The organism is Vibrio penaeicida (assembly GCF_030689305.1).
Classification (GTDB): domain Bacteria; phylum Pseudomonadota; class Gammaproteobacteria; order Enterobacterales; family Vibrionaceae; genus Vibrio; species Vibrio penaeicida_B.
Genome location: NZ_JAUYVM010000011.1, coordinates 114,031 through 218,730, shown reverse-complemented (window position 1 = coordinate 218,730; position 104,700 = coordinate 114,031). Strand labels below are relative to the sequence as shown.

Annotated in this window: 97 protein-coding genes, 2 tRNA genes, 1 other RNA gene and 1 pseudogene (1 of these 101 only partly in view); 58 read left to right on the top strand and 43 right to left on the bottom strand. The window is 43.8% G+C overall.

All coding sequences use genetic code 11. The features are described 5' to 3' along the window. Positions 1 to 114 precede the first annotated feature (114 nt). From Q8W40_RS18390 to lolB, 6 genes are all read right to left on the bottom strand, one after another. Positions 115 to 191: transfer RNA gene (locus Q8W40_RS18390), tRNA-Met, on the bottom strand. Between the two features lie 293 nt (positions 192 to 484). Continuing rightward, on the bottom strand, positions 485 to 1,576 hold the full coding sequence (gene ychF, locus Q8W40_RS18385; protein ID WP_305399249.1) for a redox-regulated ATPase YchF: 1,092 nt from the start codon (positions 1,574 to 1,576) through the stop codon (positions 485 to 487). Between the two features lie 10 nt (positions 1,577 to 1,586). After that, on the bottom strand, positions 1,587 to 2,177 hold the full coding sequence (pth, locus tag Q8W40_RS18380; protein ID WP_305399247.1) for an aminoacyl-tRNA hydrolase: 591 nt from the start codon (positions 2,175 to 2,177) through the stop codon (positions 1,587 to 1,589). Between the two features lie 180 nt (positions 2,178 to 2,357). Then, on the bottom strand, positions 2,358 to 3,302 hold the full coding sequence (locus Q8W40_RS18375; RefSeq protein WP_004401505.1) for a ribose-phosphate pyrophosphokinase: 945 nt from the start codon (positions 3,300 to 3,302) through the stop codon (positions 2,358 to 2,360). Between the two features lie 29 nt (positions 3,303 to 3,331). Beyond that, the gene (gene ispE, locus Q8W40_RS18370; protein WP_305399240.1) at positions 3,332 to 4,219 is read right to left on the bottom strand and encodes a 4-(cytidine 5'-diphospho)-2-C-methyl-D-erythritol kinase; all 888 of its coding nucleotides are present in this window, start codon (positions 4,217 to 4,219) and stop codon (positions 3,332 to 3,334) included. After that, positions 4,201 to 4,848, bottom strand: a complete 648-nt coding sequence (gene lolB / locus Q8W40_RS18365) for a lipoprotein insertase outer membrane protein LolB (RefSeq protein WP_305399238.1) — start codon at positions 4,846 to 4,848, stop codon at positions 4,201 to 4,203. Before lolB ends, ispE begins: the two co-directional genes overlap by 19 nt. A gap of 140 nt (positions 4,849 to 4,988) precedes the next feature. Between lolB and hemA the strand changes: the two genes are divergently transcribed. From hemA to kdsA, 6 genes are all read left to right on the top strand, one after another. Next, positions 4,989 to 6,245, top strand: a complete 1,257-nt coding sequence (gene hemA, locus Q8W40_RS18360; RefSeq protein ID WP_305399237.1) for a glutamyl-tRNA reductase — start codon at positions 4,989 to 4,991, stop codon at positions 6,243 to 6,245. 18 nt (positions 6,246 to 6,263) lie between these two features. Further along, complete coding sequence (gene prfA / locus Q8W40_RS18355) at positions 6,264 to 7,352, top strand: peptide chain release factor 1 (protein ID WP_305399235.1); 1,089 nt, start codon at positions 6,264 to 6,266, stop codon at positions 7,350 to 7,352. Between the two features lie 35 nt (positions 7,353 to 7,387). Beyond that, on the top strand, positions 7,388 to 8,236 hold the full coding sequence (gene prmC, locus Q8W40_RS18350) for a peptide chain release factor N(5)-glutamine methyltransferase (protein ID WP_305399270.1): 849 nt from the start codon (positions 7,388 to 7,390) through the stop codon (positions 8,234 to 8,236). Positions 8,237 to 8,300: 64 nt separating this feature from the next. Beyond that, positions 8,301 to 8,684, top strand: a complete 384-nt coding sequence (locus Q8W40_RS18345; RefSeq protein ID WP_101110735.1) for a SirB2 family protein — start codon at positions 8,301 to 8,303, stop codon at positions 8,682 to 8,684. Between the two features lie 3 nt (positions 8,685 to 8,687). Beyond that, on the top strand, positions 8,688 to 9,497 hold the full coding sequence (locus Q8W40_RS18340; RefSeq protein WP_305399233.1) for a SirB1 family protein: 810 nt from the start codon (positions 8,688 to 8,690) through the stop codon (positions 9,495 to 9,497). A 13-nt stretch (positions 9,498 to 9,510) separates the two neighbouring features. After that, positions 9,511 to 10,362 carry a 3-deoxy-8-phosphooctulonate synthase gene (gene kdsA, locus Q8W40_RS18335; protein ID WP_305399231.1) on the top strand — a complete coding sequence of 284 codons (852 nt, stop codon included), beginning with the start codon at positions 9,511 to 9,513 and terminating at the stop codon, positions 10,360 to 10,362. Between the two features lie 91 nt (positions 10,363 to 10,453). Here the strand turns inward: kdsA and Q8W40_RS18330 are convergent, their stop codons facing one another. Beyond that, complete coding sequence (locus tag Q8W40_RS18330) at positions 10,454 to 11,692, bottom strand: sensor histidine kinase (RefSeq protein WP_305399229.1); 1,239 nt, start codon at positions 11,690 to 11,692, stop codon at positions 10,454 to 10,456. 10 nt (positions 11,693 to 11,702) lie between these two features. Beyond that, complete coding sequence (locus Q8W40_RS18325) at positions 11,703 to 12,383, bottom strand: response regulator transcription factor (RefSeq protein WP_305399227.1); 681 nt, start codon at positions 12,381 to 12,383, stop codon at positions 11,703 to 11,705. 136 nt (positions 12,384 to 12,519) lie between these two features. Here Q8W40_RS18325 and Q8W40_RS18320 point away from each other — a divergent pair, with 136 nt between their 5' ends. Both Q8W40_RS18320 and Q8W40_RS18315 read left to right on the top strand, forming a co-directional pair. Continuing rightward, the gene (locus Q8W40_RS18320; RefSeq protein ID WP_305399226.1) at positions 12,520 to 13,317 is read left to right on the top strand and encodes an efflux RND transporter periplasmic adaptor subunit; all 798 of its coding nucleotides are present in this window, start codon (positions 12,520 to 12,522) and stop codon (positions 13,315 to 13,317) included. Positions 13,318 to 13,328: 11 nt separating this feature from the next. Further along, positions 13,329 to 16,418: an efflux RND transporter permease subunit gene (locus Q8W40_RS18315; RefSeq protein WP_305399224.1), complete on the top strand. Its 3,090-nt coding sequence runs from the start codon at positions 13,329 to 13,331 to the stop codon at positions 16,416 to 16,418. A 72-nt stretch (positions 16,419 to 16,490) separates the two neighbouring features. Here Q8W40_RS18315 and Q8W40_RS18310 read toward each other — a convergent pair whose 3' ends face one another. Beyond that, positions 16,491 to 18,386 carry a methyl-accepting chemotaxis protein gene (locus tag Q8W40_RS18310; protein WP_305399222.1) on the bottom strand — a complete coding sequence of 632 codons (1,896 nt, stop codon included), beginning with the start codon at positions 18,384 to 18,386 and terminating at the stop codon, positions 16,491 to 16,493. 355 nt (positions 18,387 to 18,741) lie between these two features. Here Q8W40_RS18310 and ushA point away from each other — a divergent pair, with 355 nt between their 5' ends. Both ushA and ybaK read left to right on the top strand, forming a co-directional pair. Further along, positions 18,742 to 20,397 (top strand): bifunctional UDP-sugar hydrolase/5'-nucleotidase UshA, encoded by a 1,656-nt coding sequence (gene ushA / locus Q8W40_RS18305; protein ID WP_305399220.1) that lies wholly within the window; start codon positions 18,742 to 18,744, stop codon positions 20,395 to 20,397. 74 nt (positions 20,398 to 20,471) lie between these two features. Next, positions 20,472 to 20,945: a Cys-tRNA(Pro) deacylase gene (gene ybaK / locus Q8W40_RS18300; protein WP_305399218.1), complete on the top strand. Its 474-nt coding sequence runs from the start codon at positions 20,472 to 20,474 to the stop codon at positions 20,943 to 20,945. 115 nt (positions 20,946 to 21,060) lie between these two features. Here ybaK and Q8W40_RS18295 read toward each other — a convergent pair. Continuing rightward, positions 21,061 to 21,137 (bottom strand) — tRNA-Pro (locus Q8W40_RS18295). 259 nt (positions 21,138 to 21,396) lie between these two features. Here Q8W40_RS18295 and Q8W40_RS18290 point away from each other — a divergent pair. The 3 genes from Q8W40_RS18290 to rluF all read left to right on the top strand — a co-directional run bounded on the left by Q8W40_RS18290 (position 21,397) and on the right by rluF (position 23,385). Continuing rightward, entirely contained in the window at positions 21,397 to 21,537 is a 141-nt protein-coding gene (locus Q8W40_RS18290; RefSeq protein ID WP_101110726.1) for a DUF3149 domain-containing protein, read from the top strand. A 136-nt stretch (positions 21,538 to 21,673) separates the two neighbouring features. Further along, positions 21,674 to 22,255: a DNA endonuclease SmrA gene (gene smrA, locus Q8W40_RS18285; protein WP_101110725.1), complete on the top strand. Its 582-nt coding sequence runs from the start codon at positions 21,674 to 21,676 to the stop codon at positions 22,253 to 22,255. Between the two features lie 77 nt (positions 22,256 to 22,332). Then, positions 22,333 to 23,385 (top strand): 23S rRNA pseudouridine(2604) synthase RluF, encoded by a 1,053-nt coding sequence (gene rluF, locus Q8W40_RS18280; protein WP_305399215.1) that lies wholly within the window; start codon positions 22,333 to 22,335, stop codon positions 23,383 to 23,385. A gap of 133 nt (positions 23,386 to 23,518) precedes the next feature. Here the strand turns inward: rluF and Q8W40_RS18275 are convergent, their stop codons facing one another. From Q8W40_RS18275 to Q8W40_RS18265, 3 genes are all read right to left on the bottom strand, one after another. After that, positions 23,519 to 24,391 (bottom strand): TraB/GumN family protein, encoded by an 873-nt coding sequence (locus Q8W40_RS18275; protein ID WP_305399213.1) that lies wholly within the window; start codon positions 24,389 to 24,391, stop codon positions 23,519 to 23,521. 189 nt (positions 24,392 to 24,580) lie between these two features. After that, positions 24,581 to 25,006 (bottom strand): outer membrane beta-barrel protein, encoded by a 426-nt coding sequence (locus Q8W40_RS18270; protein ID WP_305399212.1) that lies wholly within the window; start codon positions 25,004 to 25,006, stop codon positions 24,581 to 24,583. Positions 25,007 to 25,010: 4 nt separating this feature from the next. Continuing rightward, complete coding sequence (locus Q8W40_RS18265) at positions 25,011 to 25,133, bottom strand: hypothetical protein (RefSeq protein WP_305399210.1); 123 nt, start codon at positions 25,131 to 25,133, stop codon at positions 25,011 to 25,013. A 191-nt stretch (positions 25,134 to 25,324) separates the two neighbouring features. Between Q8W40_RS18265 and Q8W40_RS18260 the strand changes: the two genes are divergently transcribed. After that, positions 25,325 to 28,159, top strand: a complete 2,835-nt coding sequence (locus Q8W40_RS18260; protein ID WP_305399208.1) for an Ig-like domain-containing protein — start codon at positions 25,325 to 25,327, stop codon at positions 28,157 to 28,159. Between the two features lie 482 nt (positions 28,160 to 28,641). Further along, entirely contained in the window at positions 28,642 to 29,289 is a 648-nt protein-coding gene (locus Q8W40_RS18255) for an oligogalacturonate-specific porin KdgM family protein (RefSeq protein ID WP_104400402.1), read from the top strand. Positions 29,290 to 29,383: 94 nt separating this feature from the next. Here Q8W40_RS18255 and thiD read toward each other — a convergent pair whose 3' ends face one another. The 8 genes from thiD to Q8W40_RS18215 form a co-directional block, all read right to left on the bottom strand. Beyond that, positions 29,384 to 30,193, bottom strand: coding sequence for a bifunctional hydroxymethylpyrimidine kinase/phosphomethylpyrimidine kinase (gene thiD / locus Q8W40_RS18250; RefSeq protein WP_305399204.1), 810 nt, complete (start codon positions 30,191 to 30,193; stop codon positions 29,384 to 29,386). Positions 30,194 to 30,343: 150 nt separating this feature from the next. Beyond that, positions 30,344 to 31,417 carry a GNAT family N-acetyltransferase gene (locus Q8W40_RS18245; RefSeq protein WP_305399202.1) on the bottom strand — a complete coding sequence of 358 codons (1,074 nt, stop codon included), beginning with the start codon at positions 31,415 to 31,417 and terminating at the stop codon, positions 30,344 to 30,346. After that, a complete protein-coding gene (locus Q8W40_RS18240) occupies positions 31,414 to 32,556 on the bottom strand; it encodes a carboxylate--amine ligase (protein WP_305399200.1) in 1,143 nt (380 codons plus the stop codon). The genes Q8W40_RS18245 and Q8W40_RS18240 overlap by 4 nt, the downstream gene beginning before the upstream one ends. Then, complete coding sequence (locus Q8W40_RS18235) at positions 32,546 to 33,805, bottom strand: F390 synthetase-related protein (protein ID WP_305399199.1); 1,260 nt, start codon at positions 33,803 to 33,805, stop codon at positions 32,546 to 32,548. Before Q8W40_RS18235 ends, Q8W40_RS18240 begins: the two co-directional genes overlap by 11 nt. After that, the gene (locus Q8W40_RS18230) at positions 33,802 to 34,665 is read right to left on the bottom strand and encodes an MBL fold metallo-hydrolase (protein WP_305399198.1); all 864 of its coding nucleotides are present in this window, start codon (positions 34,663 to 34,665) and stop codon (positions 33,802 to 33,804) included. The genes Q8W40_RS18235 and Q8W40_RS18230 overlap by 4 nt, the downstream gene beginning before the upstream one ends. Beyond that, the gene (locus Q8W40_RS18225) at positions 34,634 to 35,644 is read right to left on the bottom strand and encodes an NAD-dependent epimerase/dehydratase family protein (RefSeq protein WP_305399197.1); all 1,011 of its coding nucleotides are present in this window, start codon (positions 35,642 to 35,644) and stop codon (positions 34,634 to 34,636) included. Before Q8W40_RS18225 ends, Q8W40_RS18230 begins: the two co-directional genes overlap by 32 nt. After that, positions 35,641 to 36,636 carry a 3-oxoacyl-ACP synthase III family protein gene (locus tag Q8W40_RS18220; protein WP_305399195.1) on the bottom strand — a complete coding sequence of 332 codons (996 nt, stop codon included), beginning with the start codon at positions 36,634 to 36,636 and terminating at the stop codon, positions 35,641 to 35,643. The genes Q8W40_RS18225 and Q8W40_RS18220 overlap by 4 nt, the downstream gene beginning before the upstream one ends. A gap of 133 nt (positions 36,637 to 36,769) precedes the next feature. Next, positions 36,770 to 37,654 (bottom strand): hypothetical protein, encoded by an 885-nt coding sequence (locus tag Q8W40_RS18215; RefSeq protein WP_305399193.1) that lies wholly within the window; start codon positions 37,652 to 37,654, stop codon positions 36,770 to 36,772. A 349-nt stretch (positions 37,655 to 38,003) separates the two neighbouring features. On the opposite strand from Q8W40_RS18215, the gene Q8W40_RS18210 reads away from it, so the two are divergent. From Q8W40_RS18210 to Q8W40_RS18165, 10 genes are all read left to right on the top strand, one after another. Then, positions 38,004 to 38,501 carry a PAAR domain-containing protein gene (locus tag Q8W40_RS18210; RefSeq protein WP_305399192.1) on the top strand — a complete coding sequence of 166 codons (498 nt, stop codon included), beginning with the start codon at positions 38,004 to 38,006 and terminating at the stop codon, positions 38,499 to 38,501. A 14-nt stretch (positions 38,502 to 38,515) separates the two neighbouring features. Further along, entirely contained in the window at positions 38,516 to 39,067 is a 552-nt protein-coding gene (locus tag Q8W40_RS18205; protein WP_305399190.1) for a DUF4123 domain-containing protein, read from the top strand. Further along, on the top strand, positions 39,068 to 42,832 hold the full coding sequence (locus Q8W40_RS18200; RefSeq protein ID WP_305399188.1) for a hypothetical protein: 3,765 nt from the start codon (positions 39,068 to 39,070) through the stop codon (positions 42,830 to 42,832). Next, positions 42,829 to 43,956 (top strand): hypothetical protein, encoded by a 1,128-nt coding sequence (locus tag Q8W40_RS18195; RefSeq protein WP_305399186.1) that lies wholly within the window; start codon positions 42,829 to 42,831, stop codon positions 43,954 to 43,956. Before Q8W40_RS18200 ends, Q8W40_RS18195 begins: the two co-directional genes overlap by 4 nt. 14 nt (positions 43,957 to 43,970) lie before the next feature. Further along, positions 43,971 to 45,089, top strand: a complete 1,119-nt coding sequence (locus Q8W40_RS18190) for a hypothetical protein (RefSeq protein ID WP_305399184.1) — start codon at positions 43,971 to 43,973, stop codon at positions 45,087 to 45,089. After that, positions 45,061 to 46,092 (top strand): sel1 repeat family protein, encoded by a 1,032-nt coding sequence (locus Q8W40_RS18185; RefSeq protein WP_370693403.1) that lies wholly within the window; start codon positions 45,061 to 45,063, stop codon positions 46,090 to 46,092. The genes Q8W40_RS18190 and Q8W40_RS18185 overlap by 29 nt, the downstream gene beginning before the upstream one ends. Before the next feature lie 35 nt (positions 46,093 to 46,127). Beyond that, on the top strand, positions 46,128 to 47,105 hold the full coding sequence (locus tag Q8W40_RS18180; RefSeq protein ID WP_305399183.1) for a sel1 repeat family protein: 978 nt from the start codon (positions 46,128 to 46,130) through the stop codon (positions 47,103 to 47,105). A gap of 35 nt (positions 47,106 to 47,140) precedes the next feature. Further along, on the top strand, positions 47,141 to 48,118 hold the full coding sequence (locus tag Q8W40_RS18175) for a sel1 repeat family protein (RefSeq protein WP_305399182.1): 978 nt from the start codon (positions 47,141 to 47,143) through the stop codon (positions 48,116 to 48,118). A gap of 35 nt (positions 48,119 to 48,153) precedes the next feature. Then, complete coding sequence (locus Q8W40_RS18170; RefSeq protein ID WP_305399180.1) at positions 48,154 to 48,687, top strand: tetratricopeptide repeat protein; 534 nt, start codon at positions 48,154 to 48,156, stop codon at positions 48,685 to 48,687. A gap of 104 nt (positions 48,688 to 48,791) precedes the next feature. Further along, positions 48,792 to 49,163 carry a hypothetical protein gene (locus Q8W40_RS18165; protein ID WP_305399178.1) on the top strand — a complete coding sequence of 124 codons (372 nt, stop codon included), beginning with the start codon at positions 48,792 to 48,794 and terminating at the stop codon, positions 49,161 to 49,163. A gap of 40 nt (positions 49,164 to 49,203) precedes the next feature. On the opposite strand, the gene Q8W40_RS18160 is transcribed toward Q8W40_RS18165, so the two are convergent. The 8 genes from Q8W40_RS18160 to Q8W40_RS18125 form a co-directional block, all read right to left on the bottom strand. Beyond that, positions 49,204 to 50,367, bottom strand: a complete 1,164-nt coding sequence (locus tag Q8W40_RS18160) for a glutathionylspermidine synthase family protein (RefSeq protein WP_305399176.1) — start codon at positions 50,365 to 50,367, stop codon at positions 49,204 to 49,206. A gap of 115 nt (positions 50,368 to 50,482) precedes the next feature. Continuing rightward, positions 50,483 to 51,106 carry a DUF1190 domain-containing protein gene (locus Q8W40_RS18155; protein ID WP_305399174.1) on the bottom strand — a complete coding sequence of 208 codons (624 nt, stop codon included), beginning with the start codon at positions 51,104 to 51,106 and terminating at the stop codon, positions 50,483 to 50,485. Between the two features lie 10 nt (positions 51,107 to 51,116). Continuing rightward, positions 51,117 to 51,530 carry a DUF350 domain-containing protein gene (locus Q8W40_RS18150; RefSeq protein ID WP_104401921.1) on the bottom strand — a complete coding sequence of 138 codons (414 nt, stop codon included), beginning with the start codon at positions 51,528 to 51,530 and terminating at the stop codon, positions 51,117 to 51,119. A gap of 23 nt (positions 51,531 to 51,553) precedes the next feature. Next, positions 51,554 to 52,189 carry a YjfK family protein gene (locus tag Q8W40_RS18145; RefSeq protein WP_305399172.1) on the bottom strand — a complete coding sequence of 212 codons (636 nt, stop codon included), beginning with the start codon at positions 52,187 to 52,189 and terminating at the stop codon, positions 51,554 to 51,556. Positions 52,190 to 52,191: 2 nt separating this feature from the next. Further along, entirely contained in the window at positions 52,192 to 53,217 is a 1,026-nt protein-coding gene (locus Q8W40_RS18140) for a potassium channel protein (RefSeq protein ID WP_305399170.1), read from the bottom strand. Between the two features lie 15 nt (positions 53,218 to 53,232). After that, positions 53,233 to 53,919, bottom strand: a complete 687-nt coding sequence (locus Q8W40_RS18135; protein ID WP_101110708.1) for a PspA/IM30 family protein — start codon at positions 53,917 to 53,919, stop codon at positions 53,233 to 53,235. Continuing rightward, positions 53,919 to 54,320 carry a DUF2170 family protein gene (locus Q8W40_RS18130; RefSeq protein WP_101110707.1) on the bottom strand — a complete coding sequence of 134 codons (402 nt, stop codon included), beginning with the start codon at positions 54,318 to 54,320 and terminating at the stop codon, positions 53,919 to 53,921. The genes Q8W40_RS18135 and Q8W40_RS18130 overlap by 1 nt, the downstream gene beginning before the upstream one ends. Positions 54,321 to 54,512: 192 nt before the next feature. After that, positions 54,513 to 55,214 carry a lipoate--protein ligase family protein gene (locus Q8W40_RS18125; protein ID WP_305399167.1) on the bottom strand — a complete coding sequence of 234 codons (702 nt, stop codon included), beginning with the start codon at positions 55,212 to 55,214 and terminating at the stop codon, positions 54,513 to 54,515. A gap of 324 nt (positions 55,215 to 55,538) precedes the next feature. Here Q8W40_RS18125 and Q8W40_RS18120 point away from each other — a divergent pair, with 324 nt between their 5' ends. Next, positions 55,539 to 59,171: an Ig-like domain-containing protein gene (locus Q8W40_RS18120; RefSeq protein ID WP_305399165.1), complete on the top strand. Its 3,633-nt coding sequence runs from the start codon at positions 55,539 to 55,541 to the stop codon at positions 59,169 to 59,171. An 89-nt stretch (positions 59,172 to 59,260) separates the two neighbouring features. Here the strand turns inward: Q8W40_RS18120 and Q8W40_RS18115 are convergent. Further along, positions 59,261 to 59,437 (bottom strand): annotated as a pseudogene (locus tag Q8W40_RS18115) (AAA family ATPase); the annotation flags it as partial. A gap of 366 nt (positions 59,438 to 59,803) precedes the next feature. On the opposite strand from Q8W40_RS18115, the gene Q8W40_RS18110 reads away from it, so the two are divergent. Further along, complete coding sequence (locus tag Q8W40_RS18110) at positions 59,804 to 60,370, top strand: SWIM zinc finger family protein (RefSeq protein ID WP_305399163.1); 567 nt, start codon at positions 59,804 to 59,806, stop codon at positions 60,368 to 60,370. Next, on the top strand, positions 60,358 to 61,479 hold the full coding sequence (locus Q8W40_RS18105; protein WP_305399161.1) for a hypothetical protein: 1,122 nt from the start codon (positions 60,358 to 60,360) through the stop codon (positions 61,477 to 61,479). The genes Q8W40_RS18110 and Q8W40_RS18105 overlap by 13 nt, the downstream gene beginning before the upstream one ends. Positions 61,480 to 61,683: 204 nt before the next feature. On the opposite strand, the gene ssrA is transcribed toward Q8W40_RS18105, so the two are convergent. Together ssrA and smpB are read right to left on the bottom strand one after the other, a co-directional pair. Continuing rightward, positions 61,684 to 62,050, bottom strand: a transfer-messenger RNA (tmRNA) gene (gene ssrA / locus Q8W40_RS18100). Positions 62,051 to 62,118: 68 nt separating this feature from the next. Beyond that, complete coding sequence (gene smpB, locus Q8W40_RS18095; protein WP_305399159.1) at positions 62,119 to 62,604, bottom strand: SsrA-binding protein SmpB; 486 nt, start codon at positions 62,602 to 62,604, stop codon at positions 62,119 to 62,121. 254 nt (positions 62,605 to 62,858) lie between these two features. Between smpB and Q8W40_RS18090 the strand changes: the two genes are divergently transcribed. Further along, a complete protein-coding gene (locus Q8W40_RS18090; RefSeq protein WP_101110700.1) occupies positions 62,859 to 63,290 on the top strand; it encodes an SRPBCC family protein in 432 nt (143 codons plus the stop codon). Beyond that, on the top strand, positions 63,290 to 63,610 hold the full coding sequence (locus Q8W40_RS18085) for an RnfH family protein (RefSeq protein ID WP_104401928.1): 321 nt from the start codon (positions 63,290 to 63,292) through the stop codon (positions 63,608 to 63,610). The genes Q8W40_RS18090 and Q8W40_RS18085 overlap by 1 nt, the downstream gene beginning before the upstream one ends. Positions 63,611 to 63,725: 115 nt before the next feature. On the opposite strand, the gene bamE is transcribed toward Q8W40_RS18085, so the two are convergent. The 3 genes from bamE to nadK form a co-directional block, all read right to left on the bottom strand. Then, positions 63,726 to 64,085 carry an outer membrane protein assembly factor BamE gene (gene bamE / locus Q8W40_RS18080; protein ID WP_101110698.1) on the bottom strand — a complete coding sequence of 120 codons (360 nt, stop codon included), beginning with the start codon at positions 64,083 to 64,085 and terminating at the stop codon, positions 63,726 to 63,728. A gap of 260 nt (positions 64,086 to 64,345) precedes the next feature. Continuing rightward, positions 64,346 to 66,010 carry a DNA repair protein RecN gene (gene recN, locus Q8W40_RS18075; RefSeq protein WP_305399156.1) on the bottom strand — a complete coding sequence of 555 codons (1,665 nt, stop codon included), beginning with the start codon at positions 66,008 to 66,010 and terminating at the stop codon, positions 64,346 to 64,348. 122 nt (positions 66,011 to 66,132) lie between these two features. Continuing rightward, positions 66,133 to 67,017, bottom strand: coding sequence for an NAD(+) kinase (gene nadK / locus Q8W40_RS18070; protein WP_126608825.1), 885 nt, complete (start codon positions 67,015 to 67,017; stop codon positions 66,133 to 66,135). 152 nt (positions 67,018 to 67,169) lie between these two features. Here nadK and grpE point away from each other — a divergent pair, with 152 nt between their 5' ends. Beyond that, positions 67,170 to 67,769, top strand: a complete 600-nt coding sequence (gene grpE, locus Q8W40_RS18065; protein WP_305399155.1) for a nucleotide exchange factor GrpE — start codon at positions 67,170 to 67,172, stop codon at positions 67,767 to 67,769. 220 nt (positions 67,770 to 67,989) lie between these two features. Here the strand turns inward: grpE and Q8W40_RS18060 are convergent, their stop codons facing one another. Beyond that, the gene (locus Q8W40_RS18060) at positions 67,990 to 68,400 is read right to left on the bottom strand and encodes a type IV pilin protein (RefSeq protein WP_305399154.1); all 411 of its coding nucleotides are present in this window, start codon (positions 68,398 to 68,400) and stop codon (positions 67,990 to 67,992) included. A gap of 102 nt (positions 68,401 to 68,502) precedes the next feature. Here Q8W40_RS18060 and Q8W40_RS18055 point away from each other — a divergent pair, with 102 nt between their 5' ends. The 5 genes from Q8W40_RS18055 (at position 68,503) to Q8W40_RS18035 (ending at position 73,076) form a co-directional block, all read left to right on the top strand. Beyond that, positions 68,503 to 69,000 (top strand): GspH/FimT family pseudopilin, encoded by a 498-nt coding sequence (locus Q8W40_RS18055; protein WP_305399152.1) that lies wholly within the window; start codon positions 68,503 to 68,505, stop codon positions 68,998 to 69,000. Continuing rightward, the gene (locus tag Q8W40_RS18050; protein WP_305399151.1) at positions 68,981 to 69,571 is read left to right on the top strand and encodes a PilW family protein; all 591 of its coding nucleotides are present in this window, start codon (positions 68,981 to 68,983) and stop codon (positions 69,569 to 69,571) included. Before Q8W40_RS18055 ends, Q8W40_RS18050 begins: the two co-directional genes overlap by 20 nt. Next, positions 69,568 to 70,821 carry a hypothetical protein gene (locus Q8W40_RS18045; protein ID WP_305399149.1) on the top strand — a complete coding sequence of 418 codons (1,254 nt, stop codon included), beginning with the start codon at positions 69,568 to 69,570 and terminating at the stop codon, positions 70,819 to 70,821. Before Q8W40_RS18050 ends, Q8W40_RS18045 begins: the two co-directional genes overlap by 4 nt. Continuing rightward, a complete protein-coding gene (locus Q8W40_RS18040) occupies positions 70,811 to 71,221 on the top strand; it encodes a type IV pilus modification PilV family protein (RefSeq protein ID WP_305399148.1) in 411 nt (136 codons plus the stop codon). The genes Q8W40_RS18045 and Q8W40_RS18040 overlap by 11 nt, the downstream gene beginning before the upstream one ends. Before the next feature lie 295 nt (positions 71,222 to 71,516). Continuing rightward, entirely contained in the window at positions 71,517 to 73,076 is a 1,560-nt protein-coding gene (locus tag Q8W40_RS18035; protein ID WP_101110690.1) for an AbgT family transporter, read from the top strand. Between the two features lie 89 nt (positions 73,077 to 73,165). On the opposite strand, the gene fghA is transcribed toward Q8W40_RS18035, so the two are convergent. Further along, positions 73,166 to 74,002, bottom strand: coding sequence for an S-formylglutathione hydrolase (gene fghA / locus Q8W40_RS18030; RefSeq protein WP_305399147.1), 837 nt, complete (start codon positions 74,000 to 74,002; stop codon positions 73,166 to 73,168). A gap of 67 nt (positions 74,003 to 74,069) precedes the next feature. Further along, complete coding sequence (locus Q8W40_RS18025; RefSeq protein ID WP_305399146.1) at positions 74,070 to 75,200, bottom strand: S-(hydroxymethyl)glutathione dehydrogenase/class III alcohol dehydrogenase; 1,131 nt, start codon at positions 75,198 to 75,200, stop codon at positions 74,070 to 74,072. Between the two features lie 200 nt (positions 75,201 to 75,400). Here Q8W40_RS18025 and Q8W40_RS18020 point away from each other — a divergent pair, with 200 nt between their 5' ends. Beyond that, positions 75,401 to 76,276, top strand: coding sequence for a LysR substrate-binding domain-containing protein (locus tag Q8W40_RS18020; RefSeq protein ID WP_101110687.1), 876 nt, complete (start codon positions 75,401 to 75,403; stop codon positions 76,274 to 76,276). Between the two features lie 89 nt (positions 76,277 to 76,365). Next, the gene (gene tadA / locus Q8W40_RS18015; protein WP_305399144.1) at positions 76,366 to 76,875 is read left to right on the top strand and encodes a tRNA adenosine(34) deaminase TadA; all 510 of its coding nucleotides are present in this window, start codon (positions 76,366 to 76,368) and stop codon (positions 76,873 to 76,875) included. A 682-nt stretch (positions 76,876 to 77,557) separates the two neighbouring features. Here the strand turns inward: tadA and mltF are convergent. Next, on the bottom strand, positions 77,558 to 79,060 hold the full coding sequence (mltF, locus tag Q8W40_RS18010) for a membrane-bound lytic murein transglycosylase MltF (protein ID WP_305399143.1): 1,503 nt from the start codon (positions 79,058 to 79,060) through the stop codon (positions 77,558 to 77,560). A 414-nt stretch (positions 79,061 to 79,474) separates the two neighbouring features. On the opposite strand from mltF, the gene purL reads away from it, so the two are divergent. Beyond that, positions 79,475 to 83,386 carry a phosphoribosylformylglycinamidine synthase gene (gene purL / locus Q8W40_RS18005; protein WP_305399142.1) on the top strand — a complete coding sequence of 1,304 codons (3,912 nt, stop codon included), beginning with the start codon at positions 79,475 to 79,477 and terminating at the stop codon, positions 83,384 to 83,386. A gap of 179 nt (positions 83,387 to 83,565) precedes the next feature. After that, the gene (locus Q8W40_RS18000) at positions 83,566 to 83,883 is read left to right on the top strand and encodes a DUF3622 domain-containing protein (RefSeq protein WP_101110684.1); all 318 of its coding nucleotides are present in this window, start codon (positions 83,566 to 83,568) and stop codon (positions 83,881 to 83,883) included. Between the two features lie 62 nt (positions 83,884 to 83,945). Here the strand turns inward: Q8W40_RS18000 and Q8W40_RS17995 are convergent, their stop codons facing one another. Beyond that, entirely contained in the window at positions 83,946 to 85,418 is a 1,473-nt protein-coding gene (locus Q8W40_RS17995; RefSeq protein ID WP_101110683.1) for an aminoacyl-histidine dipeptidase, read from the bottom strand. A 1,080-nt stretch (positions 85,419 to 86,498) separates the two neighbouring features. On the opposite strand from Q8W40_RS17995, the gene Q8W40_RS17990 reads away from it, so the two are divergent. From Q8W40_RS17990 to Q8W40_RS17920, 15 genes are all read left to right on the top strand, one after another. Then, positions 86,499 to 87,794: an NCS2 family permease gene (locus Q8W40_RS17990; protein ID WP_101110682.1), complete on the top strand. Its 1,296-nt coding sequence runs from the start codon at positions 86,499 to 86,501 to the stop codon at positions 87,792 to 87,794. Between the two features lie 28 nt (positions 87,795 to 87,822). Next, positions 87,823 to 88,278, top strand: coding sequence for a xanthine phosphoribosyltransferase (gpt, locus tag Q8W40_RS17985; RefSeq protein WP_305399139.1), 456 nt, complete (start codon positions 87,823 to 87,825; stop codon positions 88,276 to 88,278). 134 nt (positions 88,279 to 88,412) lie between these two features. Continuing rightward, the gene (gene frsA, locus Q8W40_RS17980) at positions 88,413 to 89,660 is read left to right on the top strand and encodes an esterase FrsA (RefSeq protein ID WP_305399264.1); all 1,248 of its coding nucleotides are present in this window, start codon (positions 88,413 to 88,415) and stop codon (positions 89,658 to 89,660) included. Between the two features lie 158 nt (positions 89,661 to 89,818). Further along, entirely contained in the window at positions 89,819 to 90,208 is a 390-nt protein-coding gene (crl, locus tag Q8W40_RS17975) for a sigma factor-binding protein Crl (RefSeq protein WP_101110679.1), read from the top strand. A 141-nt stretch (positions 90,209 to 90,349) separates the two neighbouring features. Next, positions 90,350 to 91,489 carry a glutamate 5-kinase gene (proB, locus tag Q8W40_RS17970; protein WP_101110871.1) on the top strand — a complete coding sequence of 380 codons (1,140 nt, stop codon included), beginning with the start codon at positions 90,350 to 90,352 and terminating at the stop codon, positions 91,487 to 91,489. 17 nt (positions 91,490 to 91,506) lie between these two features. After that, entirely contained in the window at positions 91,507 to 92,757 is a 1,251-nt protein-coding gene (locus Q8W40_RS17965) for a glutamate-5-semialdehyde dehydrogenase (protein WP_305399136.1), read from the top strand. A gap of 123 nt (positions 92,758 to 92,880) precedes the next feature. After that, on the top strand, positions 92,881 to 93,330 hold the full coding sequence (nrdR, locus tag Q8W40_RS17960; RefSeq protein WP_101110677.1) for a transcriptional regulator NrdR: 450 nt from the start codon (positions 92,881 to 92,883) through the stop codon (positions 93,328 to 93,330). Further along, positions 93,330 to 94,427: a bifunctional diaminohydroxyphosphoribosylaminopyrimidine deaminase/5-amino-6-(5-phosphoribosylamino)uracil reductase RibD gene (ribD, locus tag Q8W40_RS17955; protein ID WP_305399135.1), complete on the top strand. Its 1,098-nt coding sequence runs from the start codon at positions 93,330 to 93,332 to the stop codon at positions 94,425 to 94,427. Before nrdR ends, ribD begins: the two co-directional genes overlap by 1 nt. 8 nt (positions 94,428 to 94,435) lie before the next feature. After that, positions 94,436 to 95,104 carry a riboflavin synthase gene (locus Q8W40_RS17950; RefSeq protein WP_305399133.1) on the top strand — a complete coding sequence of 223 codons (669 nt, stop codon included), beginning with the start codon at positions 94,436 to 94,438 and terminating at the stop codon, positions 95,102 to 95,104. A gap of 17 nt (positions 95,105 to 95,121) precedes the next feature. Beyond that, positions 95,122 to 96,249 (top strand): bifunctional 3,4-dihydroxy-2-butanone-4-phosphate synthase/GTP cyclohydrolase II, encoded by a 1,128-nt coding sequence (ribBA, locus tag Q8W40_RS17945; RefSeq protein ID WP_305399132.1) that lies wholly within the window; start codon positions 95,122 to 95,124, stop codon positions 96,247 to 96,249. 197 nt (positions 96,250 to 96,446) lie between these two features. After that, on the top strand, positions 96,447 to 96,917 hold the full coding sequence (gene ribH / locus Q8W40_RS17940; RefSeq protein WP_101110673.1) for a 6,7-dimethyl-8-ribityllumazine synthase: 471 nt from the start codon (positions 96,447 to 96,449) through the stop codon (positions 96,915 to 96,917). Then, on the top strand, positions 96,917 to 97,384 hold the full coding sequence (nusB, locus tag Q8W40_RS17935) for a transcription antitermination factor NusB (RefSeq protein WP_101110672.1): 468 nt from the start codon (positions 96,917 to 96,919) through the stop codon (positions 97,382 to 97,384). Before ribH ends, nusB begins: the two co-directional genes overlap by 1 nt. A 133-nt stretch (positions 97,385 to 97,517) precedes the next feature. Next, positions 97,518 to 98,492, top strand: coding sequence for a thiamine-phosphate kinase (thiL, locus tag Q8W40_RS17930; protein WP_305399131.1), 975 nt, complete (start codon positions 97,518 to 97,520; stop codon positions 98,490 to 98,492). Further along, positions 98,492 to 98,998, top strand: a complete 507-nt coding sequence (gene pgpA, locus Q8W40_RS17925; RefSeq protein WP_126605848.1) for a phosphatidylglycerophosphatase A — start codon at positions 98,492 to 98,494, stop codon at positions 98,996 to 98,998. The genes thiL and pgpA overlap by 1 nt, the downstream gene beginning before the upstream one ends. Positions 98,999 to 99,025: 27 nt before the next feature. After that, a complete protein-coding gene (locus Q8W40_RS17920) occupies positions 99,026 to 99,376 on the top strand; it encodes a putative quinol monooxygenase (RefSeq protein WP_305399129.1) in 351 nt (116 codons plus the stop codon). A 72-nt stretch (positions 99,377 to 99,448) separates the two neighbouring features. On the opposite strand, the gene dxs is transcribed toward Q8W40_RS17920, so the two are convergent. From dxs to xseB, 3 genes are read right to left on the bottom strand one after another with little or no spacing between them, the layout of a single operon-like run. Further along, complete coding sequence (dxs, locus tag Q8W40_RS17915; RefSeq protein ID WP_305399128.1) at positions 99,449 to 101,338, bottom strand: 1-deoxy-D-xylulose-5-phosphate synthase; 1,890 nt, start codon at positions 101,336 to 101,338, stop codon at positions 99,449 to 99,451. 19 nt (positions 101,339 to 101,357) lie between these two features. Further along, positions 101,358 to 102,242 (bottom strand): (2E,6E)-farnesyl diphosphate synthase, encoded by an 885-nt coding sequence (ispA, locus tag Q8W40_RS17910; RefSeq protein WP_305399127.1) that lies wholly within the window; start codon positions 102,240 to 102,242, stop codon positions 101,358 to 101,360. A gap of 3 nt (positions 102,243 to 102,245) precedes the next feature. Next, complete coding sequence (gene xseB, locus Q8W40_RS17905) at positions 102,246 to 102,491, bottom strand: exodeoxyribonuclease VII small subunit (RefSeq protein WP_305399125.1); 246 nt, start codon at positions 102,489 to 102,491, stop codon at positions 102,246 to 102,248. Positions 102,492 to 102,852: 361 nt separating this feature from the next. On the opposite strand from xseB, the gene pomA reads away from it, so the two are divergent. From pomA to thiI, 3 genes are all read left to right on the top strand, one after another. Next, complete coding sequence (gene pomA, locus Q8W40_RS17900; protein WP_101110665.1) at positions 102,853 to 103,617, top strand: flagellar motor protein PomA; 765 nt, start codon at positions 102,853 to 102,855, stop codon at positions 103,615 to 103,617. A gap of 11 nt (positions 103,618 to 103,628) precedes the next feature. Then, positions 103,629 to 104,570 carry a flagellar motor protein MotB gene (locus tag Q8W40_RS17895; protein ID WP_101110664.1) on the top strand — a complete coding sequence of 314 codons (942 nt, stop codon included), beginning with the start codon at positions 103,629 to 103,631 and terminating at the stop codon, positions 104,568 to 104,570. Between the two features lie 129 nt (positions 104,571 to 104,699). Continuing rightward, position 104,700, top strand: a 1-nt sliver of a protein-coding gene (thiI, locus tag Q8W40_RS17890; protein WP_305399123.1) for a tRNA uracil 4-sulfurtransferase ThiI. The gene runs 1,448 nt beyond the window's last position; only 1 of the gene's 1,449 nt is visible here; the start codon is cut by the window's right edge — 1 of its three bases falls inside, at position 104,700; its stop codon lies beyond the right edge, outside the window.

The following is a 104,700-nucleotide window of genomic DNA, read 5'->3' as shown; positions in this document are numbered from 1 at the left end:
AGGAGAGACTTGAACTCTCACACCTTGCGGCGCCAGAACCTAAATCTGGTGCGTCTACCAATTCCGCCACTTCCGCATTATTTCCTAAAAGCTTTCAAAAAAGCGCTTAGGAAATGGTGGCTACGACGGGATTCGAACCTGTGACCCCATCATTATGAGTGATGTGCTCTAACCAACTGAGCTACGTAGCCATTTTCAAACTTTCGATCTCTTTTATAAGTCGCCTTATTGTCGAGAACGGAGCGCATTATGCGGATATGACCCAAAACCGTCAACAGTTTTTTTTAATAAATTGCGATTTTAGAATTGTTCGCCCTTTTTTTAAGCAAAGAGACGTGTTTCTGATCTAAAAGTGTTGTGATTGCAACACGGACATAGCTTGGAGAGGCATTTAAATCGGAATTATGAGTATCGTTAAATAAAAAAAGCCAACAAATTTGTTGGCTTTTTGAACACTTTTAAGTGAAAACGTGAAGAATAACGCTTAAACGTTGAAGCGGAAGTGAACGACGTCACCATCTTTCACAATGTAGTCTTTACCTTCTAGACGCCATTTACCAGCTTCTTTTGCACCGCTTTCTCCGTTGAATTGGATGAAATCATCATATCCAACGACTTCTGCACGGATGAAACCTTTCTCAAAATCAGTGTGGATTTTACCAGCAGATTGAGGGGCTGTTGCACCAATTGGAATTGTCCATGCACGCACTTCTTTCACACCTGCGGTGAAGTAAGTTTGTAGCGTTAACAATTCGTAGCCAGAACGAATTACACGGTTCAACCCTGGTTCTTCAATGCCCATATCGGCAAGGAATTCTTCACGGTCTTCATCGTCTAGTTCCGACAGTTCTGATTCGATAGATGCACAAACAGCGACAACAACGTTGTTTTCATTCTCGGCGTACTCACGTACTGCATCCAGGTATGGGTTGTTTTCAAAACCATCTTCATTCACATTGGCAATGTACATGGTTGGCTTAAGTGTTAGGAAGTTCAAGTAGCCTACAGCTGCCAGTTCTTCTTTTGCAAGATCAACTGTACGAGCCATTCCACCTTCTGTTAGAACAGGAAGCAGTTTTTCAAGAACAGTCAGTTCAAACTTCGCGTCTTTGTCGCCGCCTTTGGCTTTCTTAGTGTTGCGGTGTATAGCGCGCTCACAAGAATCCAAATCAGCCAATGCAAGCTCTAGATTGATGACCTCAATGTCTTCAATTGGAGAAACTTTACCCGCTACGTGAACAATGTTTTCGTTCTCGAAACAGCGAACAACATGACCAATCGCATCTGTTTCACGAATGTTTGCAAGGAATTTGTTACCGAGCCCTTCACCTTTGGATGCGCCCGCAACCAAACCTGCGATGTCGACAAATTCCATTGTTGTTGGCAAGATTTTTTTCGGATTAACAATTTTCGCTAATGCGTCTAAACGCAAATCTGGAACAGGTACTACGCCTGTGTTTGGCTCGATAGTACAGAAAGGAAAGTTTGCTGCCTCGATGCCTGCTTTAGTCAGTGCGTTAAACAGAGTTGATTTACCAACATTTGGCAAACCAACGATGCCACATTTAAAACCCATGATAGTAACCTTATTCAGCTTTGAACGTGTGTAAGCGGTTTTGCGCTTTCGTAAGTCCGTCTTTTAACAAGATGTCGAGGCTGCGTACAGATTCATCTACTGCAGCATCAATGCATTCTTGCTCTTTGGCTGGTGCTTTGCCCAATACATAGCCCGCCACTTTGTCTTTATGCCCAGGATGACCGATGCCAATCCTAAGGCGATAGAAATCTTTGTTATTGCCTTGTTTACTGATGATGTCTTTTAGACCGTTATGCCCACCATGACCACCGCCTTTTTTAAATTTGGCGACACCTGGAGGCATGTCGAGTTCATCATGTGCCACCATTATTTCTTCTGGGGTAATCTGATAGAACTTTGCAAGTGCTGCGACTGCCTTACCAGACAGGTTCATATAGGTGGTTGGAATCAGTAAACGCAAATCCTGACCATCGACCAAGATACGACCCGTTAACCCGAAAAATTTAGCTTCATTTTTTAAGGTTACATTATGAACCCTCGCTAATTCTTCAACTGCCCAAGCCCCAGCATTGTGGCGGGTTCTTGCGTATTCCGGTCCGGGATTTGCCAATCCAACCAGAAGTTTAATGGTCTGACTCAAGGTTATGGTCTCTCTGCGTAATCAAAAAGCGCGATATGATAGCACACTTCAAACTTATTAATCGACAGGATGTCTACGGACATTCTACGGATAAAAAAATGCCCCGCATTGCGAGGCATCTTTTAAATTAGGGTCATTCTTAGCTCAGCCTAAATCTTGGTTGGGCTTTGAACTTAAGTCTTAGTTGAACATTGCTGAGATAGACTCTTCATTGCTGATACGACGAATCGCTTCAGCCAACATGCTAGACAGAGTAAGCTGAGTTACTTTGCCTGTTGCTGCCATCTCTTGAGGTAGTTCGATTGAGTCAGTAATAATGACTTGGTCAAGTACCGAGTTAGCAATGTTTTCAGCAGCGTTACCAGAGAACACAGCGTGAGTTGCGTAAGCGAATACACGCTTTGCGCCACGTTGTTTTAGTGCTTCTGCTGCTTTACAAAGTGTGCCACCTGTATCGATCATGTCATCAACGATCACGCAATCGCGACCTTCAACATCACCAATAAGGTTCATCACTTCTGAAACGTTAGCACGTGGGCGACGCTTGTCTACGATAGCGATATCAGTATCGTCGAGAGCCTTTGCAGTCGCACGAGCACGTACAACACCGCCAAGGTCAGGAGATACAACAACCGGATCCTCAAGACCACGAGCACGCATATCTTCAAGCAGTACTGGAGTACCGAAGATATTATCTACAGGAACATCGAAGAAGCCCTGAATTTGTTCTGCGTGAAGGTCGATAGTAAGAACGCGGTCAACACCAACGTTAGAAAGGAAATCGGCAACCACTTTAGCAGTGATTGGCACACGAGCTGAACGTACACGACGATCTTGACGAGCGTATCCGAAGTAAGGGATTACTGCTGTAATACGGCCAGCTGAAGCACGGCGCATTGCATCAATCATTACCACCAACTCCATTAGGTTGTCGTTGGTTGGTGCACAAGTAGATTGGATGATGAATACATCACTACCACGCACGTTCTCGTTGATTTGAACAGCGACTTCGCCGTCAGAGAAACGGGAAACAGTAGCGTCACCTAGGGAGATGTATAGACGATCAGCAATACGTTGGGCTAGTTCAGGTGTAGCGTTACCAGCAAATAGCTTCATATCAGGCACGGTAGAAACCTCGGGGTTGCGTCCAGTTTTTAGATAGATTGTGAGTCGGCCGATTTGTACTCGGCCAATCTTTCTTTTAGAGGCGAAAGATTTACGCCTGCAGCTACAAATGCATGTACATCATCTGAAAGCTGAGAGAGTACTGAATTTGCTTCACTTTTGCTCGAAAACTCGCCAAAAATGCAAGATCCAGTACCCGTCAATCTTGACGGCGCGTATTGTAGCAGCCATGAAAGTTGCTTATCAACCTCAGGATAGAGTATTCGGACGATTTTTTCGCAATCGTTTTCGTACTCAGTGTCAAGAAGTGTTGCCAGATCTCGTTTTGGTGTGTTTCTTGTCAATTGAGGATGAGAAAAAATGTCGGCTGTCGCGATGCTGACATTAGGGCGAACAACGAGATAGACTTTTTCTTCTGGCTCTGCTGAGTAAATTTCTTCACCAACGCCTTCTGCAAACGCGGCGTGACCTCGTACAAAAACAGGTACATCGGCACCCAAAGCCAAGCCTATTTCCGCCAGCTCATTGTCGGACAGGTTGGTTTGCCACAAATAATTCAACGCAACTAACGTTGTTGCGGCGTTTGAAGAGCCGCCACCTATTCCGCCACCCATTGGAAGAATCTTTTTTAACTCAATGTGCGCACCTAAGGGGCATCCGGTTTTTTGTTGCAGTGCACGGGCGGCCTTCCAAATTAAGTTATCTTCTAGGGCAACCCCTGTAATTTCTGGCGACAGCGTCACGTTACCGGTTGCATTGGCTTTTATGCCCAGTTCGTCGCCGTAATCGATGAACTGGAATAGCGTTTGGAGCTCATGGTAACCATTAGCTCTTTGACCCGTTATGTACAAAAATAGGTTGAGTTTTGCTGGCGAAGGCCAAGTGGTATGGGTTGGAATCATTGAGAGACTATCCATTTTGAAACGGCAATTTTTAACTTTGTTTTGTCCTGTACTAACGTCAGGCTAGACGGTAATACGAATTCATTTTGTTGGGTGTACTTATTAAAGTTTAATTCCCAAGCTTGACCATCTATCTGCTTTGTTAGGTCACTTAACGTATTTTCCTCGTTAAGTTGGTAGTAGTCCGCATCGATAGGTAAACCTTTTATCCACTCACTTAACTGATCAATCGGGATACTGAGACCTGTAAGACGCTTAATCAGAATATTGCCGCTAACATGTCGATAGGTGTCCCCTTCATGGGTGACGACGGTTGCACCATTTTCATCAATGTTAAGCAGTAAAGCTGTCTGACCAAGTGAAGTAGTTAGACGAAGTTCTTCTGAGTTATGAGTTTTTTTCCAGTAGAAATTCAGGCTCTGGCGCTTACTTTCACTGATGTAAGCCATTTTCCCTGTGAGGGCATACTCTTGGAGTGATTCTAATTGATTTTGATGTGAAACCCAGTCGACAGGTTGATTGGTCGCCTCTGGAAGAGTGGTACAAGCAGAAAGTAAAAGTGCTATTGAAGCGACAAACAATGCAGAAGAGCTTCTCAAAGAACGAACAAATTGGGTGATAGGTGAAATGAGTAGAATAGTCAATCTTTGCTCCACATAACGCTAATTCGGCGCTCACTATATCACTTAAATGACATCGTGTTTAAATCCCCCCTTTAAATAGGTGCTTCCATAAAGTAAAATTCAAGCTCTTACAGTATTTTCGGACAGAGATCTCTCACTACATGTCTTTGCTTGTCATTGGTATCAATCACAATACGGCGTCGGTCGAATTGCGAGAAAAAATCGCATTTTCTCCAGACAAGCTGACCCAAGCACTATCTGATATTGCCAATAATTCAAGTATTAACGGTGGAGTGATCCTTTCAACCTGCAATCGCACAGAAATATATTGTGACGTCAAAAATGCAGGAAAAGGTCAGATAATCGATTGGTTAACTGATTTTCATGGTATTCATTCAACCGATTTAATGCCCAGCCTGTATATCCATGAAGAACAATCTGCCATCAAGCATTTGATGAGAGTGGCTTGTGGGTTAGATTCCTTGGTGTTGGGTGAACCCCAAATTTTAGGTCAGGTTAAGCAGGCGTTTTCGGATGCTCGTGATAGTAAGGCCGTTGACGCTACAATGGAGAAGCTTTTTCAGAAAGCGTTTTCTGTTGCTAAGCGTGTTCGAACTGAAACCGAGATTGGTGGTAATGCGGTGTCTGTAGCTTACGCTGCATGCACACTAGCGAAACACATTTTCGAATCGATTGAAGAGACAACGGTATTGTTGGTCGGTGCAGGTGAAACCATAGAGTTGGTTGCCAAACACCTTGATGGTCATGGTTGTAAAAAAATGATTGTCGCGAATCGAACCCGTGAAAGAGCACAAACACTGGCGGAAGATTTTGGTGCGTCAGTGATTAGTTTGCCGGAAATACCTGAACATTTGCCAAAAGCTGATATTGTTATCAGTTCCACGGCAAGTCCTCTGCCGATCATAGGGAAAGGGATGGTAGAAACGGCTTTAAAAGCCCGCAGACATCAACCGATATTAATCGTTGATATTGCGGTGCCTAGAGATGTAGAAGCACAAGTTTCTGAACTGGACGATGCCTATTTATATACAGTGGATGATCTTCAATCCATCGTTGATAAGAATATAGAGCAAAGAAAAGTCGAAGCCATCCAAGCGGAAGCCATTGTGGCAGAAGAAAGTGCTGGGTTTATGACTTGGCTTCGTTCTCTGCAAGCGGTAGATAGTATTAGAGACTACCGCGAATCTGCAAATGGTATCCGTGAAGAGCTGCTTTCTAGAAGTTTGCAATCGCTGTCTTCGGGCGGTGATCCGGAAAAAATTCTTATCGAGCTTAGCAATAAGTTAACCAACAAGTTGATTCACGCTCCCACGCGTGCGCTGCAAAGTGCAGCAGAGCAGGGTGAACCCGCCAAATTAACTGTTATACGTCAGAGTCTCGGACTCGAAGACTCCTAAACTGATTTTAAGAACATTATGAAACCTTCTATTTTGACCAAGCTTCAAACGCTGGTAGAGCGTTATGAAGAAGTCCAGCATTTGCTTGGCGATCCAGACATCATTGGCGACCAAAACAAGTTCCGCGCCCTTTCGAAAGAATACTCTCAGTTGGAAGAAGTCACGAAATGCTTCCAATCTTATCAGCTAGCGCAAGAAGATCTTGAAGCTGCAGAAGAGATGGCGAAAGAAGACGACGCAGAAATGCGTGAAATGGCTCAAGAAGAAATCAAAGAAGCAAAAGCGTCCATTGAAAACTTAGCGGACGAGCTTCAGATTCTTTTACTGCCTAAAGATCCTAATGATGACCGTAACTGCTTCCTAGAAATCCGAGCGGGTGCAGGTGGCGATGAAGCGGGAATTTTTGCGGGTGATTTGTTCCGCATGTACAGCAAATATGCCGAGAAACGTGGTTGGCGAGTTGAAGTTGTGAACTCCAATGAATCGGAACACGGCGGTTACAAAGAGATGATCGCGAAAGTGGTTGGTGAAGGGGTTTATGGCGTATTGAAATTTGAATCTGGTGGTCACCGTGTTCAGCGCGTACCAGAAACAGAATCTCAAGGTCGCGTACACACTTCAGCTTGTACTGTTGCCATTATGGCGGAGATCCCAGAAGCGGAAATTCCAGAAATCAAAGCATCGGATCTGAAAATCGATACCTTCCGAGCTTCGGGTGCGGGTGGTCAGCACGTTAACACCACTGACTCAGCCATCCGAATTACTCACTTGCCTACGGGTACAGTGGTTGAGTGTCAAGATGAGCGCTCACAGCATAAGAATAAAGCGAAAGCGATGTCGGTTCTTGCTGCGCGAATTACCCAAGCTGAAGAAGCCAAGCGAGCTGAAGAAGTGTCAACAACTCGACGCAATCTATTAGGTTCTGGCGACCGAAGTGATCGAATTCGCACCTACAATTACCCTCAAGGTCGTGTTTCTGACCATCGTATCAATCTAACGGTGTACCGTTTGAACGAGGTGATGGAAGGTGATCTACAAAGCTTGGTTGATCCTGTGATTCAAGAGCATCAAGCGGATCAACTAGCGGCATTGGCAGATCAAAACTAACAGCATGTTGAACGCTAATGACAAGTGAGCTAGGTATGCCTGCAAGTATTGAAGCCACTTTAAAAGCGGCAATAGAACAATTGATAGCCAGCGGCAGCGATTCGCCGTCGCTGGACGCTGCTGTATTGCTTTGCCACGCACTGGATAAACCGAGAAGCTACCTGCTGACTTGGCCCGAGCGAGCATTGACGAGCGAACAGGACACAACGTTTCTCTCTCTATTAGAAAGACGTTTGACCGGAGAACCCGTAGCCTACATTGTAGGTGAAAGAGAATTCTGGTCGTTGCCGTTAAAGGTGTCGCCATCAACATTGATACCTCGACCCGACACTGAGCGCTTAGTTGAACTGGCGTTGGATAAGATGTCTGATGCCACGGGAGAAGTGCTTGATTTGGGAACTGGGACGGGTGCCATTGCATTGGCGATAGCCAGTGAATTGCCCTCGGTACAGGTCACGGGAGTAGACATTCGCGTTGAAGCCCAAAAACTGGCGACAGAGAACGCAACGCGTTTAACTATCCGAAATACTTCATTTTTACAAGGAAGTTGGTTTTCCCCTATTAGTGAGGGAACGAAATTTGCTTGTATCGTAAGTAATCCACCCTATATTGACGCTTGCGATCCACACCTTGAGAAAGGTGATGTTCGATTTGAGCCAATGAGTGCTCTTGTTGCAGAAGAGAAAGGAATGGCGGACCTGAGCTACATAGCTGATAACGCACGTTCTTATCTTTCTGAAGACGGTTGGCTTTTAATGGAGCATGGCTTTGAGCAAGGCTTGCTAGTACGAGATGTTTTAACGTCACTAGGGTATGTCGATGTAGTGACAGAACAAGATTACACCGGAAACGACAGAGTTACATTGGGTCGCTTTCGATCTTGATAAAGGGCGATATTGTCCTTATTGATGAGCAATGTACTGAGTACATATAAAAAAGATAATTATTATGTATATAGCGCTAAAACATTTCCACATGCTTACGATAGCAATCAGTGTATTACTGTTTGTTCTTCGGTACGCATTGATGGTGGCTAAATCGCCAGTATTAGAAAATAAATTTCTCAAAATATCACCTCATATTAACGACACACTTTTGCTGTTGTCTGGTGTGGGATTGGTTGCAATCACGGGCTTTGTACCGTTTACACCAGCAGGGCTTTGGTTAACTGAAAAGATAACTTGTGTGCTGGCTTACATTGCCCTTGGATTTTTTGCATTAAAATTAGGTAAGAACCAATTGTTACGAGCGTTTGCCTTTTTTGGTGCGCTAGGATGGTTGGCTATGGCAGGGAAACTTGCTGTTACGAAAGTACCGGTATTTTTAGGTTAAATCATGTTTGATCTGTTCGACGAAGACTTAGACGACATGACATTGGTTGAAGGGGCTTTGGCGCTAAATGAGGCGATTGATCCTGATACGAATGTACATTGGGCGAATGCAGAGCTTGAGCGTCTGTTAAAAGAAGCCGAGCTAGAATTGAGCCACGAAGTGAATGAGCAAGCAAGGTTTGAGGCTTTCTTGCGCCTTTTTTATTGCCAGTGGCAATTTAAAGGCGACAGTGAAGCTTATTTTGCTAGTGAAAACGCTTTTATGGACAAAGTGCTCGAGCGACGCAAAGGTATCCCTGTTAGCTTGGGTTCGCTTTTGCTCTACTTTGGCCAAAAGTTGGGCTTTCCTGTAGAAGGGGTGACCTTTCCAACTCAGTTTCTTGTCAAGGTGATGTGGTCTGATGAAACAGCGGCATACATCAACCCATTCAATGGGGAGTACGTGAGTGCGCAAACACTGCGTGCATGGCTAATTGGTCATGATGGACCATTGGCTAAATTGAAGCCAGAGCATTTGGCTTCAGCGGACAATCCGACTGTTATTGGGCGTTGGCTAGCGTTAATTAAATCTGCGATGTTGCGTGAAGAGCGATACACTTTAGCGCTGAATTGCACGGATTTAGCATTGATGTTTGTTCCTGATGACCCTTATGAAATCCGTGATCGTGGGTTTATATATCAGCAACTCGATTGCCACCAAATTGCAGCAACGGATTATCAATTTTTTATTGATCAATGCCCTGACGATCCGGGTGCAGAACTCCTTAAAGCTCAGGTGAGTACCATGAGCGAAACTCAAATTACTATTCATTAGGCGAGACCTTCATATGGAACAGAAAACCGTCAAAATTGGCGAACTGGATGTCGCTAACGACAAGCCATTTACACTTTTTGCGGGCATGAATGTCCTTGAATCACGAGATCTTGCTATGCAGATCTGTGAACATTACGTAAAGGTGACAGAGAAGCTGGGTATCCCTTATGTATTCAAAGCGTCTTTTGATAAAGCAAACCGCTCCTCAATCAATTCATACCGTGGTCCTGGTATGGAGGAAGGTTTAAAAATTTTCCAAGAGTTGAAAGAGACTTTTGGTGTCAAAATCATTACCGATATCCACACAGAAGCACAGGCACAACCCGTTTCTGAAGTCGTGGATGTTATCCAACTTCCTGCTTTCTTGGCGCGTCAAACCGATTTGGTTGAAGCAATGGCCAAGACAGGCGCTGTTATTAACGTGAAAAAGCCTCAATTTATGAGCCCAGCTCAGGTGGGGAACATCGTTGATAAGTTTGCGGAATGTGGTAACGAACAAATCATTTTATGTGAGCGCGGTGCTTGCCACGGTTACGATAACCTTGTGGTAGACATGCTTGGCTTTGGGGTGATGAAGAAGGCTTCTAATGGTAGCCCTATCATCTTTGATGTAACCCATGCTCTGCAAATGCGTGATCCATCTGGAGCTGCTTCTGGTGGACGCCGTGAGCAAACAGTAGAACTTGCAAAATCGGGTCTAGCAACTGGCATTGCAGGTTTGTTTATTGAAGCGCACCCTAATCCAGAGAAAGCACTGTGTGATGGTCCATCTGCGTTGCCTCTTGATAAGTTGGAACCTTTCTTAGCTCAGATGAAATCTTTGGATGATTTGATTAAAAGCTTCGAACCTATTGAGATTAACTAGGCTGGCTGGTATCAGATAAATATCAGCATAGTCGTACTAGCTACTTGAAGTAAAAAACGGGCTTTTAGAGCCCGTTTTTTTATGACTTAAGTTATTCAGTGTGCCGCTTTAATTCCGCTACGCAGCCGCCTTGTGGATGGTTGGCGATAGAAAATGACCACTGATAGCTTTCACAAAGGCGACGCACAATCAAAAGCCCTAAGCCATGTTCTGATATGGTTTTACCTTCTAATCCACTACCTGTATCTTGAACTCGAATTGTCTCTGCTTGAATTAAAACACCAATTTTGCCTTTGTCTGTGTGCCTGATGGAATTGTCTAACAGGTTTTTCAAAATCATCGATAGCACTGTAGGGGGAAGGTTAGTTTGCGTATTTGGGTCTAAATCCAGATCAAATTGAATGTCAGGGTGAGCCCGCTGGTAACTGACAATATCAATGGCATCTAATTGAACTGAATAGGGTTGGGCTACATTACCTACGTTTTCTTGCTTAACGATATTGAGCAGTACTTCCACCGTTGCTTGCATTTGTTTTGCGGCACTGAGAATGCGTACTCGCTGTTTCTCATGAAAATCTGGTTCTTGCTTCATGCCTTGTAAATTAGCAGCACCAAGGATGATGGCAATTGGGGTTTTAAGTTCATGGCTGGCGTACTTCGCAAACATCATCTCTTGCTTGGCTATTCTTTCTTTCATGTCAGAAAATTGGTTAAGCCTTTCTGTTAAGTGTTGCAGTTCAACAATGGCATCGTTTTCGACTTGAAATTTATGAGTGCCTTCTAACGTTAGTTGCGTGCTTAGTTGGGATACCGGGCTCATGATCATACTGAATACCCGTTTCAGTGAGAATCGAAGCACTAGGATAAGGCAGCTGGTAAATGCCATAGAAATCAAAATGATGAAATCCCAGGACTCATCACCAAAATCTTTTGCACTGGCATCAATGGTCAGATACAAAGCAGTATCTTTGCCATTGCTATCAAGAAATCTTGTATAGAAAACAAAATAGCCTTCATTAAAGAAGTTACGCTTATTGCTGACTTCATTGATAGGGAAAGGGCTCAGTTTTTTAACGTTGTCTGGAAGCGTATCTGCATCGTAATACGCGGTAATAAATGGGCTAACTTTTTCAAATGGTAAGTCTGAATTTAGGTAACGCTCTATCGCAATATTTTTGAACGATTGAAGGTGGATTGCGGTATTTCGATCTTCGCTGATGACTAGGTACAGGGCAAACGAAAGATAAATAAGCGCAGCTAAACTGAATGCTATCAAGCTATAAAATCGCAGTAAGTCCCGCTTTACATCGTTGATTGAACGGCTTTTCATTTTCTAGTCTCTACTTTTCTAACCGAAGACCAATTTTAGGTACGGTAATGAGTATTGAGCGCTCAAACGGCTTATCCACGATGTTCCTTAGTAGGTATAGGTGGCTTCTGAGTACGTCGTTGTCGGGGATATCTTCCCCCCAAATCTCATGAATTAGGCTTTCACGTGTGACTATATCTGGGGCGGCTTTGACGAGTTTGACCAAAATTTGGTACATAACGGGAGTGAGAGAGAGCAGGGTACCTGCACGGTAAGCTTGATGAGAAGACTGCTCAATGATGATGTCTCCATATTCCAATCTACTTTTGGCCACGTCGCCACGATAACGTTTTATTAAAGCACTTAGCCTGACTTCGAGTTCATCAAAATCGAAGGGCTTGGTAATAAAATCGTCTATGCCGCTTTGATAACCACGCAATAAATCTTCTTTGCTATTTAAAGCGGTAAGCATTAACACGGGTAATGTCTTACCATTACGTCGCAGCTGATTCATCACTTGAATGCCATCTTTCTTAGGCATCATGACATCCAAAATGACTGCATCGAAATCGTATTGGTGAATAAGCGCAAGACCTTCTTCTCCATCGCTAGCGAAATCTACCTCAGCGCCTTTCATTTCAAGAAAATCTGCCAGTATGCCTTGCAGTTCAATGTTGTCTTCAACTACCAGTAATTTCTTGCTTTTCAACATACTATCTCACCCTCTTTTCAAGGCATTTAGTTTAGCAGCTTGCTGTCGAATTTTTGTCGAATTATCCGCCTCCATTTTCACAAAACTTCGACATGACTATCTGCAAACTAATGTTATTAACTCGAAGAGGCACGTTATGAATATTCATAGATCATTTTCTGTTATCGCTCTTTTAGGGGCTCTCCCATTTTACACTCAAGCGGTTCAACTTTTAGGACAAGCACAGGTTATTGAACCTATCAATGTTGTGGCTGAAGTCAGTGGTGTTCTGGATCAAGTTGAAGGGGATGTCGGGGAGGCGGTATCCAAAGGAATGAAACTCGCTGCTATCCAAACATTCGACTACGAATTGGCGGTGCGTCAACAAATGGCAAACCTTGAATTGGCGAAATCGGATTTAACCATTAAGCAGTCATTATATGAGCGATACCGCGCGTTGAAACAAAAGAACAGCTTATCTCAAAATGAATTAGATGTTGCCAAAGCCGATTTTGATGCCTCTAAGGCAAGCCTAGATTTGGCAAATTTAAACCTTGATGAAGCAAAGAGAAACCTCAACGAAACACAGGTCCAATCTGAAATACGAGGGATTATTACTCAGCGTAAGGTCAATAAAGGCGCATGGGTCGAAAGAGGTGAGTTGCTGTACCAAATCGTCAACATTGATCAGATAAACGTACGATTTCTTGCAAGCCAATACGACCTGCAATCGCTCTCTGTCGGTATGCCTATAACACTCTGGAGTGAAAGGGCGGTGAATCAAAAAATCAACGCTCAGATTACGCGCATTGGTGTGCAGCCAGATGAGAATACTCAAACTTATCCCGTTTTTGTGACGATCAAGAACACCGCACATGTCTATAAGCCAGGTATGACAGTGTATGGCTCTACTGAGCGCCTTGAGTCTTCAGAATTATTCAAGAAACCAGAATAATAAGGTCAGTCATGAATTCTATTATTAGCTATTTTGCTTCTCGACCAATGGTCGCGAGAGTGTTAACCATTATGGTTCTGTTGGTGGGTATTGGCTCCGCCAGTATTGTTAAGCTTCAGGAGTTACCTGATGTAGCTTTTGCTGAGGTAAGTATAACAACACAATACCCAGGGGCGTCTGCACAAGATGTTGAGTTGAACATCACTAATCGAATCGAGAAAGAGTTGAGAACGGTGCAAGGCGTTCGAAAATTTACTTCTTCATCCGTTGAAGGGACATCGCTTATTACTCTAGAACTCGATGACAGTGGTAAGGATTTGAGTAAGGTTGTGAACGATATCCAACAAGCGGTGGATCGCACCAGCGGGTTGCCTAAAGACATTTCCAATCCGCCTCTGGTGGAGCAAGACAGCACTTCCTCTTTTGAAGTACTTCGATTCGGCGTAGTAACAGATAGGCCATATCACGAGTTACAGCCTTATGTCAGAAGTTTAGAAAAACATCTTCGTACTCTTCCGGGTATTGGCTCCATTAGTATGACCAGCTTTAGAGAACGTGAATTTTGGATTGAGATAGATCCGATAAAAGCCGACAGGTACAAACTGAGCTTTGAACAAGTGATTGCCGCTGTGAAAAATCGGAATTTATCTCAGTCTGGTGGAGTCGTGGAGTCTTGGAACAGTGAGCAGCGCATCGTAACGCTTACGCAAATTCAATCTGTACAGGAGTTGGAGCAGACTATTGTGGCTACATTACCTGCTGGCGAGATTGTTCGGGTAAAAGATGTCGCCAACGTTAAAGATGATTTCGAAAGAAGCACGCAAACCAGCGTGATCAATGGTCAAGAAGGTGTTTTGTTTGCCGTAACCAAGAGTGCGCATGCCGATATCCGTTCGACGATATCCAATGTCTTATCACATTTAGAGAAAGAACAAATCCGAACTGATGGAGCGTTTCAGTTCCCTGTCGCGCTAAACTTGGCTGACGATATGGCCACTAAGTTTTCTATCGTATCTGTTAATGGTGGCATCGGACTGGTTCTGGTGCTCATAGTACTAAGCCTGTTGTTAAGGCGTCAGGTAGCATTTTGGGTGTCTGTTTCCATCCCATTTTGTGTTCTTGGGGTTGTCGTCATGCTGCCTGCCTTTGGTATGAACTTAGACAGCATTACGTTAGCAGCAATGTTGCTGGTGATCGGTATCATAGTCGACGATTCAGTCATTGTTGCTGAGAGCATATACAGCGAAAAACAGAAAGGAAAAAGCGGGTTTAAAGCCGCTGTATCGGGCACTCAGAAAGTCATTAAGCCCATTATTGCGAGCTTAACCACGACGGCACTGGTTTTTATCCCTATGTTCTTTATTCCGGGGACTCTGGGTAAAGCGGTTGTCGTTATCCCTATTACGGTTATAACTGCGCTTATATTTTCATTGGCTGAATGCACCTTTACTTTGCCTGCGCATTTGTCGTCTGCTTTGGATAAAAATGATTTCAACAAAAACGAGAAAGACACATTTAATGCGGTTATATCTAAGTACCAACAAGCGTTGATATATAGCCTTTCTCATAAAAAAGTGGTCCTAGGTTTAGCGCTGATTGCGTTAGCTGGCGGGAGTTTCTTGGTGACAACGATGAAGTTGGATTTCTTTCCTTCTCAAGCCGCAAAATACATTGAGGTCTATACTGAAGTTGCCCCAGGAACGCCTAGCGATAAGGTGCGTGAAAGTCATCTAGCGCTAGAGAAAGCCATTCAAAACTTGCCTGCAACGGAACTGAAAAGCTATCAACTTACCTTTGGATCACCTGTGAGCTCAGGTCAGATTAATTTGACTGACTTTGAAAACAGAGAGAGAACTGCGAATGAAATCAGTGATGCGCTTCAACTTGCCGTTTCCAACGACAGCCATCTGAGATTTGTAAAATTCAAAGTTGATGCGGGCGGACCGCCTCCCGGGGAGCCTGTTGAAATTCGAATCATAGGTAATAACCATGAAGAAAGAGATCGCGCGGTTAAGCTTGTCCAAGACTGGATGGATCAGCATCAAGGATTAGGAAGTGTCGTAAACAGTGAAGGTTTGAAAGACATCCAATTGAAAATAGTACCTCAACACGAGTGGCTAGCAAGATACGATCTAACGGTCGCTGATTTGGCGAGGGCGTTACGAATTGCCTTCGACGGTGAACAAGTCACATCGACTTGGTTAGGCGATGAGGAAGTAAACCTTCGAGTGATTTTGATTAAAGAGTATCGAAATCTAGAAAAACTCAGCACAACAAAAATTTATACTTCGGCAGGTGAACAAGTGCCATTAACCCGTTTAGCCAGTGTTGTTCAGGTACAAGCACCAAGAGAGATCCTTCATTATAATGGCGACAGGCAAGTCGTGGTTACAGCACAAATCATCGACGAAAACTTAACGCCTGACGCGATTTCCTCAAGTATTTCTGAAGCATTGTCGGAAAAAGTTGGGGCATCAATAAAGTTAGATATTGGGGGAGAAGCGGAATCTACCGGTGAAACTTTTGATGGGATCTTGATTGCGTTTCCAGCGGCGCTCTTAGGTATTTATTTTGTCTTGGTTATCATGTTTGGTTCGATGCTCCAACCATTGTTGGTCATGTCGGTTATACCGTTTGCATTGGTTGCGTCTCTTATGGCGTTGCTGGTTCATTTTCAAGATATCTCGCTCTTTGCGTTAATAGGAGCATTGGGAATGATGGGGGTTGTAGTGAACAACACCTTAGTTCTGATAAATCAGATTAACGTGCTGCGTAACCAAGGGTATTCAAGTCGAGAGGCGGTGCTTGAAGGCGCGAGTAGCCGACTAAGACCGATATTACTTACGTCAATCACGACGGTTGCTGGTCTTATCCCGCTTGCATACGGGCTCGGTGGAACAGACGTTTATATGGGGCCAATGTCGTTAACATTGGGGTATGGGTTACTGTTTTCCCTTCCTGTTGTTTTGTTTGTTGTACCTTGTTTGTATATGGCATGTTTTGGTAGAAAACAGCTATTGGATGCAAAGAAGCCATCGTATGCAAAGGATCCATCGGACGCAAAGCAGCTTCTAGATGTCGAGAAAATAACATCGCAGTAATCCCCAAACGATGAGACATAGAAAAAACGGGCTTTTAAAGCCCGTTTTTGTATTTACTGTACTTTCACAGATCTAAAGCTTGAATCGAGACACTTCTTGGTAGAGTTCACCAGAAATACTGTTCAGCTCTGAAGCTTGTGCACTTGCATCTTGCGCTTGCTCTGCAAGAGCCTGAGAAACGTCTTTTACTTCGTTGGTGTTACGAGTAATTTCTTCTGTCACCAAAGATTGCTCTTCTGCTGCTGCCGCAATTTGGCTTGCCATGTCGTTGATCATATTGGCGGACTGAGTAATACGTTGAAGGCTTTCCGATGCAATACGAGCATCAGTGACGGCTTTCTCGGCATTATTCTGACTGGTTTGCATAGAGGACACTGCACGCTGAGTCGTACTTTGAAGTGTATCAATGTTGCGGTTGATTTCTCCTGTCGCATCGTGAGTTCGCTGGCTTAAGACTCGAACTTCGTCGGCAACTACCGCAAAACCGCGACCTTGCTCACCGGCACGCGCCGCCTCGATAGCAGCATTCAATGCCAATAGATTGGTTTGCTCTGCGATTTCCTGAATCGTCGACAAAATGCCGCTAATTTCCTGAGCATGCATTTCAAGCTCTTGGATAACAGAAGTGGCATCGCTGATATCTGAGGCAAGAGAAAGAATCGACTCTTGGCTGTTGAGTACCTCACGTTCACCTTGATTAGAGATCTCAACCGTTGCAGCCCCTTCTCTGGCTGTGTTTTCTGCATTACTGGCAATTTCTTGTGTAGCGCTCGACATCTCGGTTACTGCCGTTGCCACCATATTGATTTCTTGTTGCTGGTGGTCGATGCGGTGGGCATTCTCATCGGCGTGTCGAGAAGTGATATCGGCTTGGCTCGATAATTGAGTTGAATAGTTGTGAATGTTCGATACGAGCAAATGCATTTTTTCTGTAAATCGATTGAAATTCGCAGCAAGCTGACCAACTTCGTCATTCGATTGGATTGTAATTCGTTGCGTTAGATCGCCATCACCTTCCGATATTTCTTCCAGCGCTTTACTGACTTGAGTAAGCCCTTTCAACTGGAAAGAAACCATCCACCAGATAACGAAAAGCACGATCAACGCGACTATGATGCCAGTAAAAATCAATTGTTTAAGAAGAGCGTCGTGGTTTGCTTCTTCCGTTGAACGATCCATTTCTAATGCAAAAATCCAGTCGCTGTTCGGCACTGAAGCAAAGTAAAGAAGCTTCTCTTGACCGCCGCGAATCGATATCTCAATTCGATTCTCATCTGATGCAGAACGAATCGCAGTGTTAGAGAGTTTTGGGGCGTAGCGGTTAAAAGGCGTCATCAATAATGACTCTTGAGGGTGAGATAAGATTGTTCCCTCTTTATTAAGCATCATAGCGAACGCATTATCGCCTACTTGGTAGCTGTTGAGGTTCTTTTGAATCGACCCCAGTTTAAGGTCCGCACCCAAGATACCTATCATTTGACCGTTAGCGTACACCGGAGTCGATATCGTTAACATGGTGTGACCTTGTTGGGCACCAACATACGGTTTTGATACTACGGTTTTACGTTGGTTAGAAGCTTGTTTAAACCAATCGCGACCACGAGCATCAAACTCAGGGTAGGGGGTAGATGTACCTGCAAGATAAACGTCGCCGTTCACTTGCGCGAAAAATACTTCATCGAATCTGCCTGCTTTTTTCGCTTGAGGTAATGCCACAATGGCTTCTTCTAGCGAATTAACAGTAGCGGCGGCATCCACTACATCCTTGTGAGACACCAGCCAGTATTCCAGAGATTCGACAGCGGTATTCGATAGGCTTATCGCGCGGTTGTAAACACCGTGACGCGTTTGCTCAAAAAGGATAGATGAAGCTCGCCAAGTCAGTATTGAAGTGATTATCGAAATACAAACGAGTACGGAAAGTGTGATCTTGACTTTAAGAGATAAGTTTCTAGCTGAAGTAATCATAACTGCCTAGTTTTGAACATAAGATTTACTTTATGGGATGATGTGCGGAAGTTATCCTAGTTACTCGATGAATACAAGATAAAAGGATGAAAATTACACGCTAATTGATTATCTCACAGGTAATCGTTTGCTTGTGATCTTGATAAGTAATGACGTGTAAGCACGGTGCTTTGTTACACTTTTGAATTTCAATTAAGGTGATCGAATCGTCATAAACATGAAATGAATGTGGTGGTTTACTTAGGTTAATTTAAACTTGTTCATGTTTTTAGAAGATCTTGCAGTAATATTGCTTGATTTTGCATCAGATTCTGATGCCGGTGGAACCCTACTAAATTAGATTAAGGTTGTAATAATGAAGGAACGCCTAAGTTTGAAAGCTGCGATAGGTGCAGCGTTACTTGCGACTCTAACTGGTTGTGCGACAGCACCAGCTTGGGAAGAAGATACAACGTACAAGCTTACAGTTTTGCATACCAATGACCATCACGGTCGTTTTTGGCAGAACAAATACGGTGAGTACGGTATGGCTGCGCGTAAGACGCTGATCGACGAGCTGCGTACAGAGATTCGCGCTGAAGGTGGAAGCGTACTGCTGCTTTCGGGCGGTGACATCAACACTGGTGTTCCTGAATCTGACCTTCAAGATGCTGAACCAGATTTCAAAGGCATGAAAATGCTTGGTTACGATGCAATGGCATTGGGTAACCACGAATTCGACAACTCACTTGATGTATTAGAAAAGCAGATCAAATGGGGTGGGTTCCCTATGCTTTCTGCCAATATTTACGACAAAGCAACGGGCGAACGTAAATATCAGGCTTATCATATTTTTGAAAAGCAAGGCATCAAGATAGCGGTTATCGGTCTAACGACAGAAGATACGGCGAAAATTGGTAACCCAGAGTTCATCAGTAGCCTAGATTTCCGTGATCCAAAAGTAGAAGCGAAAAAGCTAATTGCTGAACTAGAGAAGTCTGAAAAGCCTGATCTTATCTTCGCGGTTACACACATGGGTCACTATGAAGACGGTAAGCGTGGCATTAACGCTCCTGGTGATGTTGCGTTGGCTCGTTACTTAGATGAAGGTTCTTTGGACATGATCGTAGGTGGTCACTCTCAAGAACCTGTTTGTATGGAAGGTCCAAACGTTGCGAAGAAGAAGTTCAAACCTTCTGACGAATGTAAGCCAGATCAGCAAAACGGCACTTGGATTGTTCAAGCTCACGAGTGGGGCAAATACGTAGGTCGCGCTGATTTTGAATTCACGAACGGTGAACTTCAAATGGTCAGCTACGATTTGATTCCAGTGAACTTGAAGAAGAAAATCAAAGTTGACGGCAAGAAAAAGCGTGTCCTAATTGAAGATGAAATCGCTCAAGATCCAGCGGTACTTTCATTCCTTAAGCCATACCAAGAAAAAGGTCAGGCAGAGCTGAATGTTAAGATTGCTGAAACCAACGGCAAGCTGGAAGGCGACCGTAATGTTGTGCGCTTCAACCAGACTAACCTTGGTCGTCTGATTGCGACAGCACACATGCAGCGTGCTAAAGCTGACTTTGCGGTAATGAACTCTGGTGGCGTTCGTGATTCAATTGAGGAAGGTGCGGTCACGTACAAAGATGTACTAACCGTTCAGCCGTTTGCCAATATTCTAACTTACACCGACATGTCTGGTGCTGAAGTATTGGATTACCTTAACGTTGTAGCAACTAAGCCTGTTGATTCTGGTGCTTATGCACAGTTCGCCGGTATCTCTATGACCGTTGCTAACGGCAAAGTAAGCAATGTAAAAGTTGGTGGGAAAGCGCTGGATAAAGCGAAAACTTACCGCTTTACCGTTCCTAGCTACAATGCAGCAGGCGGCGACGGCTATCCTAAGCTGTCTGGTCACCCTGGCCACGTAAACACGGGTTTTGTTGATGCTGAAGTTCTGAAGGACTACCTAGAAAGCAACAGCCCAATCAACGTGAATACGTATGAGCCAAAAGGCGAAATGGTATACAAGTAATTGACCCATAGCGGAAATTACGATTTGATAAAGGCGAAGCGAATGCTTCGCCTTTTTTTATGGAAATCATACGCATGACACCAGCCATCAGTTTAGCGAAAAAGAAAAACGTCCCCCATAAGGTCCATCAGTACAAACACGATCAAAGCAACCAGAACTATGGGCTTGAAGCCGTTGAGGCTTTGGGGCAGAACCCAGAGTGTGTTTTCAAAACGTTATTGTTTAGCCTCGATGGACAAGATAAAAACTTGGCGGTTGCCGTTATACCTGTTGCAAGTAAATTGAATCTTAAACTCGCAGCCAAAGCGGCGAAGAGTAAAAAAGCGGATATGGCGGATCCGGGTATTGCTCAGAAGACAACAGGTTACATTGTGGGAGGCATTAGCCCAATAGGACAAAAGAAGGCACTACCAACCTTTATTCATTCCTCTGCACTCGCTTTAGAGTTGATGTGCGTGAGTGCAGGAAAACGTGGATTGGAAATAGAGCTTACGCCTGAAGACCTAGCCAAACTAACACGCGCTCAATTCGTCGACCTTTGCATTTAAATACGATTCTTACGGTGTTTGACGTAGCTGGTCTTCCAGCCCCGTTCCACATGCGACGCAGATATATAGGTTATTTAAACGAAAAAACCTCGTCCGAAGACGAGGTTTTAAAATGTGGTCGGTGAAGAGGGATTCGAACCCCCGACCCTCTGGTCCCAAACCAGATGCGCTACCAAGCTGCGCTATTCACCGATTCTTTATATCTCAAGGCTTTGCCTCAAGACGGATGCGTATAATACGGTTTCTGACGACAGACGCAAGCACTTTTATCAATAAATTTTAACTTATTGACTGTGTGGTTAGATGGTGAACGATTATAAGTTAAGTGTGATTAAAAACACATCAAAAGAAACAAAATCGTCACGTCGGTATTACTGTTGATCTAGATCAGTACTGAGTAATCCATCGAGTATTAACGTTAACCTTGTCTTTCAGCACTGACGGAGGAAATATGGACTTTTGGCTAGATCTCCTATTTGGTAATGCTATAGGGCTGTCTTCAATGATAGTTATATTCGGCGCAATTGGACTGATGCTGTTTTTCGGCACCTACTTCGTCTATAAAGTATTGAATGACAAATCTCCTCACTAGATCGCTTAGCAATTAACTAAATTGCACCGAAGGGAGTGGACTGCTTTCTTCGGTTTTTCTTTTTCTAACACTCCATATTCCCATCACTTGGGTATATAATCCGTTCATCTGTTGATGATGCATTCGAGATGAACTTATGTCTCAAGATGATGAGCTGGACCTCTTTCAGCAAATGATGAGTGATGTCACTCCTATCAAAAACGACACGGCCATTCACGAGAAAAAACACCAAGTGACCGATGCGCAACTTGCAAAGCGCGAAGCTGCGATGTCTCTATCAGAAGATGACCCTGAATATTTGTCTTTAGATCATGCGCCTATGCTAAAGCCAGATGATATGGTCGAATACCAAAAACCGGGTGTTCAGGATGGGGTTTATCGAAAGTTAAGGCTTGGGAAATACCCAATTCAAGCACGACTAGACTTGCACAAGAAATCGCTGAAAGATGCGCGAGATGAAGTGGTTAAGTTTCTTAAACAGTGTCAGCGATTGGATATTAGAACACTTGTGATTGTTCATGGGAAAGGTGAGCGATCTAATCCTCCGGCATTGATGAAAAGCTATGTGGTGAGTTGGTTATCCCAAATCCAAGAAGTAATGTGTTTTCATAGCGCGCAACGATTCCATGGCGGAACAGGCGCCGTGTATGTCATGTTGAAAAAAAGTGCAGAAAAAAAGCTCGAAAATCGAGAGCGTCATCAGAAACGAATGAGCTAATTTTTAAGGCGGAAATCCCGCTGGTTCACACCGATTGTCATCCGTTGTGAAACGTTAACAAAAGAGAAAATATCAATATGTCTCAGACATCTGAAGCCAAAAGGCTAAACAAATTCATTAGTGAAACTGGGTATTGCTCGCGCCGTGAAGCCGACAAATTAATCGAGCAGGGTAGAGTGACCATTAATGGTGATCTGCCTGAAATGGGTGTAAAGGTATTGCCAACAGACGACGTGCTGATCGACGGAAATCCTCTTAGGCAAAAAGAAAAGCCAATCTACATTGCGCTTAACAAACCCACTGGGATCACCTGCACAACAGAACGTCACGTTGAAGGCAACATTGTTGACTTTGTTGGTCATAGAAAACGCATATTCCCAATTGGTCGTTTAGACAAACCTTCCGATGGGCTGATTTTCCTAACCAACGATGGCGATATTGTTAATAAGATTTTACGTGCAGGAAATTCCCACGAGAAAGAATACGTTGTACGAGTGGACAAACCGATCACTCAAGAGTTTCTCGACAAAATGGGCAGTGGCGTTGAAATTTTAGATACAGTTACGCTTCCTTGCAAAATCTCTAAGGAAACAAAATTCTCCTTTAGAATTGTTCTAACTCAAGGGCTTAACCGCCAAATTCGACGTATGTGTGAAGCGTTGGGCTTTGAAGTATTTAAACTGCGCCGTGTTCGAATTATGAACATTTCGCTTGATGGTATCCCTAATGGTAAGTGGCGTTACTTAACCGACGAAGAAGTAGCAGACATTCATCGTTTGTGTGAATCATCGGTTGGAACAGAAGAAGCATCTCGCGCAGACAGTAGCGGTAAAAAGATTGAGAAAGCGACGGATGCGAAGTTGTTCGATCATCGCCAAAAAGAACAAGCAGAACCTAAAAAGTTCAAGACCTTTAAAGGCAAAGGTACCGACTTTAATCGCCGACCAAGTAAAGGTGGAGAAGGAAACACTGCTAGGCATAACAACGGTACTGGTAGTAAGAGCGGGAATAATAAAGGCGGCAGTAATAGCGGCAGCCATGGTCAGAAGAACCGAAGACCTGAATCCAACGCTGGTGGTAAAAGCCGTCCGTTTAAAGTCAGAAAACCGAGTGGAAAAACTCTTGGCTAAGTTAACCTGAATTTAGAATGAGTTAGGGTTAACGATTCAGATTCTGATACAACAAAGGAAGACACTGTCTTCCTTTGTTTGTTTATGCGCTAAACGTTTTATCATTGATTTCTAATAGGTTTATTCCGTTTCTTTAGCACTTTACCTTTGATGAATCGGAAAGCTGATGCACTTTCCACCCTTTCTGCTCAAGGAGCTCAAGTACATTGTATTTCCCAAGTAAATGTAACGTACCCACCACTACCGTATAATTACCTGTCGCTGGTAACCATTCTGGATTATTAAATCTCTCTACCCAGTCTCGGTTGCGTTGATACAGCAAGGTTTCCAGTGCCTCTTCTTCAAAATCCCCTTCTTCGAGCAGTTGAAGGAGCTTACTTTTATCCCCTGACTTCCAAGCTGAGATTTGACAATGGAATTCGTCGTTATACTTATCCCAATGCAGTAATGTTTCTACGAGCAACTGTGATCCGTTACGAGGGAGTGCATTGAGAAATCCAAGTTGCTGATTTGCTGTTTCTAGTGCTTTAACAGGAACGTTGTATTCTAACGCTTGGTTGGTCAGAACATGATCAACACCATCATTTGCGGCGTAACCTAAGCGTTGGAAATTAGCCATTTGAAGGGTTAAAGCGGCCAGCCAAGGTGGAGAATTCTGCAATCGAGAATCGGGTAAGCCAAGTTCTTTGGCGATGGCAGTGAGTTTTGATAATTGTTCTTTGCTCAGAATGTCGTTGGTCGAAAGTTCAGACGTCGGGAAACTGAGTGATTCTGGCGGGTGGCTTAAATCAATTTCAACAATCAAAGCTTTGCTGTCACTCAAAAAGCGATTCACCATCTTAGGCAGCGGATACATGCTTTTATCGCCAACATGGATAGAACCCAGTATTAACAGAGTTTGCTCACCTTTTTGTGCTTTCCAATAAAGCGGCTCTTGAGCTATTGATGTTAACGGGAAAACAAAAAGCAAAGCCAATGCAATACGCAAGGCAGAAGACAAAGACATAGAAAGTTCCTGACGTTGATTATCGATTTATACAGAAAATTAGGGATGGCGTGTTTCGATATATGCTCGTCTTTACTAGGGGTATGTATCTTATGAAGTTTTGTTGTGCCCCATAGTAAAACCCCATCGGACATCGTATTCCAATGGGGGGAGAAATGACAGAAGCGCTGTCACTAAATTAGGGATTACTTAGAATTTGTAGCCGATACCCGCGTAGAAAGATGAGTATTGAAGAGTGGTAAATTTAGCGCCACCTTTCACCACAAATTGATCCATGATGTCAAAACCGATCTCTGCGCCATAGTTGAAGCTTAATCCGCTTTGAGGACCTGTGCTTGCTGAAATATTCGTCCCTAAAATGTTCATTTTGGACTCACCAGAAACCATAGCATAGCCAAGTCCTAATGGTGCACCGACATAGAAATTACCAATATAAATCTTCGGCTTAACATTCAAAGACACGGTAGAAGATTTTACGGTTGATTTAGCACTGGCTAAATTGGCAATGTTAAATGCTAATGTCGCATCGGAATATTTTGTATATTCCACTTCTGTAGCGAGTGCAAAAATGTCGCTCGCCCTTGACTCATAACCACCTTGGACGGCAAACCCCATGCCACTAGACTTTACATCGTCCCGTGTACTGGTCTTTAGCTAAGTCTGCACCAACGTAAAATCTGCCTTCTGCCATCGCCATAGTTGAAACGGACGTCAGTAGCAGAGAAATCGCAATCTTTTTCATAGTTTTCCTCTGTCACTCTTATGTTTTGTAACTTGTGTATTTTTAGACGCGAGTAAGCTTAATTTCGGTAAGCATATTCTGCTAATGAACCCGTTAAACGAACAGTGTTTTTTATTCAGTTAAATCGATTCTTTCGTTCTCCTTTGGTGTTTAAAATTCAGCCGTTAAATCTTTGATGACTGAGTACCGATATGTTGAGTGATACCGTGAGAACTTTTTGGAAATGGCTATTCTGCTTAATGGGGGCGTTGAGCCTTTTAGCTTGTGGTGGAGGAGCGTCCAATAGCAAGACCCCCACTACTGTTGCTAAGAGCCTAACGAAGTTAGAGCTTTCCGCTGCTTCTACCTCGAATGGAAATGCAGCTTCACTTGTGCCCCTTGGAGAGGAAGTGAAGTTTACATTACTCGCTCGATATAGTGATGCTTCCACAAGTGTCCTGTCTTCAGGTGTTTCTTGGGGGCTGTCTGACTCATCGGTAGTCGAAACCCCGAGCGGTTCTAGCTTTACGTCTAAAACGAAAGGGCTTGGTAAAACAGTATTGACTGCGTATTACAAAGGGGTTGCGAGTAACGGTGTTGTGATTCAAGTGACAGACACGGTTTTAAAACGTCTTGAAGTTGCGAGCATGAAGAAGCTCTACACTGGAAGCCTCTACAATTTGGTGGCTTATGGTGATTACAGCGATGGTCAAAGACGAGATGTCAGCCAATGGGTCTCGTTTTCTACTGGTGATACATCGACCGCGTCCGTCACTAACCGAGTTTTAGCCGCGCAATCAGAGGGAAAAACTCAAGTTAATGCTCGCTGGAAAAACATATTGTCAGCACCTGTAGAAGTGACGGTAAAAGACCCTCAGATTCGTCATATTCAACTGTTGAAAGACTCAAGCCGTGCAGTGGCAGGTTCAAAGATCTCTTTACCACTAGGCATGCAAGAGACATTCATCGTAAATGGCGTTTATGAAGATGGACGTATTGAAAACATTACGTCGAAAGTTCAGTGGCATTCTGGAAATCAGGAGTTATTAGAATTTGCTCTGAGCGGGACTGTTAAAGCTAAGAAGGTGGGGAACACTTCTATTTCAGTGTCTTACTCGGACAAGGGAAAGGTTTTTAATAGTAATAGTTTAGAGGTTGAAGTGATCACTGCTAGCTTAACTAAGCTGAGATTTGTTCCAGTGAATCAAAACCTTCCTATTGGCACTTCGTTGCAATTGAAGGCTTTGGGTGAATTTAGCGATGCTTCCAAAAAAGATCTGACTAACAGCGTGACGTGGTCATCCAGTAGCGTTGAAATAGCGACTGTAGCTCGGGGTCTTGTTAAAGGAAATAAGAAAGGGAAAGCGCATGTCACAGCAAGTATGAATGGCGTTTCTATAACGGTGGACGTTTCTGTCAGCTCTGCAGTCCTACAGTCTATTGAAATCTTGCCTATTCAACGCCAAGTTCCTGCTGGTTTGGTATTGAGCTTCAAGGCCCAAGGACAATTTTCTGACGGGTTACGTGTAGATGTGTCGAATAAGGTTGTATGGGAATCTTCCAATCCAACGGTCGCGACGTTTAGCGGGAATTCGCTGACTGGGAAAAAACCTGGCTCGGTCGATGTCACTGCTTCGATGCAGTTAATAAGTAGTGATGCTCTCACCATTACTGTTACCCCAGCCACTTTTCAGAGCTTGGTTATCCGAGCGGAGCACAAATCAATAGCCAAAGGACACAGCTTACAGATAAAAGCAGAAGCTCAATACAGTGACAATAATAAGGTCAATGTGACGAAGCAAGTGAGCTGGAGTTCAGAAGATACACAAATCGCCACGGTTTCTTCGGCTGGCGTTGTCAATGCGCTAAAGGAAGGGCGTGTTAGCATCAACGCGATGTATCAGGGGCGTTCGACAAAATATGCATTAGAAGTAACGTCGGCTGTGCTCACTCGGATTGAAATTCAACAAAAAAATGTCGAGCTATACCGCGCGATTCAACAAAAGATCCACCTTCGCGCTAAAGGATTTTATAGTGATGGTACAACAAACGACATTTCCCGAGCTGTCACTTGGTCGTCTCTCTCACAAGACATTATGGTAACGGTGAGCGGCGCTGTATGGCCTGTTTCCGCCGGCAAAGCTCAAGTCATAGCTTCTATTGGTCGCATGAAAAGTGATCCACTTATGGTCACGGTGAACGACTCTGAAGTGAGGAGCATTCACGTTACACCTGACTCGCTGTCTATCGTTGAACGTGACTGGCGTCGTTTAGGCGTAGAGGTGTCTATGGTTGACGGGGGGAAAGTGGATGTCTCTTTGTCTCCAGAGTTTTTTGCCAACAGTAAATGGATAGTTGCAGACACCGATATCCTATCTATTTATCGTGTGATTTTATCAGCCAAAAGTACTGGAACCACGTCGATACAAGCGGATTTTAAATCTAAGGTAAGTGGAAAAACCTTCTCTAGTAATTCAGTCTACATCACCGTGAAACCTATGCGGATTTGTGGCGGTAAAGTTAACGATACCCATATTGGGAACGCAGCTGGTGAGTGTCTCAAAGTCGTAGAACATTCAGGTAAACTCTTTACGGGGACACCAAGCAAAGCACTGATCGACTATATTGGTGGTTTTACAAAAGGTACGGACACGTCAAAATATCTAAGCCGTCACTACCACTCCATTCATACCGAAGATGGAAAGTGGGGACCAAAAGGAGAATTTGTATATTTCAGAAACAATCCCTCATCAACGGGACAAGGTGAACTTAGTGAGTTTTGTAGTGTACTAGCAAATATGAACTTCAATCGTCGCTCTGATTGGAGACCCGCATCATTAGGTGAATTGTCCGATCTAAGAAAACAAGGTGACATGCATAAACTATACGGCTGGCCAACCTCCTCATATTACTGGACCAGGACTCCTTACAGCAGTGGTGATGGTCAAACTGACCAACATCATGCATTAGAGTTAATGCTGAATGCTCTCCAGATCTATCAATCTAATACAAGTGGTAGTTACATTAGCTGCGCTTCTACCGATTAGATCCGTAAAATTTGCAATCTATTTATGGAAAACAGCGATTTGCATGTGTTGTTTTCCATTCTTTTTCTCTGCGTAACTTAAATTTTTGCTTCTATTAGTGAGTTGTTTTGTGTGATCTAGATCTTTTTTATTACCTAAAAATACCTGATTCTGTTGATGTGTTCCTTGTGCTTATGTGACCAGGATCAGTATTGGTTGCTGCTATGCCGCATGGAACGTGATGTGGCACAAAACACATGTTATAAATGAGCTTGATAAGTTTTTATTTTTAGTGTTTAACATAATGAATAATAATGTTTTTTAGGTTTTTATAACCTTTGATTTTGATGGTGATCACTATTTAATTGGTTTTGTTTTGCGCTCCGAAAAATATCTGTAATGATTTGAATCGAGCCAGGGAGGCACTAAAAAGAATTCAACTGGATTACGTATTCTTCGACCAAAACGGATTCAGTGCAGATTAACAAAGATAGGTAATTAAAATGAAAAAAGTATTCACTCTTTCGGCTCTAGCAGCGGTCATGTCTACCAGCGCTTTCGCAGGTTCTTCTTATGTAACAGGTAACGCTCAATTCCACAGCGACGACATCCATGGCTCAAAAGCAACTTCAACGTTAGAAGCGGGTCATACGTTCGATTCTGGTACCACGCTTTTGGTTGAGTACGATGGCATCCCTGTTGGTAAGTTGACTGGCGATGCTGCTCCAACGCCTTACATCACACTTGGTGCAGAGCAAATGTTTAGCATCAACGATAACCTTTGGGTTGCTGCGGGATACCATCACTTGCTTAATAATGGCGAAACGGTTCAGTACCGTCCGTTAGTTAAAATTGGCTACAACTTCGATAACGGTCTTTCTTTGAGCAACCGTACTCGTTACCACTCAGTAAAAGATGGCGACAATCAAACACGTTTCGACAACCGTATTGGTTACACGTTGAATGAAGATGTTGCACTGTCTTACAACAATGTATACGTGGTTAACTCTGCAGAAGGTGCAGACAACTCAATGGATCACGAGCTTCGTGCGACATGGACTCGTAAAGGTGTACAACCTTACTTTGAATTCCGCAACCAAGGCGACAATGCTAACAACGCATTCGTATTTGGTGCGTCTTACGGTTTCTAATTATCCGTAACCTTTTCTAAGTCCGAAATTGCCCGCTGTCCTAGCGGGCTTTTTTTTGCTCATTTTTTTTAATACAAGATCTTCTCATATCAACTTAATCAGTATAGAAGTGATGAACAGGTCCCGAGCCCGTACCTACTTCTAACTCATCTGAATGAGCGATTGCTTTTGTAATGTAATGCTTTGCCATGCTAACGGATTTTTCTAGGGCGTGCCCTTGCGCTAGGTAAGATGCGATAGCCGATGATAATGTGCAGCCTGTACCGTGCGTATTGTTAGTTGAATGGCGTTTAGCACTGTATCGAAACACTCTTTCGGGCGTTATCAATAAATCTGTGCTGCTTTCATCCTCTTTTAAGTGACCTCCTTTCAATAACGCATTACGCGCACCAGATAGTTTTAAAGCATCGGCTAAGGTCAGCATTTCGTCTTCATTTGAAGGGAGTTTGGTATTCGTTAAGACCATGGCTTCAGGAAGGTTTGGGGTAATCAAGGTGGCTAATGGGAACAGCTCTTTCTTAAGTGCATCAACCGCTTTGCTTTCCAATAACGTATCGCCACTGGTGGCGACCATGACAGGATCAACGACGAGAAATTTAGGGTTGTACGCTCTAAGTTGATCAGCAACGGCATAAATGATGTCTTCGTTGCAGAGCATCCCTACTTTTATCGCAACGATGTTTAGGTCGGAAAAAACGGCATCCAACTGCTGCGCAACAAATTCAGCAGGCACAGAATGCACACTTGCCACACCATGTGTATTTTGTGCCGTCAGCGCAGTGACCACTGAACATGCATAGCTTCCGGTTACCGAGATGGTTTTGATGTCGGCTTGAATCCCTGCGCCCCCACTGCTGTCTGAACCGGCAATGGTGAGCACGATGGGTGTGGCTGATTTGAACATGGTGACTCCTATAAAGAGATCAATGCGCACGTTAACTGACGAATTTAGTGCATTCACCAATATAAATCGGAAGGGTTAAAAGTGAATAGGGGGTTGACTCACAAGTTGGATAAATGGCGTTGTCTTTTTAATGCCGGTTACGCTAGCTAGCTACAAGCGATATTTTTGCAATAAAGGCTTGTAGAAAGTTTGCGTTAAAACGGACAGCAACCGCCAAATACCACGTTGAAACCATGTTAGATGCTTGGTGTAAACGTAGCTGTATTCAATTTCTGGTTTTGCTCCTCGATGTGTTTTAAAGCGCGGTGCGCCAGAACTCATATTGAAGTTAAGGTTATGCGACTTGGCGTATTCTATGGTGAAAATGGACAAACGGCGATACAAGGCTAATTTAGTGGGGAGTGATGTGTCGTACCCAAAAATAGGGCAAGTCATGTCTCCATCAATAATAACCATCCCAAGCGCTGCAACCATTCTTCCTTGGTAAAAAAGCCCTTGTAGCTGAACTAGATCTTCTTGACTCATTCGGTACAGATATTGGGCAGTAAATTTGATATTGTGCTCGCTGTACTTATCTAAATATAAGGCATCATAAAGGGTTTTAGCCCGTTCACATTCTTGCTTAGATTCAAGTGCTCTAAATTCCCAACCAGCCTCTATAAGTAACTTTTTGTCTCTTTTTATGTCGGGTGTAAGTTTGAAATTATCCCAATCGCAGTGCAAATAAACTTGCCTAGTGGCGATTGGTACCCAACCGTCGTTCTTTGCATTCTCAATAATACTGAGATGTTGAAATGGATTGAGTGATCGCAGTAAAAGGGCTTGTCTCGGCGCAAGCTTTAACGCAGCATCACGAATTTTTTGAAGCGATATGGTGCGCCAAGATGAACTGTACATATTGGTCGATAAGCACTGGTTGTTTAGCGTTTGAACTTCATCTAATTTGGCAAGCTTTAAGGGCATAACCACGGCTTTGATCATGAACCGACATAGTATTTGAGCAAACGCGTTTTTTACTTTTGGAAGCTCATCTTCCGCATAACCAGAAATAAGCGATAAAGGGGATACGGCATAGCAGTTATTCGCGATAGGTTGGCTAACTGTACTCGGAATGACGACGCCGTCTATTTCTAAACATGCGAATTTAGCCCAACACTTGTCTATTGGCGCTTCATTGGGGAGCAGGTTTGAAAACTTTCTATGCCAGTCATTTGAGCTATTCATTCAGATTCGCCATTCCACTCTATGTCGAAGGTTGTCGCTGCTGATAGGCTTAGATCCTGCTTTTTTGCGTTGTAGAGAAGCTCCATGAATCCAAGTGCTGTACCATATACAGTGATGGGCACTTGAGAAACAGGAATGGCTGAGGGGGTGTTTAGGAAATCACTCCAGCTTTTTTTGTTGAACAATGATTTCAACCCATCACAAATCAACATTACCCCACCTAAATGTTTTGCACTCACTTGAGGGGAATTCAACGCTGATGTTCTCTTTGAGATGAATTCGTCTTTGTTCCACAAAAGAAGATCCCCAACAAGGTGTAAACCGCTGGTTGCTCTTGGGTTGCACTCAATCACATAGATATCACCGTTATGTTCCATGAAATCAAACGAGGCTTGTCCATGGTAGTTGTGCTGAATGCCAAACGCTTCGATAAACTGAGAAATTCTGGCGTCTTCCGTGGGCTCGAAATAGGTCGCGGCGGAATGATTTAAGCAATATTTGGGTAAGTAACATTGATGTTCGATGAGTTTTCCATGCTCAAAAATAGCGTAAAGGCACAGAGGTGATCCCGACAGTTTTTGCTGCTGTATCCAAGGATATTGCTTGGATACCTCAATCGAAGAGATCGCTTCAATACTAATGTCACGGATGATGTCCGTGCCAAAGCGCGAATAAATCGGTTTAAGAATTGAATTAGAATCGATATCGATTTGCTTTTTGTCGGTGATCAATTGGGTTGTAGGGAGCTTTACACTAGGCAGATTTTCTAGCAAACCAAAAACGTCTTTTTTGTTGTGCAGTGCATAAAGCAAGTCGGGCGGAGGTATAAAACCATTCACATTTGGTCGCTCATTGATGAATTTGGCTAAGTAAAACACTTCTTCACAAGTTGGGATCACCACTTGAATATCAAAGTGGTCAATGGCTTCCAAAATAGCCGCGCGATACCCACTAAAATCGGTTTTTGGGGCAGGGGTTTTAATGTAACCGGATACGCCTTTAGTGTATCGAGCTAGCGGAAATCGTGTGCAATCCGAAAGGTAAACTTGGTGTCCTTGTTTTAGTAATGTTTGAGCCCATTCAAAGGCGACGGGGGCGCGTGCTCCTGTAACAAGAAAACGCATTGGATTATTTTGCATATAGGTTGACCACACGTCTTTGCTTATTGGAAGGGGTCCACTCTGGTGCGTGACCAAATTCAATGGTTACGTCATCTAACTGCAGTGATTTAAATAGCTCCACTAATGCCGCTTTTATTTTGTGATGCCATTGAGGCAGTGCTTCGACTGTTAACTCATTGAGATCGGTTTGAACAATTCGGTAGTCGACCCGATCTGCGATGGTTAATGTGATGGCCCGATAGATAAGATCTGGCAGAACATGTGCTGGAAATTGGTTTCGAGTAAGCAAAAGTTTATCGCCGCACCGCCCAGCTATTGATCCAATCGGTTCGAATACACCACCATCTTCTTTTACTTCAATAATATCGTCCAGTTGGTAGCGAATAATAGGCTGAGTTCGTCGCCTAAAATCGGTAATGATAGGGCTATAGTGGGTTCTTTCTTGGTTCAGCCAATGCTTTTCGATATGAACAATGTCTTGATTCCAGCGCATTTGTCCATGGCTATCGGTGCAAGCCAGAAACCCTTCTGTGCACTGATACACTTCATGAAGCTCACCTTTGAATCTCTCTTGAATGAAATGTCTATCAGCTGGGGTTAACACCTCTGCACCTGAAATAATGCGTTGCGGTGAGATTGCAGGAGATCCAAAACTGCCGCTGAATTCGGCACAAAGCTGCAAGGCTTGGGCACTTCCAATGAGCAACGTGGGCTGGAAATCATCCAATGCTTTCATCCACTCGTGAGTGGGCTTCATCAGGTCCGCAAAAAAGAACTGGATAGGTCCCCGGTTAACGGTGGTATAAAGTGGGCTATTTGCTCGCAGCGCTAAGGCAACTCGATGTTTTTGCCAAACATTGGGTAAAAGCTTACCAAGGATATTGCCCGCCCACATTTGCCTTTCTTTGCTGTCGGCAAGAAAGAGCCCACGCTGTCCTGAAGTGCCAGAAGACAGCCCAACCGTCACATCTCCAACACGAGATTCACTAAATTGGCGTGTAGATTCGCAAGTGAGCGCTCGCTCCATCAATTCCTCACCATCCAACCCTCGGGTGTTAATTCGTGAAAGATTTTCCATCATGAAGGATTTATTGATAATGGGAAACGCTTCCAACGGGAGCCCTTTAAGCCCACGGTATAATGGGGAATGCTCACATACCCAGTCTAAGTGCGCCTGAATTTGTTGCTGTTGCCACGCATTCACTTGCTCGCGAGATTGAAAGCGTGAATAGCGCGCTTTGATAAAATTATTCAACAAGGTGATCATGACATCCACCCCTTTTCTTTTAATCGGTCAATGGTGTCGGAGCAATGTGAAGGCACAAATTCAACTATGTGATTTAGTTGTTGGTAACACTTACGGAGCTCGTTCAGCGTTCGTTTATACGCGCCAACATCGTCGCATAGCATATTGGCTAGCCAGTGTTGATCGACATTCTCAGACAAACTTTCAATAAGCCAGCAAGCATCTGCCAACAAGAAAACCCAGTTATTGCAGAGTTTTGTCAATAAACCGACTTGCCCAGCAGCATGCCCAGGAAGATAAACTAAGAATAACAACCCATCGCCAAATAAATCTTGGCATTGAAGGTCAATGTCGTTTGCTTCTGGTAACACATTGCCTATTGGTTGTGTGATGTTTGAATGGGTACGAATGTTATTTTTTACCGAATCAGGAAGAAGCTTTTTTAAATAGCCCTTTCGGACGCCGCCAACTCGGCTTGACTGAGTCAGCGCGTTTAAACCATCGGGGTGGCAATGAATATCGGCAGAGGCGAACTCGCAAATTGCAGCAATGTGGTCGGCATGAAAATGCGACAACACTACATGCTTGATGTCGGTCTTACTTATGCCTTCCTTGTTTAGTTGCTCCAAAATACCGTCACCTTGATGAAAATGACAAGGCGTCGTCCACGCGTAAAAACGTTCTGGGAATGGGCGAGTTCGTTCAAAAAACGCCTCGTGGTAACCCGTATCAAAGAGCATGTAGCCGTGCGTAGGGTGATGGATAGCGGCAACTGCAGCAGGAAAGGCTCTGGGTTTAATGCCACTACCGGGTTTAACAACAAAACCTGGGTGAACGCAGTGCCCACCTTCAAACAGTTTGATTTTTAGACCAGATGACATAACGCTGAATCCCTTCTTCTATTGATACGTGTGGTTTATAGCCAAGCAATTCTTTCGCTCGGCTAATATCCAAGGTTTGGTGGTAGTGGAATAACCCGGCAGAATAACGCGTTATTTTTGGTTCTGGTCTATTAGGTAATTTTGCTCTTATCCACTCATTGGCGGTCAAAATAGGTAAAAGCCATGAATACGGAAGACCTTTTATGTTGATGCTGTTATTGCTTCCTTGGTGACTTGAGCTTTGTTGAAATAGGCTATGTAGAATATCCAAAACGGGTTTAGGTTCGTCGTTACTGATATTCAAAATGGAACCTGATTCAACATTCTTGGCATGCTCGCAAGCCAGAATGGCGGCATCAGCGACGTTATCTACATAAGTAAGATCCAAAATAGGGTTCCGGCTAGAAGGCATGAGCAGTGTATTTCCTCGAATTGCCTTCATGATTCTAGGCACAATGGCTCGGTCGTTGGGGCCAAAAATCCCACGTGGTCTTAAGATGATACTTTTCATGTCGGTAGGCGCTGATTGAACTAATTGCTCGGCTTGATATTTTGTTTTGGCGTAGTCGTTGCAAAACGGATTGGCGACAGGGTCTGATTCTTTTATTGCCCAGCGATCGCTTTCATCAAAATACACGCTGGTGGTGGAAATATGAATGAAGGTTTTTACCTTTTCTTTTAAAGCCGCATCAAGCAAGTTTTGAGTGCCCAAAACGTTGGCTTGGTAAAAATCATCATAGGTGCCCCATGGGCTTGAAAGGGCGGCACAATGAATGATGGCATCGACGCCATGACAGGCTTGGCGCAACATTTCTTTATCCGACAAATCGCCGAGGTAAGCCGACGCGTTGTAATTCTCTTCGAGTGAAGCGGCAATATTCGGGTTTCTTCCTAAAAATCGTAGGGCGTGTTTTTTGTGGTACAAACGAATAATGGCGTTTCCAAGCATACCCGTCCCACCCGTGACTAAAATCTTCATAGTGTGATGACCCCCATTCCAAGAGACAAACCAGCCGCCGATCCAGCCATGAGCACCTTTTTATCACTACCCGCGTGTTTGTTTCGCAATAGGTGAAGGTTAATAGGAAGTGACGCGGCCACTTGGTTTCCTAGCTCATGGAAATTATTAACGATTTTTTCAGCGTCGAATCCCGTTAATTTGGGCAGTTTTACCATCCCATGGTAGCTGGCTTGATGCGGAAGGAAGAAGGCAATATCGCTTTTGGTTAACTCTGCCCGAGCCAAGCCGCGTTGCAGAAATTTAGGCATGACATTCACAATATGGCGAAACAGAGATTTACCATCCATTTCAAACTGGCAAGCAGCTAGGTAATCCTCGTAAGGGGTTTTATGCGGGTTCACGTTACTGCCGCCACCTTTAATTTGACAGCATTGATAACCTTCATGATGAGTTTCAAACAGCGCTCCGTGAAAACCATAGGCGTCAGGCTTGGCTTCTAACAAATAAGCCGCCGCGCCATCGGAAAACAAAGTTGCTACCTCTGGCCTTGGCTTTTTGAATTTATTCAAAGTAATACCAGAACCCAACTCGCTTGAAACAATCAAAATTCGCTGGTGGCGATTGGCTTTAAATAAGCAATTTGCCAGATCAAGTGCAGATAAAAACGACAAACACGTGCTGTTTACATCGAAACTGGCTAGGGAAGAGGGTGCTTGCAATTGCGACAGTACCGCGGCGGCATCGTAAGGGAGTGATTGGTGGTGGGTACCGCTGGCATAAATAAGAAGGTCAATATCGTTAAGCGAAATATCGGCCTCTTCTAAGCAACCTTTTACGGCTTTCGTTGCCATGAAAAGAGCACTTTCTTCACCTGAGGCAATGTAACGTTTACCGACAGCGAATTTACTTCTACAAGTTCCTTTTTCTAATCCAAGGTAGAGGTCAAAATCATCTCCACTCCAAGGGTATTGGGGGAGATACACATCACTAGAGAGAATCCTAAAAGCCATTTTGTCGTCCAACTATCCGTTTGTAGATTTTTTAATACTAATAAAACAGTGTTCAAAATAAAAGTAATTAAAAGACTTAAATTATCATTAGAGATAACAGTTATCAGTAACTTGTTGTTATTTATTCCACTTTTTAGAGGAACTTAATAGATTTGTTCAGAATGATGTTTTTAAATGCGATTAAAAAACTTAACGGCAGTAAAACCGTTTTTAACAAGAACAGAGCGATAAGCTCCATTAAGCTGATAATGGAATCTTCCACGCTGTTTTGTATCAAGTCAAGCCGTTCGGTTTGAGAGCGTAGCTTACCGGTTAGGCTTTCCCATTCTTGTTTTACTGAACCAAGGAAGCTGGTATCTTCCGTTGGTTTTTCTAGTGCAGAAGGGTCAGAAGCTTGTTGAACAAGTGTGGTGACTTCTTCGATATAAGTGGCTCTGGATTCAATTTGCTGGTCCAAAAATAACGTGTCCACCATGATGTTCAAGCCAAGGGAAATCACCACAGCAAACCGGATCAGCACCATAAACTTAAACACCGAGAACCATTGTTTCTTGTAGCTCTTCATTATGGGTGACCAAATGGACAACAATAACCCCAAAGCACAAAAGGCGAGTAGTGCGTTGGCGAGCTGGGAAGACATCATGATCAACAGGACTTTTTGCAAAGCCAAAGAGCCGACAGCAAGTGTCATTACCCAAGCAAATTTGTCGATTAAATCACTTACAGGGTTCAGTACCTGACCCAGCGTAACGGAAGCCACACCCACGGAAACTTCAGCACTTTTAACAAGCGATATTGCCGCATCTAACGTACGGGCGGTAGCAAAACTTGCCCCTGCCACCAACATACTTTCGTTCACCATCTCATGAGCTTTCTCGTCTGTAACACGCACAAACCCAAGTACCGTGAGAGCAACAACCAATAGCGTTATCCATATCTTTTTGGAAGACGAAAGTTGCGCAGAAGATGAAGTTAGAGGGATTGGGCTTTTTGGATCCGAGCCAGCAGAGTTTTCCATTTAAGTGTTACCGAAGACATGGGAGATAGGTAGGTATTATAACCAGCGTTAGGGTACTCGAATGTTAATAAATTAGAAAAAATGAGCTATTTGGGTTCTAGTTTTTTCCTAAACTCAGATCCTCTTTCATCATACATCTATCAATAAGATCTTTCGAATTAAAGAGTTATAGCCTTCTGTGTAAAAATGCGGCAGAAATCAATCTACTGCCATATGGAACGGTGTATCTAATTGAGAGATTTGTACCTCTATGCTATTTTCGCGCGCTAAATAAGTGGTTAGTTTCATATTGAGTCTATTAACATTAAAAGGTTAATGGCTCTCCGGTAGGCTGCGCGAAGGAAAAATAATGGGAAAACCAGCTGCACATGTAGGATCGGCTCATACTTGCCCTGCTGTAACGGGGAAAGTTCCACATGTAGGGGGACCAGTTGCCGCTGGATCACCTAACGTATTTGTTGGTGGTATGCCAGCAGCGAGACAAGGAGATATGTGTGTCTGCGTTGGTCCTCCCGACAGCATAGCCGCAGGCTCTTCTGGCGTATTTATCAATGGTAAACCAGCAGCCCGTCAGGGCGATGGCACATCACATGGTGGCTCCGTAGCTTCTGGTAACCCGACGGTTTTGATTGGGGAAAAAGCCAGTGGTCCAATGGGGGGCGGTGGGGCTTCTGGAGCCTCAAAAACCAATAGTAGTCCTGAGGAAGATAACCGAGAGTTGCCTAGTGCAGGAGAGTGGGTAAGTGTACAAACGCTCGTTGAACTCGCAGTGGCTGACCAACTGACCGCTGTTTTCTGCAACCGTTCTTCCGGCGGGCATTGCCCATATTGCGGCAATGGCTGTTAGTTTGGAGGAAGTAAGTGAATAAACTCAACGCACTGATGGCAAACGATGCCCTTAATCACTGGATAGTTGTCGACGTAATTCGAGTTCCTGATATTGAGGAACAAATTTATCTCCATGAATCCACTTCAGAAGCCTTTAAGCTCTACGATGAAAGTCCTCTTCAAGAATTTCGCGAACAAAGCCCTGTCATATTCCAATACTTTGGTGCAGAAGGAATTTCTGAGCAGCTTTTTAACGACTTTGCATTTTGCACCAGTAGCGTCATATTTTCTGCAAATGTTGAAGTTGAACCATATCGTATTTTTAAACACCTCCAGTCATTGATGGTTGTGAATATCGACAGCAAGAAAACGTTGCTTCGGTTCTATTCAAGTAAGTTCTGGAATTCTTCATTGGGAAAAATGGCCCAAAGTGATATCGATATGCTTTTAGGACCTTGTCGATACATAAGTTGGGTCAATGAGGATAAAGAGCTTAAGGTTTATCAGGGGACTGAGGTCGACAAACCCAATTCAAATGACGAAATATTGAACTTAAATTCTAGCTACTTTTTGGAATTGATATAAATGGAAATCACAAAAGACATTTGCGTAATTGAAAATAACGATCCAGTTTCATTAATTTCTCGAAAGTTTGGCTTAAGTGTCGATATTGTAAAAGAGCTTAACAGCAACCAACTCAAGTACTCAGATTTTTATTCACTTACAAAAGAAGCCGTAGAAGCGGGTAATGCTGGTGAAGCGGAGAAACGTATTCCCCTTCCAGGTGAACCAGAAGAGCGCGCATGTGGTAATGAAATATGTTCTGAAAAAACGGCAGACTTTGTCGATATCCTCTATGTACCTGCCCACCCGAGTAACGGAAACCCATATTGGTATGCGATTACCCAAAAAGCACAAGATGCCATAAAAAAAGAACAAGATCTGCTTAGTAAATCGGTATCTAAAGACTCTAAAGCAACACTCTCAAAAATGAATGAGCTTGGTCTTCTATCAAAATTTCAAACCGCACCTCATGAAGCTTTTTTGGAAAGCGCTAACGACAAAGAAAGATATAGAGATGTACTTCGAAAGCTGGTTGCATTGCGTTCAGGGGCGGCGGAGTACGCTAAAAATGGTGAAGCGGGTTATGTTATTTATATTGCTGAAGAAGAAGGGTTGGATTACGACAGCTTTTTAGACAGAAGCATTACGTGGGAAAATGTAAAGCAGTATTTTCTTAAAGCACTTCCTTACATTTCGCCACCAGTGGGTCAAATATTAGACTGGATTGCTGAGGACGAGAAAAAAATCAGCCTAATTGAAAAAGCTCGTTGGCGTGTACAAGCAAAATTGGTTGATCACTTAGAAGATGAAATAGATAGGTTGGAATACCTAGCTGAAAGAAGCGCCAAAACCAAAAAAAGTGATGATGGAACTGCATTTGTCTACGACACAAACCTAAAATACTTTACCAGTGAAAGACAAAAGGACATCGCAGCCAGAGTAAAACAACTGTTTCGAGGAAGGCCTTACAAAGACCAAGATATGTCTTTAAATTCTCACGCTACTGCGTTGATAAAATACAAAAAGTTCTGGAATGAAGACGCGAAAGAAACCGCCGATTTTATTTTTAGTGAAACACCTATCACTCGTGGAATGCCTCAAAAAGTAAGAGCGTATCATTCATTTATTAAGTCACTGAATAAGCTCAATATTTATGGCTATCTTATCAAAGAGCAAATTCTTACCAAAGATGAACTGTTTGGAGGGAGTGGCACTCAGTTTGGACCCAATTTCCTCAACAACTCTTCTTACTACAAACATTATAGAGAAAACGCTTGGTTTTCAGACAAAGCCGTCCCGATTGAGATCGAAAATGAACAACATGTTCGCGAGGCGCTAACTCAGGAGTTGGGCTTACAAAGCCTAAGAGGTGTCGACTCGCAAGTACGCTCGAACCTAATTGAAGAGAAATCGAAACAAGTTAACTGGTCTTATTATCCGACATTAGCGGTTATCGAAACCATTGATGCAACATTGGCTGAGTGGCTTGGTGATTTAAGATCGGTCCTTGCTAATCAAGGGGGAAGTACTGCTTCCACAATTCCAGATATATTCAGTGAATTTGTTTGGGTGAAAGCAATTGCAAAAGCTCGCCTAGAAAACTTGAAGAATATGGCGAAAGAGCGAGCAGGAAAGGAGGGCTGTGAGCTAAGTAATCATTACTTGGATAGAATGAACCGAGATACCGTACCAAAAACATTCCAGGTTTTATGGGATGAAACAAAATTTGTCGCAAGTAGAAAGAGTATAGGTTTATTTCGGACTGATTCTGGGGCAGCAGATTTACAAGTCGTGGAATGTTCTCTACTTTCAGACGGCAACGTATATTGGGTAAGAGGACCGAGCTGGTTTATTCCTTCTTCGCAAAGTGAAATAGCGAGAGCAAAAGGGCACGTAAAAGATGTAACAGAAAAGGTCGGGCTTGTAGACCCTATACTCGCTCCGGAGCTCACGCTTGGAGATGCCTTAAAGGCAATAAAAAATGGAGCTTTGTCATCGCTATCCGGACCCAAACTGAACTTAAAATTAGAAATTGACAAGTTTGAGTCAAAAGCGTTCTGGCAGGATTCTTATCATTGGCAAGGCGGTATGCATGAAGAGAAATCAGCCTACATCGCCAATGCGCAAGCACAGTTTTTTCGATTTACTTCTAGCACTGAAGCTACGTTGAACTTGCCTACAACGCAGGTGACAGGGGTTAATGTAAACCGAGACCTCACTGGTGGAGCCTCAATAGGTATGCGTCTCAATTTATTGAGCGGTCAGTTACATTTTGCTACTTGGTTTCCTTTAAATAACAATGCTAAACAGCCCGCCAAAGATGTTGAAGGTATTCGATTAAGTATTCCATACATCGCCAAATTGCCTAAGCAAGATGCTGTAGAAGAAAGGATTTTCGATGGCGGTGAGTTGTTTATGAAGGTTTCTGCCACTGTGTATGGGACAATAGGTGCAAGTTGTAATCTGTCTGCTCAGCTATCCTATGGTCCTTCAACGACGGAGCAAGGAAATATTGGCGTTCGAGGACAAGCGTTTAATGTCGCGAGCTACAACGAGCAAGTAAATGCCCATGCTTCAGCAAGAGTGCATGATACCAATATGAAAATCCCGAAAGGTGTTGCACAGGCTGCTGCCAAGGTTGATCTTTTTGCAGGCGTTGAAGCTGGGGGGAAAATAAATGCCGACGTTTATTGGCGACCACCAACAGTGACTATTTCAGGAGTCGCACACAAAGGGAGTACATTAAAGCTCGGCAGTGTAGGCACACAGTTAGCAGGTAATTACGGAATCGGTTTTTCAGGTGAATTTCGTTTGGTGCTGGATAACGGCGTGCTTACCATCATTGCTGCGGCAAAAGTGGTCTGTGGTCCCGGTGTTTCAGGAAAGTTCTCGTTCGCACTTAACGCCATTAATGCCGACCGATTTATCGCACACTTGCTGAGTATTTTGAAAGAATCAGGTTTCCGATACATTCGATTCTTTGGTGAAAAGGACGAACACGGTAAAAATGAGGCATTTGAGGAGCTGAACCAACAACTAACTCTAGCGGTTTGCCTCGGGCTCACATTAGGTGAAGTACTTTTACTCCCTGCCACATCCTATAACTCTTACAAATTCGATATTCTACAAGAAGATTATGCGCCCACCATCGCTCGCCATATTTTGGATAAGTCTCAAAAAGGTACACAGGCTTGGGTGAAAAATTTACCCCCAGAGACGCTAAGTAACCTGTTTTCTTGCTTAATTAACGCAAAAGAAAAGGGGTGGTTTGAATCCGTTGAAGAGGAAAAGAAAAGATTTTTAGAAAAACTAAATATGGCGAAAGCGTTGGCTCAATTATTTGACTGGATTAAACCTTCGGTACCAAACAAAGAGAATAACCACAAAGTATGTCGGCAATTAGAAGAAGCGCTTATAAGGATGGACTCCAATTTGGAAGAAAATGAAGCGCCTTTACTTCAATGGAAAAAGTTGGCCGACAGTTGGCAGAGAATTGATAGATTTATATCTCCAATAGAGGTTGAAAAAAATATTCTCAATGATGAAGGTGAAAATGTAATAATTGTAGCTGAGGAAGATGCTAAATTTATTAAAAAAAATATGGCTAACGCGATGAAAGTTATAGGCTCAGGCTTTTCATTGTTTAGATACGTAGACGCAAATGGAAATATTCATTACAGAGCTGTAAAGAAATCAACTGAAGATGGCAAGCAGAGTGTTAAAGAAAAGAGTAATACACTTCGGAGTATATATAGAGAGGATAAGTCTTGGGAGGAAATCACGTGAAGTACAATATAAAAAAAATAGTAATGAATACAATCATTACAACTATTGTATTTGTTTTTCTATTTTTAGCTTTCATGTATGGTAGGAAATATTATAGGGATTTGCCAACTGAATTTAAAATAAATCAGTTAGAGAACTCACATGTCTACTCAAGGCTTCTAAATAGTCGAGAATATGTTGGAGTTACAAATAAAGACCCATATATTTCTAGTGCCTACCGACCAGGGGACAAATTATACAAGCCATTACTGGCAGTACAGCAAGGGCGGTGGGATGAAGCGCAAGAACTTCTAGAGCCATTGGTTATGGCTGGTGACACCACCGCCATGTTTTGGTTGGCAGAGATCAATTATTCCACCGGTGCTTTTTCAGGAACCTATGGGGCGACCTTATTTAAAAAGGCAGCCAAACTAGGTAACCCTTATGCAGCTCTAAAATTAGACAGCAACAATGAAGAGTGCCAACGTTTTATGGGCAGGCATTGCAGTAAAGAGTGGGGCGATCTTGCTGAAAAACTGCTAGAAGAACGAGCAGCCAATGGAGACTACAAAGCGCGTTTTGCATTGAGCCGATATCGAGGTTGGAACTCTAAGGAAGACTTTAACGAAGCCGTTGAAGCGGTTATAGAAAGTGCAAAAAATCACTATTTCAGGCCATTAATGGAAGTGGCCTTTCCTTATTATGATGCAAGTGATATAGAGCGGACAAAAATTGAGAGTGATTTGATTAGGTTTATGTTGCATCATAACTATCCTCGTGCAATTTTAATGCTTCACTATGGTGAACGAGAGTTTTCTGATGAGTATAAGAAAGAGATCTATGAAAAGTATATGTTACTCGTTGGGCATAAGGACTTAGCTATCTTAGATTATTATGGCGAAAATTATAGAAATGACAGAGATAAACTCATTTATAGTCTGGCTTTTTCTATGCTTTCAAATACCTATAAAAATGAGTATGGCGGTAAAGTAAGAATTTGGGAATTTGAACACAGATATCTTGAGTCTGGTGATAAATTCACTGAAGAAGAGATTAATAAAGCTAAAAGTTTATTTGAAGAAATGAAAAGCAAGTCTACACCTGTGATTTATATTGATGAAATTGAACCTAGAAGATATCTTTAAATAAAGCACCCGCAATGAAAATAAAACTTTTAAAAGCTGTTCTAGTTCTTACTTTATCTCTCGTAGTTCTATTATTTCTTTTTGTAATTGGAAGGAAAGTATATGAAAGTATACCAACAGGATTCGAAAAGAGAGCAGCTGAAGGTCCTCATGTTTTTCTAAGCCTATTGGAGGATGGGAAATATACGAAAGGGTTAAATAGTGATCCATATATTTCAAGCGCCTACCGACCAGAGGACAAATTATACGAGCCATTACTGGCAGTACAGCAAGGGCGGTGGGATGATGCGCAAGAACTTCTTGAACCTTTAGTTATGGCAGGAGATACCACTGCCATGTTTTGGTTGGCAGAGATTAATTACTCCACTGGTGCTTTCTCAGGAACCCATGGTGCAACCTTATTTAAAAAGGCAGCTAAATTGGGAAATCCCTATGCAGCCCTAAAATTAGACAGTGACAACAAAGAGTGCCAACGCTTTATGGGCAGGCATTGCAGCAAAGAGTGGGGAAACCTCGCTGAAAAACTGCTAGAAGAAAGAGCAGCCAATGGGGACTACAAAGCACGTTATGCATTAAGCCGATACCGAGGATGGGAAACAAAAAAAGACTACGAAGAGGCTGTCAATGTAGCAATTGAAAGCGCTCAAAACAACTACTTTGAACCTTTGAAGTCTATAGCATTTTCTTATTATGATAGGAGTATTAAGGAAAATAGAGAGCTTAGAGAGGAGCTCCTAAAGCTCTTGTTATATAACAACTATCCCCCAGCTTTGGTTAGCTTGTATTTTGGTGATTATAGTTACTCAAAGGTTTATCTTGATGTGATATACAGCCACTATCAATTAATAGTAGGTCATAAGGCTAGAACGATAATGGATTTCTATAGGGACTACTATAAAAATGATAGGGAAAAGATGACATTGAGTTTGGCAGTATCTATGTTGTCCGATAGTTACAAGTCAGAGTTTGGTGGTAAGTATGGCATATCAAAATTTGAATTTGTTTATCTTGAACCTGGTGATTCTTTCTCAGAGGAGGAAATAAAGAATGCTAGAGAAATTTATGAAAAATTAAAAGAAAAATCTACCCCTGTGATTTATATTGATGAGATTGAACCAAGAAAATATCTTTAGTTATAACGCCCTAATTAGGCGCTTGATTTTTATTATGAGATCATTGTTTTCTATATTATTACTGATCATTCCACTGTGCTCTTGGGCTACAGATTCACTAGAGCAAGGAATTCGCTTTTTTAATCAAAAAGAGTACGATAAAGCGCAAAAAATACTTGTTAAAGAGTCCCAAAAAGGAAGCGCTTATGCTACTTATTGGCTCGGAGTGGTTCAATATAAAAATGGCAAACACTTTGAGGCAGGGAATACTTTCTTAAAAGCAGCGGAAATGGGTAGCCCGTGGGCGATGGCAATCTTAGCTGGCGAGGAGTTAAACATCGATAGTCCATGTGATTATTTGGGGTGGTCTTGCGATGAAAAGTGGGCAGACAAGGCATTCGAAGGATGGAAAACTCAAGCCGAAAATGGGAACGGCAAAGCCATGTATGCTATGAGGGTAAAGAAGCCTTATTGGTGGGAGCTTGTTCCTTACTACCGATCTTATAAATCAGAAGAAATCTATAGCCAAGCCTTTGAAAAAGGTTCCAATAGGGCGGCAATGCGAATAGGCAGTTGGATCTCGGAAGAAAATGCATTCGAATATATAAAAGCTGCAGCAAACAAAGGTTACGCACCAGCTATGGTCTCTCTTTATTATCAACTAGAAGAAACCAACTCAGTCGAAGCAGAAAAATGGTTAAATAGAGCTCTAAGATTAGGGTATCCGGAGGCGGCAGAAGCACTTTATCTTAACTATTCTGTTGATGTGAAAGATAACAAAAAAGCGTATTACTATAACCGGTTGTCTGGTTCTCTAGGTGGCCATGAAAGAAATAATAATCGCTTTTTGATAGAAGGTGTTAGAGTTGATGGTATGCCATTATTTGATGAAAATGGAAAGCGAGTTACTAGAAGAATCATTTCTCAAGAAGAACAAGATGAATTAGACCGTCAAATAGAAGAATTTGTCAAAGACATTAAAATTAACTTATTCCTAGATGAAACTTCCATAGAATTATTCTAGTTGAAAGCGCCTGACTCAGGCGCTTACTTTTTATTATGAAATTATTATTGTCTATATTATTACTGATCATTCCACTGTGTTCATGGGCTACAGATTCAATAGAACAAGGAATTCGCCTTTTTAATCAAAAAGAGTACACGCAAGCACAAGAAATACTCTTAGAGGAATCTCGACAAGGCAGCGCTTACGCCACCTATTGGCTCGGGGTGGTTCAATACAAAAATGGTGAGCACTTTGAGGCGGGAGATTCGTTTTTAAAAGCAGCAGAAATGGGTAGCCCATGGGCAATGGCGATTCTGGCTGGCAAGGAGTTGAATTCAAACAGTCCATGTGATTATTTAGGTTGGCCATGCAATGAAGAATGGAAAGACAAAGCATTTGAAGGTTGGAAAGTTCAGGCTGAAAACGGAAATGGAAAAGCCATGTACGCGATGAGGGTAAAGAAACCTTATTGGTGGGAGCTAGTTCCTTTCTATCGTTCTTATAAGTCAGAAGCCATTTACAAAGAAGCATTTGAAAAAGGTGCTAACATAGCGGCATTAAGAGTAAGCAGTTGGGTCTCAGAAGATAAAGCTCTAGAGTATATTGAATCGGCAGCAATTAATGGCTATGCGCCTGCAATGGTCTCAATATACTATTATACAAAGGATACCGACCCACTTGGAGCAGAAGAATGGTTAAATAGAGCTTTAAATCTTGGATACAAAAATGCCGCTGAAGCATTTTTAAATAAGTACTTTATCAAAAAAAATGGGGTTAGAAATATAAGTAAGTCTTATTATTATAATAGAGTATTGGAACAGTTAGGGGGAGATGAAATGAAAAGTGAGGTTTTTATCACTCAAGTTGTTGAAAAGGATGGCGTAGCTACTTTTGATGAAAATGGTAAAATGGTTGTGCGTCGACTTATTTCTCAAGAAGAACAAGATGAATTAGACCGCCAAGTAGAAAAATTTGTCAAAGACATTAAAATCAACCTATTCCTAGATGAAACTTCCATCGAATTATTCTAGTTGAAAGCGCCTTACTAAGGCGCTTACTTTTCATTATGAAACTATTATTTTCTATATTATTACTGTTCACTCCACTGTGTTCTTGGGCTACAGATTCAATAGAACAAGGTATTCGGCTTTTTAATCAAAAAGAGTACACCCAAGCACAAGAAATACTCTTAGAGGAATCTCGAAAAGGCAGCGCTTACGCCACCTATTGGTTAGGGGTGGTTCAATACAAAAATGGCAAACATTTTGAAGCGGGCGACACGTTTTTAAAAGCGGCAGAAATGGGCAGCCCGTGGGCGATGGCTATGCTATTTGAAAATAATATGTATGTAAATTCACCATGCTCCTATCTAGGCTGGGGGTGTGATGATGCATGGAAAGACAAGGCAATTAAAGCATGGGAAGAACAAGCCAAGAACGGTAACGGAAAGGCGTTGTATGCAATTAATGCCAATCGCAGGGATTGGTGGGAGTATATACCATTTTACCGTAGCGGGATTTATAAAGAAATAGCACGAGAAGCGATAAAAAATGGTGGTTATCGGTACTTTAATTACAGTCGCTACTGGGATTCAAATGAAGAGAAGATTAGTTATTTAAAGCTAGCAGCAGATAAAGGTTATGCACCTGCGATGGTATCCCTTTATTATTACGTAAGGGATACTAATCCTGTAGAAGCAGAAAAGTGGCTATATAAAGCATTAAAATTGGGCTATTCAAAGGCTGTTGATGCACTATTTAATAAGTATTTTCTCAAAAAAAATGGTTATAAGGATTATAAAAAGTCTTATTATTACAATAAGCTATCTGAGAAACTTGGTGGACGTAAAGAAAACGATAATCTATTTTTAATAGAAGGCGTTGAAGTTGACGGTATGCCTATATTTGATGATGAGGGAAAGCGAGTTACTAGAAGAATTATTTCTCAAGAAGAACAAGATGAGTTGGATCGTCAAGTAGAAGAGTTTGTAAAAGACATTAAAATTAACCTCTTCCTAGACGAAACTTCCATCGAATTATTCTAGTTGAAAGCGCCTGACTCAGGCGCTTACTTTTTATTATGAAATTATTATTTTCTACATTATTACTGATCATTCCACTGTGTTCTTGGGCAACCGATTCAATTGAGCAAGGTATTCGATTATTTAACCAAAAAGAATATGACCAAGCGCAAGAGATACTTTATAAAGAGTCCCAAAAAGGCAGTGCTTACGCCACATATTGGTTAGGAGTGGCTCAATACAAAAGTGGCAAACACTTTGAAGCAGGTGATACGTTTTTGAAAGCAGCAGAAATAGGTAGCCCATGGGCAATGGCAATTCTCGCTGGTAAAGAGTTAAACATAGATAGTCCATGTGACTATTTGGGTTGGCCTTGTGATAAGGAATGGGCAGACAAGGCATTCGAAGGATGGAAAATTCAAGCCGAAAATGGAAACGGTAAAGCCATGTTTGCTATGAGAGTAAAGAAGCCTTATTGGTGGGAACTTGTGCCTTTTTACCGTTCTTACAAGTCCGAAGAAATTTACAAAGAAGCATTTGAAAAAGGCGCAAACAGAGCCGCAATAAGAGTGGGTAGCTGGGTAGCTGGGTAGCTGGGTAGCTGGGTAGCTGGGTATCGGAAGAGAGTACGCTAGAATATATCAAGGCAGCAGCAGACAAAGGCTATGCACCCGCAATGGTGTCCTTATATTACTATATGAGAGATACTAATCCTATTGAAGCGGAAAAGTGGCTATTTAAAGCATTAAAGCTTGGCTACCCAAAGGCAGCTAAATCTTTTTTAAATAGGCATTATTTAACTGAAGGTAGTTCCAGGGATATAAAAAAGACTTATTACTACAATAGAATTTTAGGGCAATTAGGTGGTGATGAGAAAAGCGATGAAATGATTATAGAAGAACGAGTAGAAGTTGATGGTAGTGTCATGTTTGATGAGAATGGATATATGGTAACCCGAAAGTTAATCTCTCAAGAAGAACAAGATGAATTAGATCGTCAAGTAGAAGAGTTTGTCAAAGATATTAAAATTAACCTCTTCCTAGACGAAACTTCCATCGAATTATTCTAATTGAACGCGCCTAATTTAGGCGCTTTTTCTTCTTTTCTAATCACAAAATAATATGCGGAACATATCGAGCGTAATCTTGGGTGATGAGTGAATCATCCTCTCGGATCGACATGCCTGCTGCTCGGTCGTTGACGAGCCAACTGCCGACAAGGGTGTGACAGTTATTGAATACGGGGAGCGGGTGGTATGCCTGAATAATTGCCCCCTCTTCGCCATACGGTCCATCTGCTGTCGCCACCTCTTTTCCGTCTTTGAAGATTGAGATATTCGCCCCTTCGCGCGAGAAGATCGGTTTTACAACGTAGTCTTTCAATGTATTGGCTTGAGGATCATCCGAGAAGTATGAGGGCAGTAGGTTAGGGTGGTTTGGGAACATTTTCCATAACATGGGAAGTAATGCTTTGTTAGACAAAACAGATTTCCACATAGGTTCCAACCAGTTTACTTTCGCTTCCGTAAGGTGTTGTGCATACTCCTCATTGAACATGAATTCCCATGGGTAGAGTTTGAACATCCAACGGATCGGGCTGTTTTTCAGATCCGTGAACTCGTGGTGTTGGTTCAAGCCAATGTCTTCAATGAACACAAACGCCGTCGAGAGCCCAGCTTCTTTGGCGCAATCCTCTAAATATTGAACCGTTCCTCTGTCCTCTTCTGTGTCTTTACAGCACGAGAAATGCAGCGTTTGACCTGGCTGAGATTTGGCGAGCTGATGGAATCGGTCTATCAGGTAATCTTGCAGAATATTAAATTGGTCGGAGCGCCTGTCCAATTCGCCTGCGTTAACTTTTTCTTCTAACCAAACCCATTGCCAAAACCCTGTCTCGTATAAGCTGGTTGGTGTATCGGCGTTGTTTTCCAGAAGCTTTGCGTGCCCCTTCCCTGAATAAGCAAAGTCGAGCCTCGAATATAAGGAAGGCTCATTGGCTCGCCACGACGTTCGAACGTTTTCCCACATTTCGCTTGGGATCTGAAATTTCGCGAGCAGTTCTTCGTCGTTCACCACTTTGTCGACGACTTGCAAACACATTTGGTGAATTTCTTCGGTAGGCTCTTCGATGTCTTGTTCGATCTGCTCGAGTGTAAACTGGTAATACGCTCGCTCATCCCAATACGGGTCGTCGTACATACTGTGAAAGCCAAAGCCGTATTTCTTTGCAAGTGCGCGCCAGTTTGCGCGCTCTTTGGTATCGATTCTTAGCATCAGGGGTATCGCGCCAGATTTTTTGTGGAAGGTCTATCGACCTTAATGATATTAATTGTGAACAAAAGCAAAAAAGAAGTAGGGGACGGTTTGCCCCCTATTTGATGGTATGAAGTTATCCGCCCCATCCTGACTTCTTGCCACTTGAGCGAGAAGAAGATTTAGAGCCAGAGGATTTGCTCCAACTGGATTTGGCTTCTACGGTAGAACCAAAACCGCCGCGCGACATCGTTTTAGACACGGTTGGCGGCTTTTTGAAGTCGTTTGTTTTGACTTTGATTTTTTTGTGTTTTTTGTAACTACTGCTGCTTGAGCCATACCAAATGCCATCGTCGCTGTACCAGCCACTTCGGTAGATGTACATGGGGCGAGAATAGTAGTGTGAGTCGGTAAGGCGAGCGAACATAAACCCACTTAAAGCTGGGATAAACCAATTTTGATACTCTGGCTTAAAACACCCACGTGTAAAGTCGAATTCGCAGTCGTCCTGAGAGTTAAACCTAGGTGAAGACAGCAACGCGAGCTCCGCCGCATCTTGGTATGCGGCTTGGCATTGCTGGGTGTACCCTGGGTGGGCATCGCTACACTCTTCAACGGTTCTAAAAATTTCTGCTTCCGTTGAATCGTCGGAACAACCTGTAACGGTGGCTAACCCCATGAACGCTACTAAAGGCCTCACATCAGCTTGTCGCCAATCCTTTTTCATGGATGGCAATATGACTTTTCTACTCCGTTTCATCCGGTGCTCCTTAGTAAGTCATACACGCAGCGTTAAGCATACCTACTGCGATTGAAACACTTGCCAACACAATACCGGCAGAGATTTCGTTGTCTTCAATACGCTGGGAAATTTTAGGCAAGAACATAAATCGAACGAGCATAAAAGCAAGTAACTGAGCGATAAATGCGACTACTCCCCAGATAACAAAGTCGACTAAGTTAACTGAGTTAGATGCTGCTCCCGCTATTGAAATACTGTAACCCACAAACGAGCCCGAAAGTGCTACTGCGGCAGCGATATTATTTTCTTTGACCAGTTTCCATTCGTCATAAGGGGTAAAGCGGATATAGACCAGCTTAAACAGGATCAAGAAGGCGATACAAATCGCAAAGTATGTTACGAAATCCACTAAACCCGCTAGGGATTGAGCCACTAATTCCATGAATGAAATTCCTTGTAAATGTGTTATCCAATGACAGTAAAGTCAGTGGGTGACAGGTCGACGCCTGTAATATAAGTAACGCAGCGCTCAGCCGAACCGCTTTCGAAACTTTCTTCGCATGAGATCACAAGCGATTCTGCCAAATCGGGGGTTGCGTCGCGCTCATAAAGCATAATGAATTGGTCGGTTTCCGATACCTTCCCGTTGCTGTGGTAGGTTTTTTCCGTCATCGCTACTGGGCGGTCGTTATCCCATACCTTACTGAACTCATGATCGTCAAGTTGCTGAGATGGCTGAACCAAATCTGTCTCTATCCAGCGATTCCAAGTGGTTTCTAGGTCGATAGACTTGGTCTCATAGAAGTAAAAGAGCTTCACTTCTAGTACTCCACTGTCGCCTTCGCCATTCAGCAATACTTGTATGTATCCATCGTCGTCGGTGTAGTATCGAAGCAGTGTTGTTTGACTATCGAGCTTCACTTCTCCGACTGCTTGAATCAACTGGGTACGAGATGCGCCGTCAATGGTGAGTTCAGGTTCGAGCATGCGAAATTTTAAGTCGTCCAACTCGAAAGCTCCGCCAAGTCTAAGCCCTAAAACTTCAGGTGCATTGGGCTTTTCTTCGGCTTTTTCTGTTTTTTTCTTAAACCAGTCAAACATGGTTATTTCCAACTGAAGTTATCAATTCGCTCATCGGCAATATAGAAAAGCGTGTTACCAGCAGATACCACACAATCTAAGCTGGGGTTCAGCTCAATACCTGTTCCTTTATCAATACCAATCAGGGTTGCTTGATAGTCCTTTTTAAAGGAATCGAATAACTCGCTGATTTGGGTTTCAGAAGCATTGGCAGGGAATGCCACAGAATATTGAGTCATGCCTTGTGTTGAATTCAGCAGCTCTTGATGAAGGGCACTCGAGCCAGGGTCGACAGCGGCTTTGGCCAGCATTTCGGTGGCTACCGATGGAATGCATTCGGCATTCGGGCAGTGCTGCTTAAGCAATCGACTTAATGCTTCGTCTTTGAAATAAGCCAGCAAGTGAGCTTTCGGGTTTTCGTTTGCGCAGTAGAGGGCGGCTGATAAGGTGACGTCGTCTTCTGGGTTATCGATGATGATACAGCTTGCGGCTGGCAAGTTGGTTTTCACCATATCGTTACAGTCTGTGAAGGCACTGACTTTAACGAAGTCGATTTCAGATGGAAGCGGGTTTTCTATGTCGGCTTTTACACAAAGTACGATGCGTCTTCTGCCCGTTTCTTCATGTTGTAACATACGAATTAAGTGCAACGTCCGTTGCTCATTCCAACCCAGCAACAGAATATGATTTTCCACGTTTACTCTCCGTTTTCCTAATACGCCTGCACGCCACATTGTGACGACCAAAACCCCAATTTGACTCACTGATATTGCAAATAAACCCAATCCAAACGGGATGACAAACAATGCCACAATCCAACGACCTATTGGCGTGGTTGGTGACATATCACCGTAACCAACGGTAGATGAGGTCACAACAATGTAGTACAAAAAGTCGGTGACATTCGATGTAAGGTCAGATTCGCCCGCAAATGCGAGTAATGCCCATGAAATGACCACATAGCCCGCGGCCAAACCGAGCAAGCTTTTGGTTCTTAATGAAAACAGGTGGGCATACACCCACCTTCTTAATGTAAACCACACAGTCATGTGAGGAATGTACCTTTATTTGCCTAAGATACGAGCGAGCTCGTCTTCTGCGGAAGATTTACCCCCCGCGGTAATACCTGCATTAGCCAGTTTTTTATCTAAGCTACTGCCCGATTGCGCTTCGTGCAATTCTTCAGCGGCTTCTAACTGAGCTTGTTTCTCTGCTTGGCGATTTTTAATGCGTTCCAAAGATTCCACAGCGGTGGTCATTTTGCTGTTCGCACCAACGTTGGTCGACGAGACTGAAGCTTGTGCTTTTTGCACGGCTTCGTTGGCTTTTATCACGTCTACTTGCTGTTCTAGCTGACGCAATTTGTCTTTCGCTTGGGCAATGTTCTCACGTAACTTTTGCTCAGACGCTTTGAACTGCTCGGCGTAGTTTTGCTCGGTAGTACGTTGATTGGTTAGCTCCGCTACACGTCCTGCACACTCAAGAGCTAAGTCTTGCTCACCCTTTGTCATGGCGTTACGGGCGTGTTCTTCGTATTCTGCAATACTGCCGTCTAAACCGACTACTTTGTTGTCAGCAAGTTTTCTTTTCGCTACTAGAGAAACCAACGCTTCGTCTGATTTTCTGAGCTCTTCTTTCGCTTCACGGATCTCTTGATCCAAGATACGAAGTGCTTGGCTATCTGCAACCTCTTCTGCAGCTTCGTTTACGCCACCTTTAATCGCAGTAAATAGCTTTTTCCATACACCCATTATGCTTCTCCTAAGAATTCTTCATACAAGTCGATGAACGCTTCCACATTACGGTACAGTGTCGCTATCTCAATCAGTACGCTCTCTTCCTTTGATTGAGAAGAAAGGGAACCGAACGCCACATAGTAGTCGTCACCGGCAATGTTGTTAATGCCGATAGTAGAAAGCGGGAACATTTTGTGGGTTCTTAAGATTTCATCATTCAAGGCGTTTACATCATGCACTGACGATTTTGCAAAAAGCAGAACTTCAGCAATGATTTGTTCGCCAGCAACAGCGAGGTAAGCCTCTACACCATCTTCATTTCGAATAAGAAGAGATTGAGAGGAAGTGTTGTTTTCGACTGTCCAGCCTTCGTGGTTAGAAAGTACAGGCACTAAGTCGTTGAGTGTCCAAGCCATGTAGATATTCCTTATTTATTATGGAATTACCATCTAAACGTTGTATGCAACACCGAAGATGTACGTGTGTTACACAAATCCAAGATTAGATACTAACCGTATCATATTGTTTCAATATGAAAATTCATAGCCATAAATAAATCGAGCTATTCTACAAATTTAGACTTTTGTTAAACATGAAACCTAATAGCTTTAGGCGTGTGTTAAGAAAGCTTCCGTTAACTGTTGGTAGAGAGCGTCTATGCTTGGTCGCTCTTTTATATGCTCAAACAGTGATGTGTGGACACCGTCTTCGATGTGATCGCTGTGCCCACACAGTTTGTTGCAAAGGTTAACGGGGGCGACGATGTTTTCCAGAATGGCATCAACGAGAATACATGCCTGAGAGAGTACGACTCTTCCACCGTCTTTTTTGAGTAATACTCGCTGCGCCGTGCCGACGATCTTTTTTCCATTAATGTTTAGGTTGTAGTCGCCATCACAATAGGAGTGGGGCGTGGCGTGTATATCGGTTCTAACGCCCAGAGCTTTAAAAAACTGGGTGAGGACAAAGCACAAATCTTGATACGACTTTTGAATGTCATAGGGAACGCCTTCTTCCCAATGATAGATGTGTGAAAGGTTAATAATCCCTGGAACTTGTGGAACAGGAGCGCCACCTGTTTTCCGTGACATGAGAAGCCAACCTAAGTTATCTAACCCCGACGTTAATTCCTCAGATACTTTCCACTTCTTACCAGAAGGCAAAACTAATGTGGCCGTTTTGGCTTGCCAAAGCATCAATACCTGAGAAAGCTCTCCAGATTGAACTTGTTTTAGTAACGCGCTCTCTTTTTCAAAAATATCTTCTACTTCAATACTCTTAAAACGAACCAGTTTATTTTTGGATGCCATAGATATATTCACTTTCGGGGGCGACTAATCTCATTCTAAGCGGATGCCACAGGATAGGTAAACCATACAAATTAGTCAGACTTTCCCTATTTGGTAGCCGAATTTAGGGTTGTTTCGTTAATGCTAGCCACCAATGATATAAATTTCGATATAAAGATAAACCAGACGGATACAGGGTGATTAATGATAATTCTGTAGATTTCTTTTTTCATAGATTGCTGATAATTATCAAAAAAATACAAACCTATCGGCTTTATTAGGTATTGCTGAACTAACCTTTGATAAATTAATGACGAATCGTCCAAAAAAATAATGAGGTTGGTTATGGATAACAAAATAAATAGATTGCATAGAAAGGGAAGGTTTAAGCGCTCTCGTTTGGCTATAGCGTGTTTGGGAAGTACAGTGCTGCTAACAGGGTGCATCTTCGATGATGATGCAAGTTCAACAGCCGGTGGTGAGTCGAATGTTTCTACCCCTGTTCAAACCAGCTTGCCAATAACCAGTGGTCTGCCTGTTCATCTTGTTGTGAACAATGGTGCAAACCAAGATTCTGTAGGTGGGCTAGATGTCAGTGCACAATTCCAGATGGAAGGACAAGATGCCAATGTAGATATTTCAATTATCGATTCTGACGGGATAGTTGTCGCTGGTTATAAGGATGGCGCTAGCTTTGTTTCTGGTGATATAAAAATTCCATCTTCAGGCTTTTTACCCCTAACGTTAAAATCCGATAATTTAAAGAAAGAACACAATTCATCTGCCACTTTGAGCATTGTCGTTTCGGGTGATGGTTTTTTCTCCAATGCGGCAACGTACGATCTTTTGTCTTCAGATACTTCCCTACAAAACCGAGTAGAAGTCCTTCCTAAATCGATTTCTTCTGACTTCGCAGGTTCGTTTGCTGAAGAAACCGTGTTACTAAGCGGAAATGTAGTCACTCAGCAAGTTGTGATCAATACGCCTATAAAACCAACATCCAGTTTGTCTGGTCAAATTCTTGATAATGCACAAATTTCAATTGATATTCCCGCAAACACGGAGTTTTTTGATAGTAATGGGAATCCATTTGAACCGACTGGAGCAGTAAAAGCATCTGCTGTTCTGGTCTCTGCCGATCCTAAAAATCTTTCGAATAGCACGAACAACCCTTTATTTGCTTTCCCAGGTGGGCTCGAGGTTAGTGGTCTTGAAGGGGCGACACCGTCAGATTTAAATAACGATTCTGAATTCAGCTTTATCAGTGCAGGGTTTGTCGCCATCGAAATCAAAGACAGCTTAGGAAATCAAGTTTCTCAGTTTGGTGGGGACGGAATAAGCCTAAACTTTGAAGTGCCGAAAAGTACGGTTCATCCGAACACATCCCAACCTCTAAAGCTGGAAGATGGATCCATCCCACTATGGAGCTACAACGAAAATACAGCTAAATGGTCTTATGAAGGTGAAGCGCTGATTACAGCTGAAAACGCCAATACATTTAGTGTGGTGAAAAAGATAACGCACTTGTCTTATTACAACCTTGATTGGTATGGAACAAACAGATGTAAGCTCGATGTCGATGTTTTAGACAAAGACGGACAACCCAATAATCAGAGGTTGCGTCTGTCTTATGCTCGTAAGGATGGCGGTTGGGCCTACAAACCATCAGGATGGGGAAATGATTTAGACAAACTGAATATTCAGAGAGTCCCTGCCTTTGCTGGTACCTTCGATTTGTTGGACAGCAGCGGAAACAGTCTTTTGGCATCCATAGAAGTGGATGGGCAAAGTATCGCAGTTGGAAGTGGAGAAAAAGGCGTTAAGCTCGACGATTTCTGCTTTGGTAAAACGAACGATGCATCCAAGTCATTCACTGCGCACTTAAACATCAAGAACCCCCCAAGAATAAACCTCAAGCCAAGTGTGGCGCTGGTTTGCCCGACGGACACAACCAAGACAGCAAGCGCAAACAGTGGGCGTTACTATTTGTATGAAGGCTACTCATATATTCAGCGCGGACAGGTAACGAATGGCGAGTTAGATTTGCAGAATTTAACTGAAAACGCACAATATAAGTTGTACTACTACGGCAGCAATACTCGAGGTAGATTAGAGTTTACAGCGTCTGATTCGCTCACCTCACTTCAAATTAATGACCTATCACTTTGCCCGACAGTGAATCAAACTTTGCATACACGACTCGTCTGTTTGGACAGCAATCAAACGGTTATCAAACAGAAACCCGCCCCTCTAAGCCGCTATTGGGCATACGATGAAAGCTATTCGCAGTATATGAGTGGTAACAGCAATGATAGTGGTAATGCGACGCTAGATAAGGTTGTTGAAGGGGTAAACTACTATGCGAGTGCTTATCTAAGAGAAAATAACCGATGGTACTACGGTCGCTTATCTACTCCGTTTGTCGGTAGTAGCTCGCAAACGGCGACAGTGGATATGAAGCTTAGAAGCACCGATTCCTTCTGTACAACTGACGAGCCCGTAGATTATGCACAGACAGAATTGTCTGGTTCTGCGACATCGGCAAGCGCTAATGGCACAGAAAAAGTCACCATTACGGTTCAAGAAAAAGACCAATATGGGAATTCACGAGGAAGTAACACCGGAACTCTAACTATCAGTGCTTCTCCTTCAAATGGAGTGACGATTGAAAATATTCAATCCAATGGTGACGGTACGTATACAGCAGATGTATCTTCATCGGTTGCAAGTAATATCGTGATATCTGGAAGCATTGACGGTAATGCGATTACAGACACGACCTCGATTAATTTCGTACAAGCTATCGATGTGAGCCAAACGGTTTATACATTAAGCACTAACAGCGTGAGTGCAAATGGAACGGATGAAGTGACTGCCACGGTAACTCTAAAAGATTTTGAAGGGCAGGCTTTTGTACCGGCAAGCGGAACGGTGAGTTTTGCGACGACCGGAAGCGTGACGTCTTCAGCCGTAACAGCACAAGGTGATGGTGTGTATGTTGTGACTTTAACGTCAACGAGCGCTGGCTCCGTCACGATAACACCTCGATTGGACAGCACTGACCTAAGCTCTGCTCAAACCGTTACCTTTACAGCAGCGTTAGATGTTAGCCAAACAACCCTTGCACTAAGCACTGACAGTGTGGATGCAGATGGCACAAGCACCGTTACTGCAACGGTTACATTAAAGGATTACGCAGGGCAAGCTTTTGTTCCAGCGAGCGGAACCGTGAGCTTTGCTACTACAGGCACAGCGAATGGTTCTGGCGCAACGCATCAAGGTGGCGGGGTTTATACTGAAGCATTTACATCGACAACTGCAGGTACAGTAACAATCACGCCAAAGCTGGATAGCACCGATTTGGCAGCTGCACAGTCCGTGACCTTTAACTCCACAGGACCCGATTTGGCGCAGTCGACCATTACAGCAAACAGTGCTGCGACCAAACTGGGCAATACTTTGCAGTTAACGGTGACGTTGAAAAAGGCAGATGGTTCAGATTACGGTCAAAGTGGTGGTACGTTAGCTCTCTCGTCTTCACCTTCTGGAATCACTGAAAGTGTAGTGGATAATGGAGATGGTACTTACACCGCCACTATTAACAGTTCAACAGCGACTGATTACGTCATTACCGCAAACGTAGGGGGTAATAACTTAACGAATACCGTGAGTGTTGCCTTTACTCAAGTCGATGTAGGGAATGTGGAAATGACCTCTAACGTCACCATACCGAATGGAGGTTCAGGTCAAATATCGGTTGTGCTGAAGCAGTCTGATGGCAGCGATGTAGGGCACGGTGGGCACACGGTTGCGATTGCGGCAGCCAGCTCAGTGTTCGCCTCTGCAACAACTACGGATAATGGTGATGGGTCTTATGTGTTAAACGTGACATGTAACTTAACGGGCTTTACTGCACCAATTACTGTTGAAGTCGATAACAGCAGCATAGGTACGTTCATGCTGACTTGTAACCCTTAACTTTTTAATCAAATAGCTATAGAGCCAACATCATGTTGGCTCTATTTTTTGTAACCGTAATAACTCGTCAAAAAATATCACCAGTAAGTTCATTCTTCAGTACCCCTCATATATTCAGGTAAATATTCCGTATAGTACAAAGGCAGAACGATGTGTACTCTTTCAGCTGCAGGAGAACCTTGAGTACCAGTAAGCTTAATGGTTTTGTGGGGGCTGCACTTCTCAATATAGGATTGCAGCGATTTCACTCGGGTGCGCTTCCCAGCAATTTTGGTAGCAAGAACGTTTCATCGAGTCACCTTATTCAAAGCTCTAATCTGACTACCTTTGTATTACATTATAGTGTGCGATTAAATGCAGTAATTTACATTTTTACGCGCATAAAAGTGTAGTGATTAACTTTGTATGCGCATCAAAGTGTTCGTGAGTGATTACTAATGAGTGATTACTGGTAGAAGGCTAGATAGTATACTGCGTAAGTACTGACATCATTGAGGATAAGCCTATGGTTTGTTGTGAACCCACCTTTCACATCAAACGCTTAAAATTCTTTAATAACCTACTACCGTGTTCCTCCCATAGAACTCGCATAATGTAGAACAACTCGTTTCCCGTTGGAGTATCGGAACTCTATGAACAGAAAAATCGCCAACTCAATTGAACTGTCTGACCTGATTCCCCTGTGTGAAACCAGCACATTGCAGAAGGGCATAAAGTTGTCGCAAAAGGGAGCAGTACGCAAAATCAAGGTGACTGGCGATAAGGCAAGTGCGATGGTGAAAGGCACGTACGATTATCACGTAAGCCTCGATGTGAGTGATTCGATTTGGGCAGGTTGCGATTGCCCAGCGGCGCAATATCAAAGGTTATGCAAACACGCGGTTGCTCTCGCCATTAGCCTGCAAGATCATGAAGAAGCACAGAGCGCCGTGAGTGAACGCTCCTTAATAAAAGCGCACCTTCAAAGCTTGGGTGAGGAAGCGGTATTAGAACAATTGCTCGATTATCTTGAAGAAGACGAAAGGGCGTGGCAAACATTGCTGACGAGAATCAGCCTCCACCAGAGCCCAGCCAGTTATGGCGAGTTAAAAAAGCGGATCACTCAAGCATTGCCTCGCGAGCAAATATGGGATTGGCGAGCGAGCAGTGGCTATTTCATGGCGGCTGAAGAATCATTGTCGATTCCATGCAAACGTTAAACGCAGAGCAACAATGGAAGTTGATTTCTTACCTCGTGGAACGGCTAAATAGTGTGCTCGGACACATCGACGATTCGAATGGCGACCGCTTTGGAATCGAAGCGCTTATCAACTCACACATGTCTCGTATATTCTCCGAACTCAATTGGAGCGAACAAGACAAAGCGCAATGGATGTTTGAACGTTTAACGAGTTACGAATTTGATGTGTTCCCTAGCATAGAAGAGCACTTCAAAAGCGTTTGGCAGCACAATACTCATTTTTTGGATTTGTGCCGCGAAGCCATAGAGAAAGCATCAAAGACAGATGACGAGGCATGGAACCTTAGACGTTATGCCAAGCCATTAATCGAACAATCGTTCGATTGGCGAGAAGTGGTGGAAATTAAACAAAAAATAGCGCGAACATGCCGCGATTACCTTGAAATAGTGGATACCTTTATAGAGCATAAAGAACCATTAGAAGGCGAGTTTTGGTTAGCCAAAGCAAAGAACATAGCCACGAATTATGAGCAAGAAGCGTGTCATCAAATGCAATTCAAGCTTTATATCGAACAAGGGGAAATCGCCTCCGCGTGGGCATTAGGAAACCGCCTATTCGAGCAGAGTGCTGCGTTCTCGCGCTACCAGCAACTGGCTCTGTTCAAAAAAAATTACGCCATAGAGGATTCTGGCTTTCTCGCTCGGGTAGAGCAAACCCTAAAAGCGGCCTACCCAGCCTCTCAAGGAGGAAGAGTGGTGTTTAAAGGGCTCGACGACTTGTTAGAGTTCTATATGGAGCAAGAGGAATGGCACAAAGCGTGCGATTGGGTGGCAACGCGCCGAGTTTCATCGGATGTGTTATTGAAACTGGCTGACAGCATAGTCGACGACATGCCAACCCAAACATTGAGTTACTACTTGCGTGCTGTGGTAGTTCAGATTGAACAGACCAATAACGACGGGTACGCCGCCGCCATTCGCTTACTCAATCACGTTGAATCCTTGCTTAAACCGCACCCAGAAACATTGTCGGCTTTCTATGCCAAGGTATCGTCACTAGCAAATACCTATAAACGCAAGCGCAATATGCTCAAGCTATTCCAGCAACATTATGGTGCGTATTTGTAGCTTGACGACCTTTCAAGTGTTCAGAAAATCACTTTTTTGTAGTGGTACGGCGGTTGAGAGAATGATCTCTTTATCCCCACAAGGGTATAGATGAAGTAATATCCTCATGTGGGGATATTTTGATTGGTACCAATATTCAAATACTTGAGAGACCAAATACAAAAAGCCCGCTAACTCTAGGAGCTAGCGGGCTTTCCAAACGTTTGGTGGAGCTGGCGGGAGTTGAACCCGCGTCCGAAAATCATTCATCATTGGTACTACATGCTTAGTCGATCTTTAAATTCACCATCCACCTGCGAACCGACACGCTAGTAAATGACTATCCTGAATTAGAATTCGCGCTTTTCCTCTCAGGCGGGAGAAGCCACGCTAGCTAGTTTGGGTTTGACTCTTTGTAATTCCCCGTCTTACAAGCGGAAGCTAGGGCAAAGAGGCTCTGAGCAGGTTATTAAGCTGCTAGTGCGTAGTTTTCGTCGTTTGCGACTATTTTTTTGCGGCTTTTTACGTGGCCAACCGCCCCACGGCATGCACCTCAGACTGCAGTATTCCCGTCGAATCCTGAATCAGCCCCAAAGTGTAGGTTGCATAGTACCAGAAAACCTTAGGCTGTCTAGCACTGCGCAACTCAAGTGGTCAAGATTAGCGCAAATTGCTCTTCATAACGCGAGCTTTATCGCGAGCCCAATCTTTTTCTTTCATATCAGTACGTTTATCGTGCAGTTTTTTACCCTTCGCGACACCCACTTTCATTTTGACCCAAGAACGGGACCAATACATAGCGGTGGCAACTAAGGTCATACCTTCGCGGTTTATTCTGCCAAAGAGGTTGTCGATCTCACGACGCGACATCAGCAGTTTACGCACGCGGGTAGGGTTTGCAACGGTATGAGTACATGCTTGTTGTAGCGGGGTGATTGTCACTCCACTAATAAATGCCTCACCATCGCGGATATATACATAGCTTTCGGCGATATTGGCTTTGCCTTGACGCAGAGATTTGACTTCCCATCCCTGAAGTTCTAGGCCAGCTTCGATTTCGTCGTCGATGAAATATTCGTGGCGAGCTCGTTTGTTTTGAGCAATGGTATTGCTACCTGCTTTTGGTTTTGAATTTTTCTTTGCCATAAGAACGGCATTATATACCCAAGTCCCCTAAAGATGCTAGGTGCATACGTCATTGTGTGTTTCTTTTTAAACGAATACTTCATGAAGAAAATGAAGCGGATAATGTATTCAAACGCGTTTGTTTTTGTCGTTTATTCGATGAGAAGCCAGCGAGTTTTCTAGGGCTAGCTCTAGAAAACTTTCATAGGAGGATTACGTGAAGTAACATAAGAGAACGTTTTCCCCGTTTCAATGTTTGTTTAAGTGAATCCGATATGCCGCAAGTAACCCGCAGCGCCCTAGTGCCATTTAGCGCTGAGCAGATGTATAGCCTTGTAAATGATGTAGCCAGTTACCCAAGCTTTTTGCCAGGTTGCTCCGGTTCTCGAATTATTGAAAACTCTGAATCGAGCATGGTGGCATCTGTGGATGTGTCGAAAGCAGGCATCAGTAAAACGTTTACAACATCGAATCAGTTAGAAGCTGGACGAAAAATTTTGATGCAGCTGGTGGATGGTCCTTTTAAGCAGCTTCATGGTGGTTGGGAATTTACTCCGCTGGATGAAACAGCATGCAAGGTTGAGTTGAAACTAGAATTTGAATTCACTAGCAAACTGGTTGAAATGGCATTTGGTAAGATTTTCAATGAGCTGACTAGTAATATGGTGAACGCGTTTACACAACGTGCAAAGCAGGTATATGTGTAATGAGCAGAGTACCAAACATGATTCACGTTGAAGTGGTTTATGCGTTGCCGCAAGAGCAGCGAGTGATAACCTTAGCCGTAGAGGCAGAAATGACGGTTCAAGAAATCATTGAGCAATCTGGCGTGTTGGAGATTTACCCTGAAATCGATCTCGCAAAAAACAAAGTGGGTATTTTTAGTCGCAACATAAAGCTAAATTCTACGGTGTTAGACAGAGATCGCATTGAAATCTACCGACCGCTATTAGCCGATCCCAAAGAGATTCGTCGGAAAAGGGCAGAGCAAGCGAAGAAACAAGCGGAAGCTGAAAAGTCCAAATAAACCTTAAGACAAGAACGGTATGAGATTGGTTGATTACCGAAAGTAGATATAACGCAAAAACAGCAAAGGCTCGCAATTAGCGAGCCTTTTCAATATCTGGTGAACTTAAATGGGGTTAGTAAACACCTTCGAAAAAGTTTTCACTGGCTGGGAAATCACCTTCCACTTTGACCAATCTTTCGTTGTCATCGAAACGAACAAAGAGGTTTTTCTGTATGGAGTCGCTGTGCCCTTTTGTGTGGTGGTAAATGTAATACCACGTATTTGGGTAGCCGTTTTCGACAAGCATTGGCGAACCTAAAACAAAGCGAACCTGTTCTTTAGACATACCAAATTTTAGTCGGTCTACCGAGTTCTGCTCAATGTAATTTCCCTGATTGATGTCGATACGATAAACCAGTTTTTCTGCAACCGAGCAGCCCGTTAACATCACGAGCGCTAATGGTACTGCAACAATCCACTTCTTAAATTGCATATGCTTTCTGTTCTTTATTACTAAGTTCAAGTTCTCGGGCGAGATGATAATCACTCTGGGCCGAGAAGTAAAAAGTTTCTCATGCCATCCATTGGCATTCTCGAGTTTCTAACACCATTAAATAGCGACGGTGAAATCATATGACCATAGTTATAGCGATAAGTTGCATTGTTACAAAGACAAACAGCGCAGGGGTGAGCTGCGCTGTGAGGTGAATAACATTTTGTGAGTGGATCTTTGCTGTGGAATTGAAGATTCTATCAAGCCGCAAATAAAAGTTCTTTCGCATTTGCCAGCGTACTGTCGGTTATCTGGCTACCACCTAATAAACGCGCTAATTCAGCAACTCGCTGGTTTTGATCCAAACAGTTCATTTGTGTTTCTGTTTTGCCGCCTTTGGTGTTTTTGGCGACGAATAACTGTTGGTGCCCACATCCGGCGACTTGTGGTAGGTGAGTCACACAAAGAACTTGCGTGGATTCACCAAGCTTACGAAGCATTTTGCCGACGACTGCTGCAGTAGGACCGCTGATGCCCACATCGACTTCATCGAAAATTAGGCTAGGGGTGTCCACTTTTTGAGCTGTGATAACTTGAATGGCCAAGGAAATACGTGAAAGTTCACCACCAGAGGCAACTTTTGCTATTGGCTGCATCGGCTGACCTGGGTTGGTTGACACTAAGAACGTTGCTTGGTCGATACCAAGTGGCGACGCATTATTTTCATCACGTACGACATCAATACAGAACTTGGCTTTTTCCATACTGAGTTCATGCATACTTTGGGAAATAAGTTTATTGAGTTCTTTCGCATAGCGCTGTCGAGATTTGTTCAGCTTTTCAGCGGTGGCTAAGAACTTCAGACGTTTCTCTTCAACTTCCGCTGCCAATGCGTCCATTTTTTCGTCTGAACAATCCAAGGCTTCAACTTGTTTGAGCAATTCTTGGTGGTGCTGATACAACTCATTTGGCATTACATGATGTTTACGTGCCGTAGACATCACTTTGGAGAAACGTTCTTCAACATAAACCATGCGAGCAGGATCGACATCGATACCATCTAGGTAATGACGTAACTCACTGTTTGCCTCTTCCAATTGAATAATGGCTTCAGAAATCATATCGGGTAAGCCTGAAAGCTTTGAGTCTAATTCAGCAAGCTGAATCAACGAGTGATTGGCTGTTTGAAGAATACCTAGAGCATTAACGTCCTCACCTTCATAAATCAGCTCTATTGCTTGTTGGCAAGTGGATGCTAATTCACCACTATTAGCCAAGCGTTTATGTTCTTGTTCTAGCTCCGAAAACTCTTCCTCGCCAATGGCGAGATCGTTGAGTTCTTTGATTTGGTATTCAAGAAGCTGCTTCTGAGCAAGGTTTTCTTGGCTGTTTTGTGTAAGTTGCTTTAGGTGGTTATCTGATTGACGCCAAGTTTGGTAGTAGTTTTTGGTCTTGTTAAGTAAGTTCACGTGACCAGCGTACTGGTCCAACATAGAAAGTTGGTAGTCACTCTTCATCAGTTGATGGTGGGCGTGCTGTCCGTGAATATTAATGAGGAGCTGCCCAAGCGCTTTAAGCTGTGAAGCCGGCACTGGGCTGCCGTTAATGAAGGCTCTTGAACGACCTTCTTTAGTGATAACTCGTCTTAGGATGCATTCACAGCCATCCATCAGATCGTTATCTTCTAGCCAACGCGTTGCATTGATATTGTTGTCCAGTAAGAACGAGGCAGAGATGTCGGTTTTTTCTTCACCTTGACGAACAGAGCTTGCTTCGGCGCGATCGCCTAAACATAAGCCTAGAGCATCAATAGCAATGGATTTACCTGCGCCTGTCTCGCCGGTAATGGTTGTCATGCCTTTGGCAAGTTCTAGCTGTAAAGACTTCACAATTGCAAAATTATTAACACTTAGATGAGCCAGCATTTTATTTACCTGTATAACTGAACAATACTGTATATAAATGCAGTATATACTGTTTCTTTATACAGTAAAGTTGTACAGGTGATTTTTTTCGTTTTGTCGATTTTTTGTGAGCGAAACCTTGGTCAGAAAAGCTTGCTAGACCAACCCAATTTATTCCTTAGCACGTGATAGTAACTGTAGTCTTCAGGGTGAATGAGTTTGAGTACATTTGGGCTTTGATAAATGTGGATCTCATCTCCAGGGGAGACGGGTAGTGAAATTTGCCCATCACAGCTTATCTCCTGCGTGCCACGATTATCTGGGGAAACAAGCAATTTAATACGTCGATTGCCATCCACAACTAACGGGCGGCTAGAGAGTGTGTGAGGGAACATTGGCACAAGGGAAATAGCGTTCAGGCTTGGCGATAAAATAGGACCGCCGCCAGAAAGTGAATACGCAGTAGAGCCAGTTGGAGTGGAAATTATCAATCCGTCGGAGCGTTGCGAGAAAGCGAATCGATCATCGATGTACACTTCAAATTCGATCATGTGAGCGATTTGCCCAGGGTGGAGTACCGCTTCATTAAGCGCCGCATTGTGACTTTTTACTTGCCCGTGCCTATGCACTTCAGCTTCCAGTAGAAAGCGGTCTTCCTCTAAGTATTCACCAATCAGGACTTTGGATAGCGCCTTTTCAAAGTCTTCAGGGTCGAGATCGGTTAGAAAACCGAGGTTTCCACGGTTTACACCAATCACCGAAATATCAAATCGAGACAGTACTCTGGCCGCACCAAGCATATTGCCATCGCCACCCACAACAATGGCAAGATCCGCTTGTTTTCCAATGTTCACTAGACTGGTGAAACAAGAGCGGTCTATGTCTGTTAGGATTTCTTGTAATCGATCGTCAATGACGACGGAGTAGCCTTCTTTAATGAGCCAGTGGTACAACTCTTTATGAGTTTGAATGGCTTTACTGTCACGGGGTTTGCCTATAATTGCGATCACTTCAAAAGGCTTTGGCATAGAGAAAATCCGTTGTCTGAGGTTATTGTGCTTGAAACGCAAATCTTCATCCCCATAATAAAGGCAAGTTGAAGAACTATGCGAGGTTTTTTATCTCAATTTTTTGAGCATATTATCGCATAAGTAGTTGAATTCTGAATTCTGGAGATATCATGAGCAACGAAGAAAACAAGATTAATGAAGAAGAGCTAAAGCAACAGGAAACTGCAGAAGAAGTAGATGCAGTAGGCTCTGATGCCGATATCGATTGGAACGAAGAATCGGTTCAAGATGAAACTGATGCAAAAATCGCTCAACTTGAAGCAGCATTGCTTTCAAGTGAAGCTAAAGTGAAAGAGCAGCAAGAATCGGTACTTCGTGCAAAGGCAGAAGTTGAAAACATGCGTCGTCGCAGTGAACAGGAAATCGATAAAGCCCGTAAGTATGCGCTGAATAAATTTTCTGAAGAACTGCTTCCAGTTATCGATAACTTGGAGCGCGCTATTCAAGCAGCAGATGCAGAAAACGAAGTGATTAAGCCATTCCTTGAAGGTGTAGAGCTAACACACAAAACATTTGTGGATGTTGTATCTAAGTTTGGTCTTAAAGAGATCAACCCTGAAGGTGAGGCGTTCAACCCTGAATTCCATCAAGCTATGTCGATTCAGGAAAGCCCAGATCACGAATCTAACATGGTGATGTTAGTCATGCAGAAAGGTTACGAGTTGAATGGTCGAGTCATTCGCCCTGCTATGGTGATGGTTGCGAAGTAATTCGTTGCTGCTAATACCGCCACTGCTACGGCTTTAATTAAACGAGATTTAAAGTTGAACTGTGGCTAAAGCGATAAGCCTTATACAAGAAGCCCGCCTATTTCAGGTGGGCTTCTTATTACCTAAAAAAATGCTCATTGCCGTCAGAATTTATTGTCAGCAAACTTGAGCTACCAGCGAATTTAACTTTCAGCGAGTTTTAATTATCAGCGAGTTTTAACTACCAACAAACTTTAGGCGTATTGGTACCATCGGCTTTGACCGTGAGTGTGCCGCAAGAATCACTGTTTTGCCCTTTATCTGATTTTGGGGTGGCGGTGATTGTGTAACCACCCGCGGATGTTACCGCAAAGGCGTACCTGTCGTCTGAGGTATCGCATATGATGCAAGTGGAGCCAGATAAGATGTTGCTCCATGAGTAGCCATTGTTATATGCCTGCTCCATTGTTAGTTGAATACGGATCATATCCGCCATGGCTTGTTTACGGTGCCCTTTGTATACGTAGTCGTTCAAGGAGGGGTAAACAACCGCCGCGAAAATGGCAATGATAGAAACCGCAACCAGAATTTCGAGCAAGGTCATTCCTTTGGGTGGGCTGTTGCGCTTCTTGCATCTATTTTTTCGAATCATTTCCATATCTTCCTTCATTTTCGCAGCGCTATTCTTCGTTGGTGCTAGCATCTCCGCAAGCGAAATTAGGTGCATAAATGAAGTTTCAGAGGAATTTGGAATATGGCTCGCGGCTTTACACTCATTGAGCTTTTGATCACTCTGGCTTTGCTGTCCATTCTGCTTGGTGCGTTTGCTCCAAACTATAAATCAGTGACTGATGGCAACCGTATAACTCGTTTATCCAATGAGCTTCAGGCTTTTTTGGTTGAAGCGCGGTCGGAAGCGGTGATGAAAAATAAAGACCTTTGGGTTCATGTCACTATTTCAGGTGCTTCCAAAAATGGAGACTGGTCCGTTGAGCTACGTGAAACGAATACAGCTTCAGGTGCTTTAGTTCAATCTGTATCTGGCTCACCTTTCAAAAGTATCCACTTCAATAGTAACCATGGCTCTCCGTTTAAAGTGGAAGGCGTGAACGGTCGAATTCAAGGTGGCACTTTTCAATTCAGTTACAAAGAAAATATGTCAGATAGTGGTTCGGTGATTACTCACTTTACCAATGGTCGAGTCAAAGTGTGTGGCAGTAGAGGGAATACTCATGGCTTCAAAGAGTGTTAGCTCATCGCGCCAGTTAGGCGCGTCATTGGTTGAGTTAATGATCGCTTCAGGGCTAAGTATGCTCGCGATCATTTCAATTGGGTCTGTATATCTGACGGCACAAAAGTCGGCAACTCAACGTTCTCTTGACCTTCTGGTTTTGCAAAGCATGTCGGATACCCTTAAGTACATAAAAGAAGATGCGCTCAGGGCTGGATACAATGGCAGTGAAAATGCCGCGGCTATCGTGTCTGGGGCGGGCGATGTGTATGTAACCACACCAACTTCCTTGGGATATGTGTATTTGAACAAAAGCGATAAGTACGAGCATGTATTCTTCAAGCATGATGATAACAACATTAAAATATGCACAAAGCAGTCTGCTGCGATTGGCACTCAAGCATCTTGTAATCGGTATTTCAAAATGCTGGATGAAAACCAAGTAAAAATTACCGGATTTACGGTGACATCGACACCACTCGGTTCATCGGTAAGTTCAGCATTTATAACCCTCTCTATGACTGGATCCCTTAAGAGCTCGGCGGACTCAGTCACTCTTAATACATCTTTTAAACAAAGGAACTGGAAATGATCCGACGTTCTGAAGGCTATATTACGCTGACGATAACAAGCTTTATCTTGTTAGCTGCGCTGATTTTAGTTATGGGGTCATATAAACAGGTTTTCTTTCAAATTAAACGTGCGCAGAACGAAGTGAAAAGTCGCCAAGACCATTGGACCGCAGAGGGGGGGCTAGAGTGTATTTATGCTCGAGCCCACGTAGACAAAGTGTCTTCTGGTAACGTGAATGCATGCTCGAATCAACCAGAATTGACGATGTCTTTGGTGACATCACCTAATGGAAAAATGGCTACCGCACTGGTTGGTAGCACCATCCTTGAAAAAGAGATCCAATATGGTGGTTCGTTGGGCTCAGGTGCTTTGCAGTCGAGTGCAGACTTGTTTCTTCGCGGTGCCAATGCTTTTGATACCCCTGACCCAGGTACCTTAACGAGTGATGGTTGGAAATGTGTAGCAGCTCGATACAAAAGTACTTTCAAAGTACTTGGGACAATACAGAATAAAGGCGTCGTTCACGGTGATCCTCCGTGGGCTGGCTTTGACGGGCAAGGTAAAGACTGCAAAGCGGCGAATAAGACGACGACCAATGGTAATGGAACGACGAGTTTATCAACAGGCGATTTTGTCAAAGATTCGTCAGTCGCACCTTTTGAGAATTTTTACGGTATTCCTGTAAGCAAAGCGGAAAAAGTAAGAGATAACGGAAATTTCCATATTTTAACGGGCTCAACAATTACCTCAGGAACTAAGATTCTTAGCAATTGTGGCACCAAAATAAAAAATGCTATCCATGCAGGGAATGAATTTATATGGGTTGAAGGAGGGTGTGAAATATCAAAAGATGAATACCCCAGTTTGGTAGCCAAGTCAGCCGCGACACCTAATGGGGTAACGTTAGTGGTCAATAATGGTCCTATTTCTTTGATATCGGATACTACTTCTGGAGAATTTAAAGGGGTACTTTTCCATATAAATTCAAGTTATTCCCCTGATTTAAGCGATTGGAACTCTCTGCCTGGCGCCAATCCATTTCTCAACCCAGTTGGCGCTTCAGATATACCTTCGGCAGTTCGAGCAAATGCATCCTATTACCAAAGTGGTTCGTTTACTTTTTCGGGTGGCCAGTATTTAGATTCTAGTGGTCACTCAGCAATATTTAATAATGCCGTTAGCCTAAGCTTTAACAAAGACGTAATTGATTATTCTCGAAGCAAAAACTCCCCACCAAAATGGGTAAAAGGATCTTGGAATGATTTCTAAAAAACACCAAGGTTTTAGCCTGATTGAAGTGATGATCGCTTTTCTAATATTTGGTGTTGGCGTACTTGGGCTTGTGAAGTTACAAACTTTTATGGAGCACAAATCTGAACATGCGATACGTAGCTTAGAAGCGTTGTATTTAGCCGAGTCAAAGTTGGAGTATTTTCGCCAGCGATCGGTGAGCGGCGCTAATGGCACCATAACTTTTGATAGCATCCAGTCGGGTACGGAAGTAAAAAGCGGAGGCTACACACTGACATGGACGGTATCACAGCCTACCGGTTCCATTTCGTCTGCGGTGAAAATCATCACAGTTGAAGGTGAGTGGAAAAATCGGTTCAATGCGAATCAAAAAGTGTCGATTAAAACCATGGTGTCCAGCTACAACGAGTTTGATTAGAGCTTTTAGACCGCTGTACAAAAATTCATCATATAAATAATCCACTCTTAAACATAACGGCGCTACAGGAGAATTAACTTTCCTGTAGCGCTTTTATTTTGTGCTAGTTGCAAGATTGATTATGGTTTGTTGTTTGTTTGTAAATAAATTAAAAATAATTGTCTGAGATTATGAAATGGTCTGGTTTTTTGTGCTTTTATATTGGTGTTCCAATAGAATAGTCAGTCGAGAAATGAGCGATATATAACTAAATGAATAGCTCGTTGAAAACAACATCTGACATATGGAGTTACCTATGAGTAACCAAGCTGTTAAGCAGGCTCCACCATCCCAACCGTCGGGAATGGACCGATTTTTAAATTTTATCGAACGCGCTGGTAACAAGATCCCTGATCCAGCAATCTTGTTTTTTTGGGCACTAGTGATTGTTTGGGTATCGTCAGCATTACTTTCTAATGTTTCCTTTGATCTGATGAACCCGCGTACTGGTGAAGCACTGGAAATAAACAACCTACTTACTGGTGAAGCACTCGCGAGTTTCCTTGCGAATATGGTGACAACTTTTACTAGCTTTGCACCTTTGGGGATTGTGTTAGTGGCAATGCTAGGGGTAGGTGTTGCTGACTCATCTGGTTTCATCACCACTGGCTTGAAGAAAATGCTGAACTTCACGCCAGCGAAACTTTTAACGCCAATGCTTATTTTGGTGGCGATTGTGTCACATACTGCTGCCGATGCGGGTTACGTACTCGTTATTCCGTTGGGGGGTATTATCTTCCATGCTGCTGGTCGTCATCCTCTTGCCGGTATTGCGGCGGCATTTGCGGGCGTTTCTGGTGGCTTCTCGGCTAACTTTATTCCATCTGGCATCGATCCTCTCTTGGCTGGCTTCACCCAAACGGCAGCACAGGTATTGGATGAAAGTTATGTTGTGAACCCGCTGGCGAATATCTTCTTCACTGGAATCTCCTCTGTCATCATTGTTGCGATTGGCTGGTATGTGACCGAGAAAATCATTGAACCTCGTCTAGCCAATACTCCTGTTGATGAAGATGCGGAAGAAGCCCCCGATTTAGGATCGTTTTCGGCTATTGAATCCAAGGCGTTTCGTTATGCTGGTTGGGCGATGTTGGCAGGTATTGCTTTGCTGGTTGTCGCACTTATTCCGGAAGACTCAGCACTGCGCTCACCTGATGGAGAGTTAACAGCATTCTCCGCACCAGTAATGAAATCTATCGTACCGCTGATTTTCATTCTATTTATCATTCCCGGTATTGTTTATGGCCGTGTGGCTGGCACGTTCAAAAGCAGTAACGACGTGATTAAAGCCATGTCCGATACTATGGCGACGATGGGTGCTTACATTGTCATGTCATTCTTTTGTGCGCAATTCCTGTCGGCGTTTGGTCAATCAAACATTGGTACTATGCTTGCGCTTTACGGTGCTGAAGGGCTTAAGGCTCTTGAACTACCAGGGCAAGCTACCATCGTAGGTATGATTCTCCTTACGGCATTTGTAAACTTGCTGGTTGGGTCTGCATCTGCGAAATGGGCGTTAATCGGTCCAATTCTAGTGCCGATGCTAATGGCAGTCGGAATTTCTCCTGAGCTATCTCAAGCGGCGTATCGTGTCGGTGATTCCGTATCCAACATCATTTCACCGCTTATGGTGTTCTTCCCACTCGTCGTGGTTTATTGCCAGCGTTACGTGAAATCAACGGGTATTGGCACTTTGGCTTCTCTCATGATGCCGTTTTCGATCGCGATGCTGATTGGTTGGACGATCTTCTTACTGGCGTATTGGGCCTTAGGAATACCTCTAGGTATTCAAGCGCCTTACACCTATACGATGTAAATTTAGAAGCGACACTTTGTAATTTGATACAACGCTTTAAACAAAAGAAACCCAGCAATTATGCTAGGTTTCTTGTTTTTTTATGAACACTATTTGAGGTAGCGTGCATGAAACGCTAAGTGATCCTCGATGAAGCTTTGTATAAAGAAATAACTGTGGTCGTAGCCATCTTGTATTCTAAAAACAATATTGTCGTGCTGTTTAGCGATGCTTTGAAACATGTCTGGTTTTAGCTGTTCTTCAAGGAAAGAATCAGCACTCCCTTGATCAACCAATATTGGCGGCACGCTATCCGTTGCTTTTAGTAATTCACAGCTGTCGTAGCGCGACCAGTTGGCTTTATCTTCTCCTAAATACAGGCTGAATGCTTTAATACCCCAAGGACAATTCATGGGCTTGGTAATTGGGCTGAATGCAGAAACAGAACGGTATAGGTCTGGGTGCTTTAAGCCAATGCTGAGTGCACCGTGTCCACCCATGCTGTGTCCTGAAATGGACTTTTTGGTGTTGACTGGGAAATTGGCTTCAATGAGTGCTGGAAGTTCTTTCACCACATAATCGTACATATGGTAGTGAGTGCTCCAGGGTTCTTGTGTCGCATTAAGGTAAAAGCCTGCGCCTAAACCAAAATCGTATGCCCCTTCCGAGTCGTCGGGTACGCTTTCGCCTCTCGGGCTGGTATCTGGCGCGACAATAGCAACACCAAGTTCGGCAGCTTTACGAAATGCCGCGGCTTTTTGCATGAAATTTTCGTCAGTGCATGTCAGCCCAGATAACCAGTAGATTACAGGTACTGGCTCAGATTCGGCTTGTGAGGGTAAAAAAATGGCGAATCGCATTTCACACTGCACAGTGTTGGACTGATGAGTAAATTGTTTGTGCCAGCCGCCATGGACTTTTGCGGCACTGATTTCAGTAATAGCCATGTATAGGAGCTTCCCCAATAGGAAACAGAGCGGAAAACCGCTCTGTTTAGTTGAAGGTCGACAGACCCTATTTATCGAAATGGACAACAGAGCGTATGCTTTCGCCTTTATGCATGAGATCAAAAGCGTCGTTGATGCCATCTAGCCCCATAGTGTGAGTGATGAACTCTTGTAGACCAAACTCACCATCCATGTATCGCTCTACAATGCCCGGTAATTCGGAGCGACCTTTCACGCCACCAAATGCGCTACCACGCCAAACTCGACCTGTCACCAACTGGAATGGGCGAGTTGAGATCTCTTGCCCTGCGCCTGCCACACCAATAATGACAGATTCTCCCCAACCTTTATGACAACATTCAAGTGCAGAGCGCATAACATTGACGTTCCCGATACATTCGAATGAGAAATCGACGCCACCGTCGGTCATGTCCACAATGACTTCTTGAATGGGTTTGTCATAATGTTGTGGGTTAATGCAATCTGTCGCGCCAAGCTGCTTGGCGAGGTCAAATTTACTTTCGTTGATATCGACACCAATGATGCGGCTTGCTCCGGCCATTGTGGCACCAATGATCGCGGATAAACCGATTCCGCCTAGCCCAAAAATCGCAACGGTATCGCCTTTTTGTACTTTAGCGGTGTTGAGTACCGCCCCCATACCTGTGGTTACGCCACATCCAAGTAAACACACTTCTTCTAGTGGGGCATCTGCGTTTACTTTCGCTAACGAGATTTCAGGCAATACTGTGTATTCTGAAAATGTCGAACACCCCATGTAATGATATATAGGCTCACCGTCTTTATAAAAACGAGTGGTGCCATCAGGCATCAAACCTTTGCCCTGAGTTTCTCGAACTGCTTGGCATAAGTTTGTTTTTCCTGAGGTACAGAACTTACACTCGCCACACTCTGCCGTGTAAAGAGGAATGACATGGTCACCGACCTCAACGCTGGTGACACCTTCCCCAACCATTTCAACAATACCGCCACCTTCGTGACCCAAAATAGAGGGGAAGATACCTTCAGGATCGTCGCCCGATAAAGTAAATGCATCGGTGTGGCAAACACCAGAAGCAACAATCTTAACCAGAACTTCACCCGCTTTCGGAAGCATGACATCAACTTCTTCAATAGAGAGTGGTTGATTTGGTCCCCACGCTACCGCTGCGCGAGATTTAATGAATTGTTCAGACATGTTTGTACCCTTAAGTAATCACGATGGTCGCCAATAGGTTGACTCGAGAATATCCCAACTAAGAGAACATCCTAACGTATAGAGTGAGTTGGCGAGGTATGGGAGACATTTTAATTAATTTATTTGAATTGATAATCTGGGTAAAATGAAATTTACTATTACATATTTGTAATAATAAAATTTGTGTTGAGGCACTAAAAATGGACCAATGGGAAGGGGTCACAGAGTTTGTCGCTGTGGCGGAACAAGAGAGTTTTACACTTTCAGCTCAAAAATTATCAACCTCAGTCGCACAAGTGAGCCGCAAAATTGCACGTTTAGAACAACGTTTGTCGGTAAAACTGTTCCTAAGAACCACACGTAGGGTGACGTTGACCGATGCTGGCAAAGTGTATTATCAGCATTGCCGGCACTTAGTGGATGGCCTTGAGTTTGCGGAAGAGGCGGTAACAGAGCTTCAAACGACCCTTAAAGGAAAGATCAAGCTAACGGCACCGGTAACATACGGGGAACAAATGCTTGCCCCTTTGCTGAATGAATTTTTAGTCGAGTACCCTGAAGTCGAATTAGACTTCCACCTTTCTAACCAGAAGTTGGACATGCTAGAGCATGGTTTTGATTTGGCTATTCGCCTCGGGCACTTAGGCGATTCCACATACATCGCCAAGCGGTTAGGTGCTCGTCAAATGCATGTGTGTGCGAGCCCAGCCTACTTAGAACAATTTGGCGAACCTCGATCTTTATTGGAGCTCTCCCAGCACCAATGCTTAATAGGAAACCATCCCTACTGGCGATTTATTGAAAATGGTCATAAGAGGCAGCTTTCCGTTGAAGGACGGATGAAATGCGACAGCGGGCGTGTGTTGATTGATTCCGCGCTCAAAGGTATTGGCATCGTTCAATTGCCCGATTATTACGTTCACCCCTATATGGCAACCGGAGAATTGGTAGAATTGCTTACCGATTTTCGTGATACCAAAGAAGGGATCTGGGCGCTGTATCCTAACAATCGGTATTTATCCTCTAAGGTTCGTTTGCTGATTGATTTTCTGGCTGACCGTATGTCTATTTATTAAACTCGCATGCGAACATCCAAGCTTGAGTATATAATCCGCGCATTCCATTTGAAGAATCATTGCAATTTAAACGAGCCTAGAGAGAAAACGTGTCATTTAGTGAACAAGATGAACATTTCATGCGACGAGCTATCGAGCTTGCTCACCAAGCCGAATTGGAAGGTGAAGTGCCCGTCGGTGCAGTATTAGTAAAAGATGGTAATGTGATTGCAGAAGGCTGGAACCGTTCAATAGGGCAACATGACGCAACGGCACACGCTGAAGTACAAGCGCTGCGCAAAGCGGGCAGTGAGCTGGAAAACTACCGGTTGCTTGATACCACCTTGTACGTCACGTTAGAGCCATGCCCCATGTGTGCAGGTGCGCTGCTTCATAGCCGAGTAAAGAGAGTGGTTTATGGTGCGCCAGATTTAAAAGCGGGGGCGGCAGGCACAGTATTGAACCTGTTTGAAAGCCAAGCGTCGTATCACTACGCGACAATAGAATCAGGGTTACTTGAGCAAGAGTGTAGGGAGCAATTACAAAGCTTTTTTAAACGTCGACGGAAAGAAAAAAAAGCGTTAAAAGAAGGGAAGTCTGATGGCAAACATCAGGATTGATGTTTGCCGTTTAGAAACAACTGTATCTTCCGTATCAAGGCTCTAAGCAAAGAGCAAAAGCTTTGCTACGCCAAATAACTTTTTTCTTGTTATTGGCAAGCATACGCTTACGACGATTGGACGAAACAGCCTTTTGTAGCAGTCGCTTAGACGACTTTCTTTTGGAGAACATATCTTCTCTCCTCTACCAAGCTAACAATAACGGTGCTGTTATTTTTTTCTGGCACCGCCCAACACTCCCTTCACCGGTACTAGCTTTTCTTTTGACTAGTCATGCTTCTATTATCTTTGTTAAAAGCGACATCTTTGGTGAACAGCGAGTTTTCTTTTACAGCGAAACTAAGGTTTCATTTGTACAGCAAAACTAGGGTTTCTTTGTACAGTAGAAACAAGTTATAAGCTTCGATTGTTACGAGTTGATGACGTGACAGCAAAGATTGTCATCACTGTTTAATGTAAGGGCGATTGATAGGTTTTTCAAGTACTGTGACACTTAACCAAAATAACTCCATAGAAAAGGGTAACGGGCTCTAATCGTTTAGAAAAGACACATTGCCCCTAAGAATGCATTTTCATCTTAGAGAACTTTTGAATTGAGTGAGTACGTTTGAAATAGAGTGGGGGCTCAATAGTTAATTGAGCCCCCACTGGGTATCCAATAAATCGAATTGCTTTAAAGATATTACTTCTTGTCTTCTTTAGGCTTTTCGCTCTGTTTTTCACCTTCAGCCGGTTTATCTTGTTGCTTTGTATCCTTACTTGATGTTGCCTCAGCTCCCGAAGTCGTAGGCAGAGCGGCAGACAGTGGAACATCAATGACTTGAAGATCGTCAATGTTGATCTCTTCGTTTGCGATACGCTGCTTATCGATATGCCCAATGATCGATTGGTAGTAACGGCGAATGTTCTCTACGTAGTTTCTCGCTTCATCTCCGCGTGCGTAGCCATAGCGAGTTTTGCTATAAAACTCTTTTTTCCGCAGTAGTGGCAATCTGTCTTTTACATCTGCCCAAGAATCTGGATCGCCGCCTTGGCGTTTTGTGAGTCTTCTCGCATCCATCATGTGACCGTAACCCACATTATACGAAGCGAGGGCAAACCAAATCTTCTCGTGTTCAGAAATTGAGTCGGGCACGCGATCGACGATGCGTCTTAGGTATTCCACGCCACCTCGCACGGATTGTTCAGGATCGAGACGATTCTTCACGCCAACGCTTTTTGCCGTTGGCAAGGTAAGCATCATCATTCCTCTTACCCCGGTAGGTGATTTAGCGAGTGGATTCCAATGTGATTCTTGATAGCCCAGCGCTGCAATTAAGCGCCAGTCGAATTCGTTAGAGTGCTTCTTGAATAGCGCCTCCCATTTAGGCAGTTTGCTGTCTAATGCGCGAATGAATGCTCTCGTATCCACGTAATCGAAGCTTTCAACGTGACCGAAGTATTTTTCTTCCAATCGAGCCAAATCGCCAGATTGTTTAAGAAGCCCGAAGAATTCGATGAGCAGTGCGTAGAGGCTTTCATCGTCGCTGCGACGCATATACCAAGAGATGGGCTGATCTTCTGTTAGCTCAAATGCTAAAGCCAGTGAAGGGTACAAACGCTGAGATAAAGAAAGTTCAACCGAATCGGCCATGGTGAGCGCCAATTCTCCCTTTGATACTTTCTGCAGTAGATCGTTGACGTCAGCGTCTTCTTCATCGCGATAAACGAGCCCCGGTTTTTCTTGTTGGAGCGTTTTTAATGTGCGTTCAAAGTGTGAATCTTTTACAACGATGATAGGGATTTGCTTTTTAACCAGCTGATCGACGTTTCGTGGTCGCCATGAGCCTTTTTTATACACCACCTGTTGAGATACATAATAGTAAGCTGGTCCGGCGCGAAAATGCTTAAGGCGATCGGGGGTCTGACTTAATCCAGCCGCAATCATATCAATTTCGCCACGATCGAGCGCTGGGAACAATTCCGATAAGCGGTAGGCTGGTTTCATTTCCAAATTGACTCCAAGCTCGTCAGCAAATCGCTTGGCGAGCTCAAAATCTAAGCCAGTAGGACCATCAGGTCCAATATAGTAAGAAAGCTGATTATTCAGTGTTCCGACTCTTAGCGTGCCTCTTTCCTTAATCTTTTCGAGTTCACTTTTTGGGTTGGATTCTATCTGACAGCCAGATAACACAACGCTTATCATAGAGATAAAAGCGAACCTTCTTAGCCAGACTAGTGGGGAAATAATGCTCAAAACAGTTTACTCACACTGAAATTCAGCTCTCTTTATATCAAAGCAGGTCACTAGGGCAAAGCAGCAATAAAAAAAAGAATAAAAAAGCGCGAGATGGCAGACGGAGAAATGCAACAGGTCTTGTCTTTAATTGGTCTCAAGACACTCTGTTTCTAGCACGTAGCTTCCTTTGATAGCGGCGCAATTAATTGAAGTGTTAAAAAAAGGCGCAAACGGTTGCTATTTGTGGTTACGTCACAGATTTTTTCCTCTATAATACGCCCGCAAATGCGAGGTGAAATTGGTATAGGTTTCAGGGTGGATAGTAACCCTTTGAATTTATTGCAATATCATCTTAACTAACTGCATAAGAGACCTAAGCACATGAGAATTTTGCGTGGCTCCCCAGCTCTTTCTGAGTTTCGTGTTAACAAATTACTTGAACTTTGTCGTGAGCAAAGCCTGCCAGTAACAGGTATTTACGCTGAGTTTATGCACTTTGCTGACCTAACAGCAGATCTAGATGCGTCTGAATTGGGCAAACTAGAAAAACTGCTGACTTACGGTCCAACGATCGAAGAGCACGAGCCTGAAGGTCTTCTACTTCTCGCGACTCCACGTCCGGGTACTATTTCTCCGTGGTCTTCTAAATCCACTGACATCGCTGTTAACTGTGGTCTAGACAAAGTAAAACGTCTGGAGCGCGGTACGGCTTACTACATTGAATCATCAGAAACTCTATCTGAAGAGCAAACTCAAGCCGTTAAAGCACTGATCCACGATCGTATGATGGAATCAGTGTTCACGGATCTGGATGCTGCATCTGCATTGTTTACAGTGGCAGAGCCGGCACCAGTAGCAGACGTTGATATCTTAGCGGGCGGTCGCGCTGCGCTTGAAGAAGCAAACGTTTCACTGGGTCTTGCTCTTGCTGAAGACGAAATTGACTACTTAGTAGAAAACTTCACCGAGCTTGGCCGTAACCCGAATGACATCGAACTGATGATGTTTGCTCAAGCGAACTCTGAACACTGTCGTCACAAGATTTTTAATGCAGACTGGACTATCGATGGCGTTGACCAAGATAAGTCTCTGTTCAAAATGATCAAAAATACATTTGAAACGACGCCTGACCACGTTTTGTCTGCATACAAAGATAACGCAGCAGTAATGACGGGTTCTAAAGTGGGTCGTTTCTTCCCAGATCCAGAGTCTCGCCAGTACAACTACCACCACGAAGATGCGCACATCTTGATGAAGGTTGAAACGCATAACCACCCAACGGCAATTTCACCTTGGCCTGGTGCTTCTACCGGTTCTGGTGGTGAAATCCGTGACGAAGGCGCAACCGGTATCGGTGGCAAGCCAAAAGCGGGTTTGGTTGGTTTTACAACATCTAACCTTCGCATCCCTGGTTACGAGCAACCTTGGGAAACTGATTTTGGTAAACCAGGTCGCATCGTTAACGCACTAGACATTATGCTAGAAGGTCCACTTGGTGGCGCGGCGTTTAACAACGAATTTGGTCGTCCAAACCTACTGGGTTACTTCCGTACTTACGAAGAAAAAGTGACCTCTCACGCGGGTGAAGAGGTTCGTGGTTACCATAAGCCAATCATGATTGCTGGTGGTATGGGTAACATTCGTGACGAGCATGTTCAGAAAAAAGAAATTCCTGTTGGTGCTAGCCTGATTGTACTTGGCGGTCCGGCTATGAACATCGGTCTTGGTGGTGGAGCAGCCTCTTCAATGGCTTCTGGTCAATCGGCTGAAGACCTTGACTTTGCTTCTGTTCAGCGTGAAAACCCTGAAATGGAACGTCGTTGTCAGGAAGTGATCGACCGTTGCTGGCAGTTGGGTGACGACAACCCAATCGCATTCATCCACGATGTTGGTGCGGGTGGCATTTCAAATGCGCTTCCTGAACTTTGTGATGATGGTGAGCGTGGCGGTAAATTCCAGTTACGTGACGTACCAAATGATGAGTTGAGCATGAGCCCACTTGAGATCTGGTGTAACGAATCTCAAGAGCGTTATGTTATGGCGGTTGCGCCAGAAAACATGGCAACATTCGAAGCAATTTGTAAGCGTGAGCGTGCGCCATACGCTGTCGTGGGCGTGGCAACAGAAGAACGCCACTTAACACTTGAAGATTCGCACTTCGATAACACGCCAATCGATATGCCAATGGATATTCTGCTTGGCAAAACACCGAAGATGCACCGTGATGCAAAAACGCTGAAAGTGGAAAGCTCCGCTATTAGCCGTGACGGTATCGAGCTAAATGAAGCGGCGGATCGCGTTCTTCGTTTACCAACCGTTGCAGAGAAAACATTCCTTATTACCATTGGTGACCGCTCAGTAACCGGTTTGGTTGCTCGTGACCAAATGGTAGGACCTTGGCAGGTTCCTGTGGCAAACTGCGCTGTTACGGCAGCGAGCTATGATTCTTACCACGGTGAAGCGATGTCGATGGGTGAGCGTACACCAGTTGCATTGCTAGACTTCGGTGCATCGGCTCGCTTGGCAGTAGGTGAGTCTTTGACGAACATCGCTGCGACAGATATCGGCGACATTAAACACATTAAGCTATCGGCAAACTGGATGTCTCCAGCGGGTCACCCAGGTGAAGATGCAGGTTTGTACGAAGCCGTTAAGGCGGTGGGCGAGGAACTTTGTCCGGCACTGGGTCTAACCATTCCTGTTGGTAAAGACTCCATGTCTATGAAAACCAAGTGGAACGAAAATGGTGAAGACAAAGAAGTCACTTCTCCATTGTCTTTGGTTATCACGGCATTTGGTCGAGTGGAAGACGTTCGCAAAACCGTAACCCCTCAGCTATTAACAGACAAAGGCGAATCCTCACTGGTATTGATAGACCTAGGTAACGGCAAGAACCGTTTAGGTGCGACGGCGCTAGCGCAGGTATACAAGCAGCTAGGCGACAAGCCAGCTGACGTAGATAACGCAGAGCAGCTAAAAGGCTTCTTCGATGCCATGCAAACATTGGTTCGTGAAGACAAACTGCTGGCTTACCACGATAAAGGCGATGGTGGTTTGTTTGTAACCCTAGCGGAAATGGCATTCGCAGGTCACTGTGGTGTTCGCTCGAATATCGCAGAGCTGGGTGAAGATGCGCTGGCGACGTTATTCAACGAAGAGTTGGGTGCTGTGGTTCAGGTTAAGAACGACGATTTGGATGCGGTACTTTCTACTCTGGCTGCAAATGGCTTGGAAACATGTTCCCACGTTATCGGTAGCGTTGAAGATTCAGACAACTTCGTTATCACTTCTGGCGATGCGATTGTGCTTGAGCGTTCACGTACAGAACTACGTACCATCTGGGCAGAGACAACGCACAAGATGCAAGGTTTACGTGATAACCCAGCGTGTGCTGACCAAGAATTTGAAGCGAAGAAAGACAATTCAGACCCAGGTCTGAACGTCAAATTAAGCTACGATGTGAACGAAGACATTGCGGCGCCATACATTGCTCGCTCTTCTATGATAAACACAGGCGCTAAACCTAAAATGGCAATTCTACGTGAGCAGGGCGTGAACTCTCACGTTGAAATGGCTGCCGCGTTCGATCGTGCTGGCTTTGAAGCGACCGATATCCACATGAGTGATATCTTAACAGGGCAAGCCGTACTGGAAGAGTACAACGGCTTAGTCGCTTGTGGCGGTTTCTCATACGGTGACGTATTGGGTGCAGGTGAAGGCTGGGCTAAGTCCATCTTGTTCAATGAAGAGGCTCGCAGCCAATTCGAAGGTTTCTTTAAGCGCGAAGATACGTTCTCTTTAGGTGTGTGTAACGGTTGTCAGATGCTTTCAAACTTGAAAGAACTGATTCCAGGTGCAGACTTATGGCCTCGCTTTGTTCGTAACGAATCTGAGCGTTTTGAAGCGCGCTTTAGCCTGGTTGAAGTACAGAAATCCGATTCTGTGTTCTTCGATGGTATGGAAGGCTCGCGTATGCCAATCGCGGTTTCTCATGGCGAAGGTCGTGTTGAAGTTCGCGGCGGTGAACACCTAAATGCCATTGAAAATTCAGGTACGGTCGCGTTGCGTTACGTTGATAACAACGGAAACCAAACGCAGCAATACCCGAACAACCCGAATGGTTCGCCAAACGCGATTACGGGTCTAACAACATCGGATGGTCGTGTAACGATCATGATGCCTCACCCAGAGCGTGTATTCCGCACGGTAGCAAACTCTTGGTCTCCAGAGGGTTGGGGTGAGAATGGTGCTTGGATGCGTATGTTCCAAAATGCACGTAAGAATGTCGGTTAATTGAGTTTTCGCTAGCAACTGATTCTCAGTTTACCGAAACCGCCAGAGTGAAAGCTCTGGCGGTTTTTTTCGAAGTGTTGATGCTGAAAAACTAGAGCAATTTGTGTGACTTTGTGCTCTAATACCGCGCTTGCCAAGGGATGGCTATATCCCTTTACAAATCCCTTAGGAATATAGAAATGTCGAAAAACAGAAAATTTGCTATCCGTGTGACTGAGAAGCGCAATGGCTGGACAGCAGAAATCACTCGCCAAGTTACATCGCGTCGTACTGTTGTGTCGAAACGCGAAACTGGTTTTGAGTCTGAAGTTTTAGCAAACGAGTGGGCAGAAAAAACGCTGGCTGAGTTTGTAGAAAATCAAGCTAAGCGCAATGATCGTAAAGCTGAAAAGCGAAGCGAGCGCGAAGCTGCTGCATTGGCTTTGGCTGAAAAAGTGGCCGCAGAAAAAGCGAAAAAAGCAGCGGAAGAAAAGAAAAGTATCGCTGACGAAGAGTAATTTACTTTTCGATTATGAATAAAAAAGGCTGGCACATCGCCAGCCTTTACTTTTTCTAGAGGTTATTTTTTTTCTGGAATGGCTTCCAGTAGTGCAACCATTTGCTCCCAGTACAAAGCGACAGTATCAATTTTCACTTTCTCATCTGGAGAGTGAGGGAATTTGATTGTTGGCCCGAAAGAAACCATATCCATTTCAGGGTAAGGTTCTTTGAACAACCCACATTCTAACCCAGCGTGAATCACCATGATATTAGGTTTATGCCCGTAGATGCCTTCATACATTTCACGGAAGATCGCCATGATTTCTGAATCTGCGTCTGGCTTCCAACCAGGGTAAGCGCCAGAGAAAGATAATTCTGCCCCAGCCAACTCTGCAATAGAGCGAAGCGTGCTTTCAACTTGCTCTCGACCCGAGTCAATCAAAGAGCGAATCAAACACAGTACAGTGACCTTGTCATCTTCTGTTGTGATAACACCAACATTCAAAGATGTTTCTACCACACCCTCGATTTCATCACTCATACGAATAACACCGTTTGGCGCGGCGTTTAAAGCGGAAACAAAACGGAATTGATCGGCCTGAGCAAATACTTTTCCAGTATTCTCTGCTTCTTCATTGAAAGAGACGATACTGGTTTCAATTTTGCCTAATTCAGCAGAGAGCAGGTTTGTGTAAGTATTGAAAAGTTCTGCTAGTTTTTCTTGATTTTCAGCAGGGACGGCAACGGTCGCAAACGCTTCTCTTGGAATGGCGTTACGAAGGCTACCACCACGGAAATCAATAAGTCGAAGATCAAGTTCTTGAGCATGGCCGGCAAGGAAGCGAGCAAATAATTTGTTCGCGTTGCCACGACCTGTGTGAATATCACAACCGGAATGCCCACCTTTTAAGCCTTTTAGAGTGAGCACGCGAGTCACGTAACCTTCTGGTACTTCTTCGCGTTGGATATCAAATGTCATTGCACCATCAATACCGCCAGCACAACCCATGTATACTTCACCTTCCTGCTCAGAATCTGTATTGAGAAGAATGTCCCCTTCCAGCCATCCAGCTTCCAAACCGAATGCGCCGGTCATGCCTGCTTCTTCATCAACCGTCAGTAAAACTTGAACGGGACCATGTTTAATGTCGTCAGAAGCTAGTACAGCTAAGCAAGAAGCCATACCAATACCGTTGTCTGAACCTAGAGTCGTGCCCTTTGCAGTAACCCATTCACCATCAATGTAAGGTTGGATAGGATCTTTTGTGAAGTCATGGTCCGTGTCTTCATTTTTTTGAGGAACCATATCGATGTGCGCTTGAAGCACTACGCCTTTCTTATTTTCCATTCCTGGTGTGGCTGGCTTTTTGATAAACACGTTGCCAGTAGGATCGCGGCGTACATCCAAGCCTTGCTCTGTGGCCCAATTTATAATGTATTGAGCAAGCTCTTCCTCATGCTTTGAAGGGTGAGGAATAGAACAAATTTTATCGAAGAACTGCCAAAGTTTCGCTGGGGACAACTGGCTGATTTCAGAATGGAACTCAGACACGGAAAACTCCTTTATTGTTTTGTTAGGCTGACAGGATGATGTTTCTTGAGGATTTAAGATAACTAACCAGATATCGCATCAGTTACGGTAATGACCGTATTTCATCCTGAACAACGCTGTGACGATGCGCCTAGAATACCATTTCCAATTCAGATTTACGTAGCAATTCTCAATTCAATCTTTAGCGATCGCGTAACAAATAGTTGGCGGTGTAAAAAACAGAATCGTAATACTTCTGCTAGCCTTAAAGAGTATGGATGGCAACTATTAGATCTGTTTCATTTGCCTATTGTCATTATTTGATATTTTTGTAATTAAATTACATTATTTTTTTTGATTAGGCGCAATTTAAGCAGGTTTGTGTGATATGGATCATTTTAAATGTTGTAATTATTTTTCTTGATGGTATATTAGCAACCAACTTCAGCAATGAAGAGAAAATGCTCAAAGGATGAGTCCGTTTATCGCCTCCAAGGAACTGAGAATCAAATTGTGTTTAATTGATTTAAAGGTGATAGCTATGAAAGGTTTACCGTCTGCGATGTTCTGGAATGTACCATCTATATACACTGGTAACTTCGCATACCCAACCAGCTTTGGTTACTAGTCATAACCAAGTGTAAGACTGAACAAATTGTTCACCCCTAAAATTGGAATTAATTTACCATCCCTGTTTTTGCTGTCGGGATAACAAGATTCTACCGCCACTCAAGTTGAGTGGCGTTTTTTTATGTTCAAAATATATTCACTCTGTGACTTTTACCCAACATAAGCCTGTAATTTCATAATCCTTCCATTTTTAAACACTACCAAACGCAAATTTCTGGGAAATGTGTTCCTTGTCTAACTATGTGCTCAATTTTCAACCTACAATGAGGAGCTCTATGCCAATATGGCATAGAAACGTTTATAAGGATTAAGTGATTGATATGCATGAGAAAGGTAGCGCCGCTAGCCTTCAATAATTGTACGGATAATCGAGAGTTTTAATTCTAACTAGAATTTGATATTTGATATCTTTATAATTCGCGCCAATCGATTACGCAAACGTTTATTTTACACAATTTTAGGGATTCGATTATGCTCGAAAGGCTATTTAAACTGAGTGAACACAATACCAGTGTGCGCACCGAAATCATTGCCGGGTTGACGACTTTTCTCACCATGGCTTATATCATTTTTGTTAACCCAGCGATTTTGTCTGATACCGGAATGGATCGTGATGCTGTGTTTGTCGCAACATGTTTAGCGGCCGCGGTTGGGTGTTTCATTATGGGCTTAGTGGCAAACTACCCAATCGCTCAAGCACCAGGTATGGGGTTAAATGCCTTCTTTACTTATTCCGTTGTATTGGGGATGGGGCATACATGGCAGGTGGCATTAGCGGCGGTTTTTGTTTCTGGTGTTCTATTTATTTTACTGAGCATTTTTAAAATCCGTGAATGGATCATTCACTCTATACCTATGTCACTGCGAACAGGTATTTCGGCAGGTATTGGTTTGTTCTTGGCTTTCATCGGACTGAAAAATGCCGGTATTGTTGTTGATAATCCAGCGACATTTGTCTCTTTGGGTCAAATCACTTCTCTTCCAGCTGTACTCGCTTCACTTGGTTTCTTTTTGACCATTGCACTGGTTCATAAAGGTGTAAAAGGCGCAGTCATGATTGCTATTCTAGCAGTGACAGGTCTTGGCTTAGCATTCGGTGATGTAACTTGGGGTGGTGTGGCTTCATGGCCGCCAAGCATTGCACCAACCTTTATGCAATTGGATTTCTCTGCTGTATTTGAAATCGGCATGATTTCCGTCGTGTTTGCTTTCCTATTTGTCGATTTGTTTGATACTGCAGGTACCTTAGTAGGGGTAGCGCAAAAAGCCGACCTTATTCAAAAAGATGGCAAGATTCCTCGCTTGAACCGAGCGCTTCTCGCGGATTCAACAGCAACATCTGTTGGTGCTGTTCTAGGTACATCGAACACTACGTCTTACATCGAAAGTGTTTCTGGCGTTGCTGCTGGTGGTCGAACTGGCCTAACAGCGGTTGTGGTTGGCATTTTATTCCTACTTGCTTTATTCTTCTCGCCACTAGCTGGAATGATCCCCGCTTACGCAACAGCAGGCGCACTATTTTATGTTGCGATCCTGATGCTCTCTGGTTTGGTTAGTATTGACTGGCGCGATCTAACCGAAGCGGCTCCTGTTGTTGTGACGTGTCTTCTGATGCCGCTAACATTTTCTATCGCTGATGGTATTGCTTTAGGTTTTATTGCCTATGCAGCTATCAAAGCGTTGAGCGGTAAAGCGCAAGATGTGTCCCTAAGTGTTTGGGTTATGGCAGCCATTTTCACCATTAAATTCGTTCTTAGCGCAGGCTAAGACAAAGCCGATACAGGTTATAACAACTATGAATAATAAATTTATCATCACCTGGGACAACATGCAGATGTACTGCCGTCAGCTTGCTGAGCGTCAAATGCCGGCAGAGCAATGGAAAGGCATCATTGGCGTGAGCCGTGGTGGTTTGGTTCCTGCCGCTATTCTGGCTCGTGAACTGGGTATTCGCTATGTGGACACGGTTTGTATTTCTAGTTATGACCACGATCACCAGCGCGATATGTCGGTTTTAAAAGCACCAGAAGGTGATGGTGAAGGCTTCTTGATTGTTGACGATTTGGCAGACAGTGGTGACACAGCTCGTCAGATCCGCGAAATGTACCCAAAGGCGAAGTTGATTACTGTTTGTGCTAAACCTGCTGGTATCGATTTGGTTGATGATTATATTGTTGATATTCAACAAGATACTTGGATAGAGCAACCATGGGATATGGCGTTGACATTCGTTGATCCAATCAACAAATAAAGGCTTTATCTAGAGTAAATACTTAGGTAAACACTCAAATTTTCAAAATGACCCTGTATAGGGTCATTTTTTTTATTACTATTAGGGGCAGAAACCCCTTATACAACACTGAATAAGATCCTTGCCTTATGTCCATGCCTGAAGAGCAAATCAGCAAAAACCTTTCAGAAGAACTGTTTCAAAATCATCGCCAAGCGAGAGAAACGTCTGCACTTGTTCGCTATATGCCAAGTAACGAGAGCTACTTGGATAAGCAGCGAGAAGAACAAGGCGAATCTTGGTATCGAACGCTAAGGCGTATGCAGTGGATATGGCAGGGGATTGAGCCGTTAGAGATGGAGGAAGTGCTTTCAAGAATTGCTTCTTCCACTCATTCCCGTACCCATGACGAATGGCTAGATACAGTAATGGGGTACCACTCTGGTAATTGGACGTACGAATGGATTCATCAAGGGATGCTGAATCAAAAGAAAGCAGCGGAACTGAAAGGCGATGAAGCGAGTGACGCCTACTTTAGAGCCAGCCTGTGTTTTAGCATTGCGGGCTACCCGCACATAAAGGGGGATAGCCTTTCTATTCAGGCTCAGGTGTTGGTGCACAAAGCCTATGATATGGCGATGGAACACAGTTCACTTGTTACCAAGAAGATCGAAGTACCTTTTGGCAAGAAAAAGATAAAAGCGAATCTGCACCTTCCTCACACCGAAAGACAATTACCGGTTGTGATTGTTAGTGCCGGGCTTGATAGTTTGCAATCGGACATGTGGCGATTGTTCAAAGACTATTTGGCGCCCAATGATATTGCCATGCTCACCTTAGATATGCCCTCTATCGGTCACAGCAGCCATTGGGATCTCACGGAAGATTCAAGCTGCCTACACAAAGCGATTCTCGATGAGCTTCCTCGGATTCCTTGGGTTGATCACTTTAAAGTGGGGATGCTTGGTTTCCGCTTTGGTGGAAATGCGGCGATTCGTTTGAGCTTTTTAGAACAAGATAGAATAAAAGCGTGCGTTGCTCTGGGCGCACCTATCCACGATGTTTTGTCTTCGACAGACAAGCTACTACAAATGCCGAAGATGTACTTGGATATGCTTTCATCTCGTTTGGGTAAAGAAGTCGTCGATGTACACAGTTTGGCAGGTCAAATGCGCGCTTGGTCACTTAAAACACAAGGGTTTTTAACGAATCGAAGAACTCAGGTGCCTATCCTCGCTCTTGGATTGGAAGGGGATCCCATTTCTCCCTATTCAGACAACAAATTGGTCTCAATTTTTAGCCATGGTGGTCAAGCAAAGAAAGTGTCATCTAAGTCAATTTCGAAAGGATATGAGGAATCTCTCTCATTAGCACTTCAATGGCTAAAATATGAACTAAAATAATGACTTTTGGTCAGTTTTAGTCAATGATTAATAAGTTCGACAGTCGTAATCCTGCGCTTTAGGTCTGTCGGGTATAGGTGCCTAAACTGAATATCTTAAGGCACGTATCTTATAAATCTAAGTTCTTATAAATCTAATAATTGAAATGGAGATTCAATATGACTGAAAACACTGCGAATCCCACACACTTTCGTTTGTTGTCGGCATTAAAAGCCGTTGGTCCTTACTTGCGAGAGAAGGAGTCACAGGAAGGTCATTACTTGTTTGATTGCTTATCTGTTTGCGTTAGTGACAAAAAGTCACCGGAAGAAAGGGAGTTTTGGGGGTGGTGGTTAGAGTTCGATAAGCAAGATGAAGGTTATGTCGCTAACTACAGTTTAGGGCTTTACAATGTTGAAGGGAATTGGGAATCAAAGGCAATTCCTAAGAAAGCTCAAGATGAAGTTGCCAGAACGATGGAAGACTTTGATAAAAAACTAAAAAAAGCACTTTCAGAGCGATTTGAAATTGATTACGAGTTGCATAAAGAGTCAGTAGAAGTCACTTAATTCTCGTGTTTCAACACCGCACCTTGCCGTGACTCAGGTATAAGTGCATAAAAAGGCGCATTTTTGCGCCTTTTCTTCTTGTTAAAACCTCACTTCATTGTTACAACATCTGTTCTTAGTTTGTTTTTAACCATATTGACAATGACAATGAATCAAAAAAACGGGATAGCCTCCCAAACTCAAACCATCGTTGTAAAGTTAGGAACCAGTGTGCTCACAGGCGGCACTTTGGAGATCAACCGACCCCACATGGTTGAGCTTGTAAGGCAGTGTGCAGAGCTTAAAAAGCAAGGTCATGCTGTTGTTTTAGTTTCTTCTGGTGCTATTGCAGCAGGCAGACAACATTTAGGCTACCCGACCTTGCCCAACAACATGTCTAGTAAACAACTGCTCGCGGCGGTTGGGCAAAGCAGATTAATCCAAATCTGGGAATCGTTGTTCGATCTATTTGGTTTGAAAATAGGTCAAATGCTCCTTACTCGCGCCGACCTTGAAGACAGAGAGCGCTTTCTTAACGCGAGAGATACCGTGAATGCACTTGTCGCAAACGACATCATTCCCATTGTGAATGAAAATGATGCAGTGGCGACGTCAGAGATAAAAGTGGGTGATAACGACAACCTATCAGCACTTGTTGGTATTTTATGCAGCGCCGATAAATTACTGCTTTTAACCGATCAGCCGGGGTTATTTACCGCAGACCCTCGTAAAGACCCGAACGCTGAATTAATAAAAGAAGTGAAAACCATCGATGACACTCTGCGAAAAATCGCGGGTGGTAGTGGAACCACGTTAGGTACTGGCGGTATGGCAACCAAACTGCAAGCTGCCGATATTGCAAGAAGAGCAGGTATAGAAGTGATTATTGCAGCAGGGAGCGGGCAAAATGTCATTTTCGATGCTTTAAGCGACAATCCGCAAGGCACTCGTTTCTTGCCGTTAGAAGAGTCACTCGAAAATCGCAAGCGGTGGATCCTAGCTGGGCCAGCGGCATCTGGCGATATTGTTATCGATGAAGGTGCAGTAAACGCAGTGATTGCTAGAGGAAGCAGCTTATTGGCTAAAGGTGTCGTGCAGGTGAGCGGATCGTTTGCCCGCGGAGAAGTTGCACGTATTACCACTTCCAAAGGTCAGCTCATTGCGAAAGGCATTACCAGTTACTCAAGTGGTGACTTAGAAAAAATTATAGGAAAACACAGCAAAGATATCAGCGCGATTCTTGGTTATGAGTACGGTGCAGAAGTCATACACCGTGACGATCTTGTTGTGATTCAAGAGTAGAATTGAGGAGAAAAGTCATGGATTTAACTAACATGGGGAAAGCGGCAAAAGACGCAGCTTTTTACCTTGCAACAGCATCAACCGCTCAGAAGAATCAAGCGTTAGCCATTATTGCTGATGAGCTTGAAGCGAATGAAGAAGTCATTCTTGAAGCGAATGCCAAAGATATAGAGCTAGGTCGCGAAGCGGGTTTAACAGAAGCGTTGCTCGATCGTCTATTGCTGACGAAAGAAAGGTTGGCAGGAATTGCTGGTGATGTGCGAAACGTCATTGGCTTGACTGATCCAGTCGGAAGCGAGCTAGACAGCAAAATGCTTGAAAATGGCATGTTTCTGACCAAACGCCGTGTACCACTAGGCGTTGTCGGAGTGATCTATGAAGCACGCCCGAATGTCACGATTGATATCGCAGCGCTATGTGTGAAAACGGGTAATGCCAGTATTTTACGCGGTGGTAAAGAAACTTTCTTCTCTAACATGGAGTTGGTCAAGGTCATTCAATCTGCGTTAGAAAAAGCGAAGTTACCGGCAGCATCGGTCCAATACATTGAAAAGCCCGATCGTGAATTAGTGTCTCAGTTGCTCAAACTCGATCAATATGTCGATATGATCATTCCTCGTGGTGGCGCTGGGCTACATAAAATGTGTAAAGAAAACAGCAATATTCCTGTGATTATTGGTGGGTTTGGTATTAGCCATATATTCGTGGATGAAAGTGCCGATTTGGATCGCTCACTGGACGTTGTTGAAAATGCAAAAATTCAGCGCCCTTCAGCATGTAATGCTCTGGACACTTTGCTAGTACATGAAGCGGTTGCTGCGGAATTCTTACCTAAATTGGTAGGGAAAATGACGGGAAAAGTCGCATTTGTTGCTGAACCAAAAGCCAAAGCATTTCTGAACGATGCGAAAAATCTAAGAGATGCGAAAGAGGGAGACTTTGATACTGAATGGCTGAGTTTTACTCTTGGCGTGAAAGTGGTCAGCGATCTGGATGAAGCCGTACATCATATGCGTGTTCACAACGCGAGTCACTCCGATGCCATCATGTCAAATGACTTGGTGAATACCGAGCGCTTTATTAACTCAGTTGATTCCGCGGCGGTATACGTTAACGCATCGACACGATTTACCGATGGCGCCGAATTTGGTTTAGGCGCGGAAGTGGCGGTTTCGACCCAAAAACTCCATGCTCGAGGTCCTATGGGGTTAGAAGAATTAACCAGTTACAAGTGGGTGGGTAAAGCCAATTATCTGCCGCGTAGTTAACAAATTGCTGGGCAGTTAACAAAAAAATGCTGCTAAAGTGTTGATAAGGGCTCCTTGTGAGCCCTTTTTTCTTTTCTCAACCCCTTATATTCCGGTAGACTAAGACAAATTTTTGGAGGTGATATGCATTGTCCATTTTGTTCAGAAAATGACACCAAAGTCATTGATTCTCGTCTGGTCGCAGATGGGCATCAAGTTCGTCGTCGCCGTCAATGCTTGGCGTGCAGTGAGCGATTCACGACATTTGAAAGCGCAGAGCTTGTCATGCCGAAAGTCATTAAATCCAACGGAAATCGTGAACCGTTTAATGAAGATAAAATGGTCGGTGGATTTCAAAGAGCGCTTGAGAAACGCCCTGTGGCAGCTGATGCCATTGAGCTTGCGATAAGTACAATTAAGTCTCAACTTCGTGCAACGGGTGAGCGAGAGGTACCCAGTGAAATGATCGGTAACCTTGTTATGGACCAGCTCAAAGACCTCGACAAAGTGGCGTACATTCGTTTCGCATCGGTTTACCGCAGTTTTGAAGACATTAGAGAGTTTGGCGAAGAAATCGCTAAGCTAGAAGATTAATGCCATTACCCCTTCAAGACGCCCACTATATGGCATTGGCAATCGCTTTGGCCAAGAAGGGGCGTTTTACAACGTCACCTAATCCAAATGTGGGCTGTGTGATTGTCAAAAACGATCAAATTGTGGGGCAAGGCTACCACCAGAAAGCAGGTGAAGCCCATGCTGAAGTCATTGCGCTAAAAGACGCAGGAAAAGATGCCAACGGGGCGACAGCCTATGTGACTCTTGAACCTTGCTCGCATCAAGGTAAAACACCACCATGTGCTGATGCTTTGATCAAAGTGGGTATTGCTCGCGTGGTCTGCGCGACACAAGATCCAAATCCATTGGTCTCAGGAAGGGGTCTCCAAAAACTAAGAGATGCAGGCATCGAAGTCGAAGTCGGTGTACTAGAGTCCGAAGCTAACTCCCTAAATACCGATTTCAATCAGCGTATGCAAAAAGGTAAACCTTATGTGCAGTTAAAGTTAGCTGCAAGTTTGGACGGGCAAACAGCGCTGAGTAATGGCGAAAGTAAGTGGATAACCTCCACTAAGGCCAGGAAAGACGTGCAATTTTATCGCGCGCAGGCATGTGCAGTGTTATCGACCAGCAAAACCGTTATTGATGATAATGCATCATTAAACGTTCGTTGGTCTGAGCTTCCCTCATCCATCCAGTCTGTTTACCCAGAAAGTGAGCTTCGGCAACCCTTGCGTGTCATTCTTGATCGTCAGAAGAAGCTCCATTCTGACCTTGCGTTGTTCAAAACTGGCGGTAAAGTCGAAATCGTTTCGCCAGATTCTGAGCTTTATGCGCTGGACAAGAAAAACAACATTGATCTATCGGCTGTACTGAAACAACTGTCTGCTATCCATCAAGTGCAAAAAGTATGGGTTGAAGCAGGGGCGACATTGGCCGCCAGTTTGATTCAGCTAGAATTAGTCGACGAGTTAATTGTTTATCTAGCCCCTAAATTGATGGGGAGTGATGGTCGAGGCTTGGTGCATATTTTGGGTCTGAACACCATGGCAGAAGCAATAGAACTCGATATAAAAGACGTACGCATGGTGGGGCCAGATATTCGTATCACGGCTAAAATTCTAAAAAACACGTAGAAGAAATTATGTTCACAGGAATTATAGAAGCGGTGGGAACCCTAACCGCGATTACGCCCAAAGGTGAAGATGTTAGCGTTACAGTTGATGCTAGCAAGTTAGACATGTCTGACGTTCACTTAGGGGACAGCATCGCCACCAATGGTGTATGTCTGACGGTTATTGAATTTAACGATCACAGCTATACAGCCGACCTTTCACTGGAAACGTTGAACAAAACGGGATTCACTCAATATCAAGTGGGTGACAAAGTGAATTTGGAAAAAGCCATGTTACCAACTACTCGTTTTGGCGGGCACATTGTGTCTGGGCATGTAGATGGTGTTGGTGAGATTGTTGAGCGCAATCAGGTTGGAAGATCGGTTGAATTCTGGGCTCAGATGCCTCAAGAGATAGGTAAGTATGTTGCGGAAAAAGGGTCGGTTACCGTTGATGGCATTAGCCTCACTGTTAATGCGCTCCGCAAAAATGCTTTCAAACTGACGATTGTGCCGCACACATCTTCTGAAACGACGATTAACGATTTTCAAGTTGGTCGAAAAGTAAATTTGGAAGTTGATGTTTTAGCCAGGTACATGGAACGCTTACTTCAAGGTTCTGCCCAGAATGGTTCTTCTCACGAAACACCTGAATCCAGCATGACAATGGAATTTTTACAACAAAACGGTTTTGCCTAACTAACGGGAACAGCATTATGTCTATTAGTACGCCTCAAGAAATCATTGAAGATATTCGTTTGGGTAAAATGGTTATCCTTATGGATGACGAGGATCGCGAAAACGAAGGCGATGTCATCATGGCAGCCGAGCACGTAACACCTGAAGCCATTAACTTCATGGCAACGCACGGCCGTGGTCTTATTTGTTTAACCATGACAAAAGAGCGTTGTGAGCATCTTGGCTTACCACCAATGGTTCAAGACAATAATGCGCAGTATTCCACCGCATTTACCGTCTCTATCGAAGCCGCAGAAGGCGTGACAACGGGTATCTCTGCAGCCGATAGAGCGCTGACAGTACAAGCGGCTGTGGCGAAAGATGCCAAAGCGGCGGATCTCGTTCAACCGGGTCATATTTTCCCTTTGACTGCCCAAGACGGCGGAGTCCTAACAAGAGCTGGGCACACCGAAGCGGGTTGTGATTTAGCGCGTTTGGCGGGGTTAGAACCCGCTGGCGTTATTGTCGAGATTTTGAATGACGATGGCACAATGGCTCGTCGTCCGGATTTGGAAGTGTTCGCCGAAAAGCACGATATTAAGCTTGGCACGATTTCAGATTTAATCGAATTTAGAAACAATACTGAAACGACGATTGAACGCGTGGCTCAATGCCACTTGCCTACCGAGTTTGGTGATTTTGAACTGGTCACTTACCGCGACACCATCGATAACCAAATACACTATGCGCTGAAAAAGGGCGATTTAGATGGTGCTGGTGTAAGTAATGGTAAAGCGCCGTTGGTGCGTGTTCACTTGCAAGACACATTTACCGATGTCCTTCGAAGTGATCGCAGTGCCGAGCGAAGCTGGACATTAGACAAGGCTATGAAGCGTATTGGCGATGAAGACGGTGTTTTGGTGATTTTAGGTAACGAAGAAACATCAGACTATATCGTCCACAAAGTAAAAACCTTTGAGCAGCAAGACAAAGGTGACGCGCCAACCATGGCGAAAAAACAAGGCACATCACGCCGTGTAGGTGTGGGGTCTCAAATTCTATCCGATCTGGGCATCAGTGATATGCGCTTGCTCTCATCTAGCTCTAAGCGTTACCACTCATTGTCTGGATTTGGATTGAACGTTGTTGAGTACGTTTGCGATTAGTGTCTGTTTGAACTGATTTTTGCCGAGGTTAGAGCATTTCATTTATAGCGAACAGAAATGGCTATTTGCTTTTGAATAGCAGGTTTGGAAGCGTTTGCTTTAAGGTGATAGAGCTCAATTTCCATTAGATATCTCTCACACTTTTGTGCTAGAATCCGGCGATTCTCACTTGATGAACATAGTTAAAGGAAAGCTTTATGAAAGTGATCGAGGGCGTTCTCCCTGCGCCAAATGCAAAAATTGCTATCGTTATTTCTCGTTTTAACAGTTTTATTAACGAAAGCCTGTTATCTGGTGCAATCGATACTTTAAAGCGTTATGGACAAGTCAGCGAAGACAACATTACTGTTGTTCGTTGTCCTGGTGCAGTTGAGCTGCCTCTAGTGGCTCAGCGTGTTGCAAAAACTGGAAAATTCGATGCAATTGTGTCGTTAGGTTCAGTTATTCGTGGCGGTACACCTCACTTTGACTATGTTTGTAGTGAATGCAACAAAGGGTTGGCTCAAGTGTCTCTGGAATACAGTCTTCCAGTTGCGTTTGGCGTACTTACTGTTGACACCATCGATCAAGCTATCGAGCGCGCAGGAACCAAGGCTGGTAATAAAGGTGCAGAGGCTGCACTAAGCGCGCTAGAAATGATCAACGTTCTTTCAGAAATTGATTCCTAATGGGGGCCAGTGTGAAACCAGCCGCACGTCGTAACGCACGTCAATTTGCATTACAAGCCATATATTCGTGGCAGATTACCAAAGAGAATGTTGCTACCGTTGAAGAGCAATTCCTGTCTGGAGGCAAATATGATGAAGAAGAGCATCATGCAAATGAGCCTTCTCTGTCTGCACCAGAAACTGACGTCGCTTACTTCCGTGACCTGCTAACAGGCGTTGTGCTTAGCCACACGGAGTTAGACAGCAAACTGCGTCCTTACTTGTCTCGCCCTATGCAAGACTTGGACATGATGGAACTGGCTTTGCTTCGTCTTGCGATGTATGAAATGACGCGTCGCGAAGATGTTCCTTACAAAGTAGTGATTAACGAAGCTATTGAGCTGGCAAAGGTGTTTGCAGCGGAAGATAGCCACAAGTTTGTGAATGGTGTGCTTGATAAAGCCGCACCGCATGTTCGCAAAAAGTAATCGTGAATAAATACAAAAAGGTCAGCTAATTAGCTGACCTTTTTCTTTTCGTGCTCTAGGTCTTAAACTGCTTCGAGCAAGTCAAGCAAACTTGGGTATAATTAACATAAATAACAACATGCAAGAGTCAGCTATGGCAGGTGAATTTAACCTAATTACCACCTATTTCGTAAACCGACAAACCCAGCGCAAAGATGTTCAGCTTTCCCTTGGCGATGACAGCGCCTTGGTTACCTCTCCTGAAAATGTTCAAATAGCAATCAGTACTGATACGCTCGTGGCGGGTACGCATTTTCTAGAGCACGCTAACCCAGCGTGGGTTGCTCACAAAGCATTGGCTTCAAATTTGAGTGATTTAGCTGCTATGGGTGCTTCGCCAGCATGGGTATCCCTTGCGCTCACTTTACCTGAGCCCGATGAAATGTGGCTGGCCCCATTTAGCGAGTCATTTTTTGAGTTAGCTAACTATTTCAATATCCAGCTCATTGGTGGTGATACCACTAAAGGTCCTTTGAGTATTACCCTGACCGTTCAAGGTTTTGTTCCCGAGGGTAAAGCGATGCGACGCGATGGTGCAAAAGTAGGTGATTGGATTTACGTGACGGGCACGTTAGGTGATAGTGCGGCTGGGCTCGAAGTTGTTCTCGATGAATCAAAGCGAAGTAAACCTTACGCAGAAGAACTCGAAAGAAGGCACTATCTCGCAACTCCACGCTTGGTCGTTGGGCAGGCTTTGCGAAATGTAGCGTCTTCCTGTTTAGATGTCTCTGATGGGTTAATCTCGGACTTAAAACACATTATGGACGCTTCTAACGTCGGGGCGGTTATTAATGTGGATGCCATTCCTCTGTCTGATGAATTACTAGCGTATTGCGATGATAAAGATGAGGCTCTGAAGATGGCGCTGATCAGCGGTGAAGAGTATGAGCTTTGTTTTTGTGTCCCAGAAGAACATAAAGGTCAAATGGATACCTTGCTTGCGTATTCGGGTACAACCGCTACGTGTATTGGGCAAATTCGCAGTGGTGGCGAATTGGTACTGGAAAAAGAAGGTCAGAAACTGGATTGGCAGTTGTCTGGCTATGATCATTTTAAGGTTAACTCGTAATGCCGTCTCCTCTATCCCTGATTTCGCTTAAAAACCCTTGGCACTTGCTTGCAACAGGTTTTGGTAGTGGATTAGCTCCCATTATCCCAGGCACCATGGGAACACTCGCCGCGGTTCCTTTCTATCTTCTATTGGTGCAGTTACCGTTGCCTCTATACATTATTGCCGTCATTGGCTCGTGCATTATCGGCATCAAGATTTGTCAGGTGACTTCTGATGATATGGGGGTGCACGACCATGGCTCCATTGTGTGGGATGAATTTGCCGGCTTCTGGATCACCATGGCTATTGTCCCACTGTTTAAAGTACCTGTTTTCGATTGGAAATGGATTCTTACTGGGTTCGTCCTTTTTCGCTTTTTTGACATGGTAAAACCATGGCCAATAGGATGGCTTGATAAGCGAGTCCACGGTGGGTTAGGTATTATGCTGGACGATATTGTCGCAGGCATCATGGCGGCTATTTCATTATGGCTTGTTGGCAGGTATGCTGGCTGGCTTATATAATGGAGTCGTTAAAAAAGGATACTTAACATGTCTAAAAAGGTGTATTGCATTGCTCAATTTTTACCGAAGGAAGGTAAGCTGGATGAATTGTTCGATGTTCTGTCATCATTGGAGTCTAATACATTAAGAGAGGATGGATGCTTACAGTATATCGTAACGCGCCATATCCCTAGCCCATTCGCAGAAGGTGAATCTTATCCCATTGCATTTAACGAAATCTGGGAAAGTAATGAAGCGTTTGAAGCACATTGCCAGCGTTTTGAAATACAAGAGTTTTTTGAAACACACTGTATGGCTGAGAGTGGCTTGGTAGAGAAATATAATGTATGTATATATAGTGATGAACCAAACGGATACGATGCACCAAAATTGAAATAACGACAAGTTTGTAAGCATAAAAAAGCCGAACTGAGTTCGGCTTTTTTGATCGTTACTTTAGGGTAATAGCGGTTATTTACTTAAGTAATCTTTTATCGCTAACTCAACGCCCGCAGCATCTAAGCCAAGCTCGGCGTGCATTTCTTCTTGCGTGCCTTGCGCGACAAATTGGTCAGGTAAACCAAGGTTTAACACTGGCACAATTTGTTTACTGCTCATGAGGTATTCAACAACACCCGCACCCGCACCGCCGGCGATAACGTTTTCTTCTAGCGTAACCAGCACGTCGTGCGTGGATACTAATTCTGAAATCAAAGTTTCGTCTAGTGGTTTCACAAATCGCATATCAGCCACTGTGGCGTTTAACGCTTCTGCTGCAGAAAGAGCACTAGGCAAGAATGTACCGAAGCTTAATATGGCAACTTTTGGCTGACTTTCTTGATCGTCAGTTTGGCGCTGTCGGACAATGCGCCCTTTACCAATCTCAAGTGCAACCATCTCTTGTTGAATAGCCGTGCCACAACCACTACCACGAGGGTAACGAACAGCAGATGGACCTGTGTGTTTGTGTCCGGTGTACAACATCTGGCGGCATTCATTTTCGTCACTAGGCGCCATAATAACCATGTTAGGGATACAGCGCATAAAGCTGAGATCAAACGCACCTTGGTGAGTCTGACCATCTGCACCGACGAGTCCAGCGCGGTCAATGGCGAACAATACCGGCAAATCCATGATAGCGACATCATGAATCAATTGGTCGTAACCACGTTGCAAAAACGTTGAGTAAATCGCTACGATTGGGTTCTGACCTGCGATGGCCATGCCACTTGCCAGCGTTACTGCGTGTTGTTCAGCAATCGCGACATCAAAATATTGTTTAGGGAATTCCTTCGAGAATCGAACCATACCAGAGCCTTCACGCATTGCTGGTGTGATTGCCATTAGTTTTGGATCTTGAGCTGCCATGTCACAAAGGAAGTTGCCAAAAATATTGGAAAATGTTGGCTTTGAAGCTTTGGTCTTTGGCTTGTTGTCTGGGTTTAGGAATTGTTTCTGTACCGCGTGGTATCCAATAGGATCTTTCTCGGCAGGTGCGTGTCCTTTACCTTTTTTGGTCATAATGTGTAGGAACTGAGGTCCTTTCAGGCTACGCATGTTTTTCAGCGTCTTAACCAGTTCGTTCACATCGTGCCCATCGACAGGACCAATGTAGTTAAAGCCAAGCTCCTCAAACAAGGTCCCTGGAACAACCATTCCTTTGAGGTGTTCTTCCGTTCTGCGAACCAATTCTTTAATTGGAGGCAAGCCAGACAATACTTTTTTACCGCCTTCGCGAATAGACGTATAAAGGTTACCCGATAGCAGCTGAGCTAAATGGTTGTTCAGTGCGCCGACGTTCTCTGAAATGGACATTTCGTTGTCGTTCAGAATGACCAGCATATCAGTATGTACATCGCCAGCATGATTCATTGCTTCAAATGCCATGCCTGCTGTAATCGCACCATCACCGATAACGCTAACCACTCGTCTGTCTTTGCCTTCTTTTTCTGCGGAGATAGACATTCCCAGTGCTGCACTGATGGACGTTGAGGAGTGACCGACAGACAAGACATCGTATTCACTTTCACCTCGCCAAGGGAAAGGATGAAGCCCACCTTTTTGGCGAATGGTAGGAAGTTTCTCACGGCGACCAGTTAGGATCTTATGGGGGTATGCCTGATGACCAACATCCCAGATCAACTGATCAAACGGAGTGTTATAGACATAATGCAAAGCAACCGTTAGTTCCACTGTTCCTAAACCGGATGCTAAGTGCCCACTTGATTGGCTGACGGAATTAAGAAGGTACGTTCTCAATTCATCACATAGTGTCGGTAGGCTCTCCTTTGGAAGGAGGCGCAACTCATCAGGTGTATCTGCCAGTGCTAAAGTAGGATATTTTGAAATATCGAGAGTCATAAAATTCAGCGCTTATAGTTTAGTTTTTGCGCTCGACCACATAACGGGCGAACTCTTCAAGTAACTGCGTATTGTAAGGGATGGCTTCTAATGTGCCTAATGCCTCTGTGAGCAGCTCTTGAGCTTTCTTTTGAGCACCTTCCAAACCCAATAGGGAAGGGTAAGTACTCTTGTTTAATTCTTGATCTGAACCTTGGGGTTTCCCCAATGTTTCAGTATCGCTGATGATATCTAAAATATCGTCTTGTACTTGGAAAGCCAGACCGACTAGGTCAGCGTATCTTTCCAATTGAGGAAGGACAGTCAGCCCTTTCTCTCCAGCAGCCATCGCACCCATCTTAATGGCACTTTTTATAAGTGCTGCTGTTTTATTTAAGTGGATGGTTTCAAGTTCTTCGAGTGACACGCTGCGGTTTTCCGCGGCGAGGTCGAGCGCTTGTCCCATACACATCCCGCTCACGCCAGAGGCATTAGCAAGTGTTTGAACCATTTTTATACGGTTAAGCTCTCCGTCGGAACTCAGCTTACCTTCAGCAAGAATAGTAAATGCCAATGTCTGTAGTGCATCGCCTGTCAATATGGCGGTGGCTTCATCAAATTTGATATGACAAGTTGGCTGACCACGACGAAGCTCGTCATCGTCCATTGCGGGTAAGTCATCATGAATCAAAGAGTAGGCATGAATGCACTCGACTGCGCTGGCAGGTGTATCCAAATCTTCTAGCTTACATCCCAGCATTTCACCGGTAATGTATACGAGATAAGGGCGAGCACGCTTGCCACCCAGAGTTAATCCGTGGCGCATAGCCTGAATTAGAGGTAACTCTTGATAAGGAAGAGTATCAAGCCATGCATTCAATTGCGCGTTACTGCGGGTTTGATAAGGCGTTAAAGGTGCGGACATAAATTAATCTTCAGAATTTGATTCAAATGGCGAAAGTTCAGCCTGATCGTCTTCTTGAATCAGAATGGCAACACGTTGTTCAGCTTCAGATAATTTACCTTGACCTGATCGAGCAAGGAGGATTCCACGTTCAAATTTTTTCAAAGCATCTTCTAGTGCGAGATCGCCGCTTTCTAATTGCTCAACAATAGAATCCAATTCTGTTAGAGACTCTTCAAAAGTCATATTTTCTGGTTTTTTGCTTGCCATACGGTTTCTGCTATTAAAACGTTGCACGCAAGTTACCCCAGCGACTGCTGCTGGTCAAACTCACGCAAGAGAAAATTTAACAAAAGTGCAGTATATCAGTTTTTATCCTCTATTCGTTATTAACAAATAGTCTCAAATTATGATGGAGATTCTTTTTTGCTCAATTCAGACGTGATCACAACACAAAACGAGAGATTGCCTACAATGTGAATGGACAGCGAGCGTAGGTAACTCGGTTATACTCTGTTAAAGTTAAAGGAAAATTTGCGCTTGGTATCGGGAAAAGTCCTAAATAATACTCAGATTCTGCCGATAGTTGGTGTTAAGCGCACAGTAGAATTTTTAGCATGAGGGGTGCTTTGTGGATTTAGCAACGTTAATTGGATTAATTGGCGGTTTTGCATTCGTCATCATGGCGATGGTGTTGGGGGGAGGCATCGGTATTTTTATCGATACCACGTCTATCTTGATCGTAGTCGGTGGCTCAACCTTCGTTGTATTAATGAAATTTACCATGGGACAGTTTTTTGGCGCGGCCAAAATCGCAGGTAAAGCCTTCATGTTCAAAGCGGACGAGCCAGAAGATTTGATCGCTAAGGTTGTTGAAATGGCGGATGCCGCTCGTAAAGGTGGTTTTCTTGCGTTAGAAGAAATGGAAATCACCAGCTCCTTTATGCAAAAAGGTATCGATTTACTGGTCGATGGGCATGATGCGGATGTTGTCCGAGCGACACTTCAAAAAGACATTTCGCTCACCGATGAGCGTCATGAGCAAGGAAGAGCTGTGTTTACGGCTTTTGGTGATGTTGCACCGGCCATGGGAATGATTGGTACATTGGTTGGTTTGGTAGCGATGCTTTCCAACATGGATGATCCTAAATCTATCGGTCCTGCGATGGCGGTAGCACTTCTTACAACGCTATACGGTGCTATTCTTTCTAACATGGTGTTTTTCCCTATTGCCGACAAGCTATCCCTTCGTCGTGAGCAAGAAAAACTGAACCGCCGATTGATTATGGATGGCGTATTAGCCATTCAAGACGGTCAAAACCCTCGTGTTATCGACAGCTATTTGAAGAACTACCTTAATGAAAGTAAGCGTGTTCTTGATGTGGATGGCGAGTAAGGTGAACTGAGATGGAAGAAGAAGAGTGCAAATGTCCCCCCCCGGGGCTCCCATTATGGATGGGTACATTCGCTGATTTGATGTCGCTATTGATGTGCTTCTTCGTACTCCTGCTTTCGTTTTCTGAAATGGATGTACTGAAGTTCAAACAGATTGCAGGTTCAATGAAATTTGCGTTTGGTGTTCAAAATCAGTTGGAAGTGAAAGATATCCCCAAAGGGACCAGTGTGATCGCGCAAGAGTTCCGCCCTGGTCGCCCAGAGCCGACACCGATTGATGTGATCATGCAGCAAACCATCGATATGACGCAAAAGACGTTAGAGTTTCATGATGGAGAGTCTGATCGCGCAGGTGGTACAAAACGAGAAGTTGGTAAGCTGACAGGTGGTAAATCGCCAGATACATCCACAAAGATGAATCAAAATAACGAGTCAGAGCAACAACAGCAACAAGCCGAATCTCAATCTGAAGAAACGGAAACCATTGTTGAGAGCATCAAAAAAGCGCTGGAAAAAGAAATCGATGAAGGTGCGGTTGAAGTAGAGAATCTCGGACAACAAATCGTTATTCGTATTCGTGAAAAAGGTGCGTTCCCCGAAGGCTCTGCTTTCTTACAACCTAAGTTCCGTCCTTTGGTGCGCCAAGTGGCTGAATTGGTAAAAGATGTGCCGGGGATTGTTCGAGTTTCAGGTCACACGGATAACCAACCATTAGATTCTGAACTGTATCGCTCAAATTGGGATTTATCTTCTCAAAGAGCTGTATCCGTTGCTCATGAGATGGAAAAAGTGAAAGGGTTTGAACATGCTCGTTTACGTGTCCGGGGTATGGCAGACACAGAGCCACTCGTAAGCAATGACACGCGAGAGGGCAGAATTGAGAACCGTCGTGTTGAAATCAATATCATGCAAGGTAAACCGCACTTTAGTGACGAAGTTTCTGCTCAGCAGTAAATGATAGTTCTAAAATGATAAAGGTGAGTTCGATAAGAGCTCACCTTTTTTTGTGGGGTTATCTCGGTTATAATCGCGCGCCTCAGAATTGCCTAAGGCAATCCTTTTTCTAATACAGTGAAGAAAGTCA

Excerpts from the sequence above, each read along its gene's own strand:
- purL (WP_305399142.1), top strand. The coding sequence starts at position 79,475 with ATGAGAATTTTGCGTGGCTCCCCAGCTCTTTCTGAGTTTCGTGTTAAC.
- Q8W40_RS18185 (WP_370693403.1), top strand. The coding sequence starts at position 45,061 with ATGAGATTGAACCAAGAAAATATCTTTAGTTATAACGCCCTAATTAGG.
- crl (WP_101110679.1), top strand. The coding sequence starts at position 89,819 with ATGACTGAAAACACTGCGAATCCCACACACTTTCGTTTGTTGTCGGCA.
- Q8W40_RS18220 (WP_305399195.1), bottom strand. The coding sequence starts at position 36,636 with ATGGCTTTTAGGATTCTCTCTAGTGATGTGTATCTCCCCCAATACCCT.
- Q8W40_RS18085 (WP_104401928.1), top strand. The coding sequence starts at position 63,290 with ATGAGCAGAGTACCAAACATGATTCACGTTGAAGTGGTTTATGCGTTG.
- Q8W40_RS18235 (WP_305399199.1), bottom strand. The coding sequence starts at position 33,805 with ATGATCACCTTGTTGAATAATTTTATCAAAGCGCGCTATTCACGCTTT.
- Q8W40_RS17965 (WP_305399136.1), top strand. The coding sequence starts at position 91,507 with ATGGATTTAACTAACATGGGGAAAGCGGCAAAAGACGCAGCTTTTTAC.
- nusB (WP_101110672.1), top strand. The coding sequence starts at position 96,917 with ATGGGGGCCAGTGTGAAACCAGCCGCACGTCGTAACGCACGTCAATTT.
- Q8W40_RS18145 (WP_305399172.1), bottom strand. The coding sequence starts at position 52,189 with ATGTTTGACTGGTTTAAGAAAAAAACAGAAAAAGCCGAAGAAAAGCCC.
- xseB (WP_305399125.1), bottom strand. The coding sequence starts at position 102,491 with ATGGCAAGCAAAAAACCAGAAAATATGACTTTTGAAGAGTCTCTAACA.
- Q8W40_RS18130 (WP_101110707.1), bottom strand. The coding sequence starts at position 54,320 with ATGGCTTGGACACTCAACGACTTAGTGCCTGTACTTTCTAACCACGAA.
- thiL (WP_305399131.1), top strand. The coding sequence starts at position 97,518 with ATGGCAGGTGAATTTAACCTAATTACCACCTATTTCGTAAACCGACAA.
- ribH (WP_101110673.1), top strand. The coding sequence starts at position 96,447 with ATGAAAGTGATCGAGGGCGTTCTCCCTGCGCCAAATGCAAAAATTGCT.
- Q8W40_RS18315 (WP_305399224.1), top strand. The coding sequence starts at position 13,329 with ATGAATTCTATTATTAGCTATTTTGCTTCTCGACCAATGGTCGCGAGA.
- kdsA (WP_305399231.1), top strand. The coding sequence starts at position 9,511 with ATGGAACAGAAAACCGTCAAAATTGGCGAACTGGATGTCGCTAACGAC.
- Q8W40_RS18325 (WP_305399227.1), bottom strand. The coding sequence starts at position 12,383 with ATGTTGAAAAGCAAGAAATTACTGGTAGTTGAAGACAACATTGAACTG.
- rluF (WP_305399215.1), top strand. The coding sequence starts at position 22,333 with ATGTCTCAGACATCTGAAGCCAAAAGGCTAAACAAATTCATTAGTGAA.
- ychF (WP_305399249.1), bottom strand. The coding sequence starts at position 1,576 with ATGGGTTTTAAATGTGGCATCGTTGGTTTGCCAAATGTTGGTAAATCA.
- frsA (WP_305399264.1), top strand. The coding sequence starts at position 88,413 with ATGCCTGAAGAGCAAATCAGCAAAAACCTTTCAGAAGAACTGTTTCAA.
- Q8W40_RS17950 (WP_305399133.1), top strand. The coding sequence starts at position 94,436 with ATGTTCACAGGAATTATAGAAGCGGTGGGAACCCTAACCGCGATTACG.
- grpE (WP_305399155.1), top strand. The coding sequence starts at position 67,170 with ATGAGCAACGAAGAAAACAAGATTAATGAAGAAGAGCTAAAGCAACAG.
- Q8W40_RS18020 (WP_101110687.1), top strand. The coding sequence starts at position 75,401 with ATGGACCAATGGGAAGGGGTCACAGAGTTTGTCGCTGTGGCGGAACAA.
- Q8W40_RS18320 (WP_305399226.1), top strand. The coding sequence starts at position 12,520 with ATGAATATTCATAGATCATTTTCTGTTATCGCTCTTTTAGGGGCTCTC.
- Q8W40_RS18200 (WP_305399188.1), top strand. The coding sequence starts at position 39,068 with ATGGAAATCACAAAAGACATTTGCGTAATTGAAAATAACGATCCAGTT.
- proB (WP_101110871.1), top strand. The coding sequence starts at position 90,350 with ATGACAATGAATCAAAAAAACGGGATAGCCTCCCAAACTCAAACCATC.
- thiD (WP_305399204.1), bottom strand. The coding sequence starts at position 30,193 with ATGTTCAAATCAGCCACACCCATCGTGCTCACCATTGCCGGTTCAGAC.
- Q8W40_RS18035 (WP_101110690.1), top strand. The coding sequence starts at position 71,517 with ATGAGTAACCAAGCTGTTAAGCAGGCTCCACCATCCCAACCGTCGGGA.
- Q8W40_RS18155 (WP_305399174.1), bottom strand. The coding sequence starts at position 51,106 with ATGAAACGGAGTAGAAAAGTCATATTGCCATCCATGAAAAAGGATTGG.
- Q8W40_RS18215 (WP_305399193.1), bottom strand. The coding sequence starts at position 37,654 with ATGGAAAACTCTGCTGGCTCGGATCCAAAAAGCCCAATCCCTCTAACT.
- dxs (WP_305399128.1), bottom strand. The coding sequence starts at position 101,338 with ATGACTCTCGATATTTCAAAATATCCTACTTTAGCACTGGCAGATACA.
- Q8W40_RS18175 (WP_305399182.1), top strand. The coding sequence starts at position 47,141 with ATGAAACTATTATTTTCTATATTATTACTGTTCACTCCACTGTGTTCT.
- mltF (WP_305399143.1), bottom strand. The coding sequence starts at position 79,060 with ATGATAAGCGTTGTGTTATCTGGCTGTCAGATAGAATCCAACCCAAAA.
- Q8W40_RS18090 (WP_101110700.1), top strand. The coding sequence starts at position 62,859 with ATGCCGCAAGTAACCCGCAGCGCCCTAGTGCCATTTAGCGCTGAGCAG.
- fghA (WP_305399147.1), bottom strand. The coding sequence starts at position 74,002 with ATGGCTATTACTGAAATCAGTGCCGCAAAAGTCCATGGCGGCTGGCAC.
- Q8W40_RS17895 (WP_101110664.1), top strand. The coding sequence starts at position 103,629 with ATGGAAGAAGAAGAGTGCAAATGTCCCCCCCCGGGGCTCCCATTATGG.
- recN (WP_305399156.1), bottom strand. The coding sequence starts at position 66,010 with ATGCTGGCTCATCTAAGTGTTAATAATTTTGCAATTGTGAAGTCTTTA.
- Q8W40_RS18310 (WP_305399222.1), bottom strand. The coding sequence starts at position 18,386 with ATGATTACTTCAGCTAGAAACTTATCTCTTAAAGTCAAGATCACACTT.
- Q8W40_RS18040 (WP_305399148.1), top strand. The coding sequence starts at position 70,811 with ATGATTTCTAAAAAACACCAAGGTTTTAGCCTGATTGAAGTGATGATC.
- ispE (WP_305399240.1), bottom strand. The coding sequence starts at position 4,219 with ATGGATAGTCTCTCAATGATTCCAACCCATACCACTTGGCCTTCGCCA.
- Q8W40_RS18140 (WP_305399170.1), bottom strand. The coding sequence starts at position 53,217 with ATGACTGTGTGGTTTACATTAAGAAGGTGGGTGTATGCCCACCTGTTT.
- ybaK (WP_305399218.1), top strand. The coding sequence starts at position 20,472 with ATGACACCAGCCATCAGTTTAGCGAAAAAGAAAAACGTCCCCCATAAG.
- Q8W40_RS18245 (WP_305399202.1), bottom strand. The coding sequence starts at position 31,417 with ATGAATAGCTCAAATGACTGGCATAGAAAGTTTTCAAACCTGCTCCCC.
- ribBA (WP_305399132.1), top strand. The coding sequence starts at position 95,122 with ATGTCTATTAGTACGCCTCAAGAAATCATTGAAGATATTCGTTTGGGT.
- Q8W40_RS18135 (WP_101110708.1), bottom strand. The coding sequence starts at position 53,919 with ATGGGTGTATGGAAAAAGCTATTTACTGCGATTAAAGGTGGCGTAAAC.
- Q8W40_RS18060 (WP_305399154.1), bottom strand. The coding sequence starts at position 68,400 with ATGATTCGAAAAAATAGATGCAAGAAGCGCAACAGCCCACCCAAAGGA.
- Q8W40_RS18225 (WP_305399197.1), bottom strand. The coding sequence starts at position 35,644 with ATGAAGATTTTAGTCACGGGTGGGACGGGTATGCTTGGAAACGCCATT.
- Q8W40_RS18270 (WP_305399212.1), bottom strand. The coding sequence starts at position 25,006 with ATGGGGTTTGCCGTCCAAGGTGGTTATGAGTCAAGGGCGAGCGACATT.
- Q8W40_RS18290 (WP_101110726.1), top strand. The coding sequence starts at position 21,397 with ATGGACTTTTGGCTAGATCTCCTATTTGGTAATGCTATAGGGCTGTCT.
- Q8W40_RS18190 (WP_305399184.1), top strand. The coding sequence starts at position 43,971 with ATGAAAATAAAACTTTTAAAAGCTGTTCTAGTTCTTACTTTATCTCTC.
- Q8W40_RS18120 (WP_305399165.1), top strand. The coding sequence starts at position 55,539 with ATGGATAACAAAATAAATAGATTGCATAGAAAGGGAAGGTTTAAGCGC.
- prmC (WP_305399270.1), top strand. The coding sequence starts at position 7,388 with ATGCCTGCAAGTATTGAAGCCACTTTAAAAGCGGCAATAGAACAATTG.
- Q8W40_RS18170 (WP_305399180.1), top strand. The coding sequence starts at position 48,154 with ATGAAATTATTATTTTCTACATTATTACTGATCATTCCACTGTGTTCT.
- Q8W40_RS18330 (WP_305399229.1), bottom strand. The coding sequence starts at position 11,692 with ATGAAAAGCCGTTCAATCAACGATGTAAAGCGGGACTTACTGCGATTT.
- ispA (WP_305399127.1), bottom strand. The coding sequence starts at position 102,242 with ATGTCCGCACCTTTAACGCCTTATCAAACCCGCAGTAACGCGCAATTG.
- gpt (WP_305399139.1), top strand. The coding sequence starts at position 87,823 with ATGAATAATAAATTTATCATCACCTGGGACAACATGCAGATGTACTGC.
- Q8W40_RS18230 (WP_305399198.1), bottom strand. The coding sequence starts at position 34,665 with ATGTCATCTGGTCTAAAAATCAAACTGTTTGAAGGTGGGCACTGCGTT.
- Q8W40_RS17990 (WP_101110682.1), top strand. The coding sequence starts at position 86,499 with ATGCTCGAAAGGCTATTTAAACTGAGTGAACACAATACCAGTGTGCGC.
- Q8W40_RS18180 (WP_305399183.1), top strand. The coding sequence starts at position 46,128 with ATGAAATTATTATTGTCTATATTATTACTGATCATTCCACTGTGTTCA.
- Q8W40_RS18240 (WP_305399200.1), bottom strand. The coding sequence starts at position 32,556 with ATGCAAAATAATCCAATGCGTTTTCTTGTTACAGGAGCACGCGCCCCC.
- smrA (WP_101110725.1), top strand. The coding sequence starts at position 21,674 with ATGTCTCAAGATGATGAGCTGGACCTCTTTCAGCAAATGATGAGTGAT.
- ushA (WP_305399220.1), top strand. The coding sequence starts at position 18,742 with ATGAAGGAACGCCTAAGTTTGAAAGCTGCGATAGGTGCAGCGTTACTT.
- Q8W40_RS18260 (WP_305399208.1), top strand. The coding sequence starts at position 25,325 with ATGTTGAGTGATACCGTGAGAACTTTTTGGAAATGGCTATTCTGCTTA.
- Q8W40_RS18105 (WP_305399161.1), top strand. The coding sequence starts at position 60,358 with ATGCAAACGTTAAACGCAGAGCAACAATGGAAGTTGATTTCTTACCTC.
- Q8W40_RS18255 (WP_104400402.1), top strand. The coding sequence starts at position 28,642 with ATGAAAAAAGTATTCACTCTTTCGGCTCTAGCAGCGGTCATGTCTACC.
- ribD (WP_305399135.1), top strand. The coding sequence starts at position 93,330 with ATGCCATTACCCCTTCAAGACGCCCACTATATGGCATTGGCAATCGCT.
- bamE (WP_101110698.1), bottom strand. The coding sequence starts at position 64,085 with ATGCAATTTAAGAAGTGGATTGTTGCAGTACCATTAGCGCTCGTGATG.
- Q8W40_RS18045 (WP_305399149.1), top strand. The coding sequence starts at position 69,568 with ATGATCCGACGTTCTGAAGGCTATATTACGCTGACGATAACAAGCTTT.
- Q8W40_RS18000 (WP_101110684.1), top strand. The coding sequence starts at position 83,566 with ATGTCGAAAAACAGAAAATTTGCTATCCGTGTGACTGAGAAGCGCAAT.
- Q8W40_RS18050 (WP_305399151.1), top strand. The coding sequence starts at position 68,981 with ATGGCTTCAAAGAGTGTTAGCTCATCGCGCCAGTTAGGCGCGTCATTG.
- Q8W40_RS18160 (WP_305399176.1), bottom strand. The coding sequence starts at position 50,367 with ATGCTAAGAATCGATACCAAAGAGCGCGCAAACTGGCGCGCACTTGCA.
- Q8W40_RS18265 (WP_305399210.1), bottom strand. The coding sequence starts at position 25,133 with ATGAAAAAGATTGCGATTTCTCTGCTACTGACGTCCGTTTCAACTATG.
- Q8W40_RS18055 (WP_305399152.1), top strand. The coding sequence starts at position 68,503 with ATGGCTCGCGGCTTTACACTCATTGAGCTTTTGATCACTCTGGCTTTG.
- Q8W40_RS18110 (WP_305399163.1), top strand. The coding sequence starts at position 59,804 with ATGAACAGAAAAATCGCCAACTCAATTGAACTGTCTGACCTGATTCCC.
- nrdR (WP_101110677.1), top strand. The coding sequence starts at position 92,881 with ATGCATTGTCCATTTTGTTCAGAAAATGACACCAAAGTCATTGATTCT.
- Q8W40_RS18025 (WP_305399146.1), bottom strand. The coding sequence starts at position 75,200 with ATGTCTGAACAATTCATTAAATCTCGCGCAGCGGTAGCGTGGGGACCA.
- smpB (WP_305399159.1), bottom strand. The coding sequence starts at position 62,604 with ATGGCAAAGAAAAATTCAAAACCAAAAGCAGGTAGCAATACCATTGCT.
- pgpA (WP_126605848.1), top strand. The coding sequence starts at position 98,492 with ATGCCGTCTCCTCTATCCCTGATTTCGCTTAAAAACCCTTGGCACTTG.
- Q8W40_RS18165 (WP_305399178.1), top strand. The coding sequence starts at position 48,792 with ATGAGAGATACTAATCCTATTGAAGCGGAAAAGTGGCTATTTAAAGCA.
- Q8W40_RS17920 (WP_305399129.1), top strand. The coding sequence starts at position 99,026 with ATGTCTAAAAAGGTGTATTGCATTGCTCAATTTTTACCGAAGGAAGGT.
- prfA (WP_305399235.1), top strand. The coding sequence starts at position 6,264 with ATGAAACCTTCTATTTTGACCAAGCTTCAAACGCTGGTAGAGCGTTAT.
- Q8W40_RS18150 (WP_104401921.1), bottom strand. The coding sequence starts at position 51,530 with ATGGAATTAGTGGCTCAATCCCTAGCGGGTTTAGTGGATTTCGTAACA.
- Q8W40_RS18340 (WP_305399233.1), top strand. The coding sequence starts at position 8,688 with ATGTTTGATCTGTTCGACGAAGACTTAGACGACATGACATTGGTTGAA.
- Q8W40_RS18125 (WP_305399167.1), bottom strand. The coding sequence starts at position 55,214 with ATGGCATCCAAAAATAAACTGGTTCGTTTTAAGAGTATTGAAGTAGAA.
- hemA (WP_305399237.1), top strand. The coding sequence starts at position 4,989 with ATGTCTTTGCTTGTCATTGGTATCAATCACAATACGGCGTCGGTCGAA.
- nadK (WP_126608825.1), bottom strand. The coding sequence starts at position 67,017 with ATGCCAAAGCCTTTTGAAGTGATCGCAATTATAGGCAAACCCCGTGAC.
- Q8W40_RS18345 (WP_101110735.1), top strand. The coding sequence starts at position 8,301 with ATGTATATAGCGCTAAAACATTTCCACATGCTTACGATAGCAATCAGT.
- Q8W40_RS18275 (WP_305399213.1), bottom strand. The coding sequence starts at position 24,391 with ATGTCTTTGTCTTCTGCCTTGCGTATTGCATTGGCTTTGCTTTTTGTT.
- Q8W40_RS18210 (WP_305399192.1), top strand. The coding sequence starts at position 38,004 with ATGGGAAAACCAGCTGCACATGTAGGATCGGCTCATACTTGCCCTGCT.